The organism is Nostoc spongiaeforme FACHB-130 (assembly GCF_014698475.1).
Lineage (GTDB): Bacteria > Cyanobacteriota > Cyanobacteriia > Cyanobacteriales > Nostocaceae > Nostoc_B > Nostoc_B spongiaeforme.
On sequence record NZ_JACJTB010000007.1, the window covers coordinates 57672 to 166932 of the forward strand.

The following is a 109261-nucleotide window of genomic DNA, read 5'->3' on the forward strand; positions in this document are numbered from 1 at the left end:
CCCTCACCCTCATAGTATTCTCTGGGGTCAACAATACCCTGCTCAAATTTAAGTTCCCATTCTTGCTTTAAGCGGCCGCGATCGTCTGGGTGTACGGCTGCTATCCAACCCATCCCTAAACCGTCCGGGGTTGGTCTACCTGTCATTTCGCTCCAGCGATCGTTGACGTAAATACATTGACCAGCAGCATCCAATCGGAAAATGCCCACAGGTGCGGCTTCTGTTAAATGAGCATAGCGGCGCTCGCTCTCGCGCAGTGCTTCTTCTGCTTGTTTGCGTTCCGTGATGTCGGTAAAGGTGCCAATGTAACTAATAATAGTCCCGAAAGGATTAGTTTCTGCTAGGAGTTGCAAGTAAAACCAAGTAATACTACCATCTGTATGTAAATACCTACCTTCTTGGCGGATTTGCCACAATCCTTGAGATAACTGCATCCACAAACAATCGCTGTCTTCTGGATGTAAACTTTCTAACCAACCCATTGCCATTGCTGCTGATATTGGTCTACCTGTAAGCTTGCTCCAGTAATCATTCACGTAAATACATTGACCAGTAGTATCCAGCCGGAAAATCGCCACTGGTGCGGCTTCTGTTAAAGTTTCATAACGGCGTTGGCTTTCTTTGAGGGCAGCTTCTATTTGTTTTTGCTGAGTAATATCTTTGGCAATCCCTAAAAATCCGATATTGTTACCTTCTATATCTAGCAAGGTTTTCACTGACAAAAATACAGGGAAGCGAGAACCATCTTTGCGAATGTAAGTCCATTCATTTTCATAGGTGTTGCCATTTTGAGTGACAGTCATAAAAAATTCTGCCCCAGGGGCAATTTCTCTCCCCAGTTTCTCAGAAAGCTCTACTGCTCGTTGTTGGAGTTCTTCTGGCTCATGAAAAATACTGGGCTTGATTTGATTTATAACTTCATCTGCTGTGTAGCCCAACATTTTTTGAGCAGCCTTGTTAAAGGTTTGGATACCATTGGCATTATTGAAAATAATTGCATAGTCGCTGCCATCTAAAATTGCTTGTTGCAACCGATTGACGGCAATTAATTGGGCTTCGATTTGTTTGCGTTTGGTAATGTCAACGTGGCAACCAATCATTCGTAGCGGATTACCATTTTGATCCCAAGCAATGACGCGCCCAGAACAAATGACCCAAACGGTAGAACCATCTTTATGTTGATACCGTACCTCGCAATGATAAGGAACTTCTCCACGACTTTGGATATGTTGTTGGAACATTTCTAGGGCATTGGCTAAATCTTCTGGAAAAATCAGCCGTTGCCATGTTTCTGGTGTGTTGGGCAACTCATGATCTTCGTAGCCAAACATTTGCTTGAAGGTGGGGCTGAGGTACTCCTGATTGTTGGGAATATCCCAGTCCCAATAACCTGCTAGACTTACTTCTAGAACTTGCTCCAAGAGATTTAATTCCATTCGCAGCATTTCTGATTGCTGCCGTTCGGCTTCTGAGTGTTTGCGTTCGGTAATGTCTGTTAACACACCTAGCACTCTGAGCAGTTGTCCAGTCTTGTTGTAGATCCCTCTGCCCTTAACGGATACCCAGTGAATGCTGCTATCTTGCCAAATAACGCGGTATTCCACAGCATAATCGGTTTGGGTAGCGATCGCTTTTCTCAATTCCTGCTCTACCCATTGCCGATCTTCTGGATATACCTGACTCAACCACTGTTCTAAAGTCAACAGCACATCACTGGATTTTGAGCAAACACCGTGAATTGCATTTTGACTAGCTAAGATTTGATTAGTAATTGGATTCCACTCCCAATAGCCAATGCCAGTAAAATTTAAGGTCAGCTTGAGTTTCTCTTCACTGGTTTTTAATGCTGCTTCGGCACGTTGACGTTCTGCTAGTTCTGTTTTTAATTGTTCATAAGCACTCGCTTGTTGAATGGCGATCGCAATTTGCACCCCTAATTGCTCTAACAAGTCCAACTCTACCGCTTGCCAGTGGCGAAAAGTACTACATTGTTGAGCAATTAATAATCCCCATAATTGCTCTTTGACCAAAATCGGGACTACCACATAGGCTTTGACTTCAAATTGTTCTAAAAGATATAAATGACATTTGGTTAAGCCAGCTTGATAAATATTATCGATGGCTCTTTTTTTACCTTGGTGATAATCACGCCCTCCTCCCTGTTGAAAGCAAGTATCTTGGATTTGCTTTCCTAATGCAATTGTCCAACCAGGTAGCACTGATTCGGCTACAATACTGCCACTCATATTCGACTGAAACTGATAAACAAGTACGCGGTCGGCTTGTAAAAATTGCCGTACTTCTGTGGCTGTGGTACTAAGAATTTCTTCGAGTTGCAGCGATTGGCGAATGCGTAAAGCGATCGTGGCAATGAGTTGTTGTTGTTCCTGAATTTGTTCTAACTTGCGAGTCAGATATATTCGTTCTACTGCATGATGAATGGCACTGTGTAAGGCTTTGGGCGTGAAATGATTTTTCACCAAGTAATCTTGAGCGCCATGTTTCATGGCCTGAACAGCAATCATTTCATCGCCTGCTCCTGTCAGCATAATCACAGCAGATTGCCGATTCTTCAGCTTTTCTCTCAGCTGTTGCAAAAAATCTATTCCATCCCCATCAGGCAATAAATAATCCAGCAAAATTACATCTGGTGTTTGTTGCTCACACCATATCATCGCTTGTGCTGCTGTCTCAAATTCTAAAATTTCATAAGACTGCAATCTGTCGTGCTGTAAATACTGACGATAGATATAACGATCTACAGCAGAATCATCAATTAAGAAGATAGTAAGGAAAGAGCGATCGCTCATAAGTCAAAGATACCGACGCGATAGAATTATAGACCTTGATTAATCCAGACTACTCTCAACAGGGTGGCAGAACAGTCGCAATACCTCTTTATGTTTATACTTCCCAAAAAACCTAATCTTCATAATAAACTTTTGTATCCAAATCCTCATTCAGTGCTATGCACAAATGAGTTTCGCAAACATACTTAAGAACCCACGTACAGCTTTCCGTAGACAGGACTTACACACCGAGACGAAAAATAAGGGGTTGAAGGAAGGATAAAGGGGTATGGTGTAGGTGTTTAAAACCCTTACACCCCTTCACCGTTGAACCTTACACCCCTTCTCAACAGATCACCTTTGTGCATGATCATCAGGCGCTACCTCCCCTCAAACTTGCGGATCATCCAGTCAAGTACCTCCGTATTCTCGCTCTAATGCAAAATTCCTACACAAGTAAATTCTCTCAAATTCATCAGTAACAAATTTCCTGTTTTTCCTCGATTCTTTTTTGCTCAGAAACTTGAATAATAAAGTTATGGTAAAGACAAAGGAGTGAATCACTTCCTGATGTAATTGCCAGAGGTTTTTAAATTTTTAGTTATCTTAATTCAAAAACTCAAATCAATTCTGCATCTACCTTGAGATTCTTTAATTCTCAATTGAGACTAACTCCCAATTCGTAACTCTTTCTCCTCCTAGCTAATAGCTAGACATAAGAATAGATTTTTTGTAATTGTCGTTAGTTTATTTGAGAAAAGTAGATTTAACTACAATCACCAAAGGAGTGTAGAATTATGTCTTTCGCAGGTATCACAAGTCATTCTCATCAAGCACTACACAAAGCAAAAAAAGCCAAAACTTTCGCTAATCCTATTAATATCGTGTTTTTTGTAAGTTCCTGTATCATTCTATCAACTTCTAGCTTGATGATACTCTCTTCTGTTATTCCTTCAGTTACTTCTGCTATCTCATCACCTAATGCTCATCCGACATCGATTCCTTGGATTAACAATGAGTCCGAATGTCAACATACTGGCAGAAGTTGGCAGAATAATAAGTGCTGGGATAATGAACATAGCTTAATGTTTTAATACTCAATCACAATCCTTCATAGAGATATGTATTGCCATAGCTTAACAAGTACTACTCACAAACATCATGCTTTCTTAAAACAGTTTTTAGCTAGTATTCCGCCGCAAACAGCAGCAACTTTTACGGAAATACAATTAATAGCATCCAACAAGCATTTCAACATAAATTTAGTAATTGTTCGTCTGTGGATACCAAATTCTCTATTCCCTTACCTAAGCAACATTTTTCTCTAACATTAAGGTTTGGCAAGGATAGAAAATCCCAAATCCGCCTCAAATACCCAATTTATCAGCAGTTAAATCAAGTAATAGTTACCAAATCTGGTTTAAGAATTATTACAGCCTTGATGGGTACACTTTGTATGATAGAGGTAGTGCCGTCAATTCCCACAAATTTATTCCCTGTAAAAATGTCGATATCTGACCATCCTTGACTGGCAAGTTTAAGATTACTTCTGATCATAGAAAACACTGAGGTGTATTAAATTTTTGTAAGCAAAGATATTAATGATACCTGATATCCCATCATCTATCTTGTTCCAAACATCTATATAATGCTTCTCAACTATCACAGCCCTGATAATGTACACCAGACTATTGTCCGTCAGCCTCTAACTGTTCATTCCAAAATGCGGCTTCTGGATGTGATTGCACTCATAAATGAAGCACAAGCTAATTTTCGGGATGTGCCTAGCAAAAATAATTCTTCATCAAACAACTTCACTAAAGATATCAATAATATTGCATCTCAAGTTGCTAGTTGTGTTTTAGTGGTTGATGACTCGCAGTTAGTCGGGATTCTCACCCAGCGAGATTTAATTAAAATGGCAGCCGAAAGAAAGAATCTAGAAGGTATCAGTGTTGCTGAAGTGATGACAACAGAGTTAGTAACGCTGAAGATAGAAGATTTTAAAGATGTTTTTACAGCGTTAAATTTGCTGAGACAACATCGTATTTGTCATCTACCAATTATCGGGAATCAAGGGGAATTGATTGGATTAGTGACACCTACAAGTCTACTTGCAGTTACTATTCAACAAGCCGGACTCTATAATTATGCGCGAGTCAAACTTGCCGAACGCCAACGCATCGAGGCTGAGTTGCGTTTGGAGCGTAATTTTATTTCAACAATTTTTAATCTGACAGATGCTTTAGTAGTTGTCTTAGATAGTCAAGGGAGAATTGTTCGTTTTAATCAGACTTGCGAACAAGCTACAGGTTACGCATTTGAAGCGGCTCAAGGAAAATATGTTTGGAATGTGCTGAGGTTACCAGACATCACAGAATGTCTGAAAGATATTTTTCAAAATTTGGCAGCCAGAGAGTTTCCCCAACGTTATGAAGCTATTTTAATTAATCAGGATGGCGATCGCCGCTTAATTTCCTGGTCAAATAAAGTTTTACTCAATCATGACGACCAAATTCACTATATCGTCTGTACAGGTATAGACATCACCGAAAGTCGCCAAGCCCAAGAAGAACTGCGACAAGCCAAAGAACAATTACAAACAGTCTTAGATGCTGTACCTGGGTTTGTATCTTGGGTAAGTGCGGATGGCTATTATTTAGGGGTTAATCGTCATTTAGCTGAAAGTTTCAACTTAACTGCTGATAATTTTGTGGGACAAGAATTGGGTTTTCTGCAAAATAGCCCCCAATTTACGGAGTTTATGCACGACTTTCTACATCGACAAGATGTGGCTGATTCTAGTGTTGTTGATACCCAAATTAATGGGTTTACACGTAAATACTTAGTCATAGCGCAAAAATATCAACAAAACACTGCGGCGGTGGCTGTGGGAATTGACATTACAGAACGTAAACAAGCAGAAATGGCCTTAGCAGAATCAGAAGCTATGTTGCGCTCTGTCTTGAAAAGTACACCCAGCATGGTACGAGTTATCAATACTGAAGGGGAAATTTCTTTTATTAACCAAACTACACCCCATCTCTCCTGGGAGGAAGTTGTGGGTACAAGTATTGATGACTATGTATTACAGGAAGACTGTGAAATTCAACGTTCTGCTTTAGAAAAGGTTTTTGCCCAAGGAGAAGTTGTCAGCTACGAAACCCGTGCTTTAGACAAGCAGACCAAGTTGAAATATTATCATTCTCAGATTGGCCCTATTTGGCATAACCAACAAGTTACAGGTGCGGTAATTATTACCAACGATATTACAGATCGCAAGCAAACAGAGATTGCTTTACAACGAGCGCAAGAAGCACTGCAACAACTGAATCGAGATTTAGAAGCTAGGGTTGAGCAGCGCACTTTAGCATTACAAGAAAGTGAAGCTGAACTCAGAGCTATTTTTAATCAAGCTGCGGTGGGAATTAAACTAGAAACTTTAGATGGGCAGTTACTCAAGGTCAATCAAAAATTATGTGAACTGTTGGGTTATAGCCAAGCAGAACTGATGAGTAAGACCTTTAGAGATTTGACTTATGCAGATGATATTCCCCATCATCAAAAAAACTTAGAAAAATTAATTTCAGGGGAGATAGAAACATTTTCCATAGAAAAGCGGTGTTTACATAAAAATGGTCATCAGATTTGGATTAATCTCACAGTTTCTTTAATTCGAGATGTGGTTGGTAAACCACTTTATTCGGTGGGAATAGTTAAAGATATTCGTAATCAAAAACAAGCCGAGGAAGATTTAAAACGTCAATTTGCCGCAGTAGAAGCTGCTATAGATGGAATTGCGATTTTAAGTGGCAATGTCTACACTTATCTCAATCAAGCTCATGTCAAGATGTTTGGCTATACTAAGCCAGAGGAACTGATTGGTAAGAGTTGGTCAGAAATTTACGAGCCACAAGAAATTCAACGTTTTCAAAACGAAATTTTTCCTACTTTAATGCAGCAGAAACATTGGCGAGGAGAAACGATCGCCAAACGCAAAAATGGGAGTTACTTTGCTGAAGAAGTATCCTTAACAATTTCCGAGCAAGGTGATTTAATTTGTGTCTGTCGGGATATTAGCGATCGCAAAAAAGCCGAGGCGGATATTTGCAAAGCATTAGCCAAAGAAAAAGAACTCAGCGAGTTAAAATCTCGGTTTATTTCCATGACTTCCCATGAGTTCCGCACCCCTTTAGCTGTAATTGCTTCTTCTGCTGGTATCTTAAAAAGTTTCAGCCATAAACTTGATGAACAACAAAAGCAAAAACATCTCCAGTGTATTCAAACTTATGTACAGCACACTACTCAACTTTTAGATGATATTTTGCTGATTAATAAAGCTGAAGCTGGTAAATTAGCTTTTGAGCCAAATTATCTAGATTTAGTCAATTTCTGTCATACCTTAGTCGAAGAAATTCAACTGAGTTCTCCTGAACATCATTTAGTTTTTTGTCATCCGCCTCAAAATAGCCAGCTCGATGGTGAGCCAATCATGGCTTATATGGATAAAAAACTACTGCGACAAATCTTAAGCAACTTGCTTTCTAACGCAGTCAAATACTCACCAAATAACAGTCGTATTCAAATTGATTTATTAATTCAAAATCAAAATGCTGTTTTTCTCATTCAAGATGAAGGGATTGGCGTTTCTCCCGAAGAACAGCAAAACTTGTTTGAGCCATTTTTCCGAGCTAGTAATGTGGGGAATATACCCGGTACAGGATTGGGTTTGGCAATCGTTCATAAGTGTGTAGACCTACATCAAGGCAGAATTACCATCGCCAGTCAAGTCGGCTTTGGGACAACATTTAGAGTGGAATTACCCTTGGTAGTGAAATCGATAAATTAAATTTTATTTGATGTTATTCATCACAGATTTTTGGGAAATATAAATATAGAGAATCTATGTGGTAATAAGTCTAGGTGAGCTAACTTCTAAACTTAGCAAACTTCCTCATAGACTTTCTTCTGTGTGGATGAATATGGGGCAACTTTTTAGATAATTTTTTAACAAAATTAATGACTAAGAAAATATTAGTGATTGAAGATGAAGTTCAAATCTGCTCGAACATTCAGCAGATTTTAGGTTTGTCTGATTTTCAGACTGTTAGTGCCAATAATGGCATCGATGGATTATGATTGATGAATCTGAAGAAATTGAAATTGTTGAATCGATTTACACATCAGCTAATCGATTACATAGACTAGCACAAAGATTTTTATTGTATAGTAATTTGGAACTAGTCGCCAGAAACCCAGAAAAGGTGCGACAAATTCAAGAAGAATTAGATAACTGCTTGAGTAAAACAGTAATTAGTGAGATTTGCTTTCAAAAAGTGAAAGCAGCAAGTAGAGAAAAAGATTTAAAGTTAGGATTAACCGAATCTCTGCTAAGATTGCCGCAAGAAAAATTACATATTCTTGTTGAAGAACTAATAGATAATGCTTTGAAATTTTCGCACCCCAGTGATGAAGTACAGGTCTTGAGCCAGGTAAATGGTTATAAATATCAATTAGATGTCATTGATCATGGTAAAGGTATGACATCTGAAGAAATCGAAAAAATTGGGGCATTAATTCAATTTAATCGCAAGTTATATGAACAACAAGGTTCTGGTTTAGGATTAGCGATTGTGCAGCATATTGTGAAATTATATCAAGGTGAATTTTTTATTCATAGTACTCCTGGTGAAGGCACTAAGATTAGTATTGTTTTACCTTGTTTATAAATTGCTAGTAGGAACAGAGAAATATCTGCTCCTACTGTTTGAGGTTTAATTCTTGGAAATGTTGAGAAGATTCGTTTAAAATTAACGTATCGGGCTTTGCTACTTGCTCATTAATTTTGATGTGATAAGTACCTTGGGGCAACCGCTCTAAATAGTAAACGCCAGCATCATTAGTCACAGAAAAACGGCGTTGTTGTGTTTGGGTAGCAATTGCTTCGACACGCGCACCCGCAATAGGAGTACCTGATTCATCTGTAACTATCCCAGAGAGACTATAGCAGAGGTGAAAAGGTACAAGCACAGGAGTATAACTACCAGCAATGACTTCAACTGCATAGCTATCAACTGTGGTTTCCCAATCTATCGGGAATCCTGAAGGATCAATGTCCAGACGATAAGTTTCAGGTACTAACGAGACTAGAATGCGTTTTTTTTGGACATCTGGACGAAATGATTTGATGGGTAAATTATTCAGGATGAAGAGTAAATCAGAGTTTTCTGTATATATTGGTTCACCGCGATCGCGTTTGTTGTTATTATTTTTGTCAAAAAATGGTTGGATCAATAATCCTCCCACAGAACGCAATCGATCTGATTGGCGATCGCCAGGAAATATCCCGTCATGAAAATTCAGACTAGAGACAATCTCTAAACTGTAAGAAGTTTGATCAGAACTAATAGAACCGCCTTCATATCTTCCTCGCACTAATAGCCCTGGAATCACCGCAGTTTGCAAAGTGACGATTAACCCTGAATGACGAGAACCAATACCATATCCCAATTCCAAATCCCAAAGATTTCTACCATCAGCAGTTCGTTCTGGAGTGCGATAACGCCAAGCTAAAGTCGCTAAGTTATCAAAGTGATTTAAGTTGCGTGTTTCATAACCCAGTCTGAGAGAATGTCCACTTTGTAGAACCGTGTCACCAGATAAGTTGTAATTTAATTGGGATCTAGTAGCAATTTCATTGCCTTGGTGACTCAAAGATAATAACCCTAAACGTTGATCAAGGCTCCAATGCCACTGGTTTTCTGCATCCAAGCTAAAACGACCTAAAGAAAACCATTCTCCAAAACTAAATGATGTCTGCACACCAGTTTCCCAACCATGACGACTGTCATAGTTACCCAACAAAGTTAAATGAGGCGAAAAGCGCCAATCCAAATTCAATCGGCTGGAAAATTTATCAGTATTCAATTTGACAGTTAAATTCTGGGTGGGAAAGAAACGCACATTCGCATCAATATCCCACTTACCATCTTGATCGGCTGAAAGCACAGAAGCCGCTACTTCTAGAGGAAAATTATCTGGGCGAAAAAATATTTCTCCTAATGCTTGGAGATTTTGATCGTAGATCAAGCCAGCGCCTAATGTTAAGTTTTCTGACACACCCCACCTACGAGCGATTCCCCCTTGAAATTCCTGCAAATCTCCGAAAAAGTTTTGACTTTGTTCGCCAGATAATTTTCGTCGCCAGCCACCAGAAAAAATTGTGGCTGATGCGCCTGGGGGAATTTGTCCGGGAATATTGGAGAAAGTTGCAGCGCGAATTTCTGGTTGTGCTGTTAGCCTTCCTTGGGGATACAGAAAGACACGATAGTTACCTGCTGATAATTGTCCACTAGTTAAATTTTCAAAGCGGTATATCCCCGCAGAATCTACTAAAATTTCGGCAATTGGGCGATCGCCTAAACCTTGCATTAACCTAACTAATGTTCCTGGTGCAGCTTCACCAACAATTGTGCGGCTAATTTTTTCAGCTTGTAAACGTTGAGTGGGACTAAAACTACCACCTTCTTGGGGAATTAATGCTTTGAATCCCTGTCTTTGAATCGTAGTCAAACCCCAATATTGTTCGCTGCTGTGACTACGCCAAAAAGTTGGCTGAGAACCAACAATATAATCAGCGTTATCTGTTTCTCTTAAATATTGAGCTTCTGCTAAATTCCAAGTCTGGGAGTCTGTTAAGTCTTTTTGCTGCCCACGCAGAAAGAAACTACCATTAAAAATACTACCAACAGCTATAGTTTCTCCCACAAAAGTAGGTGTTGAAGTACCTGAACCACTGGTATTGACTCTTTGCTCAATGGCTGTAATAGTTTGTTGAGGAGCTTTAACAGTTGGTAATCCAGCTAATTGCAGAGGAATTACATTTTTCTGCTCAACAGAAGATACTGTTTGATTTAACCAAGACGGATTTAAGATAATGGCATAATCATTAATATCAAACTCTGCTGTCACCCCAAACAAAGTTTGTAATTGTTGAATCGAAAATACTACACCTAATTCTGGATCATGAATTAATTGCTGGGAGTCAAGGCGAATTACGAACCCAGGAGAACGTACTTCTATCTGACCATCGCCTAAAGATGTCACAGATAATTTGAGAGCTTGAATTACAGCATCATAGGTAATCAGCCAGTGTTCTAAGTTAACGGCTGTTGTGCCATTTTCTTGACCACGGACAAATACACTGGAAAGTACATTCTGTTTACCGACATTGATTCCTACGGGAAAAACAAAAAATTCCTCCGTTACCCCGATTTGTGGTGCAGAGGATTGTGTGTTTTGGCGGAATAAATTTGAGTTAGAATCTGCCGCAAATACTTGATAAGAAGTGATTGGTAGTAAAGAAAAAGTGAAAAATATTAGCACCCAGGGAAATTGATTCATTTACCAAAAACGGTATGCACAGGAATTACGAAATTGACATTGAATTTCTGCTTATTTTGTTGCTTATCACCCCAGAGTAATTCACCTGTTAGCTGATATTGACCAGCAGCTAAGGCTGTTTTTCCTGGCTGGAGATAATTGATGGGAATGTAGCGATCGCTTTCAGCAATAATATAATTAGACTCTGCCCTACCTTGTTTAATTACCTTGTTATCTTGTTGTAAAGTCCATTTAACTGTTGTTTTAGCAGAGACTTTACCGGAATTTTTAATTAATAATTGAATTTGCTGTTGCTCTTGGTTCCAAACTGCACTATCAACTACTAAATTGGGAGATAAATTGCCTTGGCGGACATAAATTGTTGCGCCTATTCTCGTGGCAATATTAACTTTATTACCACTGTTATCTTTCACCTCGTCCAATTTTTCAGTAAAAATTACCGCCCGATATTCTCCTTCAGAAAAATTAGGCGGAAAGCGAGTTATCAGCCGCACTTTTCTGGTGACTCCTGGAGGAATGACTAACTCTCGCGGTGAGAATTGCAGATATGGATTCAGGTCATTAGAACTAGAAGTTAAAGTTGTAAATCCCGTCACCCGGTCATAGGTAAAAGGTTGAGCATAGACACGAGCGCGAAAGGGCTGATCGCTAGTATTACTAACATTAATACTAGCTTGGGCTTGACCACGATTAGCCTGCAACTCAACAATCATTGGTGAAAGATTGACTTGTGACTGTGCAGGAATATTCGCTAGTAAAGTTACTAATAAACTCCAACTTGCTAGTTTTAGAGTTGATTTAATGAATAAATTTTTGGTAATCATTTTCAAAAATTAGCAAAAAAATAAAGCTCCTAAAAGTTTTTTTAGGAGCAGTTAACCCCCCTACATCAAGTTCAGAATTACTTATGGTGCAACTGTTAAAGTGACTGTGTAATTGTATGTACTGGCTGGAATAATAGTCGAACCATTACTGACATTCATCCCAATTGAAATATTTGTGGCTTCACCAGTAACTAAAGTCACAGGAGTACCAGCATTTGTCGTTGTGTTATTTGAAATTAAAGAGGTACTAGTTGCTGTTACTGTACTAGTCTTTGTGGCACTACTTAAAGCAACAGTATCACTACCACTTTGAGTTGGTGCAGAGATACTCAGTTTGGCATCATAGTTACAAGTTACAGTGGTTGAACCAGTACTACCATTAGCTGTACTAATAGAAGTTGAGTTAGCACCCGCAACTCCTAAAGTACCTGCGGTAGCACTTCCAAAAACACAAGTCGGAGAAATAGTACCGCTTGCAGAAACATTTTGAGTTTCGGCAAAGGCTCTGGGCGCAGCCAATAAAGTACTTGTAACCAATAAAGCAGCAGTAACTAAAAAACGACGAACCATAGTAAATTCCTCCCTATCTAATAAATTAATTGAATTGATTTATCAAAGAATTCAATATTCAAAATGCTGACATTTAGCTAATATTAATTAGCTAAAATAGTCAACCAAATCTAAACCCAATTGCTGATATTCAGTGATATTAAAAGCAAGCAAAAGTAAAAGTTCTTTAGGCGTTTTTCTTCAACTTTGTTGCCTTCGATATTGTTAATTTAACAATTTCATCAACTATAAATAAGCGAAAAATTACCAAAATTCCAATAGATGTTATCCAAGTAAAACTACGACAAAACTTTCAGTACAGGAGTAAGTGTTTGTTCTGAATCCTCAACTTTCCAATCAGGGTTTATTCACGTAGGAGGATAAGGGGACAGGGTAGACAAGGTAGACAAGGAAGTAGAGAAGTTCTGTTGGCGAAGACCTCGAACCCTTACACCCATTCTTAATAGACAACCTTTGTGCGTAAGTTGTGATCCAAAATTGTATAAGCAGTATCCCAGAGCTTTGCAGATAAACTTGTGTATATTTGCCTGTATACTTTTAGAGGTGTCCGTAGTTGCTGCAATACTAAATATCCTTTCACCCTGAGACTTCTGTGTTGCTTAAAAGACTCACTTAATCGGCGATGAGAGATATTGATACTTGCTCTATCAAGCAAACAGATGTATCTTAAAAAATGTCTGCTAAATAACTTCATAGCTAAAACAATCTGAGGCAATTTAGCCGTATGAGCTTAATTTTTTGAGATTAAGCGTTTTTTGCTGTGCTGAGTAGTGTGGATCATTGGTTAGGAAATCGTAGAAGTTGTGAAAATTCTGCTGGTAGAGGATGATGTACCAACTGCGATCGCTTCTATCAAGAAAACTCTATAACGCTATAAAGATACATTTCAGCAACGAGTTAGTGTGCTAGAGCAAGCCGCACAAGCATTACATCAAAAAAAATTATCATTTAAACTGCGACAGCAAACCACGCAAGAAGCACATAAAGTAAAAATAGAATTTCTCATCTTTACTTCATAAATGGTCTTTTATCGCAGAATCAAAAAAATAAGAACAGCTAAGACTTCTTAGCTGTCCCGGCTAAAAGGTTATATTACTTGCGGGTTAATAAATGGTTAGGCACAATGCCCTCTTTCGCCAGAAAGATTAATTCATTTGCTTGGATAGTAAATGAATAGTCGCGTTTTGCTGATTTTACTAACCTGTATATACAGAACTTGACTGTGTGATGCACAGTCGTAAATTGATTAACTTAATTTATACATGTGAAAACATTTAATTATTACAAAACATTACAAGATTTGTCATAATATTGGGTTTGCAACCATCTTTTAGCACCTGAATTTTTTGTAGGTGTAAACTTTATTGGCCTGAAAAACCCATGAGTCAAATAGTCTGGATCGCAAGACACGCCAACCGCCTCGACTTTGTAAATCCTGATTGGTTCCTCACCGCCGAACGACGTTACGATCCGCCTTTATCTGACGATGGTTTCGTGCAGGCAAAACAATTAGCCCAACGCTTGAAAAGTGAGAAAATTACCCATATTTTTGCTTCTCCCTTTTTGCGAACAGTGCAAACAGCTAATGCCGTGGCCGAAACCTTAGATTTATCTATTAAATTAGAAACAGGTTTGAGTGAATGGTTAAATCCTGAATGGATGACAGAAGAACCAGAAAGACTCTCCGCACTTACCTTAAAAAAACTATTTCCCAGGATTGACCATAGCTACACACCACGCATCGCAGCTAAATATCCCGAAACTCACGAACAAGTACGCGCACGTTCTGGACAAACAGCCAGATGTTTAGCCACAGAATGTTTTCCCGAACAGATTTTATTGGTAGCGCATGGTGCTTCTGTGTTGGGGGCTGCAATGGGGTTAGTGGGTGAAGTTGCCAAAACCGAAGTTAAAGCTTCTTTATGTTCTTTAGTTAAGGTTGTACTTCAAGGCCCAGAATGGTTATTAGAACTAAAGGGGGATACTTCTCATTTAACTCAAGTAGAGGAAGTGATCCGATTTGCGTAAATTCCGCAACAGGGGAGAAGACTGGGGTCATTAGCCGTAAGAAGATGAAAGATGAAGTCTGAATCTATTCTCAGGTGGGAATTAATTCTACAAAACAATAACTAGACTACTAAGTAATTATTTATGACTTTGTTACTAGCAGGAGATATCGGCGGCACAAAAACTATTTTGCGATTGGTGGAAACCTCAAATTCATCAGAGTTGCAGACTGTTTATGAGGACAGTTATCGCAGTGGGGATTTTCCTGATTTAGTGCCGATGGTACAGCAATTTTTCCTGAAAGCGAATACAGCCACTCCCCAAAAGGCTTGTTTTGCGATCGCCGGGCCAGTGGTCAACAACACTGCTAAACTTACTAACCTGGTTTGGTTTTTAGATACAGAACGTCTGCAACAAGAATTAGGTATCGCCGCAATTTCCTTAATTAATGACTTTGCGGCTGTTGGCTATGGCATTTTTGGGTTAAGTTCCCCAGATTTGCTGACTTTACAACCAGGTAAACCAAAACCAGAAGCACCCATCGCTGTAATTGGTGCCGGTACAGGATTAGGACAAGGCTTTTTAATCAAGCAGGGAAATCATTATCAAGTGTTTCCCTCCGAAGGTGGTCACACCGACTTTGCCCCCCGTAACGAGTTAGAATTTCAACTACTGAAATATTTGCTGGATAAACATGATATTCAGCGTGTTTCTGTAGAAAGAGTGGTTTCTGGTTTAGGGATTGTTGCAATTTACCAATTTTTGCGCGATCGCAAACATGCTACTGAATCGCCAGAAATTGCCCAAGCTGTGAGAACCTGGGAACAGGAAGCCGGACAGCCAGAAAAAAGTGTTGATCCCGGTGCAGTGATTGGTAAAGCCGCAGTTCAAAAAAGCGATCGCCTCTCGGAACAAACACTACAATTATTTGTTGATGCTTACGGTGCAGAAGCCGGCAATCTCGCCTTGAAACTTTTACCCTACGGTGGCTTATACATTGCTGGGGGAATTGCACCAAAAATTCTGCCGTTAATTCAAAATGGTAGTTTCTTATTGAACTTCACTCAAAAAGGCCGAATGCGTTCTCTTTTAGAAGAAGTACCAGTATATATTATTCTCAACCCCCAAGTAGGATTAATAGGTGCAGCTTTGTGTGCAGCTAGGTTATAACACTATCATCATCAGTGATATCTGCATCAATAAAGCTAAAACTATGACATTCTCCAAATTATTACCTTTGATAGCTGCCACACTTGTTTGTGGTAGCTGTTTTGTTGTAGAAGCACGTCAACCCCAAACAGCAGTTAAAAAACCAGAAACCACCGCGCAACCAGTCCAACCAAAATGGAAATTATTCCGTGCGCCTGATGGACGTTTTACAGTATTAATGCCGGGAATACCCAACAAAGAAACCCAAACCCAAAAAACCCAGATGGGGGAAATTGACTTAGAAATCTTCTTTGCTCAACCACCAAAGCAGCAAGTTGCTTATGTGGTTGTTTATAATGAGTTTCCCCACAGTTACGGCACATTGACCAATCCGCAGACCATATTAGACCAAGCACAAGTTATGGTGCTAAAAACTACAAAAAGTAATTTGATTCGTCAGCGTAATATTCGCAGTTCTAATGGTCATCCCGGCAAAGAAATTGAGTTTATTAATCCCGGCGGTAAAATTACTCGCAGTCGGATGTATGTTGCCCAAGGTAGGTTGTATCAAGTGATGGCAATTACTACGAAAAAGCAACAACAAACCCTCAACAAAACTATTACTGGGTATTTGAATTCTTTCCAAGTTGTTTTGAAATAGCGAGACAAGTAGTCAGTATTCAGGAGTCAGAATTCAGAATCAATACGGCTAGATAGAAATTTTCTGAGTCTAGCAGTATTGATTTTCAAGCTCTGACTCATTCTGACTTCTGGATTCTAGATTCTCAAACTTGACACTACCACGCTAGAGCGATCGCATCTGAAAGTGGATCACCATGAAGGCGATCATTAATTATAGTCGAAGTCAGATCAGCAAAAGTAGGCTCCTGCGATACTATTTTTATAATGTAAATCACATCACATAAACTTATGGAGCCAGACTCTTTACCAACTGAGGTGATACTGACGCACCCGCGTCAGTCCCTCGGTAAGTTGCAACTTGACTGGACACCCCAACCAGGAAACTATCTTGATTTTCAAGGTAAAACCTACGCTGTTCTAGAACGTCGCCATAGATATCAATTTAAATCGGGGTGTTATCGACTGCATAATATAGCACTCTACGTCCAATCTGCTCAAAGACCAGCAGAAAAAAGTTTACTAAATGGACGTTGGGTGGTTGGTGATGCTACTTGTGTTTATAACGCTCATTCTGAAATTGTTCGCTGTGCAGTCAACCCCCAAGGCCCTTGCCAAGACTGTCGCTACTATGAAACTGTGAATTATGAATAATTTCAGACTTCACACTTCAGACTTCAGAATTTCCCCCACTGTTAACCGCGTACCATTAACAAAATCCCATCCCGACTGGGGACGTTTACCCGCTAACTGAACTTCCCGTAATAATAATAAACCTGCTCCAGTTTGGGCGATCGCACCTATTCCCTTGGCAATGCTGACTATTTCTCCAGGAATACCAGATATATCAGACAAATCAGGTAATTTTTGGCGTATTGTTGCTAATTCTGGTGGTATTTCTTCAGCGTCAGCAAAACCAAGGGGAAGGGTAGCTGTAATTTTCAGAGTCTGGTTACGAAAAATTGTCCAACAATTAGGGTAGAAACCCCGAATTTGATTGTGTAATTGTATCGCACTCTTTGACCAATCTAACTGGTAATCTTGCTTTTGAATCAAAGGTGCGTAAGTAGCTTCTGCGTTATTTTGCGGAATTGGTTGAATCTCTTGATGCTTCAGTTTTAACAGAGTTTCTATTAACAAATCTCCACCCATTGTTGCTAATCTGACAGCTAAATTGTCAGCATTATCTAACAATTCAATTGGTGTGGTTGCTTTTAGCAGCATATCCCCTGTATCCATCCCAGCATCCATTAACATGGTCGTAATTCCTGTTTCTGGTTCACCATTACAGAGACACCACTGAATTGGAGCCGCACCGCGATACTTCGGTAAAATTGACCCATGTACATTAATACAGCCTAATTTGGGCATATTCAAGATTTTTTTGGATAAAATCTGCCCATAAGCTACCACTACAAACGCATCTGCTTCTGTTTGTTGCAGTTTCGCTAAAGTTTCACTATCTTTTTTGACTCGCTCTGGTTGCCAAACTGGCAAATTATGCTGGAGAGCCAGAGTTTTTACAGGTGAAGGCGTAAGTTTGTTTCCCCGTTCTCGACGTTTATCTGGTTGAGTAACCACTGCCAAAATTTCAAATTCTGGATGATTCAGTAATTTTTCGAGAGTAGGAATAGCGAATTCAGGAGTACCAAAAAATACAACTTTCATTAATCAATAATCAATAGTTAAACATCAATAGGTAATATTTACTTAGTTATTTATTATTATCCTCCTTGCTCACTATTTTCTACACACAAGTTGGCGAAATTGAGTTTTATTGATAGACTAAAAGTAATTTACCCCAATATGTTGATAAATTGATACCAGCTTGACACTTTATCAGTCGGCTGATTCCGCTAGAGACCATATACAAGCTTTGCGAGGTTTGCCAAAACAAAGCTGTTGATCAGTTTTTTTGCCAAAATGCAGTTATTAAGTTTAGCTGCCTTTTTGCAATTGTTACAGTTAGATATTAATTTACTTCCAGGGGTGGATACTAACTCGATTTTTCGAGTATTATATGTTGTGCGTCAGCTTTACCAGCTTTTAAAAGAAACGCCTCACTCAGTTTCATCGTTACAGGGGTCTGCACTGTTGTAGCAGGGATAAATAGGGGAGCCTCCTGCGGCTTGGCAGTTGCTAAAGTCTATCCCAACAGTTCAGCTTTTCGCTCTACCTAGAGGCTACAAATGCCTTGTAGCCAACATAATGCGCCTAATGCAGTTAAATCAAGCACCAGTTTTATGGTGTGGTTAATTGCTGGTTAAAGGCGTGAAAATTTGGTTTATGCAGTAATTATGTTGTTCATCTGCATTAACTTTGTTATGGCAGAAATTTCGCTAATCAATAGTATTTATTAAGCAAAAAGGTGCAGGCAATGATAATAAATTTTTGTGACAAGGTGCAAGTTTAAAAAAAATATTTCTCACAATTAGTAGTTAAAACTGTGAGTTTATTGTTATACCTGTAGTCATAACTTTTCTTCATACTACATAAGCATCGATTGCTCCTCACACAGCACCCGCACTTCTAGAGAGTCAACAAATGCTCAAACCCCTCTTGCTGTCAGGATGGTTCCGTGTGCAACCATTTCTTAATTCTGTTGTTCTAGTGATGCTGATTGCGCCTTTATTTGCAGCATCAGGTCACTCTACCTCTGCTAAACAATCCAAAGTAGTAGCTAAAATTACTCCTGAAGTGGAAGAATCGGAAGCTGTACCTCAAGAAACAGCTAATGAACCTGATTTAGCAGCAATGTTTCAAGATGCTCCGAATAACTCCACCAACGGAGAATCGATTTCAGTATCACAGAATCTAGTTGGAGTGGGGAAACAGCCAGTTTTACCAGCACAAAAAATCGAATCTTTAGTAGTAGCAGATTATGCAATCGGCAATGGCTCTCAGACAAGTGGTGCTGATCCTTTCGCAGCAGTAGAACTGGCTCCTGTTCCCAATATTTCTAGCCATAATCTCAAGTTAGCAGCAAAAGGCCAGGCGGCTGAAATTGAAGCGTTAATGCAAGAAAATAATTTAGCATCCGCTAAAAATTATCTTGTTGGTTCATCGAAATTAAATCGCATTCCAGGGGTTGAAGCAATTCCCGAAGCACCAGAACAGGAATCTACAGATGATGTACCCGCAATGGAAGTACCTAGTGAGGAACAAGCAGAACAGGTAGATCCTATTGGTAGTCCCCATCCTATTCCTTGGAAATGGATTGTGGCGACTCAAGAGGCAATTGGCTCGAAGGGTAATTCTGGGGTGCGTTATTATCGGAGTCTACCTGTAGTTTCTCCCGATGGTAAGTATGCTGTTTACAGCCGGGTGCAGATGGAAATTCAACCGGAAATGTATAACAGCCGCGTGAGTAGCACTATGTTTGTTGAAGACAGAGAAACCAAGAAATTGCGGGTGATGGCTTCAACTTCCAAGATCAAAGATCCGTTATTACATAATAAAGTTGCACCTCCAGAGCAGATGCCAGAAAATGGCAATATTGGGGTATTGGTTCCGGTTAGTTGGTCAGAAAAAAGCGATCGCTTTTTAGCCCGCAAATTTGAGGGTGTATTCAATACTGGCGACGCTACAGATCATGCAGTGATTTGGGATCGACAAAAAAATCATACCAACACCGTTGCACCCGCACGTCAAGACGATGACCATGAAAAAATTGCTGTATTGCTAGGTTGGAGTAAAAACCAACCAGATCATGTGCTGTTCCGCGAAGGCGAAATGGGTGAAGAAGACTGGCCTTTAGTACAAGTTGCTACCGATGGCAAAACAGTCAATACCAACGACACTGATCAGCCTGTAACTTTTGGTGAACACAAAGAAGTATGGTCAGGGCCACAAGTGGCTACTCGCTAATAGCAAAGTGCTGAGTGCTGAGTAGGAACTCAGTTTTCAGTCATCAATAAATAGTCTTAAACCTATACTTCGACTGCTATTTTTATTAAAAATAATCTTTGTTCCCGTTATTACTAGAGCTAATAGCGGGAAATTTTTTGATAAGCGATCGCTTGATTTATTGATACAGTTATTAATGTAATTATTATGCTGAATTTAAATTTTCACATTTTGAACCCCTGCATTCTTTTCCCGCTATTCAGCAAACGCAATTGTTGGGAAAGTTGCAAAGATTTCACCCACGGTTGTTCTGAAAGTTGGGAAATGGCATTTGCAGATAATGTCGCTGTGAAGGTATCTTTGTCTGGAGTTACATCGCTCACGCCGACACTTTGTAAAACTGCGATCGCTGCATCTGTAATTTGTTCTGTATGAATAAATACAGTTAAACTCGGTGTGGTTGAGTCTTGAACATCATTAAGTGCCATTGCCAATGCCGCACCTAGCTTCTGATAGTTCATAAGTGTTTCCTGAGTAAAAGGGTAGGCAGTTGCAAACTGTCCTAAGATTAACCTATCAAATTTTTAGTTTTTGATTACCTACCCTTATACAGACGTAATACACAAATCTATACGTCTTCTTACAGATTCTCGGTATTAATTAACCCGTAACCCCATTTATTATCAAAGGTTCCGGCTGATTTGCCAGGAATTGAGCTATTTTGGCGGAATAACTCTTTGATGGTGTTGGGGTCTAAATTGCGATCGCGCTGTAATAATAACGCTACTAACCCGGTAACAAAAGGTGTGGCCATACTAGTACCAGCCATCGCCAAAAATTTAGAATTAACTGTCATCGAACGGTCAGAATTCGCATTAGAAGAAAGTGCAGCCACAATCATCGCTCCAGGCGCAGCAACATCCGGTTTTTGAGCATCATTGCGTAATGGCCCTTCACTACTGAAATCAGAAATACTGTTGAGTTCTAAACCCACTTCGCGTACTTGGTTATCAATATCGGTATACTTCACTTTGGTAGTGTAAGCCGCAACTGTCACGGCAGTGCTGGCAGCTCCTGGTGAACCAATTTTTACAGCATCTTTGACACTAGTACCTGTAAAGAATACGGAAGAAGTATCATCTAGTGTCCATACATCTAGGCGAGTATCCTGAGAAGATGTATTGCGGACTCGTAACTGCCAAATACCTCCCATGACTGGCGAGGGGCCGTTACCCCGAATCTGCACAAAGAAATTATGGTCGCCGTTGGCTTGATCTGGGCCGGGCGTGACAATTTGTACCCGTGCGTCAGGCAGTTGATGATCTACTGCGGGATTGCCTTGAGCAATAATTTTTTGGAAGGGAGTAACAAACCCGTTAGGACTGCGTAGGGAAACTTCTAATTCGCTGTCTTTGTCATACCAAGCATTTAACCAAACAATGCCTACTTGATTGAAGGGTACATTAAAGCGCATTCCTTTGATTCGACCACTGGGGATGATGGCTTGACCATGAATATTGTCGTTACCTTCGTTCCCAGCTGCACAGCAAACAATTCTGCCAGGGCCAGTTTCTGCGTCAATGACTTTCGAGAGGGAGTCAGTACCATCATGGGCATCAGCATGTCCACCCAAGCTGAGATTTACGACTGCGGGTCTGCCTAATTCAGCCGCTACCCGAAATACGTAACGAACAGCATCAGCAATGTGGGCATCTTGGAGGTCAGATTTGATAATAATTAATTCTGCGTCTGGTGCGACACCACCATAAGTAACATCAGCACCAGACGCGATACCTGCGACGTGTGTACCATGACCGTCAGTATCTTGAGAAACAGATAGTAGAGCATCGGTGAGTTCCGCACCATAAGCGCCTTCTTTCACGCCTGGCCCTGGTATGGTTTGATCCCATAACCGTAAAATTCGCCCAGCAAAGGCAGGATGTTTGGCATCAATACCACTGTCAATTACACCAATAATTACGCCTTTGCCAGTTAGCCCAGTTTTATTTTTAAATTCTGGTAACTTTACGGCTTGGGGTGCAACATCCATCCTTAGCTTGAGTTTGCGTGATGGTTTAATTCGCTGGATGGCAGGTTCTTCAGATAAAGCATCTAAACTATCAATGGGCAGGAAAGCAGTACGCACATGGCCGGAATTTTGATTAACTTCTATGCCATATTGTGCCAAATGGCTTAAATCTGCATCATCATCACAGTAGATAAAAACTAGACTCTTGGTCGGTTTGACAATACTTTTGGGTGCCATAATACCAAGCGATCGCTTGTGTGTCATCAAAGCTGGCAAACCCTCGTGTTGATAATCTTCAACTGCCAACAGCAACCCAGGAGAAAGTTTTTCGTGTCTCATTTTGGCTTCAACCTCTATTCAATTCAGTAATAAAATTCACCATATACTAGTGAATAAATAGCTTGAGAATGTGTGAATAACTCATAAATCTTAAGGCTAAAAAATTTTTTTCTCGCTGATTTTTATGAATTATTTGTTTCCTTGTTTGAGTTGTTGTAACTGCTGAAATACTCTGATGTCAAGAAAAATCCTAGGGATGATTATCTGGTTTCATCAGTGAACAGCATCTAAATTAGACGTTTTTCCACAATTCTTTTCATTCATACATCACCTAATATCGTGATTACGGAAAAATTTATAATTTTAATCTTTTTATTGAATTTTATTTTGTTGCGGTTGATTGCTAGAGTCTAGGTTGAATTACGAAAAATCGTAAAATTTATCAAGAAATATCAAGATTTTTAAAGCTAATAAGTTGGGATAAATTAGTAATTGAAGTCAAAATTTACTCCCATCAACCACGTCTGTAGATAGTCATTTTTTGGTCATATTTGTTGGTAAGACTAAAAACAAACCCAGCAAAGATAAAAGCCTTGAAGATTCATCAAGATTTTGGGGAGGCAAAATGGCTTCAGGTAAATGGCAACATACTATTGGTATATTTAGCGATCGCCAAATTGTACTACAAGCGATCGACGAGTTAAGAAATACTGGCTTTTCGATGAATAAAATTTCTGTCATTACTCGCAAGCCTGAACTGGAGGATCATAATACACCGCAAAATTATCTGACTCAATCTGAAGGTGCAACTATAGGTGCATTAGCAAGTGCCAGAACAGCAGGTTTATTGACCTTGGTTGCAGGTTTTGGGATTTTACTCATTCCTGGGTTTGGCCCAGCCTTAGCTGTTGAGTCTGCTTTCGCCACACTTTTAGGTAGTGGTGCTAGTGCAGCCGCAGGTGGAATTATTGGTGCGCTGCGGGGTTGGTTTTTGCCGGAAGAAGCAGCGCAACTTTATCATGAACAAGTATATCAAGGCAATTATTTGGTCACAATTGAAAGCACAGAAGCAGAGATTCGTCGTGCTGAAGCAATTCTGCAACGTTGGGGTATTCAGGAGTGGCGTGTGGTTGATGTGCCAGAGAATTGAAAAAGTTTAAGTAGGGCGAACCAAGTATGAAAGAGTAACTAGTACAATAAGGCAAAAGTAAAAAGGCAAAAGGAAAAAGAAGGAATAACGATACAACATACCTTGTAGCAATTCCAGATAGTCTGTTTATTTACGCCGACCTGTACTAGTATGTTCATTCAGCACTCAGCACTCTCAAACCAGTTGGGATGTTTGCAGATCAAAAATACCTAACAAGCTCTTCTTCTCTTTCTTGCTAATCTGTAAAGTAGAGAGTTTTTGAGTATCAGGAGTAGCCATGTACGTGCTAGTGGGTGGAGCAGGATTAGTAGGGCTTTCTTTGGCTCAAAAATTAGTAGAACTAGGGCATACTGTTGCTGTCATTGATATTGAGCCGAATGCTTGCCGTTATGCCCGTGAACAAGTAGGTGCAATGGCGTTTGAAGGCAGTGCTGTCAGTACAGAAGTGTTGTTAGAAGCAGGAATTCGCAAAGCCGATGCTTTAGTAGCAGTCCTGAGAAGTGATGCTTTGAATTTGGCGATGGTGACTTTGGCTAAACATTATGGTGTACCGCATATTTTGAGTCGGCTACGTCATGGTGATTTTGCGGAACCGCTACGTTTGGCAGGTGCAAACCATGTTATCAGCACCGTTGAACTATCAGTGTCCACAATGGTAAATGCCATTGAATATCCCCAAGTAGAATCAATGATGCACTTTGAGCAGGGACAGATTGAAGTGTTAAAACTAGCGATTCCTAATAATTGTTATGTAGTGAATCGCAGTCTTGCCGAAATTGCTCAAGATTCTCGCTTTCCTAGTGGCTCTCTCATCATTGGCTATCAACCTCACCCCCACGAAGATTTGATGATTCCAAATGGTAGTACAGTCCTCGAAGCAGGCTCGACTGTGTTGATTGTGACTAAGCCAGGTTCTTTACATCAAGTCATTGATTTTATCGAAGGTTGTCAGTAATTTTCATGAAATTTTATTTACAGATTATTTTAGCGATCGCAATTATTTTCCTATCTGCTTGTCAAGCATCAGAAAATTCCCTAAATTCACAACCTAAACCAACGCCAACTAATCAGACATACAAAATAGTGAATTTAGATCCGAATTTTAAAATAGCAATGGGTCAGACTATTTATGTTCCCATCTATTCCGAAATTTATCATCATAATCGCCAAGAAATCTTTAATTTGGCAGCTACACTCAGTATTCGGAATACAGATTTGGCTAATCCTATAATTATTACTTCTGTGCGCTATTATGATTCCACTGGTAAATTAATTGAGCCATATTTAGAAAAGCCAATTCAACTAGATGCCTTGGCTTCCACCGAATTTTTTGTAAATCGCAATGATAGCCGGGGCGGTGTCGGGGCAAATTTTATTGTTGAATGGGTATCATCAACAAAAATATCTGAGCCAATAGTTGAAGCAGTGATGATTGGTACAGACTTTCAGCAAGGAATTTCTTTTATTAGTCCGGGAAAAGTTATCAAAAATCAAAAGTGATGAGTGATGAGTAAATCAATTTTTGATTTTAAATTTTGGATTATATTAGGACAATCTTTCAATCTAAAATCAGCAATCTAAAATCTAAAATTCTTCTGCCTCCTGCCTTCTACCCTATTTAATCATCATCAAGTTGCAGCAATTGTTCATCAATAGATTGTATCCGCACCTGCACAATTTCTTCTGAAAGAATGCGCTTGCGTAGTGCTTCATTCAGAACGCCCTTTTCGGCTAATAATAAACGACGACGAATAGCATCTAATTTGCTTAAATCATGATTTTTAGCATCTGAATTATCAACACGGCGATTGTACAAATCTCTCAAAGATTTTTCCGCACCAGCCACCCTGACTTGATAAGCCGATCGCATTTCCTCGTAAACTGATTTGGGTAATACCCCAGACTTGAGCAAACTATCTAATTCATCCTGGGCAGCTTTCCCTGTCATCAGTTGGGCTTGTAATTCTTCAACTTGCTGCTGAGTTGCGGAGAATTTCGATAATTTTAAGCGTTTGACTAGCCAAGGCAAGCTTAAACCTTGTCCGACTAAGGACACCAGCACACTACCAAAAACTAAAGCTATTAAAACATCTCTACCCGGCAAACCAATAGGTAAACTCAAAGCCAAAGCCATTGAAAGCGAACCTTTGATGTTGCCTAAAAATAGTAAATGTTGCCAACGCAGAGGAATCGGGCGATCGAACCAACGAACGATCGCCAGTAGTGGATAAACTGTTAATATTCGCCCTGCTTGATAAGCTAAAACTGCCAGTAAAACAGCAGGTAAAGTTTTCCAGAAGGTGACTAAGTTGATTTCTAAACCAATCAACAGAAAAATAAACGTATTCACCGTAAAACTGGCATATTCCCAAAAACTCAACAAAGTGATACGACTGGAAGCCGAAGTGTTGCGCGAAAGTCCTAGATTCCCGAAAATTAAGCCCGCGACAACCACCGCCACAGCACCAGACACGCCGAGAAATTGCCCCACCTGAAAAGTGCCTAATGCAATTGCAACCGTCAGTAACAGACTACTCAGAGGATCATCTAAACGAGCGAATACAGGTATGCTCAAATAGCCTAATACTAAACCAACAACGCAACCACCCAAAGAAATAAATAGCAGTTGTTGGATTCCTTCTAATAATGTGATTGAACCTGTGGAATATACTTGCGAAATCAGGTTAAATGAGACTAACGCCGCCGCATCGTTGAATAAAGTTTCGCCTTCAACAATTGTAGACAGTCGAGAAGGTACGGGTATTTCCTTAAACACCGCAATCATTGAAACGGTGTCTGTGTTTGCCAGAATCACACCGACAAGTAAAGCTGGTATCCAAGCTAATCCCAGCCCTAGTTTGAGTACTAATGCAATAATTCCACTAGAAATGACAGCCCCAGGTAAAGCTAACAGGGCAATTGGTTTAAATGTGCTGCGTAAACGACTAACATCTGTATTGATCCCAGCTTCAAAAATCAGAATTGGCAAAAACAAATTCAAAACCAAGGCAGGGTCTAAACCAATGCGGTAGGATAATAATTCGGTTATGGGCAACCCCGCCAACACCAAACCCGTGACATAAGGAACGCGCAATCGACGGGATACTAAAGCTACACCAGTGGCAACTAGTAAGAGAATAATGGAAATTTTAACTAATTCAGTAACATTCACTGTGAATACGAAAAATTTATTTAAATGTCATAGAGAAAAGTTGCAAAAAGATAATACCACTGTCAACTAACTTTAGATATTAAATTGAATCCTCTTATCTCCAGCAATCTAAAAAAATTTCAAATCTAAAATTAACAATTAAAATCTTTGGTATTTTTCCATCATAGGTGAGAGTCATAAATGGAGAAATATTTGTCACAATCTCTCCTGAAAGTAGAAATAATTACCTATGCAAATTCAAACACCAGACTGGGTTAAGCACGCTGTATTCTACCAAATCTTTCCAGACCGCTTTGCCCGAAGTAAACAGCCGCGTAAACGATTGTTACACGAAGCCCGTTGGGAAGACTGGGAAGCAATGCCAACATTACAAGGTTATAAGGGCGGTGATTTGTGGGGCATTCTAGAAGGGTTGGACTACATCCAAGGTTTAGGAATTAACGCGATTTATTTCACGCCGATTTTTCAATCTGCGAGTAATCACCGTTACCATACCCATGATTATTATCAAGTTGATCCCTTGTTGGGAGGAAATGAAGCCTTTAAAGAATTGCTAGAGGCTGCCCATCAACGGAATATAAAAGTGGTTTTGGATGGGGTGTTTAATCATTCCAGTCGTGGGTTTTTCTTTTTCCATGATGTTTTAGAAAATGGACCTTATTCGCCTTGGGTGAACTGGTTTAAAATTCACGGCTGGCCGCTTTCTGCTTATAATGGTGATTTTCCGGCTAATTATGAGGGTTGGGCAGATAATCGGGCTTTGCCAGTGTTTAACCATGACAATCCAGAGGTTCGGGAATATATTATGGAGATTGCCGAATATTGGATTAAATTTGGCATTGATGGCTGGCGGTTGGATGTACCGTTTGAAATTAAAACTCCTGGTTTTTGGCAAGAATTTCGAGAGCGAGTCAAAGCTATTAACCCCGAAGCTTATATTGTGGGGGAAGTGTGGGGAGATTCCAGTCAGTGGTTAGATGGAACGCAATTTGACGGCGTGATGAATTATTTATTTGCTGGGCCGACAATTGCTTTTACCGCAGGCGATCGCGTAGTCTTAGAACAAGTCCAAAGCCGCGATTATCAACCTTATCCACCTTTATTTGCGGCGGAATACGCCACTAAAATCCAAGAACTATTGCAACTATACCCTTGGGAAATTCAGCTAACGCAACTCAACTTACTAGCTAGTCACGATACTGCACGTTTAATGACTATTGCTGGTGGCGATAAAGCCAGTATAGAGTTATCAACTTTACTGTTACTCACCTTTCCTGGTGCGCCCAGTATATATTATGGTGATGAAGTGGGTTTACCGGGTGCGATCGATCCCGACTCTCGACGCGGCTTTCCTTTAGAAGCGAATTGGGATCAAGAAATTCTGCAAACTCACCGCCAATTAATAGAAATTCGCCATACTTACCCAGCTTTGCGTACAGGCGACTATCAAGTTCTCTACGCCCAAGGAACACTATACGTTTTTGCCCGCACATTAGACACAGAAGAATTAATCATTGCTGTGAATACTGGTACAGCATCAGTCAAAGCCAACATAGATATTGCTAGTTTGCAAACTCAACCCAGCAAGCTGCTATTTGGCTATGCAGAATTTGAGTGGAATAACACAGGAGAAACAAAACAACTTTGTCTCACAGTTTCTCCCCGCCAAGGTTGCATTTTGGCTTAAATATAACGTGAATTTGACAGACCTCTCCCTCCCAACTTCTCCTACGAGGCTACGGTGTACACTGTAGCCTCGTAGGAGAGGGGTGAGGTCAAAATTCTCTCCTCTGCTCCCCTGCGGTCTACACTGCAAATTAGGTGCTGAATAGCTTATATGTTTACCTAGTCCGTAACAACTGCACAAAAGTATTACTCACCGTATTGTCTTTAGTATCCGCCGCGTATTGAATCAACTTCTCCCGCAGTTCTTTCGCTGCATCTAACGGTAACAAGGTGGCTAACAAAAAGTACACACCACGAAAACGGGGATCGCCCATTCTATCTACTAATAATGCTTCTGCTTCATCGCTGTTGCCCAGGAAGTTCTGTACTAAGAAAAAGTCCATGATTTTATCGTGGCGGAAATACCATTCTTGCTTGGCTTCCCCTTTTTCATCTTGCCATTGACGGCTGACGACCATTTTATATTTCTCGTCTTCTAAAGATTTCACAACTTGGAAAAATTCATCGGCGGGTAAGGCTTGTTTATCTTGCATCCGCATTTCGTAGACGGCGGCGGCGAATTTCTTCAAAGGAAATTCTTGATTCCATTCTTTCTCGTATTCTGCTGCCATCAAATTATATTGCTGTTCTTGCAGGCGGAATAAGTTGGGATGTTTGCCTTGGGATAACATCAACGCCACTACTGTTAAATCCATTGGGTTGGAGAGAATGCGGCGGGCGGCGTTTAATTCTTCTTGGGGTTGCTGGGTGGTGAGGACTTCTTGTAGGTAATTAATGCAAGCTATTTCGTAATCTTGACCTTGGACTGTGGCATCTTTGGGGAGTCGCGGCTGACGGGAAAGAAGAAACTCTTGAATTTGGGTTTGTTCCAGGGGTTGCAAGTAATAGGTTTTGGCGGTGGAGGGTGGTGTCCATTCTAGGGGCTGGGTAGTCATAATAATGTTGCCCCGGAAATAGCTTTCGACAAACTGGCAGATTTTCGCGCGTGTTTCGGCGGTAACTTCGTTGAGTCCGTCGATGCAGATGTCAATTGCACCACTGTAAATCAGGTTTTTCAGGAAGTCCGCATCTTGGGCTTGCCCGTGCAGCTTGTCTTGAATGGCTTCAATTACGCCTTTATGACATTTTTGGGCGGGGAGATAAACAACAATGCGCTGGGAATTTGTCAGCAGATGGCGGAGAAACATCGACTTGCCTAAGCCGGAATCACCTTGTAAGATAACCTGCCCCTTGATGCTGGGGAGGGCAGAGGTAACAGGGAATATGTCGCCGGACGGGACTTTGACTTGAGATTGAGGGAAGTATGATTGCTCTTGAAAGTTATCTAACCCAGCATCGGCGAGGAGGGAAGGCTTGAAGGGTTCAAATAACTTGCGGCGGAAAAAGGGAACCCAGGTGAGAAGAAAGCCGACGTAACCCACACCTAAGATGCGGCGTACCCAAGGGTTCCAGAAGAAAATGGCTTGGATTTGGGGGAATTTGGGGTAGGCGAAGATGAGGGCAAGCCAGAAGGCGGCATGAGTGAGGATGGTGTTTCTGCTGCGGACAAACCACCGCCACACCTCCAGTTGATCTATTGCTGACTGTACCGCATTAGCATGGGTGGAGTTGACTTGTTTAAGGTTGTTGTAATGGCTTTGCAGTAAACTAATATCTTGTAATTTCCAAGTCACGCCTTTATTCGCGGCAACTTCGGAAATTTGTTTGGCTAAGTCGTTGCGTAAACTTTCTAGTCCTTGACCTTTATTCCAAACTTCCAGAAATAAGTTGAGAATTTTAACACCTTCATCGTGCGTGCTTATTTCAGGAATGACTTGAGGAGAGCCAAGCCATTGCAGCAAAGTTTTTACTTTATCATCGCCACCACTCAGGAAATAGGTTAAAAAACGCAAATTGAAATATTCTGAAGAACCAAGTTCATAACAATTATTTAAAATTACGAGAACCTGATTTAACTCCAATTTTCTAATCTTTCCTAATGCAACTGCTACACTGCCACGAACCGATGGGTCTACCTTTTCATTCTTGATGAAGTTAAGGATGTCAGGAATGTAATTAGCTGCTGGTTGACCCAGGTTTGCTAATGCCTCTGCCGCATCGCTACGAATATATGAAAGTATCCTTTCATTCTTAAGAAAATTGAGGATGTCAGGAATGTAGTTAGTTGCTTCCTGCCCTAAATGGCCTAATGCTTCTACTGCACTGCTACGTAAATTAAAGGGAAGCTTTTCATTTTTGAGAATGTCAGCGATTTCAGGAACGTAATTATCAACAGACTGTCCCAGGTTCCCCAATGCTTCTACCGCACCTTCACGAACATCTGAAGGAAGCTGTTCATCTTTAAGGATTTTAACAATGTCAGGGATGTAGTTGCCTGCCGCTTGCCCTAGGTTCCCCAATGCTGCTGCTACTCTGCCACGAACATATTTGTCTATCTTTTCATCTTCGAGGATGTTAGCCAAGTCGGGGATATAGTTAGTTGAATCCTGCTTCAAATTACCTAACGCTGATGCTACTCCGCCACGAACATACGGATCTTCTTTTTCATCTTTGAGGATGTTGAAAATGTCAGGGATGTATTTAGCTCCTGCCTGCCCTAGATTACCTAACGCTATTGCTGCCCAGCGACGAATATATAGGGATACTTTTTCCTCTTTGAGGAAATTGAGGATGTCAGGAATGTAGTTAACTGCTGTTTTTTCAAACTTGGTTAATGCAACTGCTACACGGCCACGAACAAAAGGGTCTTCTTTTTCATCTTTAAGAATATTAAGGAGGTCAGGGATGTAGTTAATTCCTGCCTGACCCAGATTGACTAATGCCTCTGCCGTACTACTGCGAACAGATGAATCTTCCTTTTCATTTTTGATGATTTTGGCAATATCAGGGATATAGTTCATTGCTACCTGCCCCAAGTTACTTAATGCCTCTGCTGCACTACTACGAACAGAAGGGTCTTCTTTTTCATTTTTGATGATTTTGGCAATGTCAGGGATGTAGGTAATTGCCACCTTTCCTAACTTGCTTAATGCTTTTGCAGCACTGCCACGAACATCTGAATTAACTTTTTCATCCTTGAGAATATTAGAGGCTTTTTGAGCAATTTCCGCCTGTTTCTTAAGTATTGTTTTTAAATCTTGTTCCTCATATTCTGCTAATTTATCAAAAGCCAGTTTCTTAACTTGCTCATGTCCATCATCAAGGGCGGCGACTATCCCGTTAATCTGCCATGCTTCTGGCTTGGGTTTGAGGGTTTCTTTAGCGTTTACCCAAGGCAGGGTGAGGAAGAGAGTTAACAGTAAGGTGAAGCAGAATAGGAAAAACAGGGAAAGCTTCTGAGCGTGGCGGGGTGTAGTGAGCATAATTTGGGGCAAGGCAGCAGATTACACGCGGCTATCGGTATAATATCAGTCTTGCCAAGAGTTCTAAAGCATTTCTAAATCATTTGTGAACAACTAGATCCCCGACTTCTTGAAGAAGTCGGGGATCTAAGCCTTCATCAGTATTAAACACTCGTCCACGAGTATCAAAGACTCTCGCGCCAGTATTAAACACTCGTCCACAAGTATCAAATTCTCTCGTGCCAGTATCAAAGACTCTCGCGCCAGTATTAAACACTCGTCCACGAGTATCAAAGACTCTCGCGCCAGTCTCAAAGACTCGCTCACGAGTATTAAACACTCTCGCGCCAGTCTCAAAGACTCTCGCATGAGTATCAAAGACTCGCTCACGAGTATCAAACACTCTCACGCCAGTCTCAAAGACTCGCTCACGAGTATTAAACACTCTCGCGCCAGTCTCAAAGACTCATCCGCGAAAAAAGTAGAAAAAAGTAGGTTGGGTGAAGCGACAGCGAAACCCAACAATGTCTTGCAAATGTTGGGTTTCGTTCCTCCACCCAACCTACACTTTCTTTAAGAAGTCGGGGATCTAATCTTGTATGATGAACTACAACTTATGAATTAGATGCAGCTTTGGCTGGTTTAGTTTTCATTGCTTTAAACCGTTCGCCTAATTGTTCAGCAACAGTTTTTAACCCTGGTGTTTTCTTAGCCGCAGTTTTGACGTAATCATAAACAGTCAAACTACTACCCATTGCTTCGCTACCCACTGCCATTAAAGTATCATCTACTTGTTCTGTGAGTTGTCGCAGTCCAATTAACAGTTCGGTGAGGGTGACGGCTAGTTGATAATCTCGCACAAATTCATCAACATCAAAGCTGGCTGGTAAGATGTCGCGGTTCGACTGGGCAGCAGTCAGGCTATTGTTGACAAAGGCGAGGCTTTTATCGCCCATTTTAAATAACTTGCGTCGTTCTTCAACGCTGAGGGTGACGAGAAACGGCAACTTTGCTTGAATGGTTGCAAAGGCGGCTTTAATTTCTTGGATATCTTCTGGGGAAAGGGAGGCGGTGATATTTTGGTAGGCCATTTTATCTTTACCGTAGGGAATTTTTGTTATGATTCCCACTGGTAAATGCGATCAATCAAAAAACATAGCAATACTCCATAACAAAATAGCTGAAGTATGAAACGAAGAAACTTTGATAGCAAGCTAAGAAGGGTACAGCAATGCTGTACCCTTCTTAGTTTAAAAGTTGTATTTCAAAAGTTTTTGTATTACGGCAACATTAATGCTTTTGTAAAAGTGCTGACAATGAATTTTCCTTGCGAATATCCATTAAGTCTGCGAGTGATTCTTTACCTTTACCGAGGCGGTATTGCTGTGCTGATGGTAGAACTTCAACCAAGGTTTTGCTTTTGACTTTGAGTGGTTGCAAAGGTGCAAATACTGGTAACTTCCGGGATGTTTGCGAAATTGGTTTTAAAGCCTGGGGACGGCTAGAGGTAGATTTAGGAAGTTTCTGAGCTTGGCTTGGGTTAAACAAGCGAAAAATTAGATAGCAACCACTACCACAACTGAGCGCGATCGCCATTACCATCCATAAAGGTAGAGGATTGCTATGTTCAATCGTAATTGGCTCTTCTACAATCACTGGGATGGGTTCTGATTCTGCTTGTTTTGTATGATCTACATGACTGAGGCTATAAAATGCCACAGCCGCCGTACCCACAAACATTGTAAAAACTCCACATAACAACACCAGTGGATGCTGTGTGAGTAAAGCCATCAGCATGTTTGAGCGACCTTTGGAACCCAATTTAGTCTTAGGTAATTCTAGATTGGGTTCTATCAGTTGGGTTGGCTCATGGTTGAAATTTTGACGATTTTCCATGATCACTTTGAGATGTATACCCGTTCAGACCCATGATTATACTTAAGGTGTAAGTTATCAAGTATCCATAGCCAGATTTTGGCATAAACTAGCTCTTGACTTCAGTATTAGTCACTAAATCTCATCTTTTCTTTAAAAAATGACAAATCACTAATGACGAACTGATTCACTCACTCAGCACTTGCAGGCGAATGTCTTTCTAAAGCTAGTTGGATTAATCTATCTACCAATTCGGGAAAAGCTACGCCGCTATGAGACCAAAGTTGAGGATACATACTAGTAGCAGTAAAACCTGGTAAGGTATTAATTTCGTTGATTAAGATTTCCCCAGTCGCTTCTACATAGAAAAAATCTACTCTGGCTAACCCTGCTGCATCAACCGCCGCAAAAGCTTGTAATGCCATATCTTGAATTTGACGGCTGATATTATCGGGAAGTGATGCAGGAATGACTAAATCGGCTCGACCTTCGGTGTATTTAGTTTCGTAGTCGTAAAAATCGCTATCAAAGGTAATTTCGCCAATAACCGAGGCTTGGGGTTGGTCGTTACCTAATACAGCACATTCTACTTCTCTGGCGACGACTCCGGCTTCTACAATGATGCGGCGGTCATAACTAGCAGCTTGATCAAGTGCCGTTTCTAATTCTGAGCGCGATCGCACTTTGGCAATACCTACCGATGAACCCAAGTTAGCAGGTTTGACAAAACAAGGATAGCCCAATGTGGCTTCTATTTCATCGCAGAGTTTGGGGAAAACGCAAGGATTTGACCAAATTTGCGCTCTGGTTAAGGCTTTATATTTAACTTGGGGTAAGCCGGCTTGCTCAAATGCCATTTTCATCGCAATTTTATCCATCCCCAGTGCTGAACCTAACACCCCAGAACCCACAAAGGGGACTTGCATCAATGTCAGCAAACCTTGAATTGTGCCGTCTTCCCCGTTGGGGCCGTGGAGAATGGGAAACCACACATCCACTTCTGCAACTTGGGAAGGAAATTGCCAACGTTCTAGGGTTTGAGTTTGAGAGTTTAGGGAATTTTCCGATTCTAGTAAAGGCTTACCAGAACCTAATACTTGTTGTGGCGCGTCCCCAGCTAACCAACGTCCATCTTTTTGAATGTAGAAAGGCAGGATTTCGTACTTATTAGCATTTTGTTCTGCATTTAAGGCTTTAGCGATCGCTCTTGCTGAACTAATCGACACTTCATGTTCGCCAGAACGTCCGCCAAATAACAATCCCACCCTGAGCTTAGTCATGTTCTGTACCTCTACACTCCTATCGCAGATAGCGTATCACACCCTGTCGAAGTTGCTATATTTTCCTTTGACTAATAAATTTTCTGTCACTATGGATGAGCTAAAATCACCCCATATTTAGGTATGTTTGTTTTACAACCCCAAACAGCCTAGTCAAAGGCCGTAGTCAGACTTTTATAAATACTGTTAAGATTTTTGGATGTTACAAAAGCGACATAACTTGGAAAAAAAACTCGGTTGGTCTTTGGATGAGCGAGATCCGCAGTTCATCAAATCGATGATGCCTTTATTGGGCTTTTTCTATCGTTACTATTTTCGGGTGCAAACAAGCGGGTGGCATCACATCTCACCACAGCAAAAAGTCCTGTTTGTCGGTTCTCATAACGGCGGACTCTCAGCCCCCGATATGTTGATGATGATGTACGACTGGTTCCAGCGTTTTGGTGTAGAACAACCAGTATATGGCTTAATGCACCCAAGAGTGTGGGAGGTTACACCACCTTTAGCGCAACTAGCTGCCAAAATGGGAGCAATTATGGCTCATCCTAAAATGGCATACTCAGCTTTGCGTTCTGGTGCAAGTGTGCTGGTTTATCCTGGTGGCGCAGAGGATGTGTTTCGACCCCATTATTTAAGAAATAAAATTTATTTTGCAGGCAGACAGGGATTTATTAAACTGGCACTGCGAGAAAATGTACCGATTGTACCAGTGATTTCTACGGGAGCGCATGACACCTTGATTGTGTTGGCAGATATATATAAAATTCTCAACCAATTTCATGAATGGGGAATGCCTTGGTTATTGAATATTGATCCGGTGGTGTTTCCTATTTACTTGGGCTGGCCTTGGGGATTAGCAATTGGCCCACTGCCGAATATTCCGTTTCCGGTATCTATTCATACACAAATTTGTCCGCCGATTATCTTTGAACGTTATGGTAGAGGAGCAGCAAGCGATCGCAGTTACGTTGATGAATGCTACGAATTAGTTGTGAGTAAAATGCAGTATCAGTTAGATCAGTTAGTCTTGCTCACTGAAAAATCTTGATTAACGTTTACCTAGTTGCAACCACGCAAAAATTTGTGCTGCTGTGAGTGTGAGATTCACACCCGCTAGTATAGGCAGAATGCGATCGCCTCGGCAAACTTCCAACTCTTTCCCTGGTGCAAAAACCAACACAGAATAATCATCGGGATCAAGCATCCAGCCAAGCTGACAACCATGCTTGAGACAGTGCAGAATATTGTCAATCACACGGGTGACTTTCTGCTCAGGCGAAAGAATTTCAATTGTCCAATCAGGCGCTTGTGTAAAATTATCCTCTGGTTCTCCTAGTTCATTCACAGGAATGCGATTCCACGCAATGACAGCAATATCTGGTACAACAGAGCGTCCCGCAAAAGTACATCGCAGTTCTGGTAGTGCAGTGTAATCATCACTATGACTATCAACTTCAATCAATAACCGTTTTTGTAAGATAGAGTGTCGCGTTTTTGGCATTGGCTTTTGCATGACAACTCCATCCACGTACTCCCACGCTGGAGAATCCTCAATTTCAGGTAATTGGAGGAATTCTGCAAGCGTCATAACTTTGGAGGGTGAAGCAGTCATTTTAGTCAGGTGTGGAGTTTGTTTTTAGTATATTATTTCCATCAATTGCGGCGTTTGGTATGGCGTTCGTAATCTTCAAAACGTAACTTAGCGATCGCACTCCGCGAAATAGTTCTTGCTACAATACCCTCGGCTCTACCCTTTGCACCTGCATCTAAGGCTACATTTGTTTTCGGTAAAATTCCTAAGAGAAACTCGTGAGTTTCTTTGATGCTAGTTGGTAAAGCTGTAACTTTTGCCAGTCTTGGTGTGAGTTCAAGTCTGTAATCTTTCGCTGTTGTGTTCAGTTGTTCTTCATCTAAAAACAGTTGCCCCCCATTGTCTCGCCACGCCGACAGTTGCTTGGTAGACTTGGCAAATAATGTATCAATCTCTCTGAGAACAGCAATATCAAATAGCCGCCAGCCTACTCTTTGTTCGGCAGTATATTGTTTACTCGCAGAGGTAATCTTACCACCGTAAAATTCCAGATAAACCACAGTGATACAATGCTGAGATGGCGGTAAAGAATTAGCAACATCTTTGAGTGAGTTGACTATTCCCAGTGCAGGATTACCAATCAAGTCCCCTTTGGCAAATAAAAGCTCTTCTCGACTGCCTAAAACAAAGTTCCCATCAGGTAGCAAAATTATCCGCGAGTTTGTGCCATCGACTTTTTCCGTCAAAATTACTTCACCATCAAAAATGATGGTTTCTTCCAACAATGCGCCTTTGTCTCCCAGTGCGTGATAAGTGGGAATGCTGGGATATTTAGTCATAGAGTTGAGTTTATCGAGGTCACAACTCCGTAATGAAAAATCGTCACTCATAGAATAATTGTATTATGTAAAATACAATTGTAATATATTGGTTAGGCGATCGCACTTAACGTCAACAATAGGATAAGCGATAATTTCTCGGAGTTTGCCCCATCCATGTTAGTTAGTAATGTTGGTGCGCCTGGGTGATTTGATGAGTGTCGAGCGATCGCTTGTGAAATACTGGAATAAATGAAGCGTTGATTAATGGTGGGGGAATTACTTGCGATCGCTTTATAACATCAGCTAATTATGGTAATCTCTGTCTTTCTGCAATTCTTTCTTCGTTATTTATTTGCAATAAATGAACAGTAGTACGTCCTACATCCGTCAATCCCATATTAGTTAGTTCTGAAAAACTGAAATGTTCAGACCACTGTTGAGTACGAGGATTAAATAAAAAACTGAAAACACCTGTTTGTGGATCAAAAGAGCCTAAATCAGTACCTTTGTGACGATTACAACGCCAGCAAGTAAGTGCTAAGTTTTCTACATCTGTTTTACCACCATGCTTTTCAGCAATAATATGGTCAATTTCATGGGGGAATAACGCTACTTTAGTCGGTAGCAAGCAATACTCACACTTGTGATTAGCTCGTTCTTCGACTAAACGACGCAGCGCAACTGGAATATAGCTTAAACTCACGATGGACTGTCTAAATAAGCTAAATTACCCGTTTTAATCATGACCATCAAATGCTCAATCTTCTCGTACTCATCTAGTTCTTTTAATTCCACAGGTGTGAGTTCCCCAGCCTTAGAGCGTGTTACCAAAGTACGTAATCGCTCTTGCATTTGTGGTGTCGGTTGAAATTGAGCAATTTGTTCGGCTGTGGGATTGCTGGCTAGAAAGTCGAGAATATATCGATAAATTTCTGCGGGTATTGCTGGTTGTTGCAAACTTAAAGCCAGTAACTCCGGTAAGCGATCGCCAACTTGTGCTAGTTGTTGAGATAATTCTTCTGATACTTCTAGGGTAATTTTTGGCATATAGCAGTTGGCTGATTAGTTTGGATTAGAATCTTGAAAATTAATGTTATCAATCAAATTACTAACCCATGCTTGAGATGAAATAGTTTCTTTTACAAAACGGTTTGGTTTGGCTTTTTGGTAATCAAATTCGTATTCAGCCAAAAGTCCGTCATCAGAATTATGGGATTTTTCAAAAGGTATTCTACTCATAATCTTATGATGTTATTTAAACTGAAGCCATTTCAGGGGTTTGATCAGGAGATAAGCGTTCAAAATAAAGCACCATCATTTGTTCTGGACGTAAACCAACAGATTCGTAAACAAGTCCATCACGATCACTAAATTCAACTTCAAATGCTGCACCATCCGCCAACACTTCTACTACTGTACCAACTTGTCCTCGACACAGGCTGTATTCTGGAAGGTCAACTGTTAGGGCAACTACATCAAATAACTGAAATGAATTGTTGGTCATGGTTTTACCTCATAATATTAAAGAGGATAACAGGTTGTTAGCTTGGGAATATTAGACTCATTCTCAATAATCCAGCCACTACGAATTAATGCGCTCCTACCTTTCCATTCAAGTGAAAAGTCTAAAGTATATCGCTGTCCGAATTCATCACATCGTCCTAATTGGACTTCATGAGTTTTAACAACTTCTAGAATAATTTGACGCAACTCTTCAGCATCATCAGCCGTTATACTCAAAATTGAGGAAAATAGTCTAGCTTTGTGTTTCCCTGTACTATGTTCAGTATTGAGGCAGTAATCACGAAGCTTGCGAATATCAACTACCGCATTTTCGGCGTTTGGAAGTGTGTTTAATTTGCTAGTTTTTCTGTCTTTGATTCCTTGTTTTATTTTGAATAGCGTAGCTAGAACATCAATGCTGAGATTGCGTATAACCTCTTCTTGTGAATCATTACAGTCATAAACTACATAAGTCCATACACCTGGATTACCAGCTTCTGCACTCTCACCTTCATAAAAGGTAATTGTACTATCATCTTCACACTCATAATTGGCTGAATATATGTCATCCCAGTCTAAATTTGAACTATTTCGTACATTTTGAATAACATCAAGTATGCCATCAATATGATGAGATTGAGTTTCAATTTGTACTAGACGTTTTCCACTCCAAATATAGTTGTGTATCTCAAGAGACATTAGCAGTTTTATCTTTGAGGTTAATTGCTAGATTCAAAATTAGACTGATATCACTTGTCGTACTTCTATTGGTTCACCAGTCAAGCTAAAAGCGCGAACTTCGGTGATTTTTACTTTTACCAATTGCCCTTTGAGTTCATTAATATCGCCGGTAAAAAATGTCAGACGATTTCCGCCTGTGCGTCCCATGACTTGGGTTGGATCTTTGGGGTTTTGGTCTTCGACTAATACTTCCTCGATGCGACCAAAATAACGCTGCGATCGCTCGGCTGCTTTAACGTTCACTAAATGATTTAATCTTTGTAGGCGATCGCTTTTCACCTCTTCACTCAGTTGATTTTCCCACAATGCCGCAGGTGTTCCGGGACGTGGAGAATAGGCGGCTGTGTTTAATTGGTCAAAACCAATATCTTCCACCAATTTCAAGGTATTCTCAAACTGTGCTTCTGTCTCACCAGGGAAACCAACAATTGCATCTGCACTAATTGACGCATCCGGCATATACTTGCGAATTGTATCAATGATGCGGCGATATTTTTCTTGGGTGTAACCCCGTGACATCGCTTTTAAGACATCGTTATCCCCAGACTGAAACGGAATATGGAAGTGTTCGCATACCTTGGGTAACTCTGCACAAGCTTTGATTAATCTTTCCGTGAAATAACGGGGGTGGCTGGTAGCAAATCTTAAGCGTTCAACTCCCGGCACATCATGAACGTAATAAAGCAAATCTGTAAATGTGTGCAGATGTCGTCCTTCTGGTGTTACTCCTGGTAAATCTCTACCGTAAGCGTCAATATTTTGACCGAGTAAAGTTACTTCTCTGTAACCTTGTCTGCCTAATTCTTCCATTTCGGCGCGGATGGCTTCGGGGGTGCGGGACTGTTCTACACCACGCACGTTCGGAACTACGCAATAAGTACAGCGTTCGTTACAACCGTAAATCACATTCACCCAGGCGGTAACTTTGCTATCCCGGCGCGGTTGGGTGATGTCTTCCATAATATGCACTGGTTCAGTGGCGACAACTTGATTACCGCCAAAAACTGATTCCAGCAAATCTTTCAGGCGGTTGGCATGTTGTGGCCCCATAACCAAATCTAATTCTGGGACACGACGTAGCAGTGCTTCGCCTTCTTGTTGAGCGACGCAACCAGCAACGACTAAAGTTAAATCTGGTTGTTCGTGTTTGCGCTTGGCTTGTCTGCCGAGGTAAGAGTATACCTTTTGTTCGGCGTTGTCTCGAATGGTGCAGGTATTGTAGAGAATTACATCTGCATTATTGGGATCTTCGGAAAACTCAAAGCCCATGTCTTCTAAAATGCCAGCCATGCGCTCTGAGTCGGCTTTATTCATTTGGCAACCGAAGGTAGTAATGTGATAGCGGCGTTTAGAAGTGGTCATGGGAATTGTGCTTAATTAGCGTGATTAAATATGCTTGGTTTATATCTCTATTCTATTAAAGTATAGAAAAGACTAACTGATGGAGGAGGCGATCGCTTTATATGGTTCAAGAAGCTGTATCATCAGAAAACCTAGCTCCCGCACCAGACATCAGCCACATCGTTATTCAAGATGATACCCCTGTGGATAACTTTCGCTCGGAAAAACAACAGCGTTTGTTAACCGAAGTTTTATACACCTGTTGGAATCATCCCACAGGTTCCGGAAGATTTATTGTAGCTGCTAATGTGGGAGTTTTCTAGTGAAACGGTATGACTCTCCTTGTCTACCTTGTCTCCCATTCCCACTCCCAATTCCCTATTCCCCCCGCCCCCAACTGTGGCACAATAAAGAACTGTAATAAAAAAAATTATTAAGGTAATTTAGTGACTCCAACTGCTCAATCCACGGCAAGTGCGCGTCGCGTGGTATTTCCATTTACGGCAATTGTGGGCCAGGAAGAAATGAAACTGGCGCTGCTGTTGAACGTGATTGATCCCAAAATCGGTGGTGTCATGATTATGGGCGATCGCGGTACCGGCAAGACAACTACTATCCGGGCGTTAGCGGATTTGTTGCCAGAAATCCCTGTAGTTGCTAATGACCCCTTCAATAGTCACCCCAGCGACCCCGACTTGATGAGCGATGAAGTCCGCCAAACAGTAGCACAAGGTGGGGAAGTTCCTGTAGACCATAGAAAGGTGCAAATGGTAGACCTGCCTTTGGGCGCTACAGAAGACCGGGTATGCGGTACTATCGACATCGAAAAAGCTTTGTCTGAGGGTGTAAAAGCTTTTGAACCAGGACTGTTGGCAAAAGCTAACCGAGGCATTCTTTACGTGGATGAGGTCAACTTGCTAGATGACCACCTCGTAGACGTATTACTCGACTCTGCTGCTAGTGGCTGGAACACTGTAGAACGGGAAGGTATTTCCATCCGTCACCCAGCGCGGTTTGTGCTTGTCGGTTCGGGAAACCCGGAAGAAGGCGAATTACGTCCCCAGTTACTCGACCGTTTTGGAATGCACGCCGAAATTCACACGGTGAAAGAACCAGCTCTGCGAGTGCAAATTGTCGAACAACGCTCGGAATTTGACCAAAACCCGCCAGCATTCTTGGCACAGCATAAAACTGAGCAAGAAGCCCTACAACAAAAAGTAGTCAATGCTCAAACTCTGTTACCAGAAGTCAAAATTGACTATGATTTGCGGGTGAAAATTTCCGAAGTTTGTTCAGAGTTAGATGTGGATGGCTTGCGGGGTGATATTGTTACCAACCGTGCAGCCAAAGCATTAACCGCCTTTGAAGGACGTACCGAAGTCACCCTTGATGATATCCGTCGCGTGATTACTTTGTGTCTGCGTCACAGATTGCGGAAAGATCCTCTAGAATCGATTGATTCTGGCTACAAAGTCGAAAAAGCTTTTGCTCGCGTTTTTGGTGTAGAGTTGCCAGAAGAAGATTCTGCAAAGAAAAACGGCACTGGACAAATTAAAACGGGTGTGCGCTAGTTTTCCCCGAAAATAAAAAGTAGGGGCGCGTAGCACCGCGCCCTGAAATTTATTTGCTTGATTGAGTATGAGATTTTGGCGCTTTTGCTTCAACAGTGTATTTTTGTCTAGTCAATACGAACCAGCCCGATTTATCGAGTTTGTCATGCTAGTGCTGACGTTATTACTGCTCGGTATTTGGGGGTTTACCCAAGAATTACCTTATATGCTCCTGTGCTTGAGTTATGCCATTGGAGCAGCTATATCTATGTTAGTCCGAGAAGCGATCGCACCCTCACCAGAAGCCCAAGTTTCTCGCTTCACCGCCTTATTATTACTGTTAATCAGCCTCTACGGTTTCTTTGATTTTCTCTAAAATTTTAAGCTGTTATACCAATTCACAATTCGCAATTCGCAATTCGCAATTAAGAAACTTAGATACAGCAAAACTTTTAGGGTTTACATCTGTATCAAGTTTTGCGTGAAATGGTATTACACATTTAAATTGCATAACTAGGGCGGGCAAGATGCCCACCCCACAAGTATCAATACATTTTCCGCATCAGCCTTACTCCAAACCTCTTTTATCCTCCTTGTCTCCCTTCTAAAAAATGTGATGCTTCTTCGATTGGAAGTTTTTCATAACAAACTCCAATAGAATTCACATCAGGCGTACAATTTAAACAATGATTTGTAAAACTGTGTTAAACAAATTGCTTGACTAAACTGATAAATTTGGCGCAAATATTTAAAAATTTAGCAAAATTCTTGCTTGACAAAAGTATTATTATCTTTACTTCCAGTAATCTTGATTTTTCAAATAGAGTCGTAGATTCGGCTCTATATACTTATTGATTTTTGTTAATTTATACCAGTATTTAAGTATTTTATCTTACCTGTAACTTGCTCTCAGTAGCAATCCAGTCAATTGAGGAAAGATTTTATTCATGACTCAGCGTTCTACCAAGAAACCCATTATTAATATTGTGAATACCGAAGTTGACCCTACTCTAACCAGGGTTAGTAATTTTAATCGTCATAGCGTCAACAGTCCCAATTCTTACGGTCGTCTTCAGTCACTGTTGCCTTGGAGTTTAAAATCGAAAGTTACTGGTTGGGCGATCGCACTCAGCATATTACCAGTTTTAGGTATCGGTGCAGCCAGCTACCTTGGCAGCCATTCAATTACACAACAAATTCAGCAAACAAATTCAGCCAGTTCCGTAGATTTAGCTATAGCAGAAACTAGACTCCAGCAATATCAAACATCTTTATTATGGAAAACTGGGATAATTGCTCTCATATCAGGTGCGATCGCATATTTGCTTTCTCAGCGTCTCACAAAACCAGTTCTATCGGCGGCGGAAATTTCCACAGTCTTAGTCAATAGATTAAGTCGTCGAGCAGAAATAGAAACACAAACTGATATTCCAGAACAAGATGAATTATTTGCACTCAAAGCCAACATTAACCAGCTACAACTCCAGTTACCCGCCTTACTCTCTAAACAAGAAACGGAAACCGAACGTTCTCAGTTGTTAATTAACCTGACTCGTCGAATGCAGGAAGCACTTTCCCAAGAAGACTTGCTCAGAACTACAGTGGAAGAAGTGCGAAAAGCTTTGCGAATTGATCGTGTGGTGATTTTTCACTTTGATTCTAATTGGAATGGCACATTTTTAGAAGAATCAGCCGCACCTGGTTTACCCAAAATATTATGGGCGACTGTTACCGATCCTTGCTTTCAGGAAAGATACATCGAACAGTACCGTCAAGGAAGAGTCCGCGCCATCAATAATATTTACCAAGCTAACCTGACAGATTGTCACATTGGTTTGTTAGAAAGATTTGGCATTAAAGCCAACTTAGTTGCACCCATCCTCAAAAATCATCAACTATTTGGCTTGCTTATTGGTCATCAATGTTCTGCACCGCGATTTTGGCAACAGGCTGAAGTCGATTTATTTGCTCAAGTCGCTACCCAACTGGGATTTGCCCTTGACCATACCAGACTGATAGAACAAATAGACAAAAGAGCCGACCAAGCCCATTTAGTAATTAATATTACCCGCCAAATTCGGCAATCGCTGAATGAGGAAGATGTACTGAAAACCACCGTTGAAGAAATTCGTAAAGCCCTGAGTACAGACCGAGTAATGGTTTATGGTTTTGATGCCGACTGGTACGGGACAGTGATTGCGGAAGCTGTAGTTCCTGGTTTCCCGAAAGCCTTGCGTGCCAAAATTAAAGACCCTTGCTTTGCCGAAGGTTATGTAGAGCAGTACAGAACAGGTCGAGTCCAGGCAATTAATGATATTGACAACGCAGGTTTGAGTGCTTGTCACATCAGCCAGTTAGAACCTTTTGCAGTCAAAGCCAATTTAGTTGCACCCATACTCAAAGATGACAAGTTATTCGGCTTATTGATTGCCCATCATTGTGCTGCACCGCGAGAATGGCAACAAACCGAGATTGATTTAGTCACACAGTTAGCGATGCAGGTGGGATTTGCCCTTGACCATGCCAGATTGCTCCAACGCATCGATGCTGAAGGGGTACGCACGCAGCTAATGGTAGATATTACTCGCAAAATCCGTCAATCACTCAACGAAGAAGATGTATTAAAAACTACTGTTGAAGAAATTCGCAAAGCCATGAGTACAGACCGGGTAATGGTTTATGGTTTTGATGCGGACTGGTACGGCACAGTGATTGCGGAAGCTGTAGTTCCCGGTTTTCCGAAAGCCTTGCGTGCCAAAATAAAAGACCCTTGTTTTGCTGAAGGTTATGTAGAGCAATACAGAGCAGGTCGAGTCAAGGCAATTAATGATATTTACAAAGCCGATTTGAGTGCTTGTCACATTAGCCAACTAGAGCCTTTTGCTGTCAAAGCCAATTTAGTTGCACCGATACTCAAAGATGACCAATTATTTGGCTTATTAATTGCCCATCAATGTGCTGCGCCGCGAGATTGGCAACAGCCAGAAATTGATTTGTTTGCTCAGTTAGCGATGCAGGTGGGATTTGCTCTTGACCATGCAAGGTTGTTAGAGCAAGTAGAGCAAGCATATCAATCTGTAGAATCTGCTTTGCAACAGCAAAATCTGCGTCAAGGAGCATTGCAAGCCCAAGTATGTCAGTTATTGCAAGAGCAGCAAACTGTGGTGGATATTCTTTCTTGTCAGGTAATTAGTCAGATGGATGCTGTGACCAATGCGAATCAGCAAACTCAGGCCTTAGCTAGTGGGATGCCAGAAATTTTGCGCTGTGTGCAAGAAATATTTAGTGAAATTTACTTGGTTAATACTGAAGTGATAGGGTTAATGGGTTTAGGAGAGCAAGAAGCGATCGCATCTCTTCACCCAGCACTCAACCAAATTACCACCAAAAGTCAGCAAATAAATCTACTACTGCAAAAACTAATGCAAACTACTATTAATCAAGTAGAAATTGCTACATTTGTTAATCAATCTCTGCGTGAAGTTGCTACTACTTCTCAGCAGACATCTACAAAAACAGTTAACTTAGCTAAGGATTTAACTAAGTTAACTGCGATCGCTCAAGAATGGACAGAAAAAAATGTATAAGGCAATACGGTTCAGATAAGAAAACCAACAAATAAGTAGTTGGACAAAATTAAATTCATTCGTAGTGATAGGGAACAGGGAACAGGAAAAAGAAAAAATGTGTGTAATTAATTTTGTCTGGATACTTAATAACTCAGCAAAAAACGCAAGAATGATTTTGGAGGGGGTTTGGGGGACGGTTGCGTCCCCCAATCGGGGGCTTGGGGGAGCCACTGCGTTGGGGAGACAGCGCCGTGGGCGGGTTTCCCGACTTGAGGCGACTGTCGTCGGCTTTGCCGACTTGAAGCATGTGGCGTTGAGAATCCCCCAAATCTTACTCATTGTCTGATATTTAGATCAAAAATTGAGCAATCAACTCTCATCACTTTAACTGAACCGTATTGATGTATAAGGGTGTGAGGCGGAAACTTATAACTTCTAAACCCTCACACCCTTATACCCAGTCTTAACTCGCTGAAAAAACTACAAGCTAGGTGGCAAAATCACATTGTCAATGGCATGAATTACACCATTACTACCTTGAATATCTGGCTGAGTAACTTTACCATCATTGACTACTACCCCATTTTCATCAACTTTCACTGCAATGGGATCTCCTTGCAGACTGGTAACTTGACCAGACTTCAAATCAGAAGACAAGACTTTGCCTGGTACAACGTGGTAAGTTAATATCTTCACCAGCACTTCTTTGTTTTCTGGCTTTAACAAGTCGTTTAAAGCATCTTGGGGTAACTTAGCAAAGGCCGCATCGGTTGGAGCAAAAATGGTGAAAGGCCCTGCACCTTGTAAAGTATCTATCAATCCAGCCGCTTTCAAAGCTGCGGTCAGGGTTTTAAAAGAATTGCTCGATTCCGCCAATGCTACAACGGTTTTCTTAGAATCGCTAGTTTCGTTAGTGGAAGTTGGCGCTGGTGTTTCGGTAGCTGGTACTTCTGTTGCAGGAGGTTGATCTGGTGTTGCTGCTGGTGGTGTGACGGGGGCTGCTTCAGTCCGACTACCACGGTTATAAGGAGGCTCATCAAAAATGCTGGGGCGGGGATTTAGCCCTCTGTTTGGGGTTTTTTGAGCAACTACAGTTCTGGTACGAGTGTTGTTTTTATCTGTGGCGATCGCAGGCTGAACAGGTGTATAACTAGCATTTGCCTGTATCCGTTGACTGCGATTGTAAGGAGCTTCGCTAAAAATGCTGGGGCTAGGGTTTAGTACTTCTTTAGCTTGTGATGGTAAAGTAACAAGGAAACTCATCCCTGCTAATCCTGCCACACTTGCTATATTCGTCAATAACTTGCTGTAATTCCCCTTCATAAATTTTGTTTGTTTTGATTTATCACAGTTTACATAAAGACTTATATCACTTTGCCACCCAAAAAATCTAACCTGAAAAGGAAGATTTTTAAGATAAATTTCATTTTTTGTACTATTAAACTGTGAGCAAATAAATATATTAATAGCAGAAGTGGCAAATTTGCAAATCATTCAGGAACAATTAGAGATATTTCACTTCTATAAGAGGTCGGGATCTGATACAGAATAACTTATCTAATTTAGAAAAATAGCTCACTCCAAAAAATATTGACCAGAATAATTTAAAATTACCTCAAAATCTATTAGCCAAAATTACCGCATATAGCCATATTTCCGGGATAGATTTTATTTTAACTTGCCAAATTTTCGAGAAGTGAAGATAAAATTAGAGAGTTATTTTCTCACTCAGTAATCAGGGATATAATATGCTGGAATTATACCAATGGGAACTGTCGCAATACTCAGAAAAAGTGAGGTTAATTCTCGATTACAAAGGTTTAGAATACCGGAAAATTGAGGTCACACCAGGTATTGGACAAATAGAATTATTTCGGCTGACTGGTCAAAGGCAAGTGCCAGTATTAAAGGATGGTAATCGATATATTGTTGATTCTACAGAAATAGCTAAGTATGTAGACGCAAAATATCCAGAACGCCCACTCATACCACAAAATCCCAAGCAAAAAGCTTTAACTTTATTAATTGAAGAATGGGCAGATGAATCAATCGGGATTAAAGGTAGAAAAGCTCTTTTTGCTGCGATTAGTCAGGATCAAAATTTTCGCAAATCCTTATTACCCACATCCACACCAGACATATTCCGGAGTTTAGTTGAAGGCGTACCCAGCGATATTTTGACTGTCTTGGGTTTGGGTGTAGGATATAGCCCAGATGTGGTGAAAGGGGCGATCGCTGATTTAAAACAAGACCTAGAAGCACTAACTTTATTATTGACAGATAGTCCTTATCTCACAGGCGATGAACCAACTTTAGCTGACTTAGCCGTGGCTGGGTTATCAATATTATTGAAGTTTCCCGAAGGCGCTTATCTAGATTTACCAGCTAGTTTAAGAGGTCAAGGCGTGCCAAGCATAGCAAATAACCCCGATTATCAATTATTCTTTGAATGGCGCGATCGCCTTTATGCTCAATTTCGTAAGCCATTAATCGGCGCTTCTCCCGCAGGTTCAGCACCAACTTCGATTCAAATTGATTAATTAGGGAGTGGGGAGTAGGGAGTGGGGAGAAAATGACAAATGACCAATGACCAATGACCATTAACCAATGACAAATGACAAATTGGTAAAACCATTAGGTTCGGTAATCCAAGGCTCACTAACTGGTGGATTAGAAGTAAGACTACACCCGGATATTTCTGTAGAAGATATGCGGGTGGGTAAGTTTTTAGTTGTCCAAGGGATGCGATCGCGGTTTTTCTGTATGCTGACAGATGTATCCCTCGGCACAGCTAACGCCCGGATTATTGCTAATCCGCCCAGTTGGGAAGATACTTTTTTACGAGATGTCTTAGCCGGAAGCGGTACTTATGGAACCATCGCCTTAGCGCCGATGTTGATGTTTACCCCCGAATCTAATGAGTCTTTTTCTTCCACTAACGGCAAATCTGCAAATCCTTTTGTCCCATCAACTACGGGTTTGGCTTCATTTCAACCCCAAACTAGTACAACGATGGAATTACTTCCAGTCAAAACTATTCCCAGTCACTTTAGTCAGGTTTTCGACGCGAGTGAAGAAGATTTTCGCCGCGTCTTTGGTTGGGAAGATGATATCCAAAGAAAGAATTTTGCCATTGGTAAACCATTAGATATGGATGTACCTGTGTGCATCGATTTAAATCGATTTGTTGAACGCAGTAACGGCGTTTTTGGGAAATCTGGTACAGGTAAATCCTTTCTCACCCGCTTGCTGTTGGCTGGTGTGATTCGCAAAAACGCGGCGGTAAACTTGATTTTTGATATGCACTCAGAATATGGTTGGGAAGCCGTCGCCGAAGGTAAAAATGTCAATACTGTTAAAGGGTTAAAGCAATTATTTCCGGGGAAAGTGGAAGTTTACACCCTTGATCCTGAATCAACCAAGCGGCGGGGTGTGCGCGATTCTCAAGAACTATATCTCAGTTATGAACAAATCGAAGTTGAAGATATTAAATTATGTAGCCGCGATTTAGGACTGTCAGAAGCCGCATTAGATAACGCCAACATCCTCTATAGCGAATTCAACAAAGCTTGGATTGTGCAACTGCTGAACATGACGAACGAAGAAATCGAAATGTTCTGTGAAGAAAAGCGGGGACACAAAGGCTCGATTATGGCTTTGCAACGCAAACTCTTGCGCCTAGACGGTTTGAAGTATATGCGGGCAGTTTGCCCCCAAAACTACATTAATAAAATCTTACAATCTCTAGAGGCTGGCAAGAATGTCGTGGTAGAATTTGGTTCCCAGTCAAATATGCTCTCTTATATGTTGGTGACAAATATGATCACCAGACGTATACATGAGCATTATGTCCGCAAAGCTGATAAATTCTTGCAAAGCAAAAACCCCAACGATCGCCCCACACCTTTGATGATTACCATTGAAGAAGCGCATCGTTTTCTTGACCCGGCCATTGTCCAAAGTACTATCTTCGGCACGATCGCGCGGGAACTGCGAAAATATTTCGTAACGTTGCTAGTAGTTGATCAACGACCGTCAGGGATAGATAATGAAGTTATGTCCCAGATTGGTACTCGAATCACAGCCTTACTCAATGACGAAAAAGACATCGATGCCATTTTTACGGGTGTATCTGGCGCAGGTGGACTGCGATCGGTACTGGCGAAATTAGACTCCAAACAACAAGCCTTGATTTTAGGTCATGCCGTTCCCATGCCAGTAGTTGTGCGTACTCGTCCTTACGATGCTACTTTCTATGCCGAAATCGGCGATCCGGCTTGGGAGGAAAAGCCAGACGCAGAAGTATTCGCCGCAGCAGAACTAGCTAAAGCTGATTTGGGATTTTAAATTGTCCTTTGTCATTTGTCCTTTGCTCAAGATGATTCTGAACCAATGACCAATGACCCATTCGTAACATCCCTCCAAAAATATGCCCAGAGAGTTCGGTTTTCTCCCTAACGATAGGCAACATGAGAGGGGATTTTGCCGTCAGTATAGGTATAGTAAGCACTCTAAGGAAGTTTAAATTTTTTTGTAATTAACTACTTTTGGATTATAGTTTTCTCCTTCTGTAGACTACTTTACTATCCGCCTGATTTGTCCTAAGATAAAAGCAAGTAAAACTCATAACGACTTCGGATTTACCAGTAGCCGATCGCAACTGAAGATAAAGAAGAATTCTTGAAAACAACCCAATGTGCTTTTAAAAAGACCTAACAATTTAGGAAGGGTAGGGGGAACCTATCTCAAACACTCATCTTCTGGAATCTCAAGTAAGTGAACTGAATTATTCTTATATAGCCGTTCATTAGTTATGGAAGCCAGAACGAGGGAGCCGTAAGTAGAGGAGCAGAGGGAACAAATTTCTAAATCAGCCATCCCTAGAAACCACCTGAGTTCGGTTTTTATAGATAGCCTTTCCTAATTAATTTTTTTAGTTATTAAAGATTCATTGTGTTTACGGAGTAGAGGACAACGCACCAATGCCTACTGTTAACACCCAAACCGAAAACCTGAACACCAAATTCACGGCTGATATGGTGCGAACCTATCTGCGGGAAATTGGTCGTGTACCACTGCTAACCCGTGAGCAAGAAATTGTCTATGGGAAGCAGGTGCAACAAATGATGAAACTCGTCGAAGCAAAAGAAGCTTTGGCGAAGAAATTGCACCGCGAACCAAGCTTACCAGAATGGGCGAACCATGTTAAACAATCAGAAACCGATGTCAAACAAACGGTAGCTCAAGGCAAACGCGCCAAGCAAAAAATGATTGAGGCGAACTTGCGCTTAGTAGTAGCGATCGCCAAGAAATACCAAAAGCGTAACATGGAGTTTCTCGATTTAATCCAAGAAGGAACACTTGGATTAGAAAGAGGAGTAGAGAAATTTGACCCCACACGCGGTTATAAATTCTCAACCTACGCTTACTGGTGGATTCGTCAAGCCATTACCCGTGCGATCGCTCAACAAGGCCGGACGATTCGCTTACCGATTCACATCACCGAAAAACTGAACAAAATCAAAAAAGTGCAGCGCGAACTAGCTCAGACTCTAGGCCGTTCTCCGACACCTGCGGAAATTGCCAAAGAACTGGAATTAGAACCAGCGCAAATTCGGGAATATCTGAATATGGCACGTCAACCAGTTTCTTTAGATGTGCGTGTTGGTGATAACCAAGACACCGAACTGCAAGAAATGTTGGAAGACGAAGGCCCATCACCAGAGTATTACACCACCCAAGAGTTCTTGCGCCAAGACCTCAACACCCTGCTCGCCGAACTCACACCCCAACAGAGGGAAGTTGTAGCCCTGCGCTTTGGTTTAGAGGATGGTAATGAATTGTCTTTGGCGAAAGTTGGTGAAAGATTGAATCTCAGCCGCGAACGTGTTCGTCAACTCGAACACCAAGCCTTAGCTCATCTGCGCCGCCGCCGCGCCAACGTCAAAGAATACGTTGCTAGTTAATAATTAAATAACGGTGATGCGCCTCCTGAATTCAGGGGGCGATTTTTTTGTACCCAAAATTTTAGTTTGGATGCTCACTCGATAATTTCTCAACAAAACTCTGATGTTCAGGAGTCGATAAACCTTGCTGTAAAGTGGCTAATACTTGAGCTAAGTCTCCTGATAATAATGCTGACTTTGCTAACCACAACCCTGGAAAGACTTGCGAGCAAATTACATCATAAGAATTTGGTGTCAGTTGAATATACTCACCCTCATTTAATCTAAACCAATCAATTTGGCGATCGTAAACTCGCCATACTAAATATTCTTGTACTTGATTGCGGCGATAGACTTTCAGTTTTTCATGCAAATCATAAGAAGCACTAGAAGCAGCAATCTCAACAATTAATTCTGGCGCACCTTCCACATAATCATCTTCGGTAATGCGTGACTGTCCACCTTGTTCTATTCTGAGAAGTGCATCTGGTTGTGGTTCGTTATCGGCATCTAATAGAACCGTGGTATTATCCAGCGTTTCTACTCCTGGGGTAGCCGCTTCGTAAGTGCCTAACCAAGTCATATGCGGCTATGGGGTTTGCCGTGTGTTTTTGCGCGTACAGGGGAAGCCACGTAAACAACTCCTTCGATTAATTCTGCTTTTTTGAGATGCGGCATAGAATGGTAGCGACGCTCAAATTCTGTACGGGTAAGCCTATCGCCGTTTTCTAAAGGTGGAGTTGTCAACAGTTCAGCAGTTTTGTCAGCAGATATCATACAAGTAATTTCCTTAGCCTCTAACCTCTAACCTCTGCTTTTCCATCACTCTACACCCGACACAGCAAATTTTCATCGTTTGCGGAATGCAGAGCTTGGCTGTTGTAGCTCATTATAGTTAAATCAATCGGCGAGCAAAATATCAATATTTGTAAAGGAGAAGCTCTCAAAAATCGTCGAAAGATTGTATTTCAGATTTACATCACCCGATTGGGTGATTCTGTTGGGTGAAGAGTAAATTATTTAAGTGATGATAATGTGAAATTATCGTCAAATATTCTAAAAAGCTTCTTTTTTTGACGAATTTTTATTTTGAGACATTTAAATCAAACCATCGACAGAAACTTGAATGATAGACAATTGGTTATGGTTTAAGTGAGTCGTAGAGGAGACAGTTAATTTCGTAACAGGAGTGGTCGGGTGCTTAACAATATTTCTAAATTCTTATCCCCTCGCCAGTTAACAATTTCTATTGTTGGCTTAGTTTTAACCGTTGGTGTTGTTAGTGAGCAGACTAAACCTGTATTCAGCAAACAGTTACAAAATGTAACAAATTCTGTATCTTTGAATGGTGATGTTTCTAGATTAACAAATCATCACTATGTTAGCTCTGATAATTCTTTATTGTCGCGGTTGAGAGAAATTCGGGAACAGCGTAGTCAACAGCAAACAGTAGCTTTTGAGCGTGAAATTATCGAACCTGAATCTAGAGATTTAGCGCCTGTCAACTATCAAAAAGCTGGTAAAGAATCTGGAGTAATATCTCAAAGAAATATTCCCACAAGAGATGGAGTATATCTTTATGGACAATCACCAACACCAAACCAAATCGGTCAAGGTTATATTGTTTTTCAGAAACGGCAAGGTAAAGTAGTTGGTGCTTTATATATGCCTAGTTCTGAGTTTAGTTGTTTTCAAGGCACAATTGACAAATCTGGTGAGTTAGCTATGACTGTAAATGGCTCCCCAGATGACGTAAGTACATCAGATGTGGCTACAACTAGTACAATTCCATCGGTTTCTGATGATGAATTCAATAATTATGCTTACTCTGTAGCATTACAAGATTATCATCCCATTCAATCTATTAGTTCTGGCGATCGCCGCATTCTCCAGATGTGTCAAAATGCAATATAAAAGTATTGAAGTCTGAAATCTCTGATGTCGTAAACATTTCAGACTTCAGGTTTCACACTGAATTAAAATTCGATTCCTGGTTGAGCTTTTACGCCTTGGTCACGGAAGGGATGTTTAACTAATGTCATTTCTGTTACTAAGTCTGCACGTTCAATTAAAGCTGCGGGTGCGCCTCTCCCCGTGAGAATTACGTGTTTATGAGGCGGTTTCTCTGCTAAACCTGCTAAAACTTCTTCTATTTGTAAATAAGCCATTTTTAAAGCAATATTAATTTCATCCAACAGCACCAGATGAAAATCTGGGTTACGGATATATTCTAAAGATTTTTCCCAAGCTGCATGAGCTTTTTCGAGGTCGCGATCGCGGTCTTGAGTTTCCCAGGTAAAACCTTCACCCATTGCGTGAAACTCAATTTGGTCTTCCCAATCACTGAACACCCGTTTTTCTGAGGGTTCCCACGCGCCTTTGATGAATTGGACGATCGCCACTTTATAGCCATGACCAAGCGATCGCATCACCATTCCTAACGCCGCAGTGGTTTTGCCTTTACCGTTACCAGTATGGACAATAATTAACCCCTTCTCTGGGACAGCTTGTGCTATCCGCCGATCCTGGATTTCTTTGCGGCGCTGCATCTTTTGGCGATACTGCTCATCAGTCAGCTTAAAATCATTATTTATGGATGAGGACATTACTTCATCAATTAAGCGTTCGATTTCTTTATCTGATTCTAATTCTTCTGGTGTATCTTTACTCATCAGCATTTTATCAAAGTAACTACTTGGCGGATAAGGGAGACAAGGGAGAGAGATGTTGATAAATGATTTACGATTGCTATACAAGACTTTACTGATAGAATAAGGCGCAGAGATTTTATCTAAAATGACAGTAAGCTTATAATTTATTTGACAATAACGCTTTAAAATTCACTACAATTATTAGTCATAGAAGTCTAATTTTACGGCTATTATCAATAATTCAATAGTTTTATTAAAGCATTTTTAATATAAATTTTTGTAGTAACTTTGACGAGAGTTATAGCCTCAACTTTCTTAAGAATTTGGGTGATTGTTATTAACAATTGATATATGTTGAAAATGGTTACTGGCTAACAATTTTATAACTTTACGCAAATTGTGAAAAAATTAACCGCAGATGGACGCAGCGAAAAGTTTGCGCGTCCGGGTTTCCCGGCGCAAAACTTTTCAAGACAGATAAACGCGGATGGAATTTCAATTTAGCTGTGTTAGTCCATTAATAAGCTGTAACGCACCCAAAGACTTGGGGTAGATGTGTTACGCTGTCGCTAACACATCCTACTTGTATTTCAACAATCAAATATGAGTCTGATAGAAATTATTCAGGGTGATATTACTCAGTTATCGGTAGATGCAATTGTGAATGCTGCTAATAGTTCTTTATTGGGTGGTGGCGGTGTTGATGGTGCAATTCATCGTGCAGCAGGGAAAGAATTACTAGCAGAATGTCGAGAGTTAAGGGGTTGTAAAACTGGTGAAGCGAAAATTACTAAAGGTTATAACCTACCAGCAAAATGGGTAATTCATACAGTTGGGCCAGTATGGAAAGGTGGAAATTATGGAGAGGATGAGTTACTAGCTAGTTGTTACTCTAATAGTTTAGCTTTAGCAGCACAATACCAAGTTAAAACTATTGCGTTTCCGGCTATTAGTACAGGTGTTTATGGATTCCCGATGGAACCTGCTTGTAAAATTGCGATCGCAACAGTCAAAAAGTTTTTTTCACAGTCAAACTCCTTAGAACAAGTGATTTTCGTCTGTTTTGGGCAAAGTGCATTCGATTTATACACTAAGACGATGCAAGAATTTGCTGAAACCTAATGATACTCGTAAGCACATAGATGAGAACAGTATTGATTACTCAAAACCTTGAAATGACTGGGTTTCTCCTCAGTACTCAGCACTCAGCACTCAGCACTTTGCTATAACATTAGATTCGGCGCGTTTACTGTTCGGGAGTGCAAAATGTCAAAACAGCGTGGTCAAAAAATCGCACCTACACCCATACCATCTAATATTGGGGTAGTTGATTTAATCAATAATTACTTCACAGCCTACAACTCAGCACGTTTGCGGGAAGTGTGTCAATTGCTGAGTAAAGATGTATTTCAAGATGGGGTGACGGTGGGAGTGAGTCTTTCTGGTGCGATGACACCAGCCGGATTTGGGGTTTCTGCATTATCACCCTTAATTCGTAATGGTTTCATTGACTGGATGATTAGTACTGGGGCGAATTTATACCATGATATGCACTATGGCTTAGGTTTTGAGCTATTTGCAGGTAATCCATTTGTAGATGATGTCAAGCTGCGGGAAGAAGGTACTATCCGCATTTATGACATTGTATTTGGCTACGATGTATTGTTAGAAACTGATGCTTTTATTCGCAAGATTTTGCAAGCCGAACCTTTCCAAAAGCGGATGGGAACAGCAGAGTTTCATTATCTTTTAGGTAAGTATGTCCGGGAAGTGGAAAAGCAATTGGGTGTGCAACATTCTTGTTTGCTGGCGACAGCTTACGAGTGTGGCGTGCCAATTTACACTTCTTCCCCTGGGGATAGTTCCATTGGGATGAACGTAGCAGCTTTAGCGTTAGAAGGTTCGCAATTAATTTTAGATCCCGCCATTGATGTGAATGAGACAGCTGCGATCGCCTATAATGCCAGAGAAACAGACGGTAAAAGTGCGGCGGTGATTCTGGGTGGTGGTAGTCCCAAGAACTTCTTACTGCAAACTCAACCGCAAATTCATGAAGTACTAGGGTTAGAAGAACGCGGACATGATTTCTTTGTCCAGTTTACTGATGCGCGTCCTGATACTGGTGGTTTATCTGGGGCGACTCCATCTGAGGCGGTTAGCTGGGGTAAAATTGACCCAGAAGAATTACCCAGCACAATTGTTTGTTATACCGATAGCACAATTGCTTTACCGTTAGTGACAGCATATACATTAAGTCAATGTTCACCTCGGCCGTTAAAACGGTTGTACGATCAACGGGAAACAATGTTAGCCACACTGCAAAAAGATTATCTCGCAGCTAAAACGCAACCATCTGACAAAGTACCTGCGGCTATGGTTGGAGATGCAGCCCAAGGTGTTGCAACTTATCCTTGCGGTAGACTGATTCAGTAGAGGCTAGAAAAGTAGGTTGGGTGGAGCGATAGCGAAACCCAACAAGGTGTTTACTAATTCCGAATAGTCCGTAAAAGTAGATAGTAGGGAGTAGGGTGTTTTCTAGTAATTACCCTTTCTTCTTCCCCTATTCCCAATTCCCCATCTCACGACTTCCTTGCAATAAATAAGTTGCAATTTTTTGTTGATGAGGAATTTCGATTTCATCCTGGGGTTCTAGGAAAAATTCATCATGTATCTGTTCATAAACAGTGGCGCTGACTTGGATAGTATCTGCAATACTTTGAGTTTGCAAGATTCTAGCGATATTGATGATATCCATTAAACCTAGTGCTGCTGTTGTGACAACTCCGGTATGGATACCAATGCAAATTTTCAGGTTTTGTTGATTTTCTATATTAAAGGTAGCGATCGCCGCTTGCATATCCAACGCCATTTGGGCTACAGCTTGGGTATGATCTGGGCGTTTTGTGGGTAATCCGCCAATGACTATATAAGCTTCATTGATAGTTTTAACTTTTTCTAAACTGTAGCGATTACAGAGACGGTCAAAAGCTGCAAAAATTGGGCAAAGTAAATTAACTAATTGCATCGCACTTCCAGAAGCAGCAATTTCATTTAACCCAACAATATCTGCACATAAAACAGTCACATTAATTAAATCTACTTCTGTCGCATCTATTGATGATTTGATGGTGTTAGATGTTGGTATTCTTGCTTGCCAGAATTGTTCTGTTTGTGCTTGCTGTTGCTGCAATGCTATTTCTAAAGCAACTCGCTGGGTAATATTGCGAAAAATCCCTCTAGTCGCCACTGGTAAATTATTAGCAAATTTACAGTTGATATTGCCTTCTAAAAAAACTGTTTGACCATTTTTGGCAATAAAAGCTGTTTTTACTTGTTCTACTTTTTCGCCTGACATTAACCGATAAAAAATTTGCCGACAATGTGCTTGAAAATCGGGATGAATGATATCAAATATATTCATCTGCTCCACTTCTGCGGCACTATATCCTAATGTTTGACACCAAGTCTGATTGACATATAAAAAGCGTCCATATACATTTACAGACTGAATTAAATCATTGGCATTTTCACAAATATCTCGATAGCGTAATTCACTTTCTAACAATTTTTCTTCTGCTTGTTTACGTTTCATAAATTGCGCGATTTGACTACCTACAGAAACCATCATTTGTAATAAATCTGCGTCTTGAGGTTGGATATCGCGGCTAAAGAAAGTCATCACTCCTAAGATTTTATTATCATCTAAGATGGGGAAACCAAAGGCTGAACAAAGTCCGGCGTTAATGGCAGTTGGCGATCGCTGTAAATCTCCATAGTCTAAAATATTTTTGATCCATAAAGCCGAACTTCTACTCCAAATTTGCCCAGGTAAGCCGACATTCGGTAAATATGTAGTCTGCCAAGTCACAGCCTTGAATTCCCGCGCCGATATCAGCCGACTTGTCCACATTTCTACACATCTTAATACGGCATTGTCATTTTCTGCTGGTACATCAGTAGTAATATATTCGCTGGCTGTCCATAATTCCCCAACATCCCACTCTAAACTTTGACAAATTGCCTGTAAAATTTCTGGTATTACTTTTTGAATACTGGGCGATTCTGAGAGAATTCGCGTGATTTGATATTGAGCAATATTTCTCTGTTCTCGACGCTGACGATTGGTAATATCTCGACCAATGTAAATAATATCTTCTAAAACTTCATTTTTTCGCTGCATGACTGTACAAGAAAAAGCAACGAGGATTTTTTCTCCTGTTTTTTTGCGACAGACAACCTCAAATTGCTGTAAATCTCGATTTAACTTACTGTAATGATTAATAATTCTCAGTAATAGAAAATTATCTTCAAAGAGTAAAGATATTGGCTGATTAATTAACTCAGATTCGGAAAATTCAAATAACTTTTGAGCAGCAAAATTAACTTGCTTAATTTTGCCTGTATTGGTAGTTATCAATAAAGCATCTGCCATTGAACTGATAACTGTTTCCATATAATTTTTATATGTTACCAGCGTCATGGAGAGGATATTAGTAGCGTTAGTAATTTTGGATAAATCTTGTTTGGTTTTGATTTTTTCTGTGACATCTTCCAGAAAAACCATCAATTTTTTAACAGGTGATTTTTCTTGATGTTCACCAATAATATATATATTAATATAGATGTTTGATTGAGTTTCAGGTGTATGTCTAATTATCTCTAATTCAAATATTTCTTGCTGCCCTTGGATGATAGATTTTAAGCTATCTTCTTTACCAACAAATTCAGGAAAAGCGACACGAATATCTGTGCCGGACATGACCGCGTTTGGATACATGGCAAAACGATGCACTTGCTCAGATTTATCCACAATACGGAAATGAACATCTAGTTCTAAGTATTCAAATTTACGTAAAGTCGAATATTTGTTGAAAATCTGCTCGACTACCTCGTATTTCATTATATTTTTGCGTAAGTGATGCAACTGTTTTAACGATGACTTTTAAGTATTCTGACTACTGAACACTTATGTTCTAATTCTATAGTTTATTTGTACAGAAATTAACTTGCAGATACACTATCATTAACAAGCAGTGTCAACAATAAGTGGCTAGAAATCTCCCAATGTTTGGTAAAAATAATATAGCAATCGTATTTTATTTGTGAAAATCGAGAGGCTCAGATCCCGACTTATTGAAGAAGTCGGGGATCTTTTGGTTCACGAATGATTTAGGAATGCTATTTTTGGTACTAAAAAGCAAAATATTACGAAAATATTGTACAAATTAAGCAATGGTGGAGAAGCGATCGCGTAACCAACGTAACCGAACTTCTAACCTTTGTAGACTCTCTGGATGTTTTTGTCCGATAATAAAATTCCACAACACCCCTTGAAAAGTCCGCGCTGCGATAAACAAATCTAATATTTCTTGATCTATGGCTAGTCCATAACCATTTAAAGCTGCCGTTGCAAGTTCCATCTCAGTGCCGAAAACATGGCTAGAAGCAATTAAACAGGCAATATCCCAAGCAATATGCCCAATAAAAGTATCTTCCCAATCTGTCCACAATACGCCGCCTCTGGTGTTGAGTACATTAGAAAAATTGGAGTCGCCATGAAGAGGTTGCATTGGTAACTGAAGCTGCTGAAATTGACTTTTGAGGTGATGATTAACTACTTGTAACATTTCGCTATCTTGGCAGCTGAATGCGTTTTGAGATATGAGATTACACAGCAGAGTTTCACACTCAGTTAACGGATCTAAAACTGTCAAATCACCTGCAAAGTTGACTAAAGCTTCATGGCATTCTCGCAAAGTTTTTCCCACAACAGTCGCATCTGGTAATTTATCTATTTCTTCGACAAATTCCCAAAAACTCAGAACTAACCCATTGTGCTGATGAGTACCTGGTGGAATGAGCTTGCTGGGACTAACCACAGGTGCGCCTGCGGCTGCTAAATAGCTGGCTACAGCAATTTCTTTAGCAAACCAAGTATCACCAAACCGCACTGTACCTGTTGTAGTGGCGATACGTGCAACTACAGGCGCAGGGCGTAAATGAATGACTAAATTACTTCTGTCTTGCAGCACCACAGCTTCAGCAAACTTCAGCCCTTGTTGTTTGGCGACTACACAAGCAGCATTAATGGCATTTTCCAGACGAGCTTTTTTTGGTGGACTAGTCATGATGGCGATCGCAAAAAACTTTAGTTAGCTGGATGCTATTTCAGGATTTCGTCTAACAGATTTCTTGCGGGTTGCGCTTTTGCTAATGCAGTTTGATGATCACCATAAGCCCGGACTAAACGTACTAAACCGCTTACCCCAGTTTTGAGTAATTCTAGTTCTTCACCCGCCAATAATTCACCATCTAGCATTCGTTGGACTAAAGGCTTGATGTCGCCGACTTCTTGACGTACTTTTTGCAGTTTTTCCACGCTGCTAAGTAAAGCTTTCAGCGAATTGAGGATTTCATCAATATCTTGGCTACTTTCGGCTGGTGCGGGTGCATCTTGTACTGTGTCTGTGTCTTCGGTATTGGTAACTACATCTTGAGTAGTTGTTTCGCCTTTAGCACCGTTTGACTTTGCCATGAAGGTTTCTCCAGAATTTTTCCCAGTCTATCGTTAAAACCCCTCATCTAGTAGCCTGCTAAGAGAACTTGGTTCGGGGTAGAAAGCAGCTGACAGATGTAGGTTTAGGGTGTGAGTATTCATTCTCAAAGCTAGAAAATGAAAGCCACAGACAAAGAAATTGGTTTATGCTGGAAAAAGTGAAAGATTAAGAAAATTTAAATTTTTCTCCCAGTGTACTCATGCAATGTATCGTAAATCGCCGCGCTCAATTTTCGGCTAGTCATCGCTATTGGCTACCTGAACTGAGTGAAGCTGAGAATTTTGAGAAATTTGGTGCTGGCTCAAAATTTCCTGGACATGGACACAACTATGTCTTATTTATTTCCCTGGCTGGGGAACTAGATAAGTATGGTATGGTGCTGAATTTGTCTGATGTCAAACAAGTCATTAAACGCGAAGTTACCAGCCAACTGGATTTTTCTTATCTCAATGATGTCTGGGCAGAATTTCAAGAAACTCTCCCCACCACTGAAAATATTGCACGGGTTATCTGGCGGCGGTTAGCACCCCACTTGCCTGTAGTCCGCGTACAGTTATTTGAACATCCTGAACTTTGGGCAGATTATATGGGAAACTCAATGGAAGCTTACCTCAGTATCAGTACTCACTTCAGCGCCGCGCACCGCTTGGCACATCCTGATCTCAGCTTAGAAGATAATACTGAGATTTATGGTAAATGCGCTCGGACTAACGGCCACGGACACAACTATCATTTAGAAGTGACTGTAAAAGGCGAAATTGATCAGCGCACCGGGATGATTGTTGATTTGGGTGCGTTGCAGAAAGCGATCGCAGACTATGTGGTAGAACCATTTGATCACACCTTTTTGAACAAAGATGTACCCTATTTTGCCGAGGTTGTACCGACTGCGGAAAATATCGCTCTACATATTAGTAACTTACTGCGATCGCCAATCCAAAATTTAGGAGCCAAGCTTTACAAAGTCAAACTCATCGAAAGTCCCAATAACTCCTGCGAAATCTACTGCACAGATACAGAATCAAATGTTGTTGGTGTAGTAGATAGTCAACCAGTCTTAGTCAGATTGTAGTTATTAGACATCTCCAACAAAGAATGTAGAGACGTAGTATTCCTACGTCTCTACAAGGGTTGTAGGTAATGCAGAATTAATTTTTGGAGATGTCTATTGTAGAGACGTGAAATTTTGCGTCTCTACTTCCACTTTATTGGGTATTAGTAATTTGATTGTTCATATTTGTGAAATTAACGTTACCAGAGCTAAAATTGTTAACAGAAATTCCAAGCCCATCAATTTGATTAATTACGTTATTAGTGATAGTAAATGTTGAATTAGCATTATCAAAAGCTTCTATATTTATCCCATCCGTAAAATTGAAATCTGTAGTGTCAAAATCCCTTACATTACTAATTACATTAGCAGAAATGGTAAATGTTGTTTGCGAATTACCATTAACTTGGGCATTTATCCCGTCTCCATTAGTTATGATGTTAATAGCATTATTGACGATCATCACATTATGAGCCACAACATTATCAAAAGTTTGTAAATTTATCCCATTTGATGTGACGTTGGCATTTACACCCTGGATTTGATTATTGTTGATAGTTATACTGCTAAGATTAGCATCACTTCCTAACTGAACATCCACAGCAGCACCAGTAGAATTAATATTATTGCCAATAATTTGTAATGTACCTGTTGCAGTTCCAGATAAATTGACACGCACATCATTAAAGTTTTGCGACAAATTATTATTAGTAATGCTTAAATTTACCGCACCTGTAGAATTATCAGCCACAATACCATAATAATGGTAGCTGTCAGTAACAGTATTTTGATGAATAGTTACTGTACCTGTAACTTGATTTAAATAAAGTCCATTACGAGAATTAGTGATGGTATTACTATTAATTTCATTCATGCCAATAATTCCGCCTAAATAAATACCACTACTACCAGAATTAGTGATGGTATTACTACTAATTTTAGTCGTGCCATTAATGAGTTCTAAAAAAATACCATCATCACCAGAATTAGAGATGATGTTATTACTAATAGTAGTTGACGCTTCAATATTTTGTAATTCAATGCCTTGGCTTATGGAATTGTTGACAGTGTTATTAATAATAGCGATCGCACCATTAACATATTCTAAATCAATGCCTTCATACCCAGAATTATTGATAATATTATTACTAATAGTGGTATTGCCATGAACATATTCTAAGTAAATTCCTTCATCACCAGAATTAGAGATGATGTTATTACTAATAGTCATTGTCGCATTAATATCTGTTAAGTCGATACCTTGATCTTCGGTGTCGCTGACAGTGTTATTAATAATAGCGATCGCACCATTAACATATTCTAAATCAATACCCTCATTACCAGTATTATTAATAGTGTTATTGCTAATTGTAGTATTGCCCTCAACAAAGTCTAACGAGATGCCATCATCACCAGCATTAGTAATATTATTACTATTAATTATGATTGTACCGCCAACATCTACTAAATAAATCGCATCATTACCAGAGTTGGCAATAGTATTAGTGAGAATTTCAAGATTACCTGTAGTAAATTCGAGACGAATTCCTCGACCAAAAGGATTTGTAATGATGTTATCTCGAATGCTGGTGTTATTAATATTAGCACCGTAGACACCGATGGCATTTTCTTCACCAGATACTTGAATATTAAACCCAGATAAAACTGTATTGCTTCCTAATGTAACTAATCCATTACCTTCAGTCACAGAACCAGTAATTATGGGATGTATACCGCTACCAGAAAAAGGTAAAGTTAATAATCCAAATTCTTGAGTATTAACTCTTTGAATTGGCGCACTAGATAAAACTTGTACACCATTTGGAATAGTAAAGCCAGCAAAAGTAGCTGTGGAATTAGAGCGAACATAGACAATATTATTGGCTTGTGCTACACCTACAGCCGATGCAATTGCACCAAATGGAGATTCAAAAGTACCGTTACCATTACCGCCATTAATTACATGAAAAAATGTTAAGGGTTGACCATCGCTACCAGTTGCAATTACTGTATCGTTGCGAGTTTCATGAGTGGCTAAAATTGTAGCTTGACGTTCTACTGATTCTGCTATGCGGAACAACGCATTATTTTTCTTAGGTTTACTTTTTCTACTACCACTAGGAAAGTTAGCCCCAATAGTAAAAACTAAGCGAGTATCAAATAAATTATCTTGTTGTAAAGAAAGACCTAAATTTAAAAAATCTGTCGGGTTTGCTGCTAGTCGAGTTTTCCAACCAAAAGCTTCTTTCGAGTCTCCACCAGAATAATAATAAACACCTGCATAGCCTCTTAATTCTCCCGCACCGAGTTTTGTAATACTTGTCCCAACTTCTGCATCTATACCAGACAGTGCAACTTCAAATAAACGTTGTCTACCTACAAGTAAGGAATTACCTAAAAATCTTGAGTTACTATCTACTACGGATTGTGATAACAATGCTTCAGACGTATTGAGGGGAAGATAAGCATTGAAACGAAAATCCCAGTTACCTAAACTTTCAAAACCTAACCCTAATTGGTCAAAATTACTGTTACCAGTATCACGAGTTGAATATGATATGTAACCACCAATGACACGATTATCTTTACCGCTATAAAATCGATGTCCGAATAAGATATTGCTGGCGACAGTGGAGTTATTATCTAACAAAACTTTGCCTTCGAGAAAAGTCAAACTGTTCCCATGACTTTGGAAGATGGGTAAAAATCCTTCCAAACTACTAAAAGCATCAAACCCAGCACCTTCGGTAGTGTAGCGGACTCCGAAACGCGGTTGAAATATTGGTGGTGGTTCTGGTGTTTGGGCTATTGCAGTCGATGATATTGCGATCGCACCTAAAAGTATACCGTATCCTAAAAGTGTAATTAATTTCATAGATGCCCCAGATAATAGCTTAGGTTTATAACACAATAAAATTCAGTTTTTACAAGTATATTGCAAAGTCTCTAGAAAATTGGATACTATGTAAATATACTTATAAAATCTGTGTAAAGAATACTAATTACACAAGAAAGCAGGATACCTATGGATTGACTTTGACCGCTATGATTTCTGGGGATGTTCTCAGACAGCTATTTTTAATTCCAAAACGCTGATACAGAAAAATACGCAAAGAATGACTATCCAGGAAAAGTCACACGGAGATGATAAAATTACTCCTTAGCTATTTAGTTAAGAATGAGTAATAATCAAATGTCCTCGATGCTTCATCCCTTGCAGATTGGTAAACATATTGCCCGTTATCCCATTATGCAAGCGGCAATGGCAGTCAGGGTTTCTGGCGCACAACTGGCTGGCGCAGTTGCGAATGCTGGGGGCGTGGGGATGATTGCTTCGCTGGGACTGGGTTTAGATTCTCCCTACTTTAATCAACGCAAACGCAGTAGTTTTTTTAGTGCCAATCGACTCGCACTGATTGATGAATTGTCTAAAGCCAGACATATCAGCCCTGATGGGGTGATAGGTGTGAATATTCTTGTCGGTACGAAAGATTACGCCCAATTAGCTACAACTGCCGCATCTGAGGGTGCAAATTTAATTGTGACTGGGGCAGGAATGCCTTTAACTTTACCAGAGTACACGGCTGATTTTCCTGATGTTGCCCTGGTACCGACGATCGCTAATTTTGATGCAGCCCAGTTTCTTTGTCAAACTTGGAAAAATCGATATAATCGTTTACCCGATGCCTTAATTGTGGAAAACTGCCAGAAGGTAGGCGGACATTTTACCCAATGTGAACAGATAAATGTGCCGGGGTTTTCAGTTGGCTGGGTGATTTCGCAAATTCGAGATTACTTAGCCGAGACGATGAGTGCAAGGATACCTTTAATTGTCACAGGTGGGATTAGCGATCATCATGATATTGCTCAAATGTTAGCAATTGGCGCTGATGGCGTGCAGATGGGTACTCGCTTTATCACCACCATTGAATGTGATGCCAATCAGCGTTACAAAGAACGTCATTTGCAAGCGAATTTAGCAGATATTGTTACTGTACCCAGTCCCGTCGGCAAACCGAGTCGGGCTTTACGCAATGCCTTCACCGAGGAAATAATAGTAGATTCATCACAGAAAAGGTCTTGTATTGCTAACTGTTTAGAAACTTGTCTGTTTCGAGACAAAGGCAAAACCTACTGCTTACTCAATGCCCTAGCGCAAGCTGCCCGTGGTGATGTGGAACATGGTTTAATTTTTTCTGGTGCTAATGTTAGCCATCCAGGGCGCATCATGTCTGTTGCAGAATTGATGGCAGATTTGACGGCTTAACACCAACAGTAAGTAGAGTGACGTAAATATTTGTAGTTGGGAAAAGGCAGGAGGACGACACTTTGCTCAAGTCGAGCCAGCGCGTTGCGGAGGTTCCCTCCGTTGTAGCAACTGGCGTGGGAAACCCGCCCACGCAAGTGTCTCCAGAAGGCAGAAGGCAGGATTAAAGAGGGTTTCAGTTTAATTCACCTTTATTCATATAGTTATGTTTTTTCCCACCGACTTACTTACGAGTAACTTATCGCCAAGTCTGCGTTGTGGCTAATGCTACGCTTTCATTAACTTGAGTTCGACAAACATCACCAAAAAGACGAAAAATGATTCATCGAACTCATATTTAATTACAATTAAGTTTTAAAGTAATTGCTGAAACTGGAAATTTTTAACATTAATTTATGAACATAAATGACATTCTCAAATCCTATGTTGCTGGTAAAAGAAACTTCCAAAAACTAAATTTGCAAGAAGCAGAATTAACTAATGTCAACCTCACAGGTATAGACTTTAGCTATGCTGATTTGCGTCAAACCAGGCTGGGTAAAACTAATCTGAGCCAAGCTTGTTTACGAGAAGCCGATTTGAGTGAATCTATTCTTTGGGGTATAGATTTAAGTGAAGCAGATTTATATCGTGCTGTTTTGCGAGAAGCTGATTTAACAGGTGCAAAATTAGTTAATACTCGGTTAGAAGAAACTAACTTAATTAAGTCAAGTTTATGTGGAGCTAATTTGCATAAAGCAAACTTATCACGTTCGCTGCTGTTTCAAGTTGATTTACGTCCTAGTTCTAACCAGCGCACAGATTTAGGATATGCACTGTTGACTGGAGCAGATTTGAGTTACGCTGACCTGAGAGCGGCTTCTTTGCATCACGCTAACTTAGATCAAGCCAAGTTGTGTAGAGCTAATCTGAGTAAGACAATACAGTGGGGTAACTTAGCAGCAGATTTAAGTGGGGCTAGTTTGCAAGGTGCAGATTTGAGTTATGCCAATTTAGAAAGTGCAGTTCTACGAAAAGCCAACCTCCAAGGTGCAGATTTAACAGGGGCTATTCTCACCAATGCCGATTTTCAAGGAGCAATTATGCCTGATGGTAGGATTCATGATTGAATAGGAGCGATCGGGTAGTAGTGCATAGTCAAGAAGTGTTATTAAATACCAGAGCTATGTAATTTCCTAAGTGGGACTCAAGCAATATATTGGAAAATGAACACACTCATTATGGAAAACAACGCTTCAAGTTTAAGAAGTAAAAAGATAATCCCCATAAATAAATTTAGGAGCCAGCGCCGTGGCTCACTTTTTACTTTTACCTTGTTTGGTCATCTATACAGTTCAGTGTCAGCCGATTTTTATATTTCCTTTTTTAGATATTTATGGTATCATAATGAAGGTATTTTCTTTTTTTAGCGGGATGTAGCGCAGCTTGGTAGCGCACTTCGTTCGGGACGAAGGGGCCGCTGGTTCGAATCCAGTCATCCCGATTTGTATGTATTAATGAAAATATTAAGTTAGTGGACAATCGCCGCAGAAGTCTGCAAATTTAACCAGCCAGAAATCTGCAAGCAAGCGATCGCCCCCAATTCTAACGCAAGACTAACGCACAGTTTCACGCAAAGCCTCAGCATCAATGGGTTTGATGAGATAAAGCAAGAGTAAATTCCAAACAATAGCTGTGATGAAAGGTAGTTTACGCATCAGCTTGATCAATTTGGGCTGAGAACTACGTTCAATTTCTGCAATTTGTAAGTTGTAAGCCGCGCAGCGTTGTAAGCGGGGGAAAAATTGGGAATGTTCGGTATTTAACATGACAGGAAAAGCCCTTCCGGCCGTTTCATTGGTGTTGTAAACTACTTGACGGTCAAATTCTGTCGCATCTAGTCCTAAAGTTTTGTAAAAACCAGTCCGTTCATGAACTGTCATTGTGTGGGTAGCAAATACCGACAGCAAGAAAAAGCGACTCCACAGTTTAGCTTTCCAGTTGTTCCACAGTTGCGGTTGAGAACGTAACAGCGCCTTAAATATATCTCCGTGGCGGTTTTCATCCTGACACCAACTCTCAAAATAGCGGAAGATTGGATAAAACTGGTTTTCCGGGTGCTGTTGTAGATGTCTGTAAATAATGATGTAACGCCAATAGCCGATTTTTTCTGAGAGGTAGACGGTGTAGAGTACCCATTCTATCGGGAAAAACGTATAGGTGCGGGTTTTCGTCACCATTGCTAAATCTAGGGAGAGTTTAAAATCCCCCATTGCTTTGTTGAGAAAGCCGGCGTGGCGAGCTTCATCTCGCGCCATGAGTTGAAACATCTCTGCTAGTAAGGGACTGCGATTTTTCAGCTTGCGGGATAATTCCTTAAATAGCAAAAAGCCCGAAAATTCGGAAATGCAAGAGCGTTCTAAATAATCAATAAACGCTTGTCTCGCTTCACCTTCAATGTGTTCCCAAGACTGTTCAAATGCTTCATCCCGAACAAAGTGGTGGCGGTTGTAGTCGGCTCGCATCTCGGCTAACATCGCTTGCAATTCTGTAGCTTGAGTAGACAAATCTAAGTTGGCTGCTTTTTCAAAATCTGTTGTATAAAAGCGGGGAGTAAGTACAGTTTCTTGGCTGGGGGTTTTAATTCCTGGCTTGGGTAGAGTATTAACCATAAGTAATGCGGTAATCAAGTAAATAATTTCATAACTATCAAGTTATGATAAGTGGGATTCTTTGGCTAGACCTCTTTACAATCCTTCAGTAAAGTCGGAAATCGCCAGACTCTAGATACTGGAGCGCACTAGATAAAAGCCTTAGAGGGCAGGGGTTGAGATAGTTTATTAAGTTTTGAAACTTCTCTGCCGCAAATTCAATATATAACTATAAAGTTATTAATTGATGATAATTTCACTGACCCGAAATTTTAGAGGTTTTACCATGCGCCGTCATTTCGATAAGTCTCTGCAAGCATATCCAAATCACACAACCTTCCTCCCATCACCGAATAATGCCATACCCAAGGATTCACGGCAGCGAGTGTTACAATTCATGCAAAATATCCAGGATGAGATTTGCACAGGGTTAGAGCAAATTGACGGAGAAGCAAGTTTTCAAGAAGATTATTGGGAGCGAGAAGAAGGTGGCGAAGGACGTACCCGCGTGATTAGAGAAGGGCGGGTGTTTGAACAGGGGGGTGTGAACTTTTCCGCAGTCTGGGGAAAAAGCTTACCGGCTTCGATTTTGACTCAACGTCCAGAAGCAGCAGGACATGAGTTTTTCGCCACAGGAACTTCGATGGTGCTGCATCCTCGTAATCCCTTTGTGCCAACAGTACATCTTAACTATCGCTACTTTGAAGCTGGCCCGATTTGGTGGTTTGGTGGTGGTGCAGATTTAACGCCATATTATGCTTTTGCTGAAGATGCGGTTCACTTTCATCAGACGTTAAAAAATGCTTGTGATTACCACCATCGAGAGTATTACCCAACTTTTAAGCGGTGGTGCGATGAATACTTTTATTTGCGCCATCGTCAAGAACAGCGCGGTATTGGCGGGATTTTCTTTGATTATCAAGATGCTAATGGTAAGCTTTACGTCGGTTCTCAAACAGATACTCCAGCCGCTATTTACAGCCAAAAAATCGGAAATGTCGATCGCAATTGGGAAGATATCTTTGCGTTTGTCAAGTCTTGTGGTGAAGCTTTTTTACCCGCTTACTTGCCCATTGTAGAACGGCGACAAGGAATAGAGTATGGCGATCGCCAGCGCAATTTCCAACTGTACCGTCGGGGTCGTTATGTCGAGTTTAATTTAGTTTACGACCGAGGCACAGTATTTGGGCTGCAAACCAAGGGCAGAACCGAATCTATCCTCATGTCATTACCACCTTTAGCACGCTGGGAATATTGCTATGAACCAGAAGCAGGAACCCCAGAAGCGGAACTGACAGAAGTTTTTCTTCAGCCTAGAGATTGGGTGTAAGAAAGGCAAAAGTAAAAAGATTCTTTTGTTTTGCCTTTTAACTTTTACCTTTTTACTTCTTCTTCCCCATCCCAAAAACATAACCAAAATTTTTTAATAATGAATGAGGTATTCGCTATGAGTAGCCATTTAGATGTGCGTTTGCGAGAAGGTACAAAACATTCTCATACCTTGGCGGAAAATACTGCGTTTATGAAATGTTTCCTCAAAGGAATTGTCGAAAAGAGCTTTTTTAGGAAATTATTGGCGGATCTTTACTTTGTTTATTCTGTTTTAGAGGCAGAATTACAACGATCTCAAAATCATCCAATTGTGGGATTGATTTATTTTCCTGAATTGAATCGGCAAGCCAATTTAGAAAAAGATTTAGCATATTATTACGGTGAAAATTGGCAAGAAGAAATTAAACCTTCGCCATCTGGAAAAATTTATGTAAATCGGCTGCGGGAAATTGCTAACACACAACCTGAGTTATTAATTGCTCATGCTTACACTCGCTATATGGGAGATTTATCGGGTGGACAAGCACTGCGAAATATTGCTCGTTCTGCAATGAACTTACCACCAGATCAGGGAACTGCAATGCACGAATTTGAACAAATCCCTACCTTAGAAGCGAAACAAGCCTTTAAAGAACAATACCGTCAAGCATTAAATTCTTTGGCGATAGATGAAGCCATGATTCAGAAAATTGTAGACGAAGCTAACTATGCTTTTGCGCTTAATAGAGATGTAGTTCATGAACTAGAAGCAGATGTGAAAGCTGTTGTTGGTGAGCATGTTTTTGATTTGATGATTCGCCAAGATAAACCAGGTAGTACAGAAAATAGGGCTGAACAAAATAAGGTACTTAATTACAGTATTTGAAGTGCTGCAAAATGAACAGATACCCGACTTATTACAGAATTCGAGGATCTAAGAACCTGTAAAAATAAGATTTGAAATTGCGAATTTTTATGAACGTTTTATCGCAAAATGTGAAATTTGATGCTGACTTGTTGAGAAAATATGATCAGCCTTTACCTCGTTACACTAGTTATCCTCCCGCTACAGAGTTAACAGAGGATTTTGAACAAGCTGATTTTAAAGCAGCGATCGCAGTTGGCAATTACAAGAAAACACCTCTATCACTCTATTGTCATATTCCCTTTTGTGAAAGTGCTTGTTATTTCTGCGGTTGTAACACTGTTATTACTCCCAATAAAATACTTGCTGAACCTTATTTAAATTATTTGATTCGGGATATTCAGCGAGTAGCATCTTTAATTCATCACGAACGCACTGTTCAACAATTACATTGGGGTGGTGGAACTCCTAACTATTTATCGCTACGTCAAGTCGAGGCTTTATGGTATGCACTCAATCATTGTTTTGATTTTGATGATGATGCAGAAATTTCTATTGAAGTCAATCCGCGATTTTTAGATAGAGATTACCTATTTGCTTTAAAAGATTTAGGTTTTAATCGCATTAGTTTTGGCATTCAAGATTTTAATTTGCAAGTACAACAAGCTGTTAACCGCATTCAGCCGGAAGAAATGCTGTTTCAGGTAATGGATTGGGTGCGCGATGCTGGTTTTACTAGTGTGAATGTTGATTTAATTTATGGCTTACCCTATCAAACTTTAGAGACTTTTAAAAGTACAGTTAACAAGACAATTCAACTCAATCCAGACCGAATTGCGGTATTTAATTTTGCTTATGTACCTTGGTTAAAACCAATTCAACGTTTAATTCCGCAAGAGGCTTTGCCATTAGCTGAAGAAAAATTGCGAATTTTGCAGATGTCGATTGAAGAATTAAGCAACAATGGCTATGTTTTTATCGGGATGGATCATTTTGCTAAACCGAATGATGAATTAGCGATCGCCCAACAACAAGGGCAACTACATCGCAACTTCCAAGGCTATACCACCAAACCAAAATCTGATTTATTAGCATTTGGGATGAGTTCAATTAGTATGCTGCATGATGTGTATGTGCAGAATCATAAACGACTAAAAAATTACTATCAAGCAATTAATAGTGATGAATTACCCATTGAAAAAGGAGTGAAACTAAATCAAGATGATGTTGTGCGCCGGACAATCATTATGGAATTAATGTGTCAATTTCAGCTTTCACCAGACAAAATAGAAGAAAAATATCATTTACATTTTGATGGTGATTTTGCTGAATATTTTCAAAGAGAGCAATTACAACTACGGTTATTAGAAGCTGATGGTTTGATTAAACTTTCTCCTAATCAAATTGAAGTTACACCAAGCGGTAGATTACTCATTCGGAATATCGCGGCTGTCTTTGATGTTTATCTGCGGGAACGAGCAAATATTGGTTATTCTAAAGCGATTTGAAGAATTAGCAATTGGGAGTGAGAAAGTCAAAAAGTTATTTAATTTTTTAGTTTTAACTCCCCGAATTTTGGCTTTTGAATTGGTATGAGGAGTGTTTGTGAAATTTAATTCCATGAGAAATTGGTCAGATAATCCCCAATCATTACGTCTTGATTGGCTAACTGTCGCATTTTTTGCGATAATTCATGCCCTGGCATTGTTAGCACCGTGGTTTTTTTCTTGGTCAGCGTTGGGTGTGATGTTATTGCTGCATTGGCTATTTGGCAGTATTGGAGTTTGCCTGGGATATCACAGAATGTTGAGCCATCGTAGCTTGCGTGTGCCTAAGTGGTTGGAATATGCGATCGCAATTTTGGGGGCGCTATCTTTGCAAGGCGGGCCAATATTCTGGGTAGCAGGACATCGTTTACATCATGCTCACACAGAAGATGAATACAAAGATCCCTACTCTGCCCGCAGGGGTTTTTGGTGGAGTCATGTTTTATGGATTTTCTACCCCAACAAGGAATTCTTTGATTATGACTGCTACCAAAGATATACACCTGATTTAGCGCGAGATGCCTTTTACCGTTGGCTAAATCGCTACTTTTTACTATTACAAATTCCCGTTGCTTTGTTGTTATATGCCCTTGGCGGTTGGTCATTTGTCATCTATGGTGTGTTTTTGAGATGTGTAATTTTGTGGCACACAACTTGGTTTATTAACTCAGTAACCCACATGTGGGGATATCGCACATTTGAGTGTAATGATAATTCGCGTAATCTCTGGTGGGCGGCGATTCTCACCTATGGCGAGGGATGGCACAACAATCACCATGCCTATCCTCATGTAGCGAGGTGTGGTTGGCGCTGGTGGGAAATTGATATGACTTGGTGGGCAATTAAATTATTGAAAAACCTGCGTCTGGCACAAGATGTCAACTTGCCACCGAAATTAAGTAGGTCAGTGTAAATAATTATTGTGGGGATAAGGCAGGGAGCAGGGGGAGAAAGAGTTTGAGCCTTATTTACTTTTCCTCGCATAGCTTGGTTTTATTGCACTGGCTTATTTAGAGTTGTTATTAGTACAAAATGGTAGGGGTGAACGGCCACCCCTACCATTTTGTTTTCTTGATTTTCAAGATAGTTACTAAGCCAAAATTGGTTTTGAGTCTTAACTGAACCTTATAAAGCCAAAATGGGTAACATTCTCAAAAACTGAGTATCCTTTTTCTCACTCAGCAACGCCACTGAGGGAGTCGGCAAAGCCGATGACAGTCGCCTCAAGTCGGGAAACCCGCCCACGGCGCTGTCTCCCCAACGCAGTGGCTCCTCAGCACTCAAAACTCAGCATTCGATCAAGAAGATAGATATTGCCCCATTTCTGGTTGTTGACGACGCAGAACATTCATGGCTTGCTGCTGAATTTGACGAACACGTTCGCGGCTGACATTGAGCTTTTCGCCAATCTGTGCCAAACTCCGTTCTTGATTATCTAGCAGTCCAAAACGCAAAATTAATACTTCACGTTGTACAGGTTTCAGTGAAGATAACCAGTTATCCAGGTCTTGACGCAGCATTTCTTGGGTAATTTGGTCGTTGGGGGAGACACCATCATCACTTAAAAGTTCACTGAGTTCTGTGTCTTGGTTATCGCCAACTTTTAAATCTAAAGAAATTGTCGAACTAGCAGCACTGAGATATTCTCGAATTTGGCTGGGTTCGATGTCCAATTTTTGACCAATTTCTGCCACCGAAGGACGACGACCGAGAGTTTGAAACAGTTCTCGCTGGACTTTCTTGATTTGATTGAGTTTTTCGTTAACGTGAATCGGTAGCCTAACAGTGCGGGATTTTTCAGCGATCGCTCTGGTGATAGCTTGGCTAATCCACCAGTAGGCGTAGGTTGACAACTTATAACCACGATTGGGGTCGAATTTTTCTATCCCTCGTTGCAAACCAATTGCACCTTCTTGAATCAAATCCAATAACTCTAGGTTGCGACGCTGATATTTTTTGGCGATAGAAACCACCAGTCGGAGGTTTGCTGTCACCATTTTTTGCTTTGCTCGTTGACCAATCTGGAGGATTTGAGTGATTTCAGATTCGTTTTTATTGACAAAATTAGCTAATTCTGCTAATGTAGGTTCCCTATCTAATTGTTCACTCAGCTTTTGTTTCTGCTCCTCAATGGCAATCATTTGCTGTACTTGCCTGCCATAAGTGATTTCTTGGTCTGAGGTGAGTAGAGGAAACTGGCCAATCTCTCGTAAATAAATGCGTACCATGTCAGGACTTAGGCTGGACATACAACTTTCAAACTGTGCTTATTTGATAATTTCAGACGAATCTAAAAGTATAAATCAAATAGGCTCAGAAAAAATGCCAATTCGCACGAGCCATTTTGTGCTGCGATCGCTATTTTGAAATAAGTCGAGTTATTCGTGCGATCGCCCACCGGATCTACTGATTTGGTAGCGATCGCTTTGGTAAAATAGCATAAATCATCATTGCTGATGTCAAATGAATGACAAGATTCATCCATGACCAATTTTCCAAAGACTACCTAGAAGAACTCCTCAAACCATTCGGAACAGTCCAAGCACCAAGTCGAGTCGCAGCCGAAGTCAAAGAAATAGACGTATTATTCACACCAATTACCAACCAAACAGCTAATCTAGCCACATTGGGAATATTAGGCAGAATGGCCACAACACCAGCCATCTTTGAACCATTTCGCAACCCCGCATCAATAGACGAAATAGGCGATTGTATCTCTAAATTATTAGAAATCAAGAGCGCAATTCAACGAGAAGCAAAGCGCAACAAAAGTAAAATACCAGACACAGAAATTCCCCAATTGTGGATACTCACACCCACCGCCTCCAAAAATATCATTTCTGGCTATGGTGGGCAACTAAAATCAGATTGGGGAGATGGAATATACTTTTTACCCAAGTATTTTCGCACAGCCATAGTTGCAATTCATCAGTTACCATCAACTCCCGAAACACTATGGCTGAGAATACTAGGACGTGGTAAGGTACAGCAGCAAGCGATTGATGAATTAGTCACACTCCCAACCACTTACCCATTCAAAAGAGTGACGCTAGAATTACTTTATAGCCTGCAACAAAATTTGCGAATCAATCAAAATATCGAAACAGATGATCGGGAGTTAGTGATGAGATTAGCACCACTGTATCAGGAAGACAGAGAACGCGCTAGACAAGAAGGTTTACAGGAAGGTTTAGAGCAAGGCTTACAGCAAGGTGTACAACAAGGAGAACAACAGCTAATTCTGCGGCTGTTAAATCGGCGTTTAGGAGAAATCGATATATCTTTAATCGAGCAGATTCAAGGATTATCTATCGAACAATTAGAATCTCTGGGAGAAGCATTGTTAGATTTTGCCATAGTGGCAGATTTAGAAGCTTGGTTAAGCCAACAACAAGATACAATCCAATAAATTATTAATTTTGATTAAGTTGGAGCGATCGCACTCAATAATAAACAAAATTTTATAACAAAAAAAGAGAGGCTGTTGTTTCACCTCTCTTATTTAAATTTAGTTAACTCAGGTATCAGGACTGTTATCCCTTACCTGTAACTTTTTCAATATCTGTTGGGTTTGTGAACAATGAAGCTGAGGATTTGGCACTGCTTGATGTTATCAAAACCTACAACACGGATGTAGTGGGTGGGATATTGAGAACGGCAAGCTTGAACTTCGCCTAATACTTCGCGGGTGGATTTAGCACCGAACAAAGGCAACTTCCACATTGTCCAGTAGAATTCGGTGGGTTCAGAAGTTTCGTTGAACTCGATCGCTGGGATGTAACCTTGATTCAGAATGTACTGAATTTGCTTTTCAATTTGAGCATCGCTCAGAGGGGGAAGATAAGACAGGGTTTCGTAGCGGCGCTCTTTTGGTAGGGTTTGCATAGCTAATAATAAAGGTTTGCTATTGAGTGACGACTTGGATGTTTCCTAACTGGCTAAGTTATCCCAGTCAGGATCGGAAAATTGCTGTTGTTCTGATTCAGGACTGGGGTTAGTTAAACTCAGCTGCGTGATGCGTTCTAAGTGTTGGCGACGCTGTTCCATATTGGCTTGCTTAATACCAGTGCGAACCATTTCTGGTAAGAACTCTGCCACTTCTTCGGCTATATGTTCTCTAACTGTCATAATTCGCTGTGCTAAGTCAGGTTTGTGTTGGAAAAGTTGTTCAATATAAGCTTCTCCATCCTGAACTTTTCCGGCAGAAAAGTTATGCAGCCAAACAGCTAACGGTGGATTCGTTTCGCCTAGCTGTGCCAGTACAATCCTTAGCGCCTGATATGTTAGGTAGCTTTGGAGAGTTTTGGCTGTATCTTTCGCAATTTGCTTGAGATTCATGCTTGACCCAGCCCAAATTTAAGTTAAAAGTAAAAAGTAATAAGTAAAAAGATTTTCTTTTACCTTTTAACTTTTTACCTTTTACTTGATGATCAGACGGTATCCATTGCCTCAAACTCGAACTTGATTTCTTTCCACAGTTCGCAAGCAGCAGCTAGTTCAGGAGACCACTTAGCAGCTTCACGAATAACATCGTTACCTTCACGCGCCAAGTTGCGGCCTTCGTTACGAGCTTGGATACACGCTTCCAAAGCTACACGGTTAGCGGTTGCACCAGGAGCATTACCCCAGGGGTGTCCGAGTGTACCACCACCAAATTGTAGTACGGAGTCATCACCAAAGATTTCTACCAACGCGGGCATGTGCCATACGTGGATACCACCAGAAGCAACTGCCATAACACCAGGCAGAGAAGCCCAATCTTGGGTAAAGTAGATACCGCGAGACTTGTCTTGCTCAACGTAGTTTTCCCGCAACAGGTCAACGAAGCCCATTGTGATACCACGTTCACCTTCTAATTTACCTACCACAGTACCGGTGTGGATGTGATCACCACCAGATAAACGTAGGGCTTTAGCTAATACACGGAAGTGAATACCGTGGTTCTTTTGACGGTCGATTACAGCGTGCATCGCGCGGTGGATGTGCAGCAATAAACCGTTGTCACGACACCAACGCGCCAAGGTGGTGTTAGCTGTGAAACCTGCTGTGAGGTAGTCGTGCATGATGATGGGCATATTGAGTTCTTTAGCGTACTCAGCCCGCTTCAACATTTCTTCGCAGGTAGGCGCGGTAACGTTGAGGTAGTGACCTTTGATTTCGCCTGTTTCAGCTTGAGACTTGTGGATAGCATCAGCTACGAACAAGAAGCGATCGCGCCATCTTTGGAATGGTGCAGAGTTGATGTTTTCGTCGTCTTTTGTAAAGTCCAAACCGCCGCGCAAACACTCGTATACTGCACGACCGTAGTTCTTAGCAGACAAACCTAATTTGGGTTTGATTGTACATCCCAACAGAGGACGACCGTATTTGTTTAACTTGTCGCGCTCAACTTGGATACCGTGGGGAGGGCCTTGGAAGGTCTTGATGTAAGCTACAGGGAAGCGAATGTCTTCCAAACGCAATGCCCGCAACGCTTTAAAACCAAATACGTTACCTACAATAGAGGTTAAAACGTTGGTGATGGAGCCTTCTTCAAAGAGATCCAGAGGATAGGCAATGTAGGCAATAAACTGGTTGTCTTCGCCAGGAACTGGTTCGATATCGTAGCAACGACCTTTGTAACGATCTAGATCGGTTAATAAGTCTGTCCATACGGTTGTCCAAGTACCAGTAGAAGACTCAGCCGCTACAGCCGCAGCTGCTTCTTCAAAGGGAACTCCAGGCTGGGGTGTAACACGAAACGCCGCCAGAAGATCCGTATCTTTAGGTGTGTAATCAGGTGTGTAATAAGTTAGTCTGTAATCTTGAACCCCGGCTTTATACCCAGCTTTTGACTGAGTCTTCGTTTGAGCGTAAGACATATCTATCCTTCCAAGATGTCACTCTTTTTACTTATCAAATCACGTTTTGTGCAACTTCCTCTCACCATTTTTTCACCCTCATCACTAGAGGAGAAAGTTAGGCACAATTTTGTTGTTAGAGGTCGTCTTCGCCGAAGGGTAGCAGTTTTTCTTTAATTAACACTTGGTTTCTCACCAGTGCTGTTCACGCTCAGGAGTGCATATCCTGGCGCTTGCGCCCTTGTCGTATGAAAAAATTTCTTTTATCTATTCTTCTTGACTCGCTAAATCTTTGTAGCCTCCGTAAAAACTCTCTACTTTGCAGAAAGTATGAGGTTATTCTCGTTTACATCCGTTTAATTAAGGAAATGCGCGTTCTCGCTTACATTTCCGCACCCGCACTCCTGCTGTGTTTCCAATTTGTAGAAAGCAAACCAGAAGAGACTTTGCGGGATGCTGATTTAGTCGAGTAGTCAGCGAAAGACAAAATTGCACACAACGTAATTTGTAACTTGTCTCACAATATATCAATAAATTGCATAAGTTATTCTTTGAAAATTTTTAACTTATATATTTAAATTTGTTATTACATAAAGATTTAAACATTTTGTTAAAACTAATTTACAAATGTAGCTTCTAACTGTATGGAAATGTGAACAATAGATTTGGGGAGGGAATAGGGAAGGTTTCTTAACGGTCTGTGACTCTTGATTTAAGCCTCCGTCAAGACCTACTGCTTGTAGGCGGGGGACTCAGACCCAAGGTGGGGAGAGGGACAGTTACAAGTAACAAATGACTAATAACTCAGTAATTTCTGGGAAAAATACTTGAAGACGATTTAAACAATATCAACAAAGGGAATACTGAGTTTAACCGCCAGCCAGTTTAGGCAATGGCTAAACTTACTGTCTTTTGAGGAAATGTCACCGTGGTATTGTTTCGCAAGCGTATGAGTTTTTTGACGACTTCGATTTTGCTGGGGTTGATGACTTTGCCAAACATTGGCCTGGTAATGATGACAAATCCAGCCAAGGCGCAAACCAATAGTGAAAATCCATCAACTCTGACTCCAGATGTTCAGCGATCGTCGGATGTGACTCCTTCTTACCCAGCTTCCGCACCACCGCCACAAGTCAAACCTTTACCAGACGAGAGAAATCTGGAGGAAAGGTCAATAGAAACAGATTACCGTGTCAGTAACTTGCTGAAAGACTTTAAAGGAAATTTGTGGGTGGGTTATTGGCGGGGATTATCGCGGATTGACCCCAAGACAGGTAAGATATTAGCGCGGGTAAATTTACCGAATGTGGCGATCGGTGCTTTAGCTCAAGACAAAGTGGGGCGTTTATGGGTGGGAACTTATGAAGGACTGATGCGAGTTGACCCCCGGACGAATGAAATTACAGCGCAGAATTTGTTTTTACCTTCCAAGCGGGTGTTGTCGATGTTAGTTGACAAGCGCGGTTACTTGTGGGTGGGAACTGATAGCGGTTTAGCTTTAATTAGTCCCGACCAAGGCTTAATTATGACGACAGTGAAAAATTTACCTGGAGTCAGTGCCAACACCTTAACTTTAGATGCAGAAGGTCAACTGTGGGTGGGGACTTTGGATGGTTTGGTTAGGGTAAACACTACCAACGCTTATATTATGAAGCGAATTGACGGTTTACCCGGTACAACAGTGCAAACCTTAGCTATTAGTCCAGAAGGGTTAATTTGGGCGGGAATGGCTAATAATTTGCTAGTAATTGACCCAAAAACTGATAAAGTGTTGCGATCGGTGACTCCATTGCGGGGAAAGAATGTCACAGCAATAAAATTTGCCCAAGATGGTAGTGTTTGGGTAGGGACGAATAATGGTTTGTTACGATTAAATCCACATACAGGCGCACTTTTAGATCAAGTTGCGGGTCTTCCTTCTAGTCGAGTGCTTGCGCTTATACCAGATATTAGTAATAAATTATGGATCGGCACTAGTGAAGGTTTAGCTTGGTTAATGCCCAAAATGGGTGGTGCAAAACCCCATCTTGCTTTCAGTCGTGCAGTGAAATGAGGGAGTGGTGAGTTGGGAATGGGGAATAGTAATTCCTTGTTTCCTCTCCCTACTCCCTACTCCCTACTCCCTACTCCCCAGTCAAAAATGCCAGTTACTACCCAGCAATTAATTCAATGGAAACAACAGGGACGTATTATCGCAGCTTTAACTGCTTGGGATTATGCGATCGCCCAACTGATCGACGCGGCTGGTGTAGACTTAATTTTGGTCGGAGACTCGATGGCGGTGGTGTTAGGTTATGAAACTACACTCCCCATTACCCTAGAGGAAATGCTATTTCATGCTAAAGCAGTGCGTCGGGGTGTCAAACGCGCTTTAGTGGTGGTTGATTTGCCATTCTTGACTTATCAAGAAAGTATTGCTCAAGCTATGCACTCAGCCGGCAGAGTTTTAAAAGAAACTGGGGCGCAAGCAGTCAAGCTAGAAGGTGGCTATCCCGCGATGGTAGAAACAATTGGGCGTTTAGTCCAAGCGGGAATCCCGGTGATGGGTCATGTGGGGTTGACACCGCAATCAGTTCATCAACTGGGTTTGCGCCAACAGGGAAAAACGGAAGAACAAGCAGAGAGAATTTTAAATGAAGCGATCGCCTTAGAACAAGCGGGTGTCTTCTCCATCGTGTTAGAGCATATTCCCGCAGATTTGGCAAGGCAAATCACAGAAAAACTCAGCATTCCCACAATTGGGATTGGTGCTGGTTCCTATTGCGATGGTCAAGTGTTAGTTACTTCAGATGTTCTTGGTCTTTCCGCCAAGCAACCACCATTTGCCAAAACCTACACCAACCTGCGGGAAACGATTACTCAAGCTGTACAGAATTACGCTGTCGAGGTGCGGGAGAGAAAGTTTCCGTAATTAAACCAGTGAACAGTGAACAGTGAACAGAAATCATGAGTGTATGGTGAAGGACTCATACCCAAAATTTAACTGATAACTGTTAAATAAAACCAATGCGGTGTAAAGGCCAAAAGCGAAATACAGCGCGACCGATGATATTTTGTCTGGGGAGAAAGCCCCAATAACGGGAGTCATTACTGTCGTTGCGGTTGTCGCCCATGACAAACAACTCATCTGGTGGAACTTGCACTGGCGGGAATGGCTGATTTGCTGGTTCAGCGATGTAATCTTCTGGCAAAGCTTGACCGTTGAGATAAACTTTACCACCAGCGACTTTAATAATTTCTCCAGGTGTGCCAATTACCCGTTTAATAAAAGCTTGGTCTTTGGGATAGCCGCGTTTTTGTAATTCTTCGGGGGCTTGAAAAACTACGATATCCCCAGTGGCGGGCGGTTGAAAATGGTATGAAATTTTTTCTACCACCAAGCGATCGCCTTCATGTAAAGTTGGCACCATAGAATCAGAAGGGATGTAGCGAGGTTCCGCCACAAAAGTTCTGATTAATACTGCCAATAATAAAGCGATCGCGACTAAAGTTAAATTTTCTCGCCAACCACGCCATGTTTTTGATGAGGTATTAGCTGCTTTTGTATCAGTTTCCTGGGGAATCATAGAATTTTTTAGCCAGTGCAAACAGTGGAATAAATGCCTTCTGCTATATTATTTACCAAATAAACAAGAATACCCATCACAACTACCTCATCTCCTCAAACAAATTCAATGATGGCTAATGATGGGTAGAAAAACTATTGCCACGGTGAAGAAGGTAGTTGGGCAATTGACTGAACAGCACAGCCTTCTAAAAATATAGGGACACGTCCACAATTAGGACATTTCATCACATCATCTTGTTGAGTATCAGGTTTATTTTTTGGTTTTGGTTTAGAATTTTGTGGTGTGAGAAAAATCACATCAATAGATAATGGAGTCGAACAATGACGACATTCACAAATTATTAACTGTCCGGCATCACTCGTTTGATAGACTTTTAGGTGTTGTGTGGGATAAAATTTTTCTGGTTTTTCTGAGTTTTCTGAGCTGTCGTATCTGTCGGATCTTTCGTATCGTTCTGATCTTTCATATCGTTCTGATCTTTCTGACCTTTCGTATCTTTCTGATCTTTCAGGTTTTTCAGGTTTTGATTGTTCTTCAAGCTTTTCAGACATCGGTTTGACCATGTTTCCTTACAGAGCATTCAATTGAATTTTGAGGTACTGTTAGTGCAGCATTAACATTTAAGAGACACTGCTGTGACTTCCGATTCAGAATGCAACTAAACACTTTTAGCACGCCATATTAAATACTACAACCCCAGATTCTACTCATCCGCAGAATACAGATGTAAGAGAAAAAAGGTTATGACTGGTGCAAAATTATGGAAAAACGAACCGCAAAGGACGCAAAGGACACAAAGTTATAAGACAATAAAGTTCAGTTAAGGCAACAACTTAGACTGGTGTAGGTTGGGTGGAGGAACGGAACCCAACATTCACGCATACTTTGTTGGGTTACGCTATCGCTACACCCAACCTACTATTCTCTTAACTGAACCGTATTGAGTTATAAGAGTTTAAGAGAGTTCTTGCGTCAGTACTCAAGGTTTAAGGGTGAAGGGTTATAAGAGTTTTGAATACCTACACCTTCACACCCTTACACCCTTAATTACCTATGCACTAAAATATTTCGCTACTGGGTGGTAGGTAATAATTGCCGTTGTAGACTGTTCAGGATAAAGTTGTTCACTTTCATCCATATACAGATTAATTCTGCCAGTGTCTAACAACTCTAACTGCTTGTACTGGTCTTGCATATTGGGACAAGCTGGATAGCCAAAACTATAGCGCGAACCGCGATAGCGTTGGGCTAAAATATCCCGAATGTTATCAGGTTCCTCAGCAGTAAAACCTAACTCCTGACGAATTCTGGCGTGTGTCCACTCCGCTAAAGCCTCCGCCATCTGCACTGCTAAACCGTGGAAGTAGAGATAATCGGTGTATTGATTATCTGCAAACAGCTTTTGGGCGTATTCTGTCGCAACTTCACCCACAGTCACCGCCTGCATCGGGAAGACATCAATTATCCCCGACTCCTTGGGCGCAAAGAAATCTGCAATGCACAACCGTCTTAAAGACTTTTGTCTCGGAAACTCAAAGCTGGCTTTGACTTGTGCATCCGGGTTGTTCGTTTCATAGACATACAGCGTATTCCCCTCAGCCTGACAAGGAAAATAACCGTAAATGACTTGAGGATGCAATAAATTCTCCTCAATAATGCGCTGCTTCCAACTTTCTAAAATTGGGTAAACTTTTGCATCTAAGAAAGCCTGATATTCTTCCTTTGATTGTTCCTTCGGCTTACGGAATTGCCATTGTCCCGCAATTAAAGCTTGCAAATCCAAATGCCAGAATAATTCCTCTAAAGGAATATCCGCAGGTTGTAATAACTTGCTTCCCCAGAATGGCGGTGTGGGACGTTCTATGTCTACTGCGACGGCTTCGGAACGGCTTGTATCAATAGGGAGTGGGGAGTGGGGAGTGGGGAGTGGGGAGTGCTGAGTGTTGAGTGTTGAGTGCTGAGTAGTTTCTGGTTCATTACTGACTTCATCCAAAAATCCTTGCAAGTCATCCCAGTTACCAGCAGCTTTGGCTGGCATTAATTTATCCATAAAATGCAAGTCAGAGAAGGCATCTTTGCCATAAACCACTTTACCTTTATAAGCGTTTTGGCAATCATTATGCACAAATTTGGGAGTTAACGCCGCGCCGCCTAAAATTACTGGGACAGTAATTCCTTTTTCGTTGAATACTTCCAAGTTTTCTTTCATGAAGGCGGTGGATTTCACCAGCAAGCCACTCATGGCAATACAATCAGCTTTGTGTTGATTGTAAGCCTCGATAATGTTTTCGACTGGCTGCTTAATTCCCAGGTTAATTACTTTGTAGCCGTTGTTAGAAAGAATGATATCTACTAAGTTTTTACCAATGTCGTGGACATCACCTTTAACTGTGGCAATAATTACCTTACCTTTGGCATTATTCCCCGCCTCGGATTTTTCCATGAACGGTTCTAGGTAAGCTACCGCCGCTTTCATGGTTTCGGCTGACTGTAAGACGAAGGGTAACTGCATTTGTCCTGAACCGAACAACTCACCGACTACTTTCATCCCATCTAGCAAGAAAGTATTGATAATCTCCAGTGGTTTGTAGGTTTCTAAGGCTTTGCTTAGGTGCTTTTCTAACCCAATGCGTTCGCCGTCGATAATGTGGCGTTTGAGAATTTCTTCAATGGGGAGAGTTTCATCAACGCCTTTTTCCCGTTTCGCACTGACTCCAGCAAATAAGGTGGTAAGCTCTCCTAGAGGATCGTAAATGCAGACATCGCCCTCAAATTTCCGTTCGTCGTAAATCAACTGGCGACAAACTTCTTGATGACGGGCTTCAATCTTCGCCAATGGTAAGATTTTGCTGGCGCTGACAATTGCTGCATCCATTCCCGCCGCCATTGCTTCGTGCAGAAACATGGAGTTGAGGACGATACGCGCGGCGGCGGAAAGTCCAAAGGAAATATTAGATACACCCAAGATGACATGACATCCGGGTAATTCTTGGCGAATGCGGCGAATAGATTCAATGGTAGCTTTGCCGTTTTCTCGGTCTTCTTCAATCCCAGTAGAAATTGGTAGGGCTAAGGTATCAAAGAAGATTTCTGTAGCAGGTATACCGTATTCTACAGCTTGGCGGTAGGCACGTTGAGCAATTTGGAATTTTTTCTCCGCAGTCCGCGCCATCCCATCTTCATCAATCGTACCGATGACTACACCCGCGCCGTACTTTTTCGCCAATTCCAGCACCTTCAAAAAGCGCGGTTCGCCGTCTTCGTAGTTGGTGGAGTTTAGCAAACATTTACCACCAGCAACTTTTAACCCCGCCTCCATTTTTTCCCATTCGGTGGAGTCGAGCATTAAGGGTAAGGTAACATTATTCACGATGCGCGAAACGAGTTCGTGCATATCTCGCACGCCGTCACGCCCCACATAATCGACGTTGACATCTAGGATGTGTGCGCCTTCTTTGACTTGCGACCGCGCCATTGACACCAGTCCGTCCCAGTCTTCGGCGTTGAGTAAGTCGCGGCACTTTTTAGAACCACTGGCGTTAAGACGTTCACCGACAATTAAGAAAGAATTGTCTTGGGTATAAGGTTGAGTTGTATATATTGATGCCGCCGCAGGTTCGAGGCTGGGCTGTCTGACTTTTGGCTTTAATTCTTTGGCGATTTCTGCTAGTTGTTGAATGTGTTCTGGACGTGTCCCACAGCAACCCCCAATCACTTGGACACCCAAATCTTCAACAAAGTGCATTAAAGCCATCCGTAATTCTAGCGGTGTCAAGCGGTAGTGTGCTTGACCGCCAACGTTCTCCGGTAAACCCGCGTTAGGAATACAAGAAACCACAAACGGCGAATGTTCTGCCAAATACTTGATGTGTGGTTTCATCAAGTCTGGCCCTGTGGCGCAGTTTAAACCGAGAATATCGATTTTATATGGTTCCAAAATGGTCAGGACAGCATTGATTTCTGTACCTACCAACATTGTTCCCATGCTTTCCATTGTCACCGATACCATCAACGGGATGCGATCGCCTCTCTTCACAAAGGTTTCTTCTATCCCGTTCAGCGCAGCTTTGATTTGCAGCACATCTTGGCAAGTCTCAACCAATAATAAATCTACTCCACCATCCATTAGGGCTTCTGCTTGTTCCGCAAAAGCAGCCTTCATGGTGTCAAAGTCAATATGTCCCAAGGTAGGGAGTTTGGTTGTCGGGCCGATGGAACCTGCAACGAAGCGGGGTTTTTCAGGTGTGGAAAATTCCGCCGCCACACCCTTGGCGAGTTCGGCTGCGGTTTTGCTGAGGTAGTAAGCTTGGTCTGCTAAGTCATACTCTGCCAGTACAATCGAGGTACTGCCAAAACTATCGGTTTCAATGACATCCGCACCCGCAGCGAGAAAGTCACGGTGAACTTTGGCGACAGCTTCGGGTTTTGAATGAACTAAATATTCGTTACAACCTTCATATTGTGCGCCACCGAAATCTTCAGCAGTCAGGTTTTGGGTTTGCAAGTTAGTCCCCATCGCCCCGTCAAAAACAATCACCGGGCTATCAGGACTACGCAGGCGTTCAAGGAAAGGATGAGTCATATTTTCCCAGAAGAAATGATTTTTCAGTTGAGGAGATCCCCCCAACCCTTAAAAAGGGGGGGCTATTGTTCTATTTATCCTCTTTAAAAGCAGAGGATTATTTTTTTAACCCCCTTTTGAAGGGGGTCGCCGTAGGCGGGGGGATCTTATTTTAGGACGCTCGAAGTTTGATCCGAGAATATTGGAATGAAGTGAGTATTGTAATACTCGACTTAATTTATTATTTTCCCTAATTGTGGGATAGAATGGGCGATCGCTCATAATCTCAACTTACATACCAATGCTGAGATCCCATGTTAGAAGTCGGGGATCTGATGAATCATGAAGGATATATGACAAGACTTTATTCCCAGTTGTTAGGAAAATCCAATAAACGTTATGTTGGTGAGGTTGCGAGATTAAAATAGCTGTAGCAAGCAATCAACAACACTTGTATGATTTTTCACGCCTTGTTTAAGGATTACAGATAATGCGACCGATCAAAAGACCCATCAAACCAGCGACTTACATATCCTTTCTCTACATCTACCAAACTACTTGGGGAACTGCTGGTGATGTCTGTTTAATCCGGGAATCAGTAGCAAATGAAAGTACGACCAAGTTTATCGGTCATAAAGTCCGGCTGGTAGTACCGAAATGGTTAGAACGCGATCGCGTGGCGCATTTTCCAGTAATTAAGGTTGCTGGTAATGTCGGTGAAGGACACCCCAAAGAACATCCCTATGAATGGGAGGTGTATGAAGGTGTAGATCGAGAAATTGCGATCGCCGCTTTAAAACCTTGGGGCTTCAAGTTAATTGATCAACCAGAGTAACTCTCATTGCTTCAAGGGATGTCTTAAGAACTACTGCCTTTCATCCTCAAGTGCTACTGCGTTACACTTGGGGTCTTATCGGCAAAGTTGATAAATTTATTACAATGAACCAGGTAGACTATCTCCGCATTAGTTTAATCGATCGCTGTAATTTTCGCTGTCAATATTGTATGCCGGAGGGTGCAGAACTAGAATATGCCCTCAAGCAACAACTACTCTCTGACGCGGAACTACTGACTTTGATTCAAGAGGTGTTTATCCCTGTTGGTTTTACGCGATTTCGTTTAACTGGGGGGGAACCTCTACTGCGTCCTGGTGTAGTAGATTTAGTCAAGGCGATCGCATCATTCAGAGAAACTCAAGATTTATCGATGACAACCAACGGGTTTTTACTCGCACCCATCGCCAAAAATCTTTATGAAGCTGGCTTACGCCGAATAAATATTAGTTTAGATTCCCTTGATCCCGACATCTTTGATCAAATTATCGGCAATCATGGGCGTTCTCGCTGGGAACAGGTTTGGAACGGGATTCAAGCCGCCTACAAGGTGGGATTTAACCCTCTGAAGCTGAATGTAGTGGTGATCCCCGGTGTTAATGACCATGAGATTCTCGATTTAGCCGCCCTCACAATTGAAAAACAGTGGCACGTCCGATTTATTGAATTTATGCCGATTGGTAATTGGCAATTATTTGGCGATCGCGGTTGGATCTCTTCTGCTGATTTACGCCAACGCATTCGCAAACAATGGGGTTTGACAGAATCGCAAGTTTGTGGTAGCGGGCCTGCGGATGTTTTTCAAATTCCGGGAGCAAAAGGCACGCTAGGATTTATTAGCCAGATGTCAGAATGTTTTTGCGATCGTTGTAACCGGATGCGATTCAGCGCCGATGGTTGGTTAAGACCCTGCTTATTAAATGAAACTGGTCAATTAGACTTAAAAACTGCCCTGCGTTCTGGTGTCAGCATCCACCAGTTACGAGAACAGGTAAGACACTTATTAGCCATCAAGCCAGAAATTAACTTTAAAGGCCGCGACTCTGGCACTACAGGCACATACAGCCGTACTATGTCACAAATAGGCGGATAAAACTTTGTTGAGTAATGAGTTCTGAGATTTGAGGCTGTTTAATTACTCAGCACTCAGCACTCAGCACTCAGCACTTCCTTACGCTTGTCGTGAATAGTATTCCACAACCAGCAGTTCGTTAACTTGTAGAGCCACCCACTCGCGCTCAATGACACCGTTAACTTTACCAGTCAGCTTGTTTTTATCAAATTCCAAATGGCTGGGCAGGTTAGCCAAACCGGGATATTGCAAGTTGGTTTCTACCAACTTCCGTGATTGTGCTTTATCCCGAACCGCAATTACCTCGCCAGGACGGCACTGATAGCTGGGAATATTAACTACACGACCATTGATTGTGACATGACCGTGATTTACCAGCTGACGCGCTGCTGGAATTGTGGGAGCCATACCCAAGCGGAAAACGGTATTATCTAAGCGCATTTCTAGCAATTGCAATAATACTTGTCCGGTAGAACCAGTAACACGTCTGGCTTTACGGACATAGCGTAGCAGTTGCTTTTCTGTCAGACCGTAGTTACAACGGAGTTTTTGCTTTTCTTCGAGACGGACAGCATATTCAGAACGCTTTTTGCGGTTCTGACCATGTTGACCGGGCGGATAGGCGCGTCTTGCGCTTTTACGAGTTAATCCTGGTAATTCGCCTAAGCGACGTACAATTCTGAGGCGTGGCCCTCTGTATCGGGACATGAGTTTCCTTAATTTAATCCTGTTTAAACTTTACCCAGACATACTATTATAAATATCTGTAAATGAAAAATGCTAAAAATCCGAAATTTAATCATCAAAAATTTATAAATATCAGAATTTAAGAGCCAAGCACCAGAATTGAGAATGTCAAGCAGAGTTGGCTTAAATTTGAGTTAGCATAACTGAGGGTTTTGGAACAATGGCAATGGAAACACAAAAAGTGAGTAAAGCGAGAAAGCCTCAAAGTCAGTCTATTTCTGGGATACTCAACACCCAAAGCATTCGCTGGACTACACCTGTTTTGGCTATAGCAGGATTGTTGATATCTAGTCTTCCCAGCCCAGCACTGATATTATTTTCCGATGACCACGAGAGTTACCGTGCATGTGCAGCGCAACTTTTAAAAGCAGGTGTCACCCAAGCAGCCGCAGCCCAAGGTTGTGCGACAGCAATACGTCCCAGAGATTTATCTGCTTGTGTGGCGACTATTAAACAAAGAACAAAAATTAGCCCAACCGATGCGCTAGCTTACTGTTCCAGGGCGCGTCGTCCTAAAGAATTAGCCAGTTGTGTTGTTGGTGTCAGTCTCAATACCAAAGAAGAAATTAACTCAGCCGTTTTAAATTATTGTGGTCGTAGTTTATTACCTATCACTTTTGCGGACTGTGTGGTTGGTTTGCGTAGGGAAATTCCTTTAACACCAATGCAGGCGTTAGATACTTGTATTGACGCTAGTGAAACTGCTAATGGGCTAACTCTTTCACCTACAACGCCCTAAACTTAATATTACTTACTTAATTATTTGGTCAACTGTCTCTAGTGACTCACCTTTTAACTTTAACTACAGACTGTTGACTAAAAAATAACCCTGTCTATTTATAGAAGCTAATAAAATACTGAATCATCCAATTTATAAGTGTGGATGGCAACGGAAGCATCCTGCCATTCGAGACAAAAAGCTAACAATGTCTCTAAATTTTGCAGCAGGAGCCTACCCGTCGTAACGATTGTACATATGATTTGGAATTTCCCGGTTGTTGAGTGTTAGGATGCTTACTTTTTATGAGCCGGAAGTGTTAATCTTCTTTTCTACCAAAAACCATCTGTAAAATCATGGGAATACCACCACTTTGGTGATACTTATCTGCCCAAGAGCGGATAACTTCGTCAAGTTCTTCCATTGCTTGATCCCACTTTTGTGGAGGAATGTCCAGTTCTTCTAAAGCACGCATGGAATTTGGTCGTTTTTCTGCCCAGTTTCTCATCATCCGAAAATACCGAGCTGTATCTTCTAGCATGATATAGGTACGCTCTTGATCGTCTGCTGGTGCGTAAAAAGGACGAGTTAGCGCATAGAAGGGCATTCCCCAAGGTGAATCAATTCTTGTCACCGTACCTGAATAAAGTAGGCGGCGCTTGATGTGTTCTGCTAAGGCTTCACTCAAGGGCATTTGATGCTCAGGCGGGAGGACTTCTTGCGATCGCTTATGCAAAAATTCAATTAGTTCGAGGAATTCAAACGAACTTACTAATTGCGCGTCTGGCAAGTTACCAGGTAATTTTTGCTCAATTTGTTTTTTCTCTTCACTTGTCAGACTAGTTCCTGGCACGCGGGATCGCCCTGGTTGCCAAGGGTATTTTTCCATCCAGACGTAAGGCAGTTGAATTAAATAGCGTGGTTCTTGAGAACCCAGCATTTTTAGCAACTTGCCTTCTGTCAGAGCTTGTCTGACTTCTTCCACAATAATTTTGACCCTTTTTGGCTCCAGGTGGTGCAAATGACCCGTCATTCTCAGGTTTTGTCCCTGTTCAAGATAGGTCATATAAATTGCACACTTAGCTGCCGTAGCTGCTGCATCTAAGAATGCTCCATGCCTGTGCCCACTAGTCCGCATAGCACTAAAAGCCAGATAAAGCATGATCTGATCCATTGCACTAGGGCCAAGTTGTTTGATCAGATCTATGTCGTTACTCATATTACAGACAGTTAAATAGCACGTTTACAGATTTATAGTCAGAGGGAAGTAAGTAGTATACACCCAAACTTTAGGCGATATTTTTACTTGAGACTTTCTAGGATGCTGTGACTTTCAGGTTACTAGCAGTTGAAATTGCCAATGGCTCCGAATTATATAGCAAATCACTACTAAAAATAAGTTTAGTTGACTTGGCTATTGTCATCTTTTCCTGACAGATTCACAACTAACCATAAAATTCCTCTACTTGTCATACCAATTACAAAACCATCTATTTTTCCGATTTAATCTATAAAGATTGTCTTCGTTAGCCAGGATGTTGCAACCTAATATTGGTTCACAAACTGAAAAATACTTCCTGATTGTGGCAACATCTAACCAGCCGATGGACTTGATGGTATGCACCTTTCCCAAGAATGACTGCTTTCTTTGGGTTTGTAGAGAATTCTGGTTACTCGTCGATTTCCTATTCGTGATGAGTAATCTGAGAGTCAATTATCTACTGAACTTGAATCAAATTACAGGTTTAGCAGATACTAGTAGACTACCATAATGCTCACAGCTTTCGGCAAATTTCGGGCATCTTTAGGTAGTTAGCACTTAGAGAAATCTAATTCCTCAAATCAGGTAGATAATTCCCAGTCCAAAATACCGTTTATTGCCTTTAACCATGATATTCTATTCTGTCAGCTTTTTTATCAAGTTTATGTAAATTAACTCAATCTTAATATTATATTAAGACTCTCTATTTTCTAGGTTACATACTAGGAATTATTAAGGATTCCTGATATTTCAATGAATATAAGAAACCGCTTTTACTGTATGCAGTATCTGATTATTTTATTGATTCTTTTGACGCTAAAACCTATGTTATGAGGTAGGTAGCAGCAGTAAATATGTTTCAATATTCACGGTATTAGAATTGCAAATTACGTACAGGAATAGCAACTTTCTTATTTATTTTGTACTAAATATTTGGGTGTTAATCAGGAGAAAAGTTAGTCAAAATGCTGTTGTACGTTGATATTTGTAAAATATACAGGTATCTGGTGTCGTAATGCAATTACCAGATTTCATATTGTTTGACGTTTAGGCTTATACCAAGGGTAATGTCGCTGCTGATCAAAGATTGATTATTAAGACTGCAATTTCCCAAATCATTACTGATTAACCGGACATGAGCTAAAAAATGTTGGTATGCAGAATTTGGAGAAATTGTGCAAGACGATTGATTTGTATTGATGACTAAGTTTGTTGTGGTGCATTGACAATTATTAAAACAAAATAAAAAATTGAAAAGTTAAAAATCAAAGTTGAGATGATTGGAGGTTGATTTAACATTCGACTTTTAACTTTCCTAGCTGCCACAGAGCTGCTTTGCTTCATTTAAGTTTCAGCACTTGATGATTTAACTTGATGACGCATTTTATCAAAACCAAAAGCCGCAGCACCAAAAGTGACAAATAACACGCCGAAAATCTGAATTATTTCTAAATTTTCTTGAATCAACAACCCGGCAAACACGACGGTTAAGATCGGTACGCCTGCGCCAATAATTGCCGATCGCAAGGCTCCGAGTTTACCAATACCAACATTATTGAGAACGTAGCTTAAAAGTGTCAGCACGCCCAAAATAAAAGCACTTAAAATAATCTCCAATAACTTAGAACCATCAATTGCTAGGCTCCAATCCGTTGGTAGAGGCAACATCAAACCAATAAAGCTCAAAACAAACATGGTGGTGAAACTTATTAAAGTAAAAGACACAGGATGCAGTTTAGCGGCGCAGACGCGGGTGAGAATGACATAGCAGGCAAAGGCTATCCCACCAAAAATTGCGGCACTGCTACCAATAGAAAAATCGCTGATCCCCGCCGTTGCAGCACCACCTAAAACTAATAATTCACCTAAGAAAATCGCACCAATGGCAGCCCCGCGCACGCTATTTGGTTTATCGCGGAATAATAGCCAAGACAACAAACCGCTAATACCGGGATAAATAAAGAATAGTGCGATCGCCATACCCGTTGTTACTTGACCAATCGCCAGATAAATCAACACCTGCGATAAAAACAAAAAGCAACCACTAGCAATTGATAGTTGCAACACTCTCTGAGCTTTCACCTTCGTAGCTGAAGGCTTACCTTGAAATGATTCCATTAAGTTTTTGATATCTTGCCAAACTTGGGGGTGCATCATCGGTGCTAACAGCAAAGTGAGCGGCACAACAATCGCCAAGCGCAGCAATAAAATTAAGAAAATATTCCCCAAAGTCGGTAATAACAACCGTTCTATAGCCAAACTTCCCACTACCGCAGAACTTTGGTGGAACATCATTTTTACAGCGACGTTATACAGTGAAGACACCACCGTAGACAAGACAACTAGCAAAAACCCAATCTGCACTGGAGATAAACTTTGGGGTTTGCTAGGTCTTCGGGATCTGCGTGCTGGTGCAGGCGGTGGAGAGATTGGTTCATCTTCCACTAAATCTGCACTGATAAGCGAAACTGGCTCGCTAGCCTTGCTAGAAGGAGATTGGATTTGCGTTTCTGGTACATCAAACCGGAGTACGGCGTTTTGTTCACTGGCTTCAATATTGCTAGATGTAGATTCCGCCACATCTTTGTCTGGTAAAACAATTGGTTCCGGTGGTTTTTCTTTGGGGGGAAAGTCCTTGGGAGCGATGGAAATTGGCTGAGTGGGACTTTCTTTAACTGGTGGAACAATTACGGCTGAAGAAGCAGTCGTTTGGTTGTCATTCGATTTATTGGTGACTTCTGATAACAGAGGGTAATTTACCGACTGCGGCTCCTCTGGTTGTAAAACTGTGGCTGAAGATACTGTAAAAGAATTGGCAGGCGATCGCTCGTTTGATTGTAAAACTGTCGGTGGCGATACTTTCACAGCACTTTCCAACTTTGGCTCATCTGGTTGTAAAACCGTTGGTGGAGATGGTTTTGTGGGTTGGGTAGTTTCTTTGATAGCTTTAGTTAATTCCCCTCGCAGGTGATTAACTAATTCCTCTACAATTGTTTCGCCCTGCTGTTGTTGGCTTTGCATCCGAGCCAACTGCTGAGACAAATTACCTTGATAATTTTTCAGTTCTTGTTGCAGCGAATTAAAAGTAATAGTCAGAGTATCATCCAAACTGCCCAGCATTTGTTTAATCTGCTCATTACTTTCGGCTGATTTTAGTACTGCTTGTTCATCAGCACCAGTCATTTTTAGTTCGTTAGCTAAATTCTTCAGCGATGATTGCAGTTGGGAAGAAATATGTTTGGCTAAAACTTCTGCCAACTGCCGAATTAACACCTGCTGTTCGGTAATTTGTCGCACTTGCTGTAAGTGTTCTTTTTCCTCTAGCAGTTTTTGAATGTCATCGTACAGTCGCTCTTTGTCTGCTTGTAACCGTTTAATTTCTTCTTGCAATGATCTCAGCACATTTTGTTGGAGATTTTCTAAATCCTCCACAACAGCCCAGAGTGCTGTTTCTGCTGATCTCGATAGTTCGCCTCTAACTCGCGGGCTATCTGGCCGTTTTTCAATTCGCCCCATTAGCTTCTAACCTCTAACACCTTGAAGATAAAGCTGCTTCCCGTAAATTTGCTTGGCGCTCATACTAAATTTCAGTATTTTGTCAGATAGACCAAAAAATTTAACAAGATTTGCACGTATCAAAGTAATTTTGTCACGCTGAACACAGCTTGGCAAAGTATATAATCTTGGGCTGTACAGCTTCACATAGTTTGTGCCACGTATCAGCCAGAAAATTCATCCTTTAAAAGTGAGATTTTGAAATATAAAATCTATCACTCAATATAAGTACTTGTTATTTTGATAGCAACAGTAAATTTTAAATACTTGCAAATAAATGCCTGGAAATGATTTAGGATGATAACTTTGTAAAAGTTAGATGTAAATCATTCTAGAATGTAACTTTGGCAACAGTTTACATTTATCTAAAAGCTTAGTTGGTTTTCCTTGGGAATTTTTAAGTATTATTCTCTCCTAAAATATATTTTAGCTACTTCTAGTATTTCAAATTAGTCGGCAATAGGCATCAGGATAATTTCAAGATTTATTTTGTAATTTTTACTCCTAGCCTTTTTTAAGTTAGACATCCATCAACAAATTCCCCCAGTGAATTTAAAAACCCTATTCCCTACTCCCTAATCTCTACTCCCTATTCTCAGTTAGTGCCAAACAAACCGCGCAATGCTAAAGATACTTGCACTCAGGACTGCACTCAAAGGAACTGTAATTAACCACGCAGCAGCGATTCCTTGCAGAGTTTGAAATTTAATTGAGTTCAGGCTTTGCACCATCCCGATCCCCACTACACCCCCAACCAGTGCATGAGATGTGGAAACAGGTAAACCCAAGCGAGATGCTAAAAGAATGGTAGTGGCGGTAGCTAGTTCGGCACAAAACCCGCTACTAGGTTGCAAAGCAATGATGTTTTCGCCAATGGTAGCAATGACGTTTTTCCCCCAAATCGCTAAACCTGTAACGATCCCTGCACCACCAACAACCAAAATCCACAAGGGGATATCGATACCATTGATTGGTACGCTACCAGTAGCGTTGATATAAACGATCGCGGCTAAAGGTGCGATCGCATTTCCCACATCGTTAGAACCATGTGCAAACGCCACAAAGCAAGCACTGAGTAGTTGATAACGACCGAATAATCTTTCGGTGGGAGTGGCAAGAGGAATGGGGGCAGGGGGCAGGGGGCAGGGAGACAATTCATCTCCCCCCTGCTCCCTGCTCCTTGTCTCCCCTGCCTCTTCTTCTAGTTGTCGCCAACTAATCACAGTCAATCCCACTGCTGCTAATGCACCTGTGAATAAGGGGATGTCGTATGCAGGGATGTTAATTCCTACTTGTGCAGTTAAGAAATTCGTTAAAGGTTGCGTTAGCGAAGGTAGGACAATCACGCCAAACACGCCCAACAAAGCCGAACTCAGCCAAGGAATCCATTCTCTTAGCTGTGCAACTTGATTTGGTTGATTTAAAATCCAACGTTGAATTTGGCTGTAAAACAAAGCTGCAATACTACCGCTAATTATCGGTGTGACTAGCCAACCAATGGTAATCATGCCAATTGATGACCAATCAATTGCACCTATACCCATTGCCACAGCACTAAAGCCTGCGATCGCACCAACGACGGCGTGAGAAGATGATACAGGTAAACCTTTTGACGTAGCAATTTGCAACCATACACCGCAAGATATTAATACAGTCATCATCCCTGTTACCAATAATTGGGGTGTGGCAGCAAATAAACTAGGATTGGCAACCTTAGTTGCTAAAGTTTCGGATACTTCATGCCCAAACAAGACAGCGCCAGTAAACTCTAAAACTCCAGCAATAATAATGGCTTGTTTGAGAGTCACAGCTTTGGAACCAACAGAAGTTCCCATTGCATTGGCAACATCGTTAGCACCAAGATTACAGGCGACATAAAAAGCGAGGATGGCAACTATCACTAAGGTCATGGGCATGGTTTGGGGTAGATGGTGATCGGTGGAAAGTAAGAAGTAGAAAAGTAGAGAATAAATTTTCATACTTCATACTTCCCACTGGAATTGACAATTAGCTATAAGTATTTTCTACGTGTTAGCTTCTTTGCCCGGATCAAGGATAGATTAATATTTTGTATGTATCAGGAGAAGGGGCGATCGCTTGTTCTACGGCTGCTGATAAATCTTTGAGAGGGTAGCGATCGCTAATTAAGGCGGGAATGTCAATCCGCCGATTAAATACAATATCAGCCGAAAGCGCCTGAAGACGGTAAGAAGAACTGTAACTTCCCATCAAATCAATTTCTCGGCGATAAAGAATATTCGGATTGATAGGAATTTCTAATTCATCGGGGAACTCAGCGAAAAACAGTATTTTCCCCCCTTTACGGGTGCAGTCTAGTGCTTGAAAGAACGCCTTTTCACTAGGTACAGCCAGCAAGGTCACATCCACACCTAGTCCATTTGTGAGGGCGTGAATTTTCGTGGGTAAATCGGGATCACGGGCATCAAAAGCTGCTTCTGCACCCACATTCAAAGCTTTTTCTATTCTAGAGGGCAGTAAATCAGTGGCGATCGCTTTTGCCCCAAAATACTTCACCAACATCACAAACATTAATCCAATCGGCCCGGCTCCGGTGACTAATACTGTTTGTCCGGGGGCAATTTGGGCTTTTTTCACGGCTTTGAGACAACAATTCGTCGGCTCCACAAAACTTGCTTCTTCAAAACTAATATCTTCGGGGATCGGAATTAACCCACCATTCTGCACAATGTGTCCTGGTACTTTCACATACTCTGCAAAACCACCACCACTAGCATTAAACCCTGCTGTGGTAGAAATATTTTTGTAGACATTGCACATCGAGAAATTTTCATTTAAACAATAAGCGCAACGCATACATGGGATGTGGTGCATCACCGCTACCCTTTGTCCCACTTGCCAACCTCTAACTTCTGAACCAACGGCGGCAATTTTTCCCGCAGTCTCATGTCCAAATATGCGTGGCGGTTCATAAAGAGGATAAAGGATTTTTTTAATATCTGACTGACACAGCCCCACAACTTGCACCTGCACCAGCACTTCATCTGGTTCTAGGGTTGGAACTGGGATTTCTTCGTAAGAAAGTTGATTTACGCCTCTGAATACCTGTGCTTTCACCTTGATTTTTTCACCGCTCAACAATCTTAGATGTAACATTTGCAGTCAACGTTGAGCTATAAACTTTCGGATCTACCGAATTCATGTTTAATTACAAAATCCCTATTCGTAAAAGCCTAGTTCTTGGCTTTCTGCAATTAATTCGTCTAATAACTGCCGCCGCTTGCTATCTCGCTGCTGTTTATATTGCTGCAAATCTTCAAATCGTACACGCCGATGAGTACCTACCATGATGTAGGAAATTTCACCTTGCTCTAACAACTTAATTAGATAGGGACGTGATACGTTCAGAAAGTCGGCTGCTTGTTGTGTTGTGAATTCTTGCTCTTGAATTACTATTGAGACTAATTTACCTGATGCCATTGCCTGAACAACTTTACGCAACACTTTATCTACTGATTCAGGGATGGGAATTGTTTCGCCATTTGCGCCTACTAAATGCAGTTGAGTATCTTCTGGTTTCAGTATACTTTCTAGCTGCTTGATAGATTGAGTTTCTTGTTCTTGAAGTAAAACTGGCTCTAATGGTTTGTTCTGTCCAGGGATGATGGAATTCATGGCGAAGTCTATGCAACTGTAATATCACAATTGTATTTCATAAACGCAATATCCGAAACAAACTGCGATCGCCTGCTTGCTACAGTTGGGAAACTTGGCAAATAGATAAAAACCACTAAACCCAACGGTCATATCGATTATTTGTTTTAAACATCGGCAAGTCGATAGGTTAACCGTATATTATAGGTAGAGCAATAAAATTATCAAAACAAAAAGACAAATTTAGCTTTAATCAGCCGATTAATTGCATTTTTGTCTAATTTCGCTGTCCATTTTTGAATAGCTGCTCATAGCATTTTTGCAAGCCAATTTAAAAGGAGTGAATGTGAATAACGCCATATTAATCAACGACAGCTTAACAACAACAGGACAAATCTCAGTAAAGCAGCTAGAGCAAGCTATCCAAGAAGGTTATAAGTCTGTGTTAAATTTGCGATCGCCTGATGAACTAGGATTTTTTCAGGATGAGCAAAAACTAGCAAAAGAGTTGGGGTTGTATTACATCAACGTACCCGTCAAGCTAGAAGCACTAAATGAGGAATTGATTACCCAAACCCTAAAAACCCTAGAACAGCTACCTAAACCAGTTCTCATTCACTGTGCAGCCGGAATGCGTTCAACAGGAATTGCGTTGTTAAGCATAGCCATCAAAGAAGGACTAAACGCAGAACAAACCTTAGCTAAAGCCAAAAGTTTAGGCTTTGGCTTTTTAGAAGACTTTAATGGTTTTAGTGTGAGTCCGAGGCTGAAGCAATTATTTGTTAACTATGTGAATAAACATGCCAAAGTAGCGGTACTTGCGCGCTAAATTTTATTACTCCGACAACATTGAAATTGATAAGTTTTAATGTTGTCGTAATTTTATAATTACCTACTACAAATTTCTAATAAACATAGTGATTCTATTTGATAGATGAACAAAATATAGTAATCCTATTTACTTGGTGAGCATCGAGAGATTCAGATCCCCGACTTCTCCAAGAAGTCAGGGATCTGTAGTTAACGAATAATTTAGGAATGCTGTAGAGTAACAACTTTTAAATAATTTTAGTCATCAGGAAACTGCCAGCAAGATATACGTTCAACATCTTGACTGCCGCATTGCCCACATACAGCATTGTACAAAGAATCAACCCACTCATACTGACAACTACGACAATGACAAAAAATATTATTGCGGTTAGCAATTGCAATACCTTGATGCCATTCATTGAGTTCAGCAGAATTAGTAAATGGGAATGCTTCTGACATTGAATTATACCTTTAACTTAAATGGTTTCATTTTATCCAAGTAAACTGAGCCGTAAGTCTAGATTTATTTCATACCTTTGATAGTTGCTGATACTCTTCTATGGATAGAGTTTTTGTAATATAGCCAAACTTATTATATTTGGTGTGAAGTCTACTAGATTAAAATAATTACAAAATCTAGAAATAAAAATATTTTTTGTGAAGCCACAATTAGGATATGAATTATAAAAAATTATTTAGTTTACGCCAAAATAAGCCAAGTAAAAATTCAACTCATCATCAACTACAAACTCAACCAATCACATATAGCATTGCTCATGAAATTTCTGGAAGAATCCGCTTTCGGGTGCCGCGACTTGCTAAAGATAAAGAGTATGCCAGTAAATTGAAGGTGGCAATAGAATCTCAAATTAAGAATGCAAAAGTGAGAATTAACCCTACAGCTTCGTCTATTGTGATTAATTATCCATCAGATTTAATGCCAGATGAACAAATGCGATCGCAGCTAGTTCATCTAATTCAAAGCGCACCAAATATCGTATTACCAACCAAAGTCAGCAACAAAACAATTGTCACAACTATTTTTGATGCTTTAACTAACTTAATAGATAGCTTACGTAACGCCAACAAAGCACGTAACGCTATTCAGCATCAAGAAATTAGAAAAGACCGTTGGGAAAGATTACTTTCGACTGGAGAAAGGATAATTCAAGGACTTAAATCTGCTATAATGTTTATCTTGCCTAGCAAGCAGTGGCGATCGCAGTCAGCATTAAACTCTGTTTAATTCTCTAAGTTTGATAATTTAACATACATCAAAAATAATTCCTTGATATTTTTCCCAACACGTAATCTCTTGGTCGGTTTTTACTCTACCAGCCAGATTGTTTTTAGTCAGAATGTAAGTTAGTAGTGCAGTATATCGCACTTTCATCTAGCTAAATTCAGAGGCAAAATATGTTTCCTTTTTGGGGTTACGGCTGTTATGGTGGCGAACCAGTTTCGCACAAAGTGCATTTAGAACGTAAACTCAAGTTCCTAACTTGGATGCGCGATGATTTAGAATCTAAGCTTTCTGGGATTAACGCCGCCATTGATACCATCCGCCAACAAATAGAACGGGAAGATAGCGCAGCTTAAATATCTATTTTGGTCTAGTCAATGGTTCTAAGGTAAATCTTAGAACTGGTGATTCTGATTGATTTAGCTTACCGCACCGCAAGCAAAGTTGGTGCGGTAAGCATTTAGAGCAAAGTTTAAAAAAATAAAATCATTTAGGATTGCTATAGGACTCACATTTGAATTTTGAAAAAAATCAGTACACATCTAACTTTTTTCTGATCTGTTCCCTGTTCCCTGTTCCTTAGCTACACAAGGATTTTCAGTAATCAAATCGGATTCCTATATATATATCTTGTGTTGAAGACTCATACTTTTGAGCAGTCCCTTGTAGAATGTTGGCAGAAATCAACAACCTGAATCCTTACAAATTCATTAGTCATTATGCGCTTACTACATACAATGTTACGGGTAGGAAACCTAGAAGAATCATTGAAATTTTACTGTGATCTCCTAGGTATGAAATTACTACGTCAAAAAGATTATCCAGGGGGAGAATTTACCTTGGCTTTTGTTGGCTATGGTGATGAAAGTGACAATACAGTGATTGAATTAACGTATAACTGGGGAGTGGAAAAGTACGAATTAGGTAACGCTTACGGTCACATTGCTTTGGGAGTAGATGACATTTATGCTACCTGTGAAGCCATTAAAAATCGTGGTGGTAAGGTAGTGCGGGAACCAGGGCCAATGAAACATGGTTCGACAGTCATTGCTTTTGTGGAAGATCCCGATGGATACAAAATTGAATTAATTCAATTGGGTACTCAAGGATCAGCAGCACAGCAAACATCACAAGAACAACTGGTATCGCAATAATTTTTAATGACGATCAGGGTGTAAGGGGCAACATCAAGTCAAAAGTTAAAAGTTAAAAGTCAAAAGGTCTTTTACTTTGGAATTTTGACTTCCCCGTAGGAGTGTAGGTATTCAAAACCCTTACACCCATTCTTCATAGACAACCTGTGTGCGGAAGCCCTGACCTCTATACCCCCAAACCCTTCCCGAAAATAAATTACGTCAAACTTGCAACCACAGATACACGCGGATATAGACTCAATAGTGCTTGGATAATGATTTGGGGAGAGAATACTGTAAAAGTATGAAGTGTGAAGTGTGTAGACGCGCTTTGCGCGGCTTCCCGTTCGCGTAGCGTCTCCCTTTGAGAGAAGGCTAGTATGAAGTGTGAATGTTTATTCTTGTCGGTGGCAAGTCTCTCCGGTTGTAAATCCTTTATTATTGATTATTCCTCGCCCCTAGCTTATCGCTCTATTTCATCCTACGCTACTAACAGGGGATGCAGCGATCGCATCTCATCATAAGTCCTCTACCTTTTCCCAACTCCAATTTCTTAAATAAAATCCGCAATTCAACTTCGTAACGATGCAGCCTACAGATCCCAATAAATTTACAGATAAAGCCTGGGAAGCCATTGTTAAATCTCAGGATATAGTTCGTGCTTATAAACAACAACAATTAGACGTTGAACATTTAATTATTGCCCTTTTAGAAGAACCCACTAGTTTAGCGATTCGCATTTTAGCACGGGCGGAAATTGACCCCATCCGTTTGCAACAGCAACTCGAAGCATATACTCAACGTCAGCCCAAAGTTGCCAATAATGACCAACTTTACCTCGGTCGCACTTTAGATGTGTTGCTTGACCGCGCCGAGGAAGCCAGAGTCAAAATGAAAGATACCTACATTTCTGTAGAACATATTCTCTTGGGTTTTGCAGAAGATGAACGTATTGGGCGGCGGATACTTAAAGGTTTTAATGCGGATAGTGGTACTCTAGAGGCGGCAATTAAAGCTGTACGCGGTAGCCAAAAAGTGACAGACCAAAATCCAGAGTCTCGCTACGAAGCATTGCAAAAATTTGGTAGGGACTTAACAGAACAAGCCAAAGCCGGAAAACTCGACCCAGTTATCGGGCGGGATGATGAAATTCGCCGTGTGATTCAAGTATTGTCACGCCGGAGTAAAAATAACCCCGTTTTAATTGGTGAACCGGGTGTCGGGAAAACTGCGATCGCAGAAGCCTTGGCACAACGTATCATTAATGGTGATGTCCCCGAATCGCTGAAAAATCGGCAATTAATTTCTTTAGATATTGGTAGTTTAATTGCTGGGGCAAAATATCGGGGTGAATTTGAAGACCGCTTGAAAGCCGTCCTCAAGGAAGTTATCGAATCTAACGGACAAATTGTCCTGTTTATCGATGAACTGCACACCGTTGTTGGTACTGGTTCCAACCAACAAGGGGCGATGGATGCGGGGAATTTACTCAAACCAATGCTGGCGCGGGGTGAGCTGCGGTGTATTGGCGCGACAACCTTAGATGAATATCGTAAATATATCGAGAAAGACGCAGCCTTAGAACGCCGTTTTCAACAAGTATTTGTTGATCAGCCTAACGTAGAAAATACTATCTCGATTTTGCGGGGTTTGAAAGAACGCTACGAAGTCCACCACAACGTGAAAATTTCTGACTCAGCCTTAGTGGCGGCGGCTACTTTGTCAGCCAGATATATTTCTGACCGCTTCTTACCCGACAAAGCCATTGACTTAGTAGATGAGGCGGCGGCACAGTTAAAAATGGAGATTACCTCCAAACCTTCAGAATTGGAAACCATCGACCGCCGCTTGATGCAGCTAGAAATGGAAAAACTGTCGCTGGCTGGCGAAGAAAAAGTTCCTACTCAAACGCGGGAACGCTTGCAGCGCATTGAACAGGAAATTGACACCTTAAAGGTAAAACAGCAAGAATTTAACGAACAATGGCAAGGTGAAAAGCAGTTATTAGAAGCTATTAGTGTTTTAAAGAAAGAAGAAGAAGCATTGCGCGTACAAATTGATCAAGCAGAACGGGCTTACGATTTGAATAAAGCTGCTCAATTGAAGTATGGCAAATTAGAAGGTGTGCAGCGCGATCGCGAAGCTAAAGAAACCAAACTTTTAGAACTACAAAGTCAAGGTTCGACTTTGTTGCGCGAACAAGTCACCGAAGCCGACATTGCTGAAATCGTCGCCAAATGGACAGGTATCCCCGTCAACCGTCTGCTAGAGTCGGAACGGCAAAAACTACTGCAACTCGAAAGCCATTTACACGAACGGGTAATTGGTCAACATGAAGCCGTCGAAGCCGTAGCCGCCGCCATTCGCCTCGCCCGCGCCGGGATGAAAGACCCCAGCCATCCCATCGGTTCATTTTTGTTCATGGGGCCGACTGGGGTGGGTAAAACAGAACTCGCCCGTGCTTTAGCACAGTTTCTCTTTGATTCTGAGGATGCTTTAGTACGCCTGGATATGTCCGAGTATATGGAAAAACACTCGGTAGCGCGGTTAGTTGGTGCGCCTCCTGGGTACGTTGGTTATGAAGAAGGCGGTCAACTTTCCGAGGCTGTGCGCCGCCATCCTTACTCAGTCGTGTTGTTGGATGAAGTGGAAAAAGCCCATCCCGATGTGTTTAATATTTTGTTGCAGGTACTTGATGATGGCAGAATTACTGATTCTCAAGGCAGAACAGTAGATTTTCGTAACACTGTGATTGTTATGACCAGTAACATTGGTAGCGAACACATTTTAGATGTGTCTGGTGATGATTCTAAATATGAAATGATGCGGAATCGCGTGATGGATGCACTACAATCACACTTCCGCCCCGAATTTCTCAACCGTGTAGATGAGAAAATTCTCTTCCATACCCTCAGCCGTTCCGAAATGCGCCACATCATCCGCATTCAACTCAAGCGCGTTGAGAACTTGTTGAAAGAACAAAAAATATCCTTTGAAATCACCCAGGAAGCTTGTGATTACTTAGTAGAAATGGGCTACGACCCTGTTTATGGCGCACGTCCCTTAAAACGAGCCATTCGCCGAGAAGTAGAAAACCCCATCGCTACGAAGATATTAGAAAATACCTTCATTGGCGGTGATACCATTCTCATTGATAAAGCAGAAGACAAATTGATTTTTCGCAAAAAATCCACTGTGAAAGTATCAGTCCCACAGCCAATTACATAACACCTGCTATATATTCTTCTAATTAAAAGGAGCCAGAGAATTATTCTGGCTCCTTCGTTTTTCGTATTTCGTGAGTATATTGAATATCTTTAGCATTTCCAGTTTTACCTGATGCCGATGTGAATTAATTTATTCTCTACTTGGCATTTCAGCTTCCTGAATTGCTTGCTCTAGAAAAATTTTGGCATCCTCAATTTGCCCAGCTTCGATGCAACCATGAATAATTTTGCACCATTCTACTAAAACTGCCAGCTTTTTTGTGTGAGTTTCAGGAATCAATGATTTTGAAATTGTGGAGTAAAGGCGTAAGTTCTGCATTTGAAGACCTCCTTAAGAATTTACCTATATCTCCATATTTCCCAAATCCATCTCTTTATTTACTTACACTTAAGATAGATATATTAAAATACTTAAGGCTTTTTTAAGTATTGCAATGATTCTCATTCTACAAAGCGATCGCACTTCTGTTTCACTGCAATCAGCGTATAAATACATACGTAAGTCAATAAATCAATTGCAGAATACTTTGAGGATTAAAAAGTAAGGTAATAAAAGCAAAAAATCATTAGATTTACTTAAGTAGCCATAATTATTTCTGAATTTACGAAGGATTTTTGCGTAATTATTGGGTGATAAAAGATAATAGACAGAGCGATCGCACTTCGATTTGACATCAAAACGCGGAACTCCGACTGCAAAACACCAGCATTCAAGCTCAGAACAAGAACATTCTCGTTGAGAACAGGAACATTCGAGTTCAGAACATGAAACTTGGAGATAAAAGGTTGATTGATGAGGTTGAGAACTCAAAGTTTAGTGTTGAGATTTCCAAGAATCGCGCAAATCTGCTAAATTGTCACGTACAGCCACAGTCTGAGGATGATTTGCCCCTAAATGTCGCTCTGAAATATCTAAAGCTTTGCTGCATAATGCTTCAGCCTCGCTGTATCTGCCAAGGCAGTAATATAGATATGCTAGATTATGAAGGCTAGTGGCGACATCTGGATGTTCTTCACCCAGGAGTTTTTGCAACATTACCAGTGCTTGGATGTGCAAAGGTTCGGCTTCGCTATATTTGCCTTGTCTGTTGTATAAACACGCTAAGTCGTGGAGAGTGGTTGCAATATCTGGATGTTCTTCCCCCAAGAGTTGGCGCTTCAGTGTCAAAGCTTTGATGTACAATGTTTCGGCTTCACTGTATCTGCCTTGTTTATTGTAGAGATTTGCTAGGTTTTTGAGACTATTAGCAACATCAAGATGTAATTCTCCCAGTAGTTTACGCCTCAGTGCCAAAGCTTGGATGTACAAGAGTTCAGCTTCACTGTATCTGCCTTGAGAATAGTAGAGTAATGCAAGGTTGTTTAGGCTTTGCGCGAAATGGGGGTGTTCTTCACCTAACAACTTGCGCCGCAGTGCTAAAGCTTGAATGAAAAGGGGTTCAGCTTCCCTGTATCTGCCTTGAGAATGGTAGAGTAATGCGAGGTTATTGAGGGTTTGTACAAAATGGGGATGTTCTTCACCTAACAACTTGCGTCGAAGTGCTAAAGCTTGAATGAAAAATGGTTCGGCTTCCCTGTATTTACCTTGGGAGTTGTAGAGTCCTGCTAGGTTGTGAAGACTTTCTGCTACACCTGGGTCTTCTTCACCAAGCAAATTGCGCCGCAGCCCTAAAGCTTGCATAACAAGGGGTTCGGCTTCGCTGTATCTGCCTTGGAAACGGTAGATTAATGCTAGATTGTGGAGACTTAGTGCGAAATAGAGATTTTCTTCCCCTAGCAGATGGCGCGTGAGTTCTAAAGCTTGGATAACAAGGAGTTTGGCTTCACTGTATCTGTTTTGAGAGCAGTAGAGTGCGGCGAGGTTGTTGAGACTAATGATTACAAATGGATGTGATTCCCCTAAACGTTCTTTAGTGATTTCTAGACACTGCTCAAGCCAAGGTGCTGCTTTAGCATATAATCCTTGATCTTGATAAAAAAAAGCATTGCCAGTAAATACACAAATTAAATCTTCATCGCTGACATACTGAATAAAATTTTTCGCTACTTCTGCTAAATGAGGTATTTTAGTGGCAACATCTTTAATTTGCTGAGGTGTAGGAGTTTGAGGAATATCTTTAGCAACCCCTACCATTACCCCACAAAACGATCGCTTAAATTCCTCTTTCTGCTCTAAACCTTCAAGCTTATCTTGAAAAAACTCCCGCAATAGAGGATGCAATTGATAAATTCCATCACCCTTGGGCTGAACTAGATGTAACTGTAACAACTCACGTCTGGCTTGTTTCCAATTGTGCGCCTCATTATTTATTGTGATTCTCTCCACCAACTCCCAAGGAATGGGGGCTAAAGCAAATAAACTCAAAACACAACCTAAATGTTGGGCATTTTCTCGCAACCGTCGCCAACTCAATTCAAATGCAGCCGCAACACCCAATTCAGTCTTCATTTCTTGTGGAACTTCGACTAAAGCCGGATTTTTTAAACGCTCATTTTCCAAGTCTTGCAGCATATCCGCTAGGGATAATTCCTCATCACCCAACAAATAACGCCCGACTAATTCTAAACCCAGTGGTAAATATCCCAACCACTTACAAAGTTTTCTCGCAACTAAAGCCTCACGTCGCAGTCGTTTTCTACCAATTATGGATTTTAATAACTGCATTGCCTCTAGTGGTGTCAGCACATCTAAATCTAAACGCACTATCGGCGGTTGTAATTTTTCTCGCGTCGTAATTAACTGCTTAAACCGCGAAGGAACAGAATCTAAATAACACCTAACTTCATCTCGACAGTTAGTGACGTTATCAATTATCAGTAAAACCTCACCTTCAGGCCATTTTGTCAGGCAGAATTGTACTCTCGGAGCTAACTCTGAATCATCTGGGATGTTCAATTGCAGCTTATTCATTGCAAACTGCACCAGTTGTAACCCCACATCTTGCACTGCGGATAACCAACAAATCCCGCCTTGATAAGTAGTGCGGTGAGAATTGGCATATTGCAAAGCTAACTCTGTTTTCCCGACTCCACCCATCCCCGCGATCGCCGCAATAGCTACCTGTTGATTATCCCGCAACAAACGATGGAGGTTTTGCAATTCCCTTTCTCGTCCGACAAATTCCACCACCCCACTGAAGGGAATATTTTCGTAACGTGTAGGCGAGGATTGAGTTTTTTTAGCCTTCTCACGCTGCACACCCGGTAATTCTTCTCGTCGGCGTTGCCATTCTGCATCAAATTTCTGCAAATTCCCGTGTTTGTCGCTCTTATCATGCCAAAGTTTTAGCCGGAAGTGCCAATCTTCCGAGCCTCGTTTGTGTTCGCGCAAGTCTTCGAGAATGCCTAGAAAGTCTTCTAGTCGTTTTAATGCTTCTCCAACTTGGTTATTGGCTGCTTTGTGAGCTTTCTCTTGATTTTTTTGCTTTTTTAGTTGCTGTTGAGTAAAACCACTAAGTTCTGCCAGCACTCTTAGCTGTGTTCTGACTATTACTTGCTGCGGCGTTTCCCAATTGTGAGCAATTTTATAAAGTTCACTGTCTTCTAACTCATCATTGGCATAAGCCAAAAACCTTTCTAAAAGTTTCCTTACCCGCGCTTCGACTTCATCACCATAGCTAACACGCGCCATAGGTTATTCTTGCCCAATTTTGCGACAAAGTTTCGGGATTCCCCAAACCTAATCTAGCATCCACAAACTCAAATCTCCGCAAATTCACGCATCACCGCCCACAGACAGCCGCTTTTGCTTCCTCGCACTACCCCAAATTTACCGTTGCTTCAGCGTTTGAGGCAAAGTAAATGAAAGCTAAAAAGCTGATGGCGGTTGTATTATTTCTAATTCCCCTAATCGTGGACTTTTTCATTCCCGGTTCAGGTATTGTGATTGAGTTAGTCTTCCTCATCTGGGAATTGCTGGAAATAGAAAAAACAGCAGAGGATGATGTCAAGCACTGTCACCCACCTGAAATTTAAAGTTAATAGATTTAAAAAGTAAGTTGGGTTTCGCCATCGCTTCACCCAACCTTGTATATTGAGGGAAGTAGTAGACCGTCCCAACCTTGGTCACAATAGACCGCTATGTAGCACGGGTCACTACAAAAATCTCTTTGACAGAACTCGAACAGTCGCCAGGGG

General features: G+C 41.0%; 90 protein-coding genes, 1 tRNA gene and 1 pseudogene (1 of these 92 running past the window's edge). 44 read left to right on the forward strand and 48 right to left on the reverse strand.

Translation table 11 applies throughout. From position 1 onward, the window contains the following. Positions 1-2810, reverse strand: partial view of a PAS domain S-box protein gene (locus tag H6G74_RS08560; RefSeq protein WP_190967261.1) — the 5' end (the start) only. It extends 3259 nt beyond the left edge of the window; only the first 2810 of its 6069 coding nucleotides appear in the window; its start codon is at positions 2808-2810; its stop codon lies off the left edge, out of view. Positions 2811-4068: 1258 nt separating this feature from the next. Here H6G74_RS08560 and H6G74_RS30910 point away from each other — a divergent pair. The 3 genes from H6G74_RS30910 (at position 4069) to H6G74_RS08575 (ending at position 8518) form a co-directional block, all read left to right on the forward strand. Continuing rightward, entirely contained in the window at positions 4069-4317 is a 249-nt protein-coding gene (locus tag H6G74_RS30910; protein WP_206756980.1) for a hypothetical protein, read from the forward strand. 120 nt (positions 4318-4437) lie between these two features. Next, positions 4438-7638, forward strand: coding sequence for a PAS domain S-box protein (locus H6G74_RS08570; RefSeq protein WP_190967263.1), 3201 nt, complete (start codon positions 4438-4440; stop codon positions 7636-7638). 286 nt (positions 7639-7924) lie between these two features. Next, positions 7925-8518, forward strand: a complete 594-nt coding sequence (locus H6G74_RS08575; protein WP_190967264.1) for a sensor histidine kinase — start codon at positions 7925-7927, stop codon at positions 8516-8518. Between the two features lie 31 nt (positions 8519-8549). On the opposite strand, the gene H6G74_RS08580 is transcribed toward H6G74_RS08575, so the two are convergent. The 3 genes from H6G74_RS08580 to H6G74_RS08590 all read right to left on the reverse strand — a co-directional run bounded on the left by H6G74_RS08580 (position 8550) and on the right by H6G74_RS08590 (position 12586). After that, positions 8550-11192: a carboxypeptidase-like regulatory domain-containing protein gene (locus H6G74_RS08580; protein WP_190967265.1), complete on the reverse strand. Its 2643-nt coding sequence runs from the start codon at positions 11190-11192 to the stop codon at positions 8550-8552. Further along, positions 11189-12016: a P pilus assembly protein, chaperone PapD gene (locus H6G74_RS08585; RefSeq protein ID WP_199340941.1), complete on the reverse strand. Its 828-nt coding sequence runs from the start codon at positions 12014-12016 to the stop codon at positions 11189-11191. The genes H6G74_RS08580 and H6G74_RS08585 overlap by 4 nt, the downstream gene beginning before the upstream one ends. A gap of 81 nt (positions 12017-12097) precedes the next feature. Then, positions 12098-12586, reverse strand: a complete 489-nt coding sequence (locus tag H6G74_RS08590) for a hypothetical protein (protein ID WP_190967266.1) — start codon at positions 12584-12586, stop codon at positions 12098-12100. Positions 12587-13966: 1380 nt separating this feature from the next. Between H6G74_RS08590 and H6G74_RS08595 the strand changes: the two genes are divergently transcribed. The 4 genes from H6G74_RS08595 (at position 13967) to H6G74_RS08610 (ending at position 17035) form a co-directional block, all read left to right on the forward strand. Next, the gene (locus tag H6G74_RS08595; protein ID WP_190967267.1) at positions 13967-14614 is read left to right on the forward strand and encodes a histidine phosphatase family protein; all 648 of its coding nucleotides are present in this window, start codon (positions 13967-13969) and stop codon (positions 14612-14614) included. Positions 14615-14737: 123 nt separating this feature from the next. Next, positions 14738-15763 (forward strand): glucokinase, encoded by a 1026-nt coding sequence (locus H6G74_RS08600; RefSeq protein ID WP_190967268.1) that lies wholly within the window; start codon positions 14738-14740, stop codon positions 15761-15763. Between the two features lie 43 nt (positions 15764-15806). Continuing rightward, a complete protein-coding gene (locus tag H6G74_RS08605; protein ID WP_190967269.1) occupies positions 15807-16403 on the forward strand; it encodes a hypothetical protein in 597 nt (198 codons plus the stop codon). Positions 16404-16672: 269 nt separating this feature from the next. Then, the gene (locus H6G74_RS08610; protein WP_190967270.1) at positions 16673-17035 is read left to right on the forward strand and encodes a DUF6464 family protein; all 363 of its coding nucleotides are present in this window, start codon (positions 16673-16675) and stop codon (positions 17033-17035) included. A 9-nt stretch (positions 17036-17044) separates the two neighbouring features. On the opposite strand, the gene fmt is transcribed toward H6G74_RS08610, so the two are convergent. After that, entirely contained in the window at positions 17045-18049 is a 1005-nt protein-coding gene (fmt, locus tag H6G74_RS08615) for a methionyl-tRNA formyltransferase (RefSeq protein WP_190967271.1), read from the reverse strand. 876 nt (positions 18050-18925) lie between these two features. Between fmt and H6G74_RS08620 the strand changes: the two genes are divergently transcribed. Then, on the forward strand, positions 18926-20248 hold the full coding sequence (locus H6G74_RS08620; RefSeq protein ID WP_190967272.1) for a hypothetical protein: 1323 nt from the start codon (positions 18926-18928) through the stop codon (positions 20246-20248). Positions 20249-20451: 203 nt separating this feature from the next. On the opposite strand, the gene H6G74_RS08625 is transcribed toward H6G74_RS08620, so the two are convergent. Together H6G74_RS08625 and H6G74_RS08630 are read right to left on the reverse strand one after the other, a co-directional pair. Beyond that, positions 20452-20748, reverse strand: coding sequence for a hypothetical protein (locus H6G74_RS08625; protein WP_190967273.1), 297 nt, complete (start codon positions 20746-20748; stop codon positions 20452-20454). Positions 20749-20867: 119 nt separating this feature from the next. After that, entirely contained in the window at positions 20868-22595 is a 1728-nt protein-coding gene (locus H6G74_RS08630) for a S8 family peptidase (protein WP_190967274.1), read from the reverse strand. 565 nt (positions 22596-23160) lie between these two features. On the opposite strand from H6G74_RS08630, the gene H6G74_RS08635 reads away from it, so the two are divergent. The 3 genes from H6G74_RS08635 to H6G74_RS08645 all read left to right on the forward strand — a co-directional run bounded on the left by H6G74_RS08635 (position 23161) and on the right by H6G74_RS08645 (position 25185). Further along, the gene (locus tag H6G74_RS08635) at positions 23161-23685 is read left to right on the forward strand and encodes a hypothetical protein (RefSeq protein ID WP_190967275.1); all 525 of its coding nucleotides are present in this window, start codon (positions 23161-23163) and stop codon (positions 23683-23685) included. A gap of 277 nt (positions 23686-23962) precedes the next feature. Continuing rightward, positions 23963-24640 (forward strand): potassium channel family protein, encoded by a 678-nt coding sequence (locus H6G74_RS08640; protein ID WP_190967276.1) that lies wholly within the window; start codon positions 23963-23965, stop codon positions 24638-24640. 5 nt (positions 24641-24645) lie between these two features. Continuing rightward, complete coding sequence (locus H6G74_RS08645; RefSeq protein WP_190967277.1) at positions 24646-25185, forward strand: DUF3124 domain-containing protein; 540 nt, start codon at positions 24646-24648, stop codon at positions 25183-25185. Between the two features lie 118 nt (positions 25186-25303). Here H6G74_RS08645 and H6G74_RS08650 read toward each other — a convergent pair whose 3' ends face one another. Then, positions 25304-26857, reverse strand: a complete 1554-nt coding sequence (locus H6G74_RS08650) for a cation:proton antiporter (protein ID WP_190967278.1) — start codon at positions 26855-26857, stop codon at positions 25304-25306. Between the two features lie 229 nt (positions 26858-27086). On the opposite strand from H6G74_RS08650, the gene H6G74_RS08655 reads away from it, so the two are divergent. Further along, complete coding sequence (locus tag H6G74_RS08655) at positions 27087-28544, forward strand: glycoside hydrolase family 13 protein (protein WP_190967279.1); 1458 nt, start codon at positions 27087-27089, stop codon at positions 28542-28544. A gap of 154 nt (positions 28545-28698) precedes the next feature. Here H6G74_RS08655 and H6G74_RS08660 read toward each other — a convergent pair whose 3' ends face one another. From H6G74_RS08660 to H6G74_RS08680, 5 genes are all read right to left on the reverse strand, one after another. Next, positions 28699-31905 (reverse strand): HEAT repeat domain-containing protein, encoded by a 3207-nt coding sequence (locus H6G74_RS08660; protein WP_190967280.1) that lies wholly within the window; start codon positions 31903-31905, stop codon positions 28699-28701. Positions 31906-31984: 79 nt separating this feature from the next. Next, positions 31985-32329 (reverse strand): hypothetical protein, encoded by a 345-nt coding sequence (locus H6G74_RS08665; protein ID WP_190967281.1) that lies wholly within the window; start codon positions 32327-32329, stop codon positions 31985-31987. 169 nt (positions 32330-32498) lie between these two features. Beyond that, the gene (locus H6G74_RS08670; RefSeq protein ID WP_190967341.1) at positions 32499-32975 is read right to left on the reverse strand and encodes a hypothetical protein; all 477 of its coding nucleotides are present in this window, start codon (positions 32973-32975) and stop codon (positions 32499-32501) included. Positions 32976-33174: 199 nt separating this feature from the next. Further along, the gene (locus tag H6G74_RS08675; protein WP_190967282.1) at positions 33175-33780 is read right to left on the reverse strand and encodes a hypothetical protein; all 606 of its coding nucleotides are present in this window, start codon (positions 33778-33780) and stop codon (positions 33175-33177) included. Positions 33781-33950: 170 nt separating this feature from the next. Next, a complete protein-coding gene (locus tag H6G74_RS08680) occupies positions 33951-35039 on the reverse strand; it encodes a D-alanine--D-alanine ligase family protein (protein WP_190967283.1) in 1089 nt (362 codons plus the stop codon). Positions 35040-35238: 199 nt separating this feature from the next. Here H6G74_RS08680 and H6G74_RS08685 point away from each other — a divergent pair, with 199 nt between their 5' ends. Further along, the gene (locus H6G74_RS08685) at positions 35239-36087 is read left to right on the forward strand and encodes a lysophospholipid acyltransferase family protein (RefSeq protein WP_190967284.1); all 849 of its coding nucleotides are present in this window, start codon (positions 35239-35241) and stop codon (positions 36085-36087) included. Here the strand turns inward: H6G74_RS08685 and H6G74_RS08690 are convergent, their stop codons facing one another. The 8 genes from H6G74_RS08690 to miaB all read right to left on the reverse strand — a co-directional run bounded on the left by H6G74_RS08690 (position 36088) and on the right by miaB (position 40997). Further along, complete coding sequence (locus H6G74_RS08690) at positions 36088-36627, reverse strand: Uma2 family endonuclease (protein WP_313888470.1); 540 nt, start codon at positions 36625-36627, stop codon at positions 36088-36090. Positions 36628-36692: 65 nt separating this feature from the next. Beyond that, positions 36693-37460 carry an RNA ligase family protein gene (locus tag H6G74_RS08695; RefSeq protein ID WP_190967286.1) on the reverse strand — a complete coding sequence of 256 codons (768 nt, stop codon included), beginning with the start codon at positions 37458-37460 and terminating at the stop codon, positions 36693-36695. A gap of 238 nt (positions 37461-37698) precedes the next feature. Next, positions 37699-38094 carry an HNH endonuclease gene (locus H6G74_RS08700; RefSeq protein WP_190967287.1) on the reverse strand — a complete coding sequence of 132 codons (396 nt, stop codon included), beginning with the start codon at positions 38092-38094 and terminating at the stop codon, positions 37699-37701. Next, a complete protein-coding gene (locus H6G74_RS08705) occupies positions 38091-38438 on the reverse strand; it encodes a hypothetical protein (protein ID WP_190967288.1) in 348 nt (115 codons plus the stop codon). The genes H6G74_RS08700 and H6G74_RS08705 overlap by 4 nt, the downstream gene beginning before the upstream one ends. A gap of 15 nt (positions 38439-38453) precedes the next feature. Continuing rightward, positions 38454-38630 (reverse strand): hypothetical protein, encoded by a 177-nt coding sequence (locus H6G74_RS08710; RefSeq protein WP_190967347.1) that lies wholly within the window; start codon positions 38628-38630, stop codon positions 38454-38456. Between the two features lie 16 nt (positions 38631-38646). Further along, on the reverse strand, positions 38647-38895 hold the full coding sequence (locus H6G74_RS08715; RefSeq protein ID WP_190967289.1) for a DUF4926 domain-containing protein: 249 nt from the start codon (positions 38893-38895) through the stop codon (positions 38647-38649). A gap of 17 nt (positions 38896-38912) precedes the next feature. After that, complete coding sequence (locus H6G74_RS31105; protein ID WP_242051186.1) at positions 38913-39593, reverse strand: DUF6883 domain-containing protein; 681 nt, start codon at positions 39591-39593, stop codon at positions 38913-38915. A gap of 39 nt (positions 39594-39632) precedes the next feature. Then, a complete protein-coding gene (gene miaB / locus H6G74_RS08730) occupies positions 39633-40997 on the reverse strand; it encodes a tRNA (N6-isopentenyl adenosine(37)-C2)-methylthiotransferase MiaB (RefSeq protein WP_190967290.1) in 1365 nt (454 codons plus the stop codon). Positions 40998-41098: 101 nt separating this feature from the next. On the opposite strand from miaB, the gene H6G74_RS08735 reads away from it, so the two are divergent. The 4 genes from H6G74_RS08735 to H6G74_RS08750 all read left to right on the forward strand — a co-directional run bounded on the left by H6G74_RS08735 (position 41099) and on the right by H6G74_RS08750 (position 46113). Further along, positions 41099-41299 (forward strand): hypothetical protein, encoded by a 201-nt coding sequence (locus H6G74_RS08735; RefSeq protein WP_199340942.1) that lies wholly within the window; start codon positions 41099-41101, stop codon positions 41297-41299. Between the two features lie 123 nt (positions 41300-41422). Further along, complete coding sequence (gene bchI, locus H6G74_RS08740; protein WP_190967291.1) at positions 41423-42547, forward strand: magnesium chelatase ATPase subunit I; 1125 nt, start codon at positions 41423-41425, stop codon at positions 42545-42547. A gap of 67 nt (positions 42548-42614) precedes the next feature. After that, positions 42615-42902, forward strand: coding sequence for a hypothetical protein (locus tag H6G74_RS08745; RefSeq protein WP_190967292.1), 288 nt, complete (start codon positions 42615-42617; stop codon positions 42900-42902). Positions 42903-43473: 571 nt separating this feature from the next. Beyond that, positions 43474-46113: a GAF domain-containing protein gene (locus H6G74_RS08750; protein WP_190967293.1), complete on the forward strand. Its 2640-nt coding sequence runs from the start codon at positions 43474-43476 to the stop codon at positions 46111-46113. 133 nt (positions 46114-46246) lie between these two features. Here the strand turns inward: H6G74_RS08750 and H6G74_RS08755 are convergent, their stop codons facing one another. Together H6G74_RS08755 and H6G74_RS08760 are read right to left on the reverse strand one after the other, a co-directional pair. Then, the gene (locus tag H6G74_RS08755; protein ID WP_190967294.1) at positions 46247-46423 is read right to left on the reverse strand and encodes a hypothetical protein; all 177 of its coding nucleotides are present in this window, start codon (positions 46421-46423) and stop codon (positions 46247-46249) included. 152 nt (positions 46424-46575) lie between these two features. Next, on the reverse strand, positions 46576-47418 hold the full coding sequence (locus H6G74_RS08760; protein ID WP_190967295.1) for a fasciclin domain-containing protein: 843 nt from the start codon (positions 47416-47418) through the stop codon (positions 46576-46578). A 425-nt stretch (positions 47419-47843) separates the two neighbouring features. Here H6G74_RS08760 and H6G74_RS08765 point away from each other — a divergent pair, with 425 nt between their 5' ends. The 3 genes from H6G74_RS08765 (at position 47844) to H6G74_RS08775 (ending at position 52061) form a co-directional block, all read left to right on the forward strand. Then, positions 47844-48635 carry a glutathione S-transferase family protein gene (locus H6G74_RS08765; protein ID WP_190967296.1) on the forward strand — a complete coding sequence of 264 codons (792 nt, stop codon included), beginning with the start codon at positions 47844-47846 and terminating at the stop codon, positions 48633-48635. Positions 48636-48702: 67 nt separating this feature from the next. Continuing rightward, entirely contained in the window at positions 48703-50442 is a 1740-nt protein-coding gene (locus H6G74_RS08770; RefSeq protein ID WP_190967297.1) for a helicase HerA domain-containing protein, read from the forward strand. Positions 50443-51077: 635 nt separating this feature from the next. Next, the gene (locus H6G74_RS08775; protein WP_190967298.1) at positions 51078-52061 is read left to right on the forward strand and encodes an RNA polymerase sigma factor, RpoD/SigA family; all 984 of its coding nucleotides are present in this window, start codon (positions 51078-51080) and stop codon (positions 52059-52061) included. Positions 52062-52122: 61 nt separating this feature from the next. Here H6G74_RS08775 and H6G74_RS08780 read toward each other — a convergent pair. After that, positions 52123-52817 (reverse strand): annotated as a pseudogene (locus H6G74_RS08780) (Uma2 family endonuclease). Between the two features lie 420 nt (positions 52818-53237). Here H6G74_RS08780 and H6G74_RS08785 point away from each other — a divergent pair. Beyond that, positions 53238-53954, forward strand: a complete 717-nt coding sequence (locus tag H6G74_RS08785; protein WP_190967299.1) for a hypothetical protein — start codon at positions 53238-53240, stop codon at positions 53952-53954. A 62-nt stretch (positions 53955-54016) separates the two neighbouring features. Here H6G74_RS08785 and cobO read toward each other — a convergent pair whose 3' ends face one another. Beyond that, entirely contained in the window at positions 54017-54712 is a 696-nt protein-coding gene (gene cobO / locus H6G74_RS08790) for a cob(I)yrinic acid a,c-diamide adenosyltransferase (RefSeq protein WP_190967300.1), read from the reverse strand. A gap of 582 nt (positions 54713-55294) precedes the next feature. Here cobO and H6G74_RS08795 point away from each other — a divergent pair. Together H6G74_RS08795 and H6G74_RS08800 are read left to right on the forward strand one after the other, a co-directional pair. Next, a complete protein-coding gene (locus H6G74_RS08795; protein WP_190967301.1) occupies positions 55295-55813 on the forward strand; it encodes an O-acetyl-ADP-ribose deacetylase in 519 nt (172 codons plus the stop codon). Positions 55814-55957: 144 nt separating this feature from the next. Continuing rightward, positions 55958-57124, forward strand: a complete 1167-nt coding sequence (locus H6G74_RS08800) for a homospermidine biosynthesis protein (protein WP_190967302.1) — start codon at positions 55958-55960, stop codon at positions 57122-57124. Between the two features lie 127 nt (positions 57125-57251). Here the strand turns inward: H6G74_RS08800 and H6G74_RS08805 are convergent, their stop codons facing one another. The 3 genes from H6G74_RS08805 to H6G74_RS08815 form a co-directional block, all read right to left on the reverse strand. After that, positions 57252-59591: a PAS domain S-box protein gene (locus H6G74_RS08805; RefSeq protein WP_190967303.1), complete on the reverse strand. Its 2340-nt coding sequence runs from the start codon at positions 59589-59591 to the stop codon at positions 57252-57254. A gap of 325 nt (positions 59592-59916) precedes the next feature. Then, on the reverse strand, positions 59917-60819 hold the full coding sequence (locus tag H6G74_RS08810) for an aminoglycoside phosphotransferase family protein (RefSeq protein ID WP_190967304.1): 903 nt from the start codon (positions 60817-60819) through the stop codon (positions 59917-59919). Between the two features lie 35 nt (positions 60820-60854). Next, on the reverse strand, positions 60855-61226 hold the full coding sequence (locus H6G74_RS08815) for a hypothetical protein (protein ID WP_190590279.1): 372 nt from the start codon (positions 61224-61226) through the stop codon (positions 60855-60857). 221 nt (positions 61227-61447) lie between these two features. Here H6G74_RS08815 and H6G74_RS08820 point away from each other — a divergent pair, with 221 nt between their 5' ends. After that, positions 61448-62320, forward strand: a complete 873-nt coding sequence (locus tag H6G74_RS08820) for a 6-carboxytetrahydropterin synthase (RefSeq protein ID WP_190967305.1) — start codon at positions 61448-61450, stop codon at positions 62318-62320. Positions 62321-62453: 133 nt separating this feature from the next. On the opposite strand, the gene H6G74_RS08825 is transcribed toward H6G74_RS08820, so the two are convergent. Continuing rightward, the gene (locus H6G74_RS08825; RefSeq protein WP_190967306.1) at positions 62454-65174 is read right to left on the reverse strand and encodes a beta strand repeat-containing protein; all 2721 of its coding nucleotides are present in this window, start codon (positions 65172-65174) and stop codon (positions 62454-62456) included. 303 nt (positions 65175-65477) lie between these two features. Here H6G74_RS08825 and H6G74_RS08830 point away from each other — a divergent pair, with 303 nt between their 5' ends. From H6G74_RS08830 to H6G74_RS08840, 3 genes are all read left to right on the forward strand, one after another. Further along, entirely contained in the window at positions 65478-66566 is a 1089-nt protein-coding gene (locus tag H6G74_RS08830; protein WP_242051187.1) for an NAD(P)H-dependent flavin oxidoreductase, read from the forward strand. A 395-nt stretch (positions 66567-66961) separates the two neighbouring features. Further along, positions 66962-67675 (forward strand): heterocyst differentiation pentapeptide repeat protein HetL, encoded by a 714-nt coding sequence (hetL, locus tag H6G74_RS08835; RefSeq protein WP_190967307.1) that lies wholly within the window; start codon positions 66962-66964, stop codon positions 67673-67675. A 300-nt stretch (positions 67676-67975) separates the two neighbouring features. After that, positions 67976-68049: transfer RNA gene (locus H6G74_RS08840), tRNA-Pro, on the forward strand. A 112-nt stretch (positions 68050-68161) separates the two neighbouring features. Here H6G74_RS08840 and acsF read toward each other — a convergent pair. Further along, positions 68162-69217 carry a magnesium-protoporphyrin IX monomethyl ester (oxidative) cyclase gene (gene acsF, locus H6G74_RS08845; RefSeq protein ID WP_190967308.1) on the reverse strand — a complete coding sequence of 352 codons (1056 nt, stop codon included), beginning with the start codon at positions 69215-69217 and terminating at the stop codon, positions 68162-68164. Positions 69218-69482: 265 nt separating this feature from the next. Between acsF and hemF the strand changes: the two genes are divergently transcribed. The 4 genes from hemF (at position 69483) to H6G74_RS08865 (ending at position 73832) form a co-directional block, all read left to right on the forward strand. Next, positions 69483-70526: an oxygen-dependent coproporphyrinogen oxidase gene (gene hemF, locus H6G74_RS08850; RefSeq protein WP_190967309.1), complete on the forward strand. Its 1044-nt coding sequence runs from the start codon at positions 69483-69485 to the stop codon at positions 70524-70526. A 117-nt stretch (positions 70527-70643) separates the two neighbouring features. Then, complete coding sequence (locus H6G74_RS08855; protein ID WP_190967310.1) at positions 70644-71393, forward strand: biliverdin-producing heme oxygenase; 750 nt, start codon at positions 70644-70646, stop codon at positions 71391-71393. An 89-nt stretch (positions 71394-71482) separates the two neighbouring features. Next, positions 71483-72880, forward strand: a complete 1398-nt coding sequence (gene hemN / locus H6G74_RS08860; protein WP_190967311.1) for an oxygen-independent coproporphyrinogen III oxidase — start codon at positions 71483-71485, stop codon at positions 72878-72880. A 112-nt stretch (positions 72881-72992) separates the two neighbouring features. Then, positions 72993-73832 (forward strand): acyl-CoA desaturase, encoded by an 840-nt coding sequence (locus H6G74_RS08865; RefSeq protein WP_190967312.1) that lies wholly within the window; start codon positions 72993-72995, stop codon positions 73830-73832. Between the two features lie 212 nt (positions 73833-74044). Here H6G74_RS08865 and H6G74_RS08870 read toward each other — a convergent pair whose 3' ends face one another. The 3 genes from H6G74_RS08870 to H6G74_RS08880 are packed head-to-tail and all read right to left on the reverse strand — an operon-like array spanning position 74045 to position 75404. Further along, the gene (locus tag H6G74_RS08870) at positions 74045-74203 is read right to left on the reverse strand and encodes a hypothetical protein (protein WP_190967313.1); all 159 of its coding nucleotides are present in this window, start codon (positions 74201-74203) and stop codon (positions 74045-74047) included. Positions 74204-74217: 14 nt separating this feature from the next. Then, positions 74218-75168, reverse strand: a complete 951-nt coding sequence (locus H6G74_RS08875; RefSeq protein WP_190967314.1) for an RpoD/SigA family RNA polymerase sigma factor — start codon at positions 75166-75168, stop codon at positions 74218-74220. A 41-nt stretch (positions 75169-75209) separates the two neighbouring features. After that, a complete protein-coding gene (locus H6G74_RS08880; RefSeq protein WP_190967315.1) occupies positions 75210-75404 on the reverse strand; it encodes a hypothetical protein in 195 nt (64 codons plus the stop codon). Here H6G74_RS08880 and H6G74_RS08885 point away from each other — a divergent pair. After that, entirely contained in the window at positions 75387-76328 is a 942-nt protein-coding gene (locus H6G74_RS08885; protein ID WP_190967316.1) for a DUF4351 domain-containing protein, read from the forward strand. The two genes, H6G74_RS08880 and H6G74_RS08885, sit on opposite strands and share 18 nt — an antisense overlap. A gap of 146 nt (positions 76329-76474) precedes the next feature. On the opposite strand, the gene H6G74_RS08890 is transcribed toward H6G74_RS08885, so the two are convergent. The 3 genes from H6G74_RS08890 to H6G74_RS08900 all read right to left on the reverse strand — a co-directional run bounded on the left by H6G74_RS08890 (position 76475) and on the right by H6G74_RS08900 (position 78780). Beyond that, positions 76475-76804: a ribulose bisphosphate carboxylase small subunit gene (locus H6G74_RS08890; RefSeq protein ID WP_062295467.1), complete on the reverse strand. Its 330-nt coding sequence runs from the start codon at positions 76802-76804 to the stop codon at positions 76475-76477. Positions 76805-76849: 45 nt separating this feature from the next. Then, on the reverse strand, positions 76850-77257 hold the full coding sequence (rcbX, locus tag H6G74_RS08895; RefSeq protein WP_062295465.1) for a RuBisCO chaperone RbcX: 408 nt from the start codon (positions 77255-77257) through the stop codon (positions 76850-76852). Positions 77258-77349: 92 nt separating this feature from the next. Further along, positions 77350-78780, reverse strand: a complete 1431-nt coding sequence (locus H6G74_RS08900) for a form I ribulose bisphosphate carboxylase large subunit (protein ID WP_062295463.1) — start codon at positions 78778-78780, stop codon at positions 77350-77352. A gap of 928 nt (positions 78781-79708) precedes the next feature. Here H6G74_RS08900 and H6G74_RS08905 point away from each other — a divergent pair. Beyond that, positions 79709-80812, forward strand: a complete 1104-nt coding sequence (locus H6G74_RS08905; protein WP_190967344.1) for a ligand-binding sensor domain-containing protein — start codon at positions 79709-79711, stop codon at positions 80810-80812. An 87-nt stretch (positions 80813-80899) separates the two neighbouring features. Continuing rightward, the gene (gene panB, locus H6G74_RS08910) at positions 80900-81670 is read left to right on the forward strand and encodes a 3-methyl-2-oxobutanoate hydroxymethyltransferase (protein ID WP_190967317.1); all 771 of its coding nucleotides are present in this window, start codon (positions 80900-80902) and stop codon (positions 81668-81670) included. An 82-nt stretch (positions 81671-81752) separates the two neighbouring features. Here panB and lepB read toward each other — a convergent pair whose 3' ends face one another. The 3 genes from lepB to metH form a co-directional block, all read right to left on the reverse strand. Beyond that, on the reverse strand, positions 81753-82325 hold the full coding sequence (gene lepB, locus H6G74_RS08915; RefSeq protein ID WP_190967318.1) for a signal peptidase I: 573 nt from the start codon (positions 82323-82325) through the stop codon (positions 81753-81755). A gap of 134 nt (positions 82326-82459) precedes the next feature. Continuing rightward, positions 82460-82879 (reverse strand): hypothetical protein, encoded by a 420-nt coding sequence (locus H6G74_RS08920; protein WP_190967319.1) that lies wholly within the window; start codon positions 82877-82879, stop codon positions 82460-82462. Between the two features lie 500 nt (positions 82880-83379). Beyond that, entirely contained in the window at positions 83380-86910 is a 3531-nt protein-coding gene (metH, locus tag H6G74_RS08925; protein ID WP_190967320.1) for a methionine synthase, read from the reverse strand. Between the two features lie 469 nt (positions 86911-87379). On the opposite strand from metH, the gene H6G74_RS08930 reads away from it, so the two are divergent. Both H6G74_RS08930 and moaA read left to right on the forward strand, forming a co-directional pair. Beyond that, a complete protein-coding gene (locus H6G74_RS08930) occupies positions 87380-87724 on the forward strand; it encodes a hypothetical protein (RefSeq protein ID WP_190967321.1) in 345 nt (114 codons plus the stop codon). A gap of 104 nt (positions 87725-87828) precedes the next feature. After that, positions 87829-88815 (forward strand): GTP 3',8-cyclase MoaA, encoded by a 987-nt coding sequence (moaA, locus tag H6G74_RS08935; protein ID WP_190967322.1) that lies wholly within the window; start codon positions 87829-87831, stop codon positions 88813-88815. A 78-nt stretch (positions 88816-88893) separates the two neighbouring features. Here the strand turns inward: moaA and rpsD are convergent, their stop codons facing one another. Further along, positions 88894-89502, reverse strand: coding sequence for a 30S ribosomal protein S4 (rpsD, locus tag H6G74_RS08940; protein ID WP_190967323.1), 609 nt, complete (start codon positions 89500-89502; stop codon positions 88894-88896). Between the two features lie 205 nt (positions 89503-89707). On the opposite strand from rpsD, the gene H6G74_RS08945 reads away from it, so the two are divergent. Further along, on the forward strand, positions 89708-90280 hold the full coding sequence (locus H6G74_RS08945; protein WP_313888471.1) for a hypothetical protein: 573 nt from the start codon (positions 89708-89710) through the stop codon (positions 90278-90280). A gap of 298 nt (positions 90281-90578) precedes the next feature. On the opposite strand, the gene hetR is transcribed toward H6G74_RS08945, so the two are convergent. After that, positions 90579-91478 (reverse strand): heterocyst differentiation master regulator HetR, encoded by a 900-nt coding sequence (gene hetR / locus H6G74_RS08950; RefSeq protein ID WP_190967325.1) that lies wholly within the window; start codon positions 91476-91478, stop codon positions 90579-90581. A gap of 316 nt (positions 91479-91794) precedes the next feature. Between hetR and H6G74_RS30915 the strand changes: the two genes are divergently transcribed. Next, positions 91795-92031 carry a hypothetical protein gene (locus H6G74_RS30915; RefSeq protein WP_206756981.1) on the forward strand — a complete coding sequence of 79 codons (237 nt, stop codon included), beginning with the start codon at positions 91795-91797 and terminating at the stop codon, positions 92029-92031. Between the two features lie 833 nt (positions 92032-92864). On the opposite strand, the gene H6G74_RS08955 is transcribed toward H6G74_RS30915, so the two are convergent. From H6G74_RS08955 to H6G74_RS08970, 4 genes are all read right to left on the reverse strand, one after another. Next, complete coding sequence (locus H6G74_RS08955) at positions 92865-95036, reverse strand: DMT family transporter (protein WP_190967326.1); 2172 nt, start codon at positions 95034-95036, stop codon at positions 92865-92867. 638 nt (positions 95037-95674) lie between these two features. Beyond that, positions 95675-96991 (reverse strand): inorganic phosphate transporter, encoded by a 1317-nt coding sequence (locus H6G74_RS08960; RefSeq protein WP_190967345.1) that lies wholly within the window; start codon positions 96989-96991, stop codon positions 95675-95677. A gap of 133 nt (positions 96992-97124) precedes the next feature. Continuing rightward, a complete protein-coding gene (locus tag H6G74_RS08965) occupies positions 97125-98171 on the reverse strand; it encodes a zinc-dependent dehydrogenase (protein WP_190967346.1) in 1047 nt (348 codons plus the stop codon). Positions 98172-98273: 102 nt separating this feature from the next. Continuing rightward, entirely contained in the window at positions 98274-98729 is a 456-nt protein-coding gene (locus tag H6G74_RS08970) for a helix-turn-helix domain-containing protein (protein WP_190967327.1), read from the reverse strand. 325 nt (positions 98730-99054) lie between these two features. Between H6G74_RS08970 and H6G74_RS08975 the strand changes: the two genes are divergently transcribed. After that, the gene (locus tag H6G74_RS08975; RefSeq protein WP_190967328.1) at positions 99055-99537 is read left to right on the forward strand and encodes a beta-lactamase hydrolase domain-containing protein; all 483 of its coding nucleotides are present in this window, start codon (positions 99055-99057) and stop codon (positions 99535-99537) included. Positions 99538-99776: 239 nt separating this feature from the next. Here H6G74_RS08975 and H6G74_RS08980 read toward each other — a convergent pair whose 3' ends face one another. After that, complete coding sequence (locus tag H6G74_RS08980; protein WP_190967329.1) at positions 99777-99980, reverse strand: hypothetical protein; 204 nt, start codon at positions 99978-99980, stop codon at positions 99777-99779. Positions 99981-100197: 217 nt separating this feature from the next. Here H6G74_RS08980 and H6G74_RS08985 point away from each other — a divergent pair, with 217 nt between their 5' ends. The 4 genes from H6G74_RS08985 to clpB all read left to right on the forward strand — a co-directional run bounded on the left by H6G74_RS08985 (position 100198) and on the right by clpB (position 105125). Then, entirely contained in the window at positions 100198-100767 is a 570-nt protein-coding gene (locus H6G74_RS08985; RefSeq protein ID WP_190967330.1) for an HMA2 domain-containing protein, read from the forward strand. Positions 100768-100937: 170 nt separating this feature from the next. Next, the gene (locus H6G74_RS08990) at positions 100938-101120 is read left to right on the forward strand and encodes a hypothetical protein (protein ID WP_190967331.1); all 183 of its coding nucleotides are present in this window, start codon (positions 100938-100940) and stop codon (positions 101118-101120) included. A gap of 363 nt (positions 101121-101483) precedes the next feature. After that, entirely contained in the window at positions 101484-101918 is a 435-nt protein-coding gene (gloA, locus tag H6G74_RS08995) for a lactoylglutathione lyase (RefSeq protein WP_190967332.1), read from the forward strand. Positions 101919-102482: 564 nt separating this feature from the next. Continuing rightward, the gene (gene clpB / locus H6G74_RS09000; protein ID WP_190967333.1) at positions 102483-105125 is read left to right on the forward strand and encodes an ATP-dependent chaperone ClpB; all 2643 of its coding nucleotides are present in this window, start codon (positions 102483-102485) and stop codon (positions 105123-105125) included. Positions 105126-105254: 129 nt separating this feature from the next. Here clpB and H6G74_RS09005 read toward each other — a convergent pair whose 3' ends face one another. After that, complete coding sequence (locus H6G74_RS09005; protein WP_190967334.1) at positions 105255-105443, reverse strand: hypothetical protein; 189 nt, start codon at positions 105441-105443, stop codon at positions 105255-105257. A gap of 495 nt (positions 105444-105938) precedes the next feature. Continuing rightward, complete coding sequence (locus H6G74_RS09010) at positions 105939-108755, reverse strand: tetratricopeptide repeat protein (RefSeq protein ID WP_190967335.1); 2817 nt, start codon at positions 108753-108755, stop codon at positions 105939-105941. A 170-nt stretch (positions 108756-108925) separates the two neighbouring features. Here H6G74_RS09010 and H6G74_RS09015 point away from each other — a divergent pair, with 170 nt between their 5' ends. Beyond that, positions 108926-109099 carry a hypothetical protein gene (locus tag H6G74_RS09015; protein ID WP_190967336.1) on the forward strand — a complete coding sequence of 58 codons (174 nt, stop codon included), beginning with the start codon at positions 108926-108928 and terminating at the stop codon, positions 109097-109099. Positions 109100-109261 lie beyond the last annotated feature (162 nt).

Bases quoted from the DNA above. Each gene is read 5' to 3' on its own strand.
- H6G74_RS08570 (WP_190967263.1), top strand. From the start codon at position 4,438: ATGCTTCTCAACTATCACAGCCCTGATAATGTACACCAGACTATTGTC.
- H6G74_RS08575 (WP_190967264.1), top strand. From the start codon at position 7,925: ATGATTGATGAATCTGAAGAAATTGAAATTGTTGAATCGATTTACACA.
- H6G74_RS08580 (WP_190967265.1), bottom strand. From the start codon at position 11,192: ATGAATCAATTTCCCTGGGTGCTAATATTTTTCACTTTTTCTTTACTA.
- H6G74_RS08585 (WP_199340941.1), bottom strand. From the start codon at position 12,016: ATGATTACCAAAAATTTATTCATTAAATCAACTCTAAAACTAGCAAGT.
- H6G74_RS08590 (WP_190967266.1), bottom strand. From the start codon at position 12,586: ATGGTTCGTCGTTTTTTAGTTACTGCTGCTTTATTGGTTACAAGTACT.
- H6G74_RS08595 (WP_190967267.1), top strand. From the start codon at position 13,967: ATGAGTCAAATAGTCTGGATCGCAAGACACGCCAACCGCCTCGACTTT.
- H6G74_RS08600 (WP_190967268.1), top strand. From the start codon at position 14,738: ATGACTTTGTTACTAGCAGGAGATATCGGCGGCACAAAAACTATTTTG.
- H6G74_RS08605 (WP_190967269.1), top strand. From the start codon at position 15,807: ATGACATTCTCCAAATTATTACCTTTGATAGCTGCCACACTTGTTTGT.
- H6G74_RS08610 (WP_190967270.1), top strand. From the start codon at position 16,673: ATGGAGCCAGACTCTTTACCAACTGAGGTGATACTGACGCACCCGCGT.
- fmt (WP_190967271.1), bottom strand. From the start codon at position 18,049: ATGAAAGTTGTATTTTTTGGTACTCCTGAATTCGCTATTCCTACTCTC.
- H6G74_RS08620 (WP_190967272.1), top strand. From the start codon at position 18,926: ATGCTCAAACCCCTCTTGCTGTCAGGATGGTTCCGTGTGCAACCATTT.
- H6G74_RS08625 (WP_190967273.1), bottom strand. From the start codon at position 20,748: ATGAACTATCAGAAGCTAGGTGCGGCATTGGCAATGGCACTTAATGAT.
- H6G74_RS08630 (WP_190967274.1), bottom strand. From the start codon at position 22,595: ATGAGACACGAAAAACTTTCTCCTGGGTTGCTGTTGGCAGTTGAAGAT.
- H6G74_RS08635 (WP_190967275.1), top strand. From the start codon at position 23,161: ATGGCTTCAGGTAAATGGCAACATACTATTGGTATATTTAGCGATCGC.
- H6G74_RS08640 (WP_190967276.1), top strand. From the start codon at position 23,963: ATGTACGTGCTAGTGGGTGGAGCAGGATTAGTAGGGCTTTCTTTGGCT.
- H6G74_RS08645 (WP_190967277.1), top strand. From the start codon at position 24,646: ATGAAATTTTATTTACAGATTATTTTAGCGATCGCAATTATTTTCCTA.
- H6G74_RS08655 (WP_190967279.1), top strand. From the start codon at position 27,087: ATGCAAATTCAAACACCAGACTGGGTTAAGCACGCTGTATTCTACCAA.
- H6G74_RS08660 (WP_190967280.1), bottom strand. From the start codon at position 31,905: ATGCTCACTACACCCCGCCACGCTCAGAAGCTTTCCCTGTTTTTCCTA.
- H6G74_RS08670 (WP_190967341.1), bottom strand. From the start codon at position 32,975: ATGGCCTACCAAAATATCACCGCCTCCCTTTCCCCAGAAGATATCCAA.
- H6G74_RS08675 (WP_190967282.1), bottom strand. From the start codon at position 33,780: ATGGAAAATCGTCAAAATTTCAACCATGAGCCAACCCAACTGATAGAA.
- H6G74_RS08680 (WP_190967283.1), bottom strand. From the start codon at position 35,039: ATGACTAAGCTCAGGGTGGGATTGTTATTTGGCGGACGTTCTGGCGAA.
- H6G74_RS08685 (WP_190967284.1), top strand. From the start codon at position 35,239: ATGTTACAAAAGCGACATAACTTGGAAAAAAAACTCGGTTGGTCTTTG.
- H6G74_RS08690 (WP_313888470.1), bottom strand. From the start codon at position 36,627: ATGACGCTTGCAGAATTCCTCCAATTACCTGAAATTGAGGATTCTCCA.
- H6G74_RS08695 (WP_190967286.1), bottom strand. From the start codon at position 37,460: ATGAGTGACGATTTTTCATTACGGAGTTGTGACCTCGATAAACTCAAC.
- H6G74_RS08705 (WP_190967288.1), bottom strand. From the start codon at position 38,438: ATGCCAAAAATTACCCTAGAAGTATCAGAAGAATTATCTCAACAACTA.
- H6G74_RS08710 (WP_190967347.1), bottom strand. From the start codon at position 38,630: ATGAGTAGAATACCTTTTGAAAAATCCCATAATTCTGATGACGGACTT.
- H6G74_RS08715 (WP_190967289.1), bottom strand. From the start codon at position 38,895: ATGACCAACAATTCATTTCAGTTATTTGATGTAGTTGCCCTAACAGTT.
- H6G74_RS31105 (WP_242051186.1), bottom strand. From the start codon at position 39,593: ATGTCTCTTGAGATACACAACTATATTTGGAGTGGAAAACGTCTAGTA.
- miaB (WP_190967290.1), bottom strand. From the start codon at position 40,997: ATGACCACTTCTAAACGCCGCTATCACATTACTACCTTCGGTTGCCAA.
- H6G74_RS08735 (WP_199340942.1), top strand. From the start codon at position 41,099: ATGGTTCAAGAAGCTGTATCATCAGAAAACCTAGCTCCCGCACCAGAC.
- H6G74_RS08745 (WP_190967292.1), top strand. From the start codon at position 42,615: ATGAGATTTTGGCGCTTTTGCTTCAACAGTGTATTTTTGTCTAGTCAA.
- H6G74_RS08750 (WP_190967293.1), top strand. From the start codon at position 43,474: ATGACTCAGCGTTCTACCAAGAAACCCATTATTAATATTGTGAATACC.
- H6G74_RS08760 (WP_190967295.1), bottom strand. From the start codon at position 47,418: ATGAAGGGGAATTACAGCAAGTTATTGACGAATATAGCAAGTGTGGCA.
- H6G74_RS08765 (WP_190967296.1), top strand. From the start codon at position 47,844: ATGCTGGAATTATACCAATGGGAACTGTCGCAATACTCAGAAAAAGTG.
- H6G74_RS08770 (WP_190967297.1), top strand. From the start codon at position 48,703: ATGACAAATGACAAATTGGTAAAACCATTAGGTTCGGTAATCCAAGGC.
- H6G74_RS08775 (WP_190967298.1), top strand. From the start codon at position 51,078: ATGCCTACTGTTAACACCCAAACCGAAAACCTGAACACCAAATTCACG.
- cobO (WP_190967300.1), bottom strand. From the start codon at position 54,712: ATGAGTAAAGATACACCAGAAGAATTAGAATCAGATAAAGAAATCGAA.
- H6G74_RS08795 (WP_190967301.1), top strand. From the start codon at position 55,295: ATGAGTCTGATAGAAATTATTCAGGGTGATATTACTCAGTTATCGGTA.
- H6G74_RS08800 (WP_190967302.1), top strand. From the start codon at position 55,958: ATGTCAAAACAGCGTGGTCAAAAAATCGCACCTACACCCATACCATCT.
- H6G74_RS08805 (WP_190967303.1), bottom strand. From the start codon at position 59,591: ATGAAATACGAGGTAGTCGAGCAGATTTTCAACAAATATTCGACTTTA.
- H6G74_RS08810 (WP_190967304.1), bottom strand. From the start codon at position 60,819: ATGACTAGTCCACCAAAAAAAGCTCGTCTGGAAAATGCCATTAATGCT.
- H6G74_RS08815 (WP_190590279.1), bottom strand. From the start codon at position 61,226: ATGGCAAAGTCAAACGGTGCTAAAGGCGAAACAACTACTCAAGATGTA.
- H6G74_RS08820 (WP_190967305.1), top strand. From the start codon at position 61,448: ATGCAATGTATCGTAAATCGCCGCGCTCAATTTTCGGCTAGTCATCGC.
- H6G74_RS08825 (WP_190967306.1), bottom strand. From the start codon at position 65,174: ATGAAATTAATTACACTTTTAGGATACGGTATACTTTTAGGTGCGATC.
- H6G74_RS08830 (WP_242051187.1), top strand. From the start codon at position 65,478: ATGAGTAATAATCAAATGTCCTCGATGCTTCATCCCTTGCAGATTGGT.
- hetL (WP_190967307.1), top strand. From the start codon at position 66,962: ATGAACATAAATGACATTCTCAAATCCTATGTTGCTGGTAAAAGAAAC.
- acsF (WP_190967308.1), bottom strand. From the start codon at position 69,217: ATGGTTAATACTCTACCCAAGCCAGGAATTAAAACCCCCAGCCAAGAA.
- hemF (WP_190967309.1), top strand. From the start codon at position 69,483: ATGCGCCGTCATTTCGATAAGTCTCTGCAAGCATATCCAAATCACACA.
- H6G74_RS08855 (WP_190967310.1), top strand. From the start codon at position 70,644: ATGAGTAGCCATTTAGATGTGCGTTTGCGAGAAGGTACAAAACATTCT.
- hemN (WP_190967311.1), top strand. From the start codon at position 71,483: ATGAACGTTTTATCGCAAAATGTGAAATTTGATGCTGACTTGTTGAGA.
- H6G74_RS08865 (WP_190967312.1), top strand. From the start codon at position 72,993: ATGAGAAATTGGTCAGATAATCCCCAATCATTACGTCTTGATTGGCTA.
- H6G74_RS08875 (WP_190967314.1), bottom strand. From the start codon at position 75,168: ATGTCCAGCCTAAGTCCTGACATGGTACGCATTTATTTACGAGAGATT.
- H6G74_RS08885 (WP_190967316.1), top strand. From the start codon at position 75,387: ATGACAAGATTCATCCATGACCAATTTTCCAAAGACTACCTAGAAGAA.
- H6G74_RS08880 (WP_190967315.1), bottom strand. From the start codon at position 75,404: ATGGATGAATCTTGTCATTCATTTGACATCAGCAATGATGATTTATGC.
- H6G74_RS08890 (WP_062295467.1), bottom strand. From the start codon at position 76,804: ATGCAAACCCTACCAAAAGAGCGCCGCTACGAAACCCTGTCTTATCTT.
- rcbX (WP_062295465.1), bottom strand. From the start codon at position 77,257: ATGAATCTCAAGCAAATTGCGAAAGATACAGCCAAAACTCTCCAAAGC.
- H6G74_RS08900 (WP_062295463.1), bottom strand. From the start codon at position 78,780: ATGTCTTACGCTCAAACGAAGACTCAGTCAAAAGCTGGGTATAAAGCC.
- H6G74_RS08905 (WP_190967344.1), top strand. From the start codon at position 79,709: ATGAGTTTTTTGACGACTTCGATTTTGCTGGGGTTGATGACTTTGCCA.
- panB (WP_190967317.1), top strand. From the start codon at position 80,900: ATGCCAGTTACTACCCAGCAATTAATTCAATGGAAACAACAGGGACGT.
- lepB (WP_190967318.1), bottom strand. From the start codon at position 82,325: ATGATTCCCCAGGAAACTGATACAAAAGCAGCTAATACCTCATCAAAA.
- H6G74_RS08920 (WP_190967319.1), bottom strand. From the start codon at position 82,879: ATGTCTGAAAAGCTTGAAGAACAATCAAAACCTGAAAAACCTGAAAGA.
- metH (WP_190967320.1), bottom strand. From the start codon at position 86,910: ATGACTCATCCTTTCCTTGAACGCCTGCGTAGTCCTGATAGCCCGGTG.
- H6G74_RS08930 (WP_190967321.1), top strand. From the start codon at position 87,380: ATGCGACCGATCAAAAGACCCATCAAACCAGCGACTTACATATCCTTT.
- moaA (WP_190967322.1), top strand. From the start codon at position 87,829: ATGAACCAGGTAGACTATCTCCGCATTAGTTTAATCGATCGCTGTAAT.
- rpsD (WP_190967323.1), bottom strand. From the start codon at position 89,502: ATGTCCCGATACAGAGGGCCACGCCTCAGAATTGTACGTCGCTTAGGC.
- H6G74_RS08945 (WP_313888471.1), top strand. From the start codon at position 89,708: ATGGAAACACAAAAAGTGAGTAAAGCGAGAAAGCCTCAAAGTCAGTCT.
- hetR (WP_190967325.1), bottom strand. From the start codon at position 91,478: ATGAGTAACGACATAGATCTGATCAAACAACTTGGCCCTAGTGCAATG.
- H6G74_RS30915 (WP_206756981.1), top strand. From the start codon at position 91,795: ATGTTGCAACCTAATATTGGTTCACAAACTGAAAAATACTTCCTGATT.
- H6G74_RS08955 (WP_190967326.1), bottom strand. From the start codon at position 95,036: ATGGGGCGAATTGAAAAACGGCCAGATAGCCCGCGAGTTAGAGGCGAA.
- H6G74_RS08960 (WP_190967345.1), bottom strand. From the start codon at position 96,991: ATGCCCATGACCTTAGTGATAGTTGCCATCCTCGCTTTTTATGTCGCC.
- H6G74_RS08970 (WP_190967327.1), bottom strand. From the start codon at position 98,729: ATGAATTCCATCATCCCTGGACAGAACAAACCATTAGAGCCAGTTTTA.
- H6G74_RS08980 (WP_190967329.1), bottom strand. From the start codon at position 99,980: ATGTCAGAAGCATTCCCATTTACTAATTCTGCTGAACTCAATGAATGG.
- H6G74_RS08985 (WP_190967330.1), top strand. From the start codon at position 100,198: ATGAATTATAAAAAATTATTTAGTTTACGCCAAAATAAGCCAAGTAAA.
- H6G74_RS08990 (WP_190967331.1), top strand. From the start codon at position 100,938: ATGTTTCCTTTTTGGGGTTACGGCTGTTATGGTGGCGAACCAGTTTCG.
- gloA (WP_190967332.1), top strand. From the start codon at position 101,484: ATGCGCTTACTACATACAATGTTACGGGTAGGAAACCTAGAAGAATCA.
- clpB (WP_190967333.1), top strand. From the start codon at position 102,483: ATGCAGCCTACAGATCCCAATAAATTTACAGATAAAGCCTGGGAAGCC.
- H6G74_RS09005 (WP_190967334.1), bottom strand. From the start codon at position 105,443: ATGCAGAACTTACGCCTTTACTCCACAATTTCAAAATCATTGATTCCT.
- H6G74_RS09010 (WP_190967335.1), bottom strand. From the start codon at position 108,755: ATGGCGCGTGTTAGCTATGGTGATGAAGTCGAAGCGCGGGTAAGGAAA.
- H6G74_RS09015 (WP_190967336.1), top strand. From the start codon at position 108,926: ATGAAAGCTAAAAAGCTGATGGCGGTTGTATTATTTCTAATTCCCCTA.